Consider the following 112,346-nt stretch of genomic DNA (forward strand, 5'->3'; position numbering starts at 1 on the left):
GCGATCATCATGGTGTACGGGCTCCTTTGCTGGCTTGCTCATGTTCCTCAATCAGGGCTTGCAAAACGGCACGAGCCATGAACAGGGGGTAGCGGCGGGAGTCTATACAATCGTCAGGGATGCGACAGGTAAGGATGCGAGGTATTCCATCACCGTTTCGGCATGGGCCTCTCCAGAGATCAGCCTGGTGAATAGGTCCTGCTTGTTGGATCGTAAAACGATTAGCAGTGCGACCAAGATTGGATCGAGATAGTGATTGGGAGGTGTCAGGTCCATTACGACCCGAAGCCGGGTGATACATCGTTCACGTGCGCGAAGGGAAAGCCCAACGGCGTCTGCCAGCATTGTGAAAAAGTCGACGAAATTCTTCCTGTCGTAGGCGACCTCCGAGCTTTTGCGTTCGGCAAAAACCGGTTCCAGGCCAAAACGCTTGATCAGAGTCTCCGTGTAGCGCTTGGAGTGAGCAGCAGGAATGCCGTACTCCAGATCAATGAATCGGCGCAAATATTCTGGGGCATTGATGGCTGAGCCATAGACAGCCGCCGTGCTCGCCTCTAGCTGCTGCTTGTCGATGGAGAGCACGAAGACGATGTTCGGGATATCGAAGAGATGCTTGATTCGCTCAAGCAGTTCGATGGCGAAGGTCGGGCGACAGCGATCCAGTTACAGCTGCAACGAATGCTGTTGATCTCAGCTTTCCGCTGCCGCAAGCGTTCCGAGATCGTCTTGAAGGCCGGGGCACCGAGCATACAGACTGAACTCGTTGAGATAGACAGTCATGTTGATCGTTCAGCGCGCAGAAAATTGGGGTCAGATTCCAATTCTTTTTCTGCCCGCCCCCACCTCGTCAGATCGTCAACACCGCCAGCGCCGCAAGCGGGGCGGTTTCGGCGCGCAGGGTGCGGGGGCCCAGGGTGACGGGCGTCCAGCCTTGCTGCAGCGCGAGTGCTTCTTCGGCGCTGCTCAGGCCGCCTTCGGGGCCGGAAAGCAGCAGCACGGGCGCGGCGCTGCCGTCTTGGCCTTCTACAATTCCAGCTGCGGCTGCGGCGCGCAGCGCGGTGCTATGCGGCTGCAGCGATAGCAGCAGGCGCTGCGGTGCGGCAATGACCGGTGCGTCGGATGGTGCAGCGGGCAGCCCAGTGGATGGCGCAAGTGCCTGGCCTGCGCCCTGCGCGCGCAGCCAGTCGGTCAGGGTCTGCACGGGGTGTACGCGCGGCACGCGGTTGCGGCCGCATTGTTCGCAGGCGGCCACGGCGATGGCCTGCCAGTGCGCGCGTTTTTTGTCGGCGCGCTCGCCCGCCAGGCGCAGCACGCTGCGTTCGGCCAGCAGCGGCGTGAGGCTCGCAGCGCCGAGTTCGGTGGCTTTTTCGACCAGCCAGTCCATGCGCTCGTTGGCCATGATGGCGACGGCCAGGTGCACGGCGCGCGCGGCTTCGCGTTCGACGGCGTGCCGGCGCTGCACACGCACGCGCACCGCGGCGCGGCCCATGTGCACGATGGTGGCGTCGAATTCGCCCGCGAGCGCCGCGGCGTCCACGCCCACGTCTTCGAGCCCGCCGTGAAACAGCGTGATGCCATCGCCCGGCTGCAGGCGCAGCACCTGTACGTGGCGCGCGGCGCCTGCGGGCAGGTCGATGTCGCTGCCAACCTGCAGCGCGAGAGGGCAGTAAAAACGTGGCATAGCTTTTATAACGATAGCTGCTGGCGCTTGCTGTATGCGCCTTAGAGGCCTATTTGGCTCATGAAACCCGGCCAAAGGCCCAGCCGCTTTGTTCCTGCACCCCTTCGATCTGGTCGATCAGGTGCAAGAGCGGCGCGAGCTCGCGGTAGCGGCTCGCGGTGGCGCGGATGTAGGCGATGAAGCGCGGCGCGTCTGCGAGGTACTTGGGCTTGCCGTCGCGCAGCGTGAGGCGCGCAAAAATGCCCGCGACCTTGAGGTGGCGCTGCAGGCCCATCCACTCCACGCTGCGGTAAAACTCGCCGAAGTCCACGCCCCAGCCCGAGGCGCTGGCCGCGCCCAGCAGGCCCGCGCGGCGCGCCTTTTCCCAGTAGCGCACGGTGATGTCGATGACGAATTCCTCGTCCCAGCTGATGAAGGCGTCGCGCAGCAGGCTCGCGATGTCGTAGGTGATGGGGCCGTACACCGCATCCTGGAAGTCGAGCACGCCCAGCGGCATGTCGGCCTGCGTGGGCAGCATCAGGTTGCGCGGCATGAAGTCGCGGTGCACGAACACGCTGGGCGCGGCGAGGTTGTGCGCGACGATGGCGTCGAAGGCGCGCGCGAGGGTGTTTTGCTGCGCGTCGTCCAGTTCGATGCCGCGGTGCCGGGCCACGTACCAGTCGGGAAACAGGGCAAGTTCGCGGCGCAGCAGGGCCTCGTCGTAGGGGGGCAGCACGCCGGGGCGCGAGGCTTTTTGCCACTCGATCAGCGCGTCCACGGCCTGCAAATACCAAGCCTGCGCGGCCGCGGGCGCAGCTGGATCGAGCGCCTCGATGAGCGTGTGCGCGCCCAGGTCGCTCAGCAGCATGAAGCCACCGGCTTCGTCCCAGGCGAGGACTTGCGGCACGCGCAGGCCGGCCGCGGCCATCAGCGCTTGCACGCGCACGAAGGGGCGGCAGTCTTCGAGCTCTGGCGGCGCGTCCATGACGATGCAGCTGCCGCCCGCGGCAAGGTCTATGCGCAGATAGCGCCGGAAGCTCGCGTCCGCCGAGGCCGGGCGCAGGCTTTGGGCCACCAGGCCATGCGCAGCGGCGAGCGGCGCAAGCCAGGCTTCGAAGGCCGCCCGCCGCGCCGCGCTGGGCCAGGTGATGGTACTGGGGGCAGCGGCGGGGACGGCGGCGGATGCAGCGGCGGGGCCGGAGTTCGTGGCGCGCTCAGGGGCCAAGGGCGAGGGCTTGGGATGGGTCATGGATAATCGGATTCTATTTTCCGCGTGTACGTTTTCTCGTCGCATTTTCTGTCCGTGCTTCGCTGCCAGCCTCCCACCGTGCAGATACCACCCACCTTCCGCGCTGCGTCCGCTGCGGCGCAGCAGCCCATGCTTTGCCCCGCGCTGCGTCCGCTGGCTTATGCGCTCGCGCTCGCCGGGTGCGCACTGCCGCCGGGGGCGTTCGCGCAGCAGGTCGCTGCGCCGCCTGCATCCGCGGCGCCCGCGCCCGCAGGCGCAGACGCTGCCACGGCCCCGGACGGCTGGGGCCGACCCCAGCTGCGCACGAGCACGCAGCTGCAGGAAACCCTCCCGCGCGAGGTGCGTCCGCAGCTGCCGCTGTTCGTGCGCGGCGACCGCGTCACGGGCCAGACGGACTTGAACGTGGTGGTCGAGGGCAAGGCCGAGCTGCGCCGCGGTGACACCACGATCCGCGCCGACCGCCTCGAATACATCGCGCCCGAAGACCTGGCCAGGGCACGCGGCCAGGTGCACATCAACCGTGCGGGCAACATCTTCGACGGCACGGCGCTGGACCTGCGCGTGGAGGCGTTCCAGGGCTTTTTCACCGACGCGCATTACCGCTTTCTGGCCAACGGCGCCTATGGCGACGCCACGCGCGTGGACTTCATCGACCCTGACCGCTCCGTGGTGCACGACGCCACCTACACCACCTGCGAAAAGAACGACAGCGCAAGCTGGACGCCCGACTGGATTTTGCGCGCCAAGACCATACACCTCGACCAGGAGGAGGACGTGGGCGTGGCCGACGGTGGTGTGCTCGAGTTCAAGGGCGTGCCGGTGCTGCCCATCCCGCACATCAGCTTTCCGCTGTCGGACAAGCGCAAGTCCGGCTTTCTGCCGCCGACCTTCGGCCTCGACAGCCGCAGCGGCTTCGAATATTCGCAGCCCTACTACTGGAACATCGCGCCCAACCGCGACGCCACCTTCACGGGCACGGTGATGGCGCGGCGCGGCTTCAACGCGGGCGGTGAGTTTCGTTACCTCGAAAGCAACTACCAGGGCGAGCTCAAGGGCCAATACATGCCTTCGGACAGCCTGCGCGAGCGCGATCGCTGGACTTACACCGCCAAGCACGACGGCAGCATAGACGCCGCCGGCGTGGGGAACCTGAACCTGCACCTGAATCTCAACCGCGTGAGCGACAACGACTACTGGCGCGACTTCGGTCACGCCTCCTCGCTGGGCACCAATGCGATGCTGGAGCGCCTGCTGCCCAGCGAAATGCGCTTGTCCTGGGCCGCGCGCGACATGACGGCGCAGGTGCACACGCTCAAGTGGCAGACCCAGCAGGACATGAATGCACCCATCGTGCCGCCCTACGACCGCATGCCCCAGCTGCAATGGCGCTACGCACCCAGCGACTTGCGCCACGGTTTCGAGACCAGCGTCGAAGTCGATACCACGCGCTTTCAGGCCGACCGCTTCCTCACCAACCAGCCCAACGCCGACCGCAGCTACCTGCAGGCGCAAGTCAGCCGCCCCTTCCGCTCGCCGGGCAGCTTCGTCACGCCGCGCCTGCAGCTCAACGCCACGCACTACCAATTCGATAGCCCGCTGCTGAACGGCAGCAAGTCCGCGAGCCGCACCTTGCCGACCTTCAGCCTGGACAGCGGCCTGGTGTTCGAGCGCGACACGCGGCTGCTGGGGCGCAATTTCGTGCAGACGCTCGAGCCGCGCGCCTTCTACACCTACACGCCCTACCGCGACCAGCACCTGCTGCCCATCTACGACACCGCGGCCAACGACTTCAACTTCGCCACCATCTACACCGAGAACGCCTACGGCGGCAACGACCGCATCGCCGACAACAACCTGCTGACCCTGGGCGTGACCACGCGCTTTCTCGACCCCGACACCGGCGCCGACTCCCTGCGCCTGGGCATCGCGCAGCGCCTGCGCTTCAAGGACCAGAACGTCACCCTGCCCGGCGAAGCGCCCATGACCGACCGCGTCTCCGACGTGCTGCTGGGCGCGGGCCTGAACTGGACGCCGCAATGGGGCTTCGACTCCGTCGTGCAATACAACCCGCACACCGGGCGCTCGGTGCGCTCCACCGTGAGCGCCAACTACACGCCCGGCAACTACCGCACCATCAGTGCCGCGTACCGCCTGCAGCGCGGCACCAGCGAGCAGATCGACCTGGGCTGGCAATGGCCCTTGAGCTCCAGCCCCGGCAGCGCGGATGCCGGTGGCCGCAAAGACGCCAAGGCAGCGCGCACCGGCAGTGGGCGCTGGTACACCGTGGGGCGGCTGGACTACAGCATGCGCGACAAAAAGCTCGTGGACATGGTGGTGGGCTTCGAATACAACGGCTGCTGCTGGGTGGGCCGCGTGGTCGTCGACAGGCTGCAAAGCAGCTTGATCACCGCCAACACGCGATTGCTGTTCCAGATCGAATTTGTCGGTTTTTCGCGCCTGAGCCTGGGGCAGGACCCGCTCGCAGCGCTCAAGCAAAACGTGCCACGCTACCAACCCTTGCACGATCCGGCGGCGCGCGCCCTGCCCAGCCGCTTCAGCAACTACGATTGACCCGCCACCATGAACCATCGTCTTCTTGCCCTGGGCCTAGCGTGCCTGGGTTTCTGTGCGCTGCAAAGTGCCGCTGCGCAAGGTCTGCGCCCTGCGGCAGGTGCGGCAGGCTCGGCCAGGGGCCTCGCGCGTCCCGCACCGCAAACGCCGGCGCTGCCCGGCCCGTCCGAGGGCAGCGGGCTGACGCAGCAGCAGGCCGATTACATCGTCGCGCTGGTCAACTCCGAACCCATCACCAACAACGAGGTGCGCATGCGCATGGCGCGCATCGAGCGGCAGATCGCCCAGCAAGGCGGCGCCGCGCCCCCGCGCGAGGTGCTCGCACGTGAGGTGCTCGAGCAGCTCATCCTCGAAAAAGCGCAGTTGCAGGAAGCCAAGGACACCGGCATCCGCGTGGACGACTACGCCGTCGATCAGGCCGAGCAAAGCGTCGCGCGGCAAAACCAGCTCAGCGTCGAGGCGTTCTACCGCCGCCTGGCCGAACAGGGCATCAGCCGCAAGAGCTTTCGCGAAGAGTTGCGCAACCAGCTGCTCCTGCAGCGCCTGCGTGACCGCGAAGTGCAGTCGCGCGTGCGCGTGACCGACCTCGACGTTGACCAATACCTGCGCGAGCAACGCTCCGAGGCCGCCGCGGCCAAGGCAGAAGTCAACCTCGCGCACTTCTTCGTGCCCGTGCCCGAAAACGCCAGCCCCGCCGAAGTCGCCCAGCGCCAGGCGCGCGCGCAGGCCGCGGCCGACAAGCTGCGCGCGGGCGAGGACTTCGCCGCCGTGGCGCGCGCGCTCGCCGACGCGTCGCTGGGCATCAGTGGCGGCGCCATGGGGCTGCGCCCGCTCGAGCGCTACCCCGAGCTGTTCGCGAACGCCGTTGCCTCGCTGCCCGTGGGCGCGATCGCCGGCCCGCTGCGCTCGGGCGCGGGCTTTCACGTCTTGAAGGTCGTGGAGCGCAGCAACGCCGGCATTCCCGCCGTCATCACGCAAAGCCACGCGCGCCACATCCTGCTGCGCACCAGCCCGCAGCTCAGCGAAACCGCCGCGGCCGCGCGCCTGGCCGAGTTGCGCCGGCGCGTGCTCACGGGCACGGCCGACTTTGCCGACCTCGCGCGCGAGTATTCGCAAGACGGCAGCGCCAAGCAAGGCGGCGACCTGGGCTGGGTCAACCCCGGCCGCTTCGTGCCCGAGTTCGAGGAAGCCATGAACGCCCTGCAGCCCGGCGAAATCAGCGAGCCCGTGGTCACGCGCTTTGGCGTGCACCTGATCCAGCTGCTCGAACGCCGCGAAGTCAAGCCCAGCCAGCGCGAGCTGCGCGACATGGCGCGCGACACCGTGCGCGAGCAAAAAACCGAGCAGGCCTACACCACCTGGCTACAGGAGCTGCGCGGCCGCGCCTACATCGAATACCGCGACCCGCCGCTGTGACGCAGCACCGGGAACACCGCGCGCGCAAGCGCTTCGGCCAGCACTTCCTGGCCGACAGCGCCATCATCGACGCCATCGTGCGCGCCATCGCGCCGCAGCCGGGGCAGGCCATGATAGAAATCGGCCCCGGCCTTGCGGCGCTGACGCAGCCGCTGGTGGAACGATTGGGCTGCCTCGCCGTGATCGAACTCGACCGCGACCTGGCCGCGCGCCTGCGCCAGCACCCCCAGCTCGAAGTAATCGAAGCCGACGTGCTCAAGGTCGATTTCACCGCGCTGGCCGCCACCTTGAGCGGTGCCGACGATGCGGCCCCGGCGCGCAAACTGCGCGTCGTGGGCAACCTGCCCTACAACATCTCCACGCCCATCCTGTTCCACCTGCTCGAACATGTCGCCGTGATCGCAGACCAGCACTTCATGCTGCAAAAAGAGGTGGTGCAGCGCATGGTGGCGCAGCCCGCCACGGCCGACTACGGGCGCCTGTCGGTGATGCTGCAGTGGCGCTACGCGATGGAAGACGTGCTGCACGTGCCGCCCGAGAGCTTCGAGCCGCCGCCGCGCGTGGACAGCGCCGTGGTGCGCATGCTGCCGCTCGCGGCGCCGCCCGAGGTGCCGCCGGCGCTGCTCGCCGAACTCGTGCAGGTGGCTTTCAGCCAGCGCCGCAAGCTGCTGCGCCACACGCTGGGGCGCTGGCTAGAGGCGCGCGCCTATGCAGGCCACTTCGACACCCAGCGCCGCGCCGAGGAAGTCCCGGTTTCCGAATACGTGGCGCTGGCGGGTGCATTGCAAGGCCACCACTGACGCAAAAATTCAGGAATGCGACAGGTAGGCGCCACGCACAAAAAGCGCCGCGCCCATCCGCCCTGCGTCGTACTAGGAGCCTGTCGGACTTTGGGCGTCGAAAGCGAGAATGCGCCCCAGCGAGACCAGTTTTTGCCGGACTCGCCGCCCCATAGTGGTGCTATGGGGCAAGAAGACGGTAAAAAATGGGCCGCTGCGGCGCATTCGCAGCCGACGATTCCACAGTCCGACAGGCTCCTAGGTTTTCGATAGCTACTCGCGCTTGCTGCACCTTGGCTTAGGCCGGTTTTGGCATAAAAAAACAAAGCCCGCATGGGCACGTGCGTCAAGGCCGCAAGGCACAAGCCCGGCGACTTTGCGGCTCAAAAACTCTCCCACTCGCCCTCGTCGGCGTGGCTGGCCTTGCCGTGCAGGCTCGCAGCATCGGGCCGCCTGAGCTGCGGCGCGGGGGCGGAAGCGGAAGCTGCACCGGCAGCTGTGGCGCCGCGCCCGCCTTTGCCCTTGACCTCGTTCGCCAGCTGCACGATGGCCCGCCCCACGCGCTGCGAGGCCTCGGAGAACGCCGAACCACTGGCGATCTGCTGCTCCGCTTCCTGGTAGGCGCCACGGTTGATGGTCTGCGCAACCTTGCCGGCCTGCTGATGGAAATGGCGGTGCTCATCGACGAGGTGGGTAAACGAAGGTCGCCCGCCGTATTGCGAACGGCCCTTGCCGTGCAGCCATTTGCCAAGCTCGCAGCAATCATCGCGGCCGATGGTGTCGGCGTCCAGCGCTTCCTTCTTCTGGATCGCCGTGCGCAGCTTGGTCTTCCATTCGGCGTGCGCACGGATCGCGTTGTCCAGGCGCACGCTCAGGTCTTGCGTGTCCTTGCCAGGCAAAGCATGCCCCGCTGCGGCAGGCCGCGCCGGGCTTTGCGCCAAGTGGCCGGCCATGCGCGCCGGCGCTGGCATTTGCAGCGCCGGCGCCGCTGCGGCGGGCACGGCCTGCGCGGCTTGCGCCGCATCGAGCTTGAACAAGGCCACGGTGCGCACGAGCTCCTGCGCCTGGGCGTTGAGGCTCGCAGCGGCCGCGGCCATTTGCTCGACCAGCGCGGCGTTTTGCTGCGTGACCTGGTCCATCTGGCTCACGGCCTCGCCGACTTGCGCGACGCCTGCACTTTGCTCGCTGCTGGCCGCGCTGATCTCGCCCATGAGGTCGGTCACGCGGCGGATGCCGGTAACGATGTCCGCCATCTTCGCGCCCGCCTGGTCGGCCAGCGCGCTGCCCTGCCCTATGCGTGTGACGCTGTCGGTGATGAGCGCCTTGATCTCCTTGGCCGCCTGCGCGCTGCGGCCCGCCAGGCTGCGCACCTCGCTCGCGACCACGGCAAAGCCGCGCCCCTGCTCGCCTGCGCGCGCGGCTTCGACGGCGGCGTTGAGCGCGAGGATGTTGGTCTGGAACGCGATGCCGTCGATCACGCCGATGATGTCGGCGATTTTTTGCGAGGAGCCGTGGATGCCCTTCATGGTTTCGACCACCTGCGCCACGACCTCGCCGCCCTCTTGTGCCACGGCCGAGGCGCTTTGCGCGAGCTGGTTCGCCTGGCGCGCGTTGTCGGCGTTTTGCTGCACGGTGCTGCCAAGCTGTTCCATGGAGGCTGCGGTTTCTTCAAGCGCGCTGGCTTGGCTTTCGGTGCGCGCCGAGAGGTCGGCGTTGCCTGCGGCGATCTGGGCGCTCGCGACCGAGACGGCATCCGAAGCGTGGCGCACGTTGGACACTACCTGCCGCAGCGCCGCCTGCATGCGCGCGACGGCCGCCAGCACGCTCGAGGTGTCGCCCGCGCGCACGTGCAGCTCGGTCGTCAAATCGCCCTCGGCCACGCGCGTGACCGCGGCAGAGAGCTCGTCGGGCTCGGCGCCGAGCGCGCGCGTAATACGGCGTGTGATCAGCCAGCCGGCCAGCACGGCAAAGGCGAAGGCCAACACGCAGAAGGCGATCAGCAGGTTCCGCTGCAATGCATATTCAGCCGCAGATGCTGCAGCGAGCTGACCGGCGCGTTTGGTCGCATAGTTCACATATTGCTGCGTCGCGTTTTCCAGTGCGCGCAGCAGCGGTAAGCATTCGTCATTGATTTTGGCGACAGCAGCCTCGCGCTGCTGGTTTGCAGCCAGATCGACGATCGCGAGGGCAACTGGCGCGTACTGCTGCGCGATACGGTCGATTTCCGCGACCATGCGCCGCGCTTCTTCCGTAGCTTCCGCATCCTGCACCAGCGTTTTGAGCTTTTGCAGCTGGCTTACCACCTCTGCATGCGACTGCACTGCCACCTGTTTTTCGGCTGCGATGTCCTCCGGCTTGGTGCGCAGCACCATGTTGCGTACGGCGATCGCGCGCCGTTGCACGGCCTCTTGCGTTTCATGGGCGGCATTGAGATGCGCACCCATGCCTTGCACGTAATTTTCAAAGCGCAGATTCGCATCATGGAGCCCTTTGATGGCGAACACCGCTACGATCAAGACCAGCAAAGCCAATCCACCAAAAGCCCAGCCGAGCTGGGCGCGCACCGCCGTTTTTTTCATGTTTCCTCTTTTTCGTCTGAAGGGAGTGGGGTTGGGAGCACAATTAATTACAAACCCCAGCATAACCGCAGAAACTGGCCTCACCGTCAGGACTCGAACCTGAATCTCCCGCTTAGGAGGCGGGGGCACTATCCCTTGTGCTACGGCGAGGTGAAGAGGCAAAGACTGTGCCCGCAACCACTCCCATTGCAGGGTGGCAAAAAGCGGGCTGGGGCGAATTGTAGGCCGCCGAAGTGCGCGGCACGCACGGCTCGGCAACTCAATCGCGCCGCAAGGTGTAGATGATGTCGAGCGCGCTCTTTTCGCCCGTCTGCCCGCGCAGCGTCAGGTGGCGCGTGAGGTCCAGAAAGATGTAGATCGCACCGAGCGCGTTCGTGAGGCCGTATTCGTAGGTCACGTACATCTTGTCGGACAGGCGTTTGCCCAGCGACAGCGCCGTGCCGTTGGTGCCGCTGGTGTCGCCACTGTCGCGCGTGCCGCCCAGACCCAACTCATCGAGGCCCAGGCGGCGCGCGATCTGTGCGCCGGGGCTGCCGCCGCCGCGCCCGAGCAGGCTCAAGGCGGCCTGCTGCAGCATGGCGGTCTGCGTGCCGCTTTGCGCGGCGGCGCGGCCCAGCACCACCCACGAGAGCTTTTCGGCCTCGGGCAGTTCAGGGTCGGAATACAGGCGCACGCGCGGCGCCAGCGCCGTGCCGCTGATCTGCACGCCGGCGCGCACGCTGATGTTGGGGCGCAGCGCGAGGATGTCGAGCGCGGGGTTGTCATAGGGGCCGTTGAAATGGACGTGCCCGGTTTCTATGTCCAGCGTCTGACCCCAGGCGCGATAGCGACCCTGCTCCGTCGCAATGTCGCCCGTGATGCGCGGCGCGGCGCCGCTCTCGGGGCTGGAGCGAACGTCGAGCGTGCCGCGCAGGCGCGTGGTCAGGCCCATGCCCTGCAGCGCAAAGTCGCGCCCCAGGTTCAGGCTCACGGCGATGTCGGGGACGCGCGCGGCTTGCACCGTGGCGCGCGCCTCGGGCTGGTCGGCCTTTTGCGTCGCCTTTTGCGCGGCCTCGTCCTTGGCGCGCGAGTGCACGACCACGTCGTCGCCCAGGCGCGGCGCGCTTTCTTCGGGCAGCAGAATGGCGGCGCGGTCTATCGTGAGCTGGCCGCGCAGGCGGATCTGCCCGCCCTGCAACTGCGCCTGCACGGGGCCCGAGACGCTGACCTGCCGGTCGGCGCGCACCAGCAGCTGCAGCGCGCGCGCCTCGCCCTGCAGCTGCATGAAGATGCCCGCGTCGCCGTCTGCCGGGCGGCCCCAGCGCACGGTGCCCGTGCCGGCCAGCGTGCCGCCGTCCTGCGGCGGCGGCGTGCGGTTGCCGCTTTGGCCCGGAATGCGCGCATTGCTGCCGCGCCCGCCCTGGATGCGCCATTCGGTGATGTCCAGCGTGTCGCCGCGCAGCGTGGCGCGCAGGCGGCCTTGCTGCAGATCGACGCCGTCGAGCACGGAGCGCACGGCCACGTCGTCGGCCGCGAGCGTGCCGGCCCAGCGCGGCGCGGCGCGGCTGCCCGCAAGCTGCGCGTCCGCTGCGACGGTGCCGCGCACGCGCCAGCCCGGCGGCGCGAGCAAAGACCAGGCGCCGAGGTCGGGCAGGCGCGCCTGCAGTGTGCCGGCCACGGGTGCGTCCGCGGGCCAGACGGGCGCGCCCTGCATCCAGGCAATGCGTGTGTCGGCGATGGCGTTGACATGGCCCGCGCGCTCGCTGTCCCACAGCAGCCGTGCGTGCACGGCTTCGCCCTGCGCTTCGAGCACAACCTCGGCCGCGCGCACGCCGGCCTGGGCGCTGGTGGGCGACTTGCCTGCGCCGCCATTGCCCACTTTGCCGCCGCTGGCAGTTTTGCCGCCGGGGCCGCCAGCGCCATTCGTGCCTTCTTCGAGGCGGATACGCAAGTCGCCGCGCGCGCGCTGCAGGCCCAGGCGCGCGCGCAGGCCGTCGCGCGCGGTGGTGTCTATGCTCCACTGGCCGTCGAAGGCCAGGTCACCACCGAGCCCGAGCCGCGTGAGCAGAGGCGGCGTGTCGGCGGAACGCGCCTCGAAGGCATCCACCCAGGCGAGCGGCAGGCCGAGCACGCTGCCTTGCGTCTGCAAGTGCATGGGGGCGGCGCCCGCGGCCTTGTCCGTGCGCTGCTCCCAGCGCAGCGACTCCCAGCGCAATTGCACCGTGCCGGGCAAAGGGCCGCTCAGCGCAGCCTGCCCGGCCGTGGCCTGCACAGTCCAGGCCGGCGCTGCCGAGGTTGCCGAGGCGCGGGCCTGGCCGCTCGGCATGCGCCCTTCGAGCGCGAACGGCGCGCCGAGCGCGAGCGTCCACGTGCCGGGGCGCTGCGCGTCCTCGGCTTGCAGGCGCAGCGTTTGCACACGCGCCTGCCAAGGCAAGCCGGCGCCCGCCTGCGCGGCGCGCTGGAGCCCACCTTCCAATCTGGTCTGCAGCGCAAACTGCAGGCCGCCATGCTGCAGCTTGCCATCGAGGGCGAGCGCGGCCTGCGCGGGCGAGCCCGCGAGTTCGGCGCGCACGCCGCGCAGCTGCCAGGGCGCGGCGCCCGGCCAAGTACCGTCAAACTGCGGCACGACCAGCGTGGCTTGCAGAGTGAAGGGGGCGGCGCCCGCAGCTTTGCCGCGCGGCGATGGCGATGGCGATGGCGGCGGGCGCTGCAGCATGTCCCAAGCGCTTTGCCAACCGCCCTGCCAGCGCGCATTGAGCTGCGCCTGGCCTTGCAGCTCGCCTTGCTGCGCAAAATCCAGCCCAGGCACGCCGAGCGCCGTCAGGCGCGCGAGCCACTGCTGCGTGGCGCGCAGGTCTTGCGCCTGCAGCTGCAGCGTGCCGGCGCCGCGGCGCGCACCCAGGCTGCCGTCGGCCTCGGCGGCGGCACCAGGCACCTCGAGCTGCACGCGCCCTTGCACCTCCGGGGCAACGCCAAAGGCAATGTGCAGCGCCTGCGCTTGCACGCGGGCCTGCAGCGCGGCGAGTTGCAGGGTGCGCAATTGCAGGCTGGAATTGCCCTCGGCCTGCCGCCGCCATTCGCCTTCGGTCTGCAAGGCGTCTATGCGCAGCTTGGCCGCTGGCGCCGCTTTTGCCGTGGCCTTGGACGCTGGCGCGGCTCTGGTGCGCTTGGTTTGGTTGCCGCGCGCGGCGCCGCTTGCGACGGCCTGGGTACCGTTCCCGGCAGCGGCGCCATTTCCGCCCGGCGCGGGTTGCGCGCGCAGGTTTGCCGTAAAGCGCACGGCCCCGCCTTCGCGGCGCGCGGCGATCTGGCCCGAAAGCGCTTGCACGTCGAACGCTGTATGCACGGCGCCGGGCGAGACGGCGTGCAAGTCCAGCCGGCCGTCCCAGGCTCCGCTGGCCGGCGTGTAGTGCGCCTGCAGCGTGGCCGTGCCCGCGCTGAGGAGCCCGTCGGACTTTGGCGTCGTCGGCTGCGGCCCATTCGCACTATCGACTCCCGAAGTGCTACGGGCTCCTAGGAGCCTGTCGGACTTTGGAATCGTCGGCTGCGAATGCGCCGCAGCGGTCCATTTTTCACCGTCTTCTTGCCCCATAGCACCACTATGGGGCGGCGAATCCGGCAAAAACTGGCCTCGCCGGGGCGCATTCTCGCTATCGACGCCCAAAGTCCGACAGGCTCCTAGCCCCACGCTGGCCGCGGGCACGCTCCAGCGGTGGCCGTCGTATTCGACGCGCCCTTGCAGCGCCGTGGGCGGCAGGCGGCCTGCGTCCCACGGCCCGGGCGCGCGGTTGGCGAGTTGCACCGCGATGGCCCAACCCGGCGCGGCGGGTGCGGCGGGAGGAGCGGCGGCGGCAGGCGTTTGGGTTTGGGTTTGGGTTTGGGTTTGGGTTTGGGTTTGGGTTTGGGCTTGGGCTTGGGCTTGGGCTTGGGCAGAATTTCGCACCGGCTGCGCCAAAGGCCCCGCTTGCAGCGTGCCGTCGAGCAAGGTGGCCGGAGCCCCGGGCCACAGGGCCGCCAGATCGACGCCGCGCAGCCGCGCCCGGGCATGTGGCAGCGGCTGCGCCGCCCATGGCTGAATGGTGGCGCTGAGCTCGGCCTGCATGGCTTCTGCGGCGGGCGCGGCCTTGGGCTCGGGCGGGGCGTCTTGCCCTTTGGCGCCGAGCCGCGTTGTCGCTTCTGCATCGATAGCTGCTTGTGCAGGCGCATCAAGCGCCAAGAGCATTTTTAGCTGCAAACGCGCAGCGGCCGTGGCGAGCTGGCCTTGCACGCTGGCGTGCGCCTTGGCCTGGCTGCCGGAGGGAGCCGCGCGTGGCGGCGTCTGTGCTGCGTCGCTGGGCGGCTCGATCTGCACCACCCCATCGAGCGTCGCGGCGAGCGCAAAGGGCGGTTGTGCGCCCAGCGTGGCCTGGCCGCGGTAGTGGCCGCGTGCCAGTGTGAGCTCGTGCAGCGTGAGCTGGTGCTGCGCCTCGCGCCAGCCATGGAGGCCGGCGCCGCTGCCGCTGTAGCGGTAGCCGAGCTGCACGTTTTGCAGGTCCAGCGCGGGCGTGCCCGCCCAGCGCAGGCGATCGACGCGCAGCTCCACATGCAGCTGCAGCGGCACGGGCAGCGCGAGCGCGGTGGGCGGTTTGGGCGGCCCGGCATCGGCGTCGCGCGCGCCCAGCGGCGTGAGCGTGACTTGCGCGGCCTGCAGCTGGCCGAGTTCGGCCTGCCCTTGCAGCAGCGCGGCCCAGCGCCAGCCCAAAGATTCGCCAAAGCGCAACTCCTGCACTTCGACGGCAAACTTGGCGCTGCTCCAGCGCAGCCAGCCTATGCGCCCGCCTGCGCGCAGCGTGCCTTGCACCGCGCGGCTTTCGAGCCGCTGACCAGCGGGCAGCAGCCGTGTGACCAGCGCGAGCGTGTCGGCCAGCGAGTTGCTGCGCCCAGCCCACCACCAGCCAGCCACCCCGAGCACTAGCAGCAAGGCCAGCAACAGCGCCAGCAAGGCCGCGCCCAGGCGCAGCAACCTACGCCCCACGCGGCGCCGAGGCGGCGCGGGTGGCGCAGGTGGCAGCAGGGGAGGCGGCGCGTCAGGCCGCAGCGCTTCTGGCGATGGCATCTCGGTCGTACCCAAGCTGGATTGTCCATGAGACGGCGCTTCGCCCCCACACGAACGCAGGCGCAAGGCGAGCGGTCATTGTGGCCGTTGCTTCTTCGGCCACTGCGCCGGACATGCTCCCTGCCCGCAGAGTGCACGATGGCCATGCCCATCAGCCCCATCAGCCCCATCAGCCCCATGATTGCGAGGGCCGCAAGGCCGGCGGCAATCCAGCGGCCTTCGATCGGCGCCCATCGCCCAAGCCACCCCGGATCGCCGCGCCCCTGCGAGGCGCGCAATGACGCGGAAATTGGAATCTGACCCCAATTTCTGACCCCAATTTCCCCGCCAAAGGCCGAGCGTAGCGAAGGCCCGTGTGGTATCCCCGCCCTTCTGTCTGCGCCGAGGAGCGCAGCGCCCGGCGGATAAAGGGCGCGCGATTGTTTGAGCGCAGCGAGTTTCGCGCGACCCCGCCGGGTGCGAGCACCGCAGCTTGCCCTGGGCGCCGTTCAGGCGCACAGGGACGCAGACAGTAGGGTCGCCTTCTTTTGCCTACTTTTCTTGGCGAGACAAGAAAAGTAGGTGCGCCGCCGGGCGCATCTCCCGGCACCCACCCTTTGCTCCTTCACCTTTGCAAATAATTGGAATCTGACCCCAATTTCTGTGACCCCAATTCCTGCCGCCGCGCCACCATCCTGCGTCTTCATGGGCAATCTGTGCTCAAAAGTTGAACCCCAGCCGCATGTGCAGCCGCAGGCTGTGCACGCGCACGCCGTAGGCCAGGTCGGCCTGCAGCGGCCCCACGGGGCTGCGCCAGCGCACACCCGTGCCCACGCCCACGCGCGGGTCGAGGGCGTGCACGCGGTCGGCGACGGCGCCGGCGTCGATGAAAAAGGTGTTTTCCCAGTCGCTCACGCGGCCGTCGCGCAGCATGGGGCGCTGCCATTCGACGCTGCCCACGGCCAGGTAGCGGCCGCCGTAGAGCTGGTCGTTTTCGGTGCGCGCACCTATGCTGCGGTAGGCGTAACCGCGCACCGTGGCGTCGCCGCCTGTGAGGAAGAGCTCGGTCACGGGCACAGGAGCATCGGTGCGCGCGAGCACGGCGCCCAGCTCGGTGCGCACGGCCAGACGGCTGCGGCGGCCGCGCCCGTCCTCGCCTTCCACGCGCCCGAGTGGCACGAACCACTGCCAGCGCAGCAGGCTGCGCGCGTAGGGCTCGTGGTGTTCACCCAGCGTGCTGCCCGCGCCAAGCTCCAGCCCCAGCCCGTAGCCGCGCGTGGGCGCGAGGTTGCTGTTGAAGTAGCGCCCCGTCCAGGTGGTGTTGACGCTGAGCGCGCTGCTCGTGGGCGGCGGGTTCAGGCCCTGGCTGTGCGCGTTGTCGTATTGCAAAAAATAGCTGCGGTCTATGCGCAGGTCGCTCTTGCTGCGCCCTGTGCGCAGGCGCCCGCTGTTGACGCGGTAGTCGCCCGTGTCCTCGCGCTGCAGCTTGGCGCTGCCGAACCAGCGCCAGCCCGATTCGTCGGGCAAGTCCATGAGCTCGGTGCCCAGCAGCTTGTCTTTGTCGTCGAGCGCGAGCCGGCTCACGGCGCGCCAGCCTATGCCGGGCACGCGGTTGTGGATGTGGTCCACGCTCAGGCGCGGGCCGGCGTCGGTGGAGATACCCGCGCCGAACACATATTTTTGCAGCGGCGCTTCGCGCACCTGCGCGACCACGGGCGCGGCCCCTGGGTCGGGCGCCGCGGTGTCGAGCAGCAGGAATGCGGTGTCGTAGTAGCCGCTCGCGGCCAGGCGCTGCTGGGCATCGAGCATCTGCGCCTCGGAGTAGAGGCTGCCCGTGGGCAGGCGTGCGATGCGGCGCGCGCCTTCAGGGTCGTAGCGCCGGCTGCCTTCGATGCGCAAGGGGCCGAAGAAATACGCAGGGCCGGGGTCGTAGAGCACGCTCAGCGTCGCTTCGTTGCTGTCGGCGTCTATGTCGGCGCGGCTGCTCTCTATGCGCGCGGCGGCGTAGCGGCGCGCCTGCAGCTGGTGCAGGCTCTCTTTTTTCGCGGCGTCCCAGCCGGCCTGCGTGAAGGGCTGGCCGGGCGGGAGCTCCCAGCTTCTTTGCACGCGCTGTAATTGGCGCGCGCCGCTTTCGGGCGCACCGGGCCGGCCCACGGGCGTGTCGCGCTGCGCGCCCACACTGTGGCCGACGAAGCCGATGTCGGCCCGCACGACGCGCGTCTGCGGCCCCGGATCGACACGCAGCCGCACCACGCGCGCGGCTGCAGCACCCGCGGGCGCGGCCTGGGTTTCGATCGCGATGCTGGGTGAAAAATAGCCTTGCGTCGCGAGCAGCTCGCGCGCATCTTCGTCGGCGCGCGCGAGCAGGCGCTGCAGCTCGCCCTCCTGCAAGTCGGGCAGCTGGCGAAAGCGCTGCAGCTCGAGGTGGCGCTCGAGCAGGCCGCGCACCGCATCGGGCGCCTGCACTTCGAGCGTGAACGCGGCGCGGCCCTCCCCTGCGGCCGCATCGGCGTCGGCATCCGCACCCTGGCCCGTGACGCGCTGCCAGACACTGCAGCCAGGCAGCAGCAGGGTGAGCACCAGCAGCAGAAAAAACAACGCCGGCCCACGGGCCGGCGCTATGGGGTGGCTAGGAGCCTGTCGGGCTTTGGGCGTCGAAAGCGAGAATGTGCCCCAGCGAGACCAGTTTTTGCCGGATTCGCCGCCCCATAGCGGGACTATGGGGCAAGAAGACGGTAAAAAATGGGCCGCTGCGGCGCATTCACAGCCGACGATTCCAAGGTCCGACAGGCTCCTAGGAGCCTGTCGGGCTTTGGGCGTCGAAAGCGAGAATGTGCCCCAGCGAGGCCAGTTTTTGCTGGATTCGCCGCCCCATAGCGGGACTATGGGGCAAGAAGACGGTAAAAAATGGGCCGCTGCGGCGCATTCGCAGCCGACGATTCCAAAGTCCGACAGGCTCCTAGGCATCCAGTTATTTTGACAGCAGCCGCATCGCGTCTTCGAGCCCTTTGAGCGAGAGCGGGTACATGCGCTGCGCCATGAGCTGCTGGATGATGCTGATGCTCTGGCGGTACTGCCACACGCCGGGCGGCTCGGGGTTGATCCAGGCGAACTTGGGGAAGGCGTGCGTGAGGCGCTGCAGCCATTCGGCGCCGGGCTCCTCGTTGTTGTATTCGACGCTGCCGCCGGGCTGCAAAATCTCGTAGGGGCTCATGGTCGCGTCGCCCACGAAGATCAGTTTGTAATCCTTGTTGTACTTGCGGATGATGTCCCAGGTGGGGAATTTTTCGGCAAAACGCCGGCGGTTGTTCTTCCACATGAAGTCATAGACGCAGTTGTGGAAGTAGTAGAACTCGAGGTGCTTGAACTCGCTGCGCACGGCAGAAAACAGCTCCTCGACGCGCTGGATATGCTCGTCCATGGTGCCGCCCACGTCCATGAGCAGCAGCACCTTCACGTTGTTGTGGCGCTCGGGCACCATTTTGATGTCGAGGTAGCCCGCGTTCGCGGCCGTGCTGCGTATGGTGTCGGGCAGGTCGAGCTCGAGCTCGTTGCCCTCGCGCGCAAAGCGGCGCAGGCGGCGCAGCGCGACCTTGATGTTGCGCGTGCCGAGTTCCTGCTGGTCGTCGTAGTCCTGGTAGGCGCGCTGCTCCCAGACCTTGACGGCGCTCTTGTTTTTGCTCTGCCCGCCTATGCGTATGCCCTGCGGGTTGTAGCCGCCGTTGCCGAACGGGCTGGTGCCGCCCGTGCCTATCCACTTGCTGCCGCCTTCGTGGCGGCCTTTTTGCTCTGCTAGGCGCTTTTTGAGCGTTTCCATGAGCTCGTCCCAGCCGAGCTTTTGGAGCGCGGCCTTTTGCTCGTCGCTGAGCTCGCGCTCGAGCATCTGGGTGAGCCAGTCCGAGGGCAGCTCGCGCGCGAGCTCGGCCGCGGCCTCCACGCCCTTGAAGTACGCGGCAAAGGCACGGTCGAACTTGTCGTAGTGCTTTTCGTCCTTGACGAGCGCCAGGCGCGCCATGAAGTAGAAGTCGTCCAGGCTCCAGGCGTCTTCGGAGCGCGGGCCGACGATGCCGGCTTCGAGCGCTTCGAGCAGGCTGAGGAATTCCTTGACCGATACCGGCAACTGCGCGGCGCGCAGCGTGTAGAAAAAGTCTATGAGCATGTTTTTGACCTCCAGCGCTTATGGAGCAAGCGCATGCAGCTGCAAAAGGTAGAGCAATTGGGCGCGCGCCTCGGGCCACTCGCCGGCGCGCATGCTGTACATCACGGTGTCGCGTATGGTGCCGTCGCGGCGCAGCGCGTGGCCGCGCAGCACGCCGTCTTTCTTCGCGCCCAGGCGCTCTATGGCGCGCTGGCTCGCAAAGTTGAAGTTGTCGGTGCGCCAGCCCACCACGCGGCAGCCCAGCGTGTCGAACGCGTGCCCCATGAGCAGCAGCTTGGCTACCGTGTTGACATGGCTGCGCTGCACGCTTTTGGCGTACCAGGTCCAGCCGATCTCCAGGCGCTTCACGGCGGGCAGGATGTCGTGGTAGCTCGTGCTGCCGAGCACACGCCCGGTGGCCTCGTCGCACACGGCAAAGGGCAGGCGGCTGCCCTCGGCCTGCATGGCCAGCGCCTGCTCGATGTAGGCGCGCGTCTCTTGCGGCTCGGGCACCGAGGTCACGCGCAGGCGCCACAGTTGCCCGTCGGCCGCAGCCGCGGCGAGCCCCGCCTCGTGCGCGAGCGAAAGCGGCTCCAGGCGCACGCCGTGTGCGCGCAAGGTGAGGGGCTGGGCGAACGCGGTCATGGTAGCAAGCGTGGGCAGGTGCAGTTTGGCCGTGGCAAGTCGGCGCCGGCGCTCAGAGGCTGAGAGTTTTTCGGCCGTGACCGAAAGGCGCATCAAAACGCCACCGATCGAGGCGCAAAGCGCAGCCATAGCTCGGGCTATGGCGAGCATTTGCAACGACGAGCGGGGGTGTTTTGGTGTGCAAGGCGGCCATGGACGAAAGACTCTCAGCCTCTCAGCGATTGCGCTGGTTCATGAACACCAGCTTTTCGAACAGGCTCACGTCCTGCTCGTTCTTGAGCAAAGCGCCCACGAGCGGCGGTATGGCGATCTTGTCGTCGCCGCTTTGCAGCGCCTCGACGGGGATGTCCTCGGCCACGAGCAGCTTGAGCCAGTCGAGCAGCTCGCTCGTCGAGGGCTTTTTCTTGAGGCCAGGCAGGCCGCGCACGTCGTAAAACGTCTTCATCGCGACGCTGATGAGCTCGCCCTTGAGCGTGGGAAAGTGCACGCCGATGATCTGCCGCATGGTGTCGGCGTCGGGGAACTTGATGAAGTGAAAGAAGCAGCGGCGCAAAAACGCATCGGGCAGCTCTTTTTCGTTGTTCGAGGTGATGAACACCAGCGGGCGGTGCTTGGCGCGGATGAGCTCGCGCGTTTCGTAGCAGTAGAACTCCATGCGGTCGAGCTCGCGCAGCAGGTCGTTGGGGAACTCGATGTCGGCCTTGTCGATTTCGTCGATCAGCAGCGCCACGGGCTGGTCTGCCGTGAACGCGCGCCAGAGCACGCCCTGCACGATGTAGTTGCGGATGTCCTGCACGCGCGCGGCGCTGTCGGCGTCGCCGAGCTGGCTGTCGCGCAGACGGCTCACGGCGTCGTATTCGTAAAGGCCCTGCTGTGCCTTGGTCGTGCTCTTGATGTGCCATTGCAACAGCGGCATGTTGAGCGCCTGCGCCACTTCTTCGGCAAGCATGGTCTTGCCGGTGCCGGGCTCGCCCTTGATGAGCAACGGGCGTTGCAAGGTGATGGCCGCGTTCACGGCAAGCATGAGGTCGGGCGTGGCGACGTAATTCTGGGAGCCTTGGAATTTCATGGATGGAATGGCAATAACGTTGATAAATGGGCTTGACAAGCGCTGGCTATAATCGACCACCGATCACAGCCACAGGCTGTTTTTTTACACCATTGTGCGCGCAAAATGACAAAAAAGCTGACCACATTGCTTGCCCTGGCTGTCGCTTCCGTGACCGCCATCGCTACCGCCCACGCTGCCGAGGTGCAAGGAGACGCACAGGCAGGGGCCAAGAAGATCGCCATGTGCGTGGGCTGCCACGGCATCCCCGGCTACCAGGCCACCTTCCCCGAAGTGCACAAGGTGCCCATGATCGCGGGGCAAAACGCCAAATACATCGCCACGGCGCTAGACGCCTACCGCAAGGGCGACCGCCGCCACCCCACCATGCGCGGCATCGCGGCATCGCTGTCCGACCAGGACATCGCCGACCTCGCCGCGTATTACGAACAGCTCGGCAAAACCCAGAAAGGCAAGGCCGAACTGCCCGCCAAGCCGCGCACCGAGCCCAAGCCCCAGGTCGCGGCGCTGCTGCAAAAGGCAGCTTGCGTCTCGTGCCACGGCGACAACTTCTCCAAGCCGATCGACCCGGCCTATCCCAAGATCGCGGGCCAGCACGCCGACTACCTGTTCGTCGCGCTCAAGTCCTACAAAGCCGAGCCGAACGCCGTGGTGGGCCGCTCCAACCCCGTCATGGCCGGCATCGCCAAGCAATTTTCGACCGCCGAGCTCAAGGCGCTGGCCAATTACGTGGGCGCGCTCGACGGCGAGCTGCGCACCGTGCCCGAACCGCGCTTTCGCTGAGCGCCGGCGCACCATCGAAAAAGCCCGCAGCAGCGGGCTTTTTTATGATATTTTTTCCTCTTTACGCACTACCCATGTGCGCCAGTAGCTATTTTTACAATAGCATTGCGCGCTCTGCTCAATCCCGCGTGGCGCGCCGCTGCACGCAGGCCACGTAGGCGTCACCATCGGGCGCGCGGCCCTCGCGCTGGCTCTCCCACAGCATCTGGCCCAGGCAGTCCATGGCGACGTGGTGCGCGTCGTGCAGCGAATCGAGCCGCGCCGTGAGTAGCTCCACCGCCTGGCGGATGCCGCGCGGCTGGTCTATGCTGCACTGCTCGCTGATAGCCAGGTGCATCGAAAGATGCAAAAAAGGGTTCGTGCGCTCGGGCGCATCGTCGTAATGGCGTGCCACGGCGGCTTGCGCATCGGCGAGCTCGGCGTGGTATTCGGGATGCTCGGCGATCCACAGCTGCGCCAGCGTCTCGAGCGGCTCGAGCGGCGCGCCGCGTGTGGCTTTGGCGTGCACCTCGCAAAAGAAGCGGCGCACATCGGCTTGGGTCGGTTGAAACATGCGCGCAGCGTAGCACGCAGGGCCGGCCGGAACGCTGCAAGGGGCATCCTCCTCGGGCTAGACTGGCACCTCATGGCGCAGCGCTGCGCGCAGCTGCGGCCCTTTTGCAGGAGACAAGACACCATGCACATCATCGAATCCATCGCTGCCCAGGCAGACGGCTTTGCGGCGCTGCGCCGCGACCTGCACGCACATCCCGAGCTGTGCTTTCAGGAACTGCGCACCGCCGACCTCGTGGCGCAAAAGCTCGGCGAGTGGGGCATTCCCGTGCACCGCGGCCTGGGCCAGACGGGCGTGGTCGGCATCGTGCACGGGCGCGACGGCGGTGCCTGCGGGCGCGCCGTCGGGCTGCGCGCCGACATGGACGGGCTGCCCATCCACGAGGCAAACCGCTTTGCGCACGCGAGCCGCCATCCGGGCCGTATGCACGCCTGCGGCCACGACGGCCACACGACGATGCTGCTCGCGGCGGCCCACTACTTCGCGCGGCACCGCCACTTCGACGGCACGGTGTACCTGATCTTCCAGCCCGCCGAAGAAGGCGGCGGCGGAGCACGTGAGATGATCGCGGACGGCCTGTTCGAGCGCTTCCCGATGCAGGCGGTGTTTGGCATGCACAACTGGCCCGGCATGCCCGTGGGCCACTTTGCCGTGAGCCCAGGGCCGGTGATGGCCTCGAGCAACGAATTTCACATCACCATCGAAGGCAAGGGCGGGCATGCTGCGATGCCGCACATGACCATAGACCCGGTGCCCATCGCGTGCCAACTCGTGCTTGCGCTGCAGACCATCATCAGCCGCAACACAAAACCCGTCGAAGCCGGCGTGATCTCGGTCACCATGGTGCATGCGGGCGAGGCCAGCAACGTGGTGCCAGACCGCTGCGAGCTGCAGGGCACGGTGCGCACCTTCACGCTAGAGCTGCTCGACCTGATCGAAGCGCGCATGCGCGAAGTCGCTGAGCACCTGTGCGCGGCGCATGGCGCGCGCTGCAGCTTCGCCTTCAAGCGCAATTACCCGCCCACGGTCAATACGCCTGCCGAGGCCGCGTTTGCGCGCCAGGTCATGGCCGGCATCGTCGGCACGCAGCATGTGCTGGAGCAGGAACCCACGATGGGCGCGGAGGACTTTTCCTTCATGCTGCAGGCCAAGCCCGGCGCTTATTGCTTCATAGGCAACGGCGAGGGCGCGCACCGCGGCGTGGACCACGGCGGCGGCCCTTGCACCTTGCACAACCCGAGTTACGACTTCAACGACACGCTGATCCCGCTGGGCGCGACCTACTGGGTGCGCCTGGCCGAGCAGTGGCTGGCACGCGCGGCCTGAGGGCCACAGGCGTTCAGCGCCTATTCAAAGAGGCTCTCATTCGCGCCAGTGCACGGCGTCAGAAACGGGCGCGCGGCTGGTGCGGAACTGGTTGGCCGGGTGTTCGGGATCGGCCAGACCGAAGGAGATGCCGCAGACGATGGTGCGCTCCGTGCCTATGCCAAGCTGCGCGCGCAGCACCTGCGGATAGGCCGCGAGCGCGGCCTGCGCGATCGAGCCCACGCCCAGGCTGTGCGCGGCAAGCATGAAATTGGCCACGTAGGCGCCGCAATCGACCGCGCCATAGACGCCCAGCGCGGCGTCGCTTGTGACGATGGCCACGTGCGGCGCGCCGAACATGGTGTAGTTTTGCGCCGCCTGGCGCTGCGAGGCCGCGCGGTCGTCCTTGGCGATGCCCAGCGCCTGGTACAGGCCCCAGCCGCATTCGCGCCGGCGCTGCAGGTACACGCCGCGGTACTCGCCCGGCCAGGGCAGGTCGGGCGCGGGCGGGTTCTCGGCCACATGCGCGCACAGCGCCGTGCGCAGGCGATCGAGCGCGCCGCCGCTCACGATGCTCAGCTGCCAGGGGTGGGCGTTGCACCACGAGGCCGTGCGCTGCGCTGCCTCGAGGATTTGCTCCACGGTGCTGCGCGGCAGCGGCTGCGGCAAAAAGGCACGGCAGCTGTAGCGGGTGTGCAGCAGCTCAGACAAGGTCTGGTAGGCCGGCGGCAGCGGGGTTTCAGCAGGGGCAGTCATGGGCGGGTTCCACGGTTTTTGGCATCTAAGCGGGTTTGTGGGCGCGCGGAACGATGGCGCGGCGGCCTCTGAACGATCGTTCGATAGGGTGCAAAATCATAGCGAATCGCCTGCCTGAGCGTGCGAGGTGCATGCGGTAGCCGAGTGTCCTGGGCAAGCAAGCAGGGCAAAAGATTGACGCGCCGCTGGCAGGCGGGAAAAATGTCCTGCCATGAGCGCACATTCCGACATTCTGGCGGCACGGCTCGAGGCCCTGCCAGTGCCCGTGGCCCTGGAACTGCCAGGTGGCAAGAAGCTTGGCGCCGCCGAAAACGCCGCTGCCGTCATTTTCCGCGTGCGCGAGCGCAAGGCCACGCTGGCGCTGGCTTCAGGGCAGATCGGCTACGTGGGCATGGCCATCGTCGAGGGCCAGGTGGCGTTCGAGGGCAATATGCGCGACCTGATGGCCGCCGCCGAGGGCTTGCTGCCCGCAAGCCCCATCCAGGGCAAACCCGGCGCGTGGCAACGGCTGCTCGGCTGGTTGCGCTCGCGCGCGGCGCACACGCTCGCGGGTGACGCACGCAACATCCAGTTCCACTACGATGTTTCCGATGATTTTTACGCGCTCTGGCTCGATCCGCGGCGCGTGTATTCGTGCGCCTATTACCGCACGCCGGACATGACGCTCGCGCAGGCGCAGGAAGCCAAGCTGGACCACATCTGCCGCAAGCTGCGCCTGCGCCCAGGCACGCGCTTTCTCGACATAGGCGCGGGCTGGGGCGGGCTGCTGCTGTGGGCGGCCGAGCATTACGGCGTAGACGCCACGGGCATCACACTTTCGCGCAACCAGCATGCCTACGTGCTGCAGCGCATCGCCGCGCTCGGGCTGCAGGGGCGCGTGCGCATGGAGCTGCGTGACTACCGCGAGCTGCCCAGCACCGAGCCCTTCGACGCCGTGGCCTCGGTGGGCATGTTCGAGCATGTGGGGCGGCGCAACATGACCGCGTATTTCAACACCGTGCGCCGCTTGCTGCGACCCGGCGGCTTGCTGCTGAATCACGGCATCACGGCGGGCGGGGTGGAGAATTCCGAACTCGCTGGCGGCATGGGCGAATTCATAGACCGCTACATCTTCCCCGGCGGCGAGCTGATGCACGTGGGCGCCGTGCTGCGCCACATGGCGCTGGGCGGCCTCGAGATGGTCGATACCGAGAACCTGCGCCCGCACTATGCACGCACGCTCTGGGCCTGGTCGGACGCGCTGGAAGCGCAGTTGCCCCAAGCGCGCGAAGTGCTCGCCGCCAAGCACGGCGCCGAGCGCGCCGAAAAAATCCTGCGCGCCTATCGCCTCTACCTGGCTGGCTGCGCGCTGGGTTTCGAGCGCGGCTGGGTGGCCATCCACCAGATGCTCGCCACCCACCCCGACGGCCGCATGGAAACGGGCAGCCTGCGCGGCGCGCAGTCCGAGTACCCCTTCACGCGCGACTACATGTACGCGCAGCAAGGAGCCTGTCGGACTTTGGGCGTCGAAAGCGAGAATGCGCCCCAGCGAGACCAGTTTTTGCCGGATTCGCCGCCCCATAGTGGTGCTATGGGGCAAGAAGCCGGTAAAAAATGGGCCGCTGCGGCGCATTCGCAGCCGACGATTCCAAAGTCCGACAGGCTCCTAGGCACCTGATTCCATGCTCTACAAATTCAAGTCGCGCGCCACTGCCGACCTCATCATGCTCGAGCCGCAAGGGCGGCGCATACTGCAGATCATCGGCAAGGAGCCGGGCGTACCCGGTATCCTGAGCGCGGAACAAATTCCCGCTGCAATCGCCGCCCTCGAAGCCGCCGTGGCCGCCGAAGAAGCCCTGATCGCGGCGCGCAGGCAAGCGGCGCAAGAGCAGCAAGGCGAAACCTCGAAGGAGCAAGTCGAACCTGCAGAAGAGCCCATACGCCTGCGCCAGCGCGTCGCGCCGCTGATCGACATGCTGCGACGCAGCGCCGCCGAGGGGCGCGAAGTGACCTGGAGCAGCTAACCGGGATGGCGAGCGGCTTCGGGCTCATGCCTGAGTTGGAAAAGACTGGGTGGGAAAAGCGCGCTCGTTACCGTGCATCGCGCCGCGACAGCCGCAGCAGCACGTACAGCAGCGTGGCGTAAGGCCAGAGCCAGCCCAGCCATTGCCCCAGGCCGTAAAAGCGGATGAAGCGCCCTTGCTCCCACAGTTGCAGCGTGTGGCTGAAGTAGGCGCTCGTCGGTGCCTGGTTGAGCACCGACAAATGCCAGGCCAGCGCGAGCAGCAGCAGCGCCAGGCACGCGCGCCGCCCTAGGGGCAGCAGCGCTGCGGCAGCCAGCAGCCCCAACACCAGCCCCGCGCGCACCGGCAGGCTCAACCAGTCCCAGGCGTGCACCGGGCCCCAGCTCAGCGCCGCCGACAGCGCCGTGGCGGCAAGGCCCGCGAGCAGCGCCCCCGCGGCAAACAGTGCGCGCCGCCCGGACGTGCGGATCACGCCGTAGCCGAGCAGGCACGGAAGCAAGAGCCCCAGCGCCACGCACAGCATTTCGCCGCCGGGCGAGAGCGGATCGAGCGACTCTTCCTCGAGCTGCGGCAGCCAGTGCAAAAACGGCGTTCCGTCCAACGCCGCCACGAGCGCGGCGTCCAGCCGCTCGAGCACCTGTCCCAAGCCAAAGGGCACGGCCGCCGGGAACAGCAGCGCCGCAGGCCACAAGGCCAGCAGCACGAGCGCTCCGCGCGCGTCGGGCACGAACCAGCGCGCGCGCACGTCGCTCCAGCGCGCGAGCGCGCCCCAGCGCTCGAGCAGCACGGCCGCGAGCGCGCCCGCGAGCGCGCCCAGCGTATTGAGCAGCAAGTCGAGGTTGGAGGGCACGCGCTGCGGCAGGTAAATCTGCAAAAACTCCATGCCAAGCGACAGCAGCGCCCCCGCGAGCGTGGCGAGCAAAAACGCCCAGCGCGCGCGCGCGCCCGTGCGCAGCAGTGCGAGTGCGAGCAAAAAACCCAGCGGGGCATAGCCGAGCATGTTGGTGAAGAAGTCAAACCGCGTCCAGTACGGTGGCGGCAGCGGCGCCAGCAGGAAAACCCAGGGCGCGACCCCCTGTGCGCGCCAGCCGCTGAAGGGAAACAGGCTCGCAAAAACGATCAGCGCGATGTAGAGCAGCGCCAGAGGCCAGGCGGAGGTCTTGTGCATGGGCACTGAGAACCTAACCTGTTCCGAGCCCCCGGCTACTCAAAAGGGCTTGACCACCACCAGCACCACCGCCACGAGCAGCAGCAGCACAGGCACCTCGTTGAACCAGCGAAACCACTTGTGGCTGCGCCGGTTGGCGTCCGCCTCGAACTTGCGCAGCAGCACGGCGCAGGCATGGTGGTAGCCAATCACCAGCAGCACGACGGCCAGCTTGGCGTGCAGCCAGCCGTTGCCCGGCCCGCGCCCTATGCCGTAGCCCAGCCACAGCCACAGGCCCAGCGCCACGGCCGGCACGGCCAGCAGCGTGCTAAAGCGCAGCAGCTTGCGCGCCATGAGCAGCAGGCGCTCGCGCTCGGCCACCGAGCCCGGCGCCACCATGGCGAGGTTGACGAAAATGCGTGGCAGATAGAACAAGCCGGCGAACCAGCTGGCCACGAACACGATATGGAAGGACTTGACCCAAAGCATGGCAGCAGTGTAGGGCTTGCATGGGTGGAGCACAGTAATACCCCTTGAACCCAGATTGTCCGGATAAGGCACAATTTTTCCCATGCACCTCCACAGCCCCGCCCCTTTCCCGCAAAACCGCCCGCGGCGCCTGCGCCGCAATGCCTTCACGCGCAACCTGGTGCGCGAGCATGCGCTCTCGCCGCACGACTTCATCTACCCCGTGTTCGTCCATGAGGGCTCCAAGCTGCGCACCCCCGTGCCTTCCATGCCCGGCGTGGAGCGTCTGAGCCTGGACCTGCTGCTGCCCGTGGCGCAAGAATGCGTGCAGCTGGGCATCCCGGTGCTGGCGCTGTTTCCGGCCATAGACCCGGCCCTCAAGACGCCCGACGGCAAAGAGGCCACCAACCCCGACGGCCTGATTCCGCGCGCGGTACGCACGCTCAAGCGCGAGTTTCCCGATCTGGGCGTGCTCACCGACGTGGCGCTCGACCCCTACACCAGCCACGGCCAGGACGGCGTGCTCGACGACACGGGCTACATCCTCAACGACGAAACGGTGGAAATCCTCACCGCGCAGGCGCTCGCGCATGCGCAGGCCGGCGTGGACATCGTCGCGCCCAGCGACATGATGGACGGGCGCATCGGCGCGATCCGCGAAGCCTTCGAGGTGCAAGGCCACATCCACACCGCGATCATGGCCTACAGCGCCAAGTACGCGAGCGCGTTCTACGGCCCGTTTCGCGACGCCGTGGGCACACGCGGTGCGCTCGGCAAGAGCAACAAGAGCGTTTATCAAATGGATCCGGCCAACACCGACGAGGCGCTGCGCGAAGTGGCGCTGGACATCGCCGAAGGCGCGGACATGGTGATGGTCAAGCCTGGCATGCCCTACCTGGACGTGCTGCGCCGGGTGAAGGATGAATTCCGCGTGCCCACCTTCGCCTACCAGGTCAGCGGCGAGTACGCGATGCTCAAGGCCGCGAGCACCAACGGCTGGCTCGAGCACGACGCGGTGATGCTCGAGAGCCTGCTCGCCTTCAAGCGCGCGGGTGCCGACGGGGTGCTGACTTATTTCGCCCTCGAGGCCGCACGGATACTCCAAAAACAATAGCTGTTATCGCAGTATTTACCTGCATAAAATGCTTATTTGCTTATAAATTTGTGCGCAAGGCGCGCAAAGCCTCGTTGCTTTTGCACACCAAAATCTGCGCAGCAGCCATTTCTTTGCGCAGACAAATGCCATTTCGACAATAATTGCGCGCTCATTTATTGTCGTTAACATGTCCTCCCCAGTCCTTCCTGCTGGCGCCACACCCGCCGCGGCATCGTTCGACCTCGAAAAACAGGTCGGCTACCAGCTACGGCGCATCGTCGCATTGCTGGGCGCCGAGATCACGCGCCGCGTCGAGCCGCTGGACCTGACGGACGCGCAGTGGAAGCCCTTGCTGCGCCTGCTGTTGGGCCAGGAAGGCACCGTGGCGGCGCTCGCGCGCAGCTGCCACATGGACGCGGGCGGCATGACGCGGCTGCTGGACCGGCTCGAAGCCAAAGGGCTTTGCACGCGCGTGCGCTCGGCGCAAGACCGGCGTGTCGTGCACACCGAGCTGACCGACGCCGGCCGCACCGTGGCCGCGCAGCTGCCCGCGATCTTCGAAGCGCTGCAGGCACAGGCTTTGCAGGGCTTCAGCGCGGCCGAAGTGGCGCAGCTGCTCGCCTTCGTCCAGCGCATCCGCGAAAACCTGCAAGCGCTTGCCCCGGCCCCCGACGCAGCAAGCGTCTCTTTCCACGAACATCCCGCACCATGACACCTACGTTCATTGCCGCCGCGCCCAGGGCGCGGGCAGGTTTCGCCGCGCCCCTGCGCCAGCGCTCCTGCACTGCGGGCGCGCTGACCCTGGCCATCGCGGGTCTGATGGGCCTCGCGGGCTGCGCCGACCACGCCGGCATTGCGGCGCAGCTGCAGATGCGCGACGCCGCCAGCCTGGGGCTCGCGCCCGCCTCTGCGGCGGATGCTGCTGCCGGCAACGCCCACGCGCCCAGCGCAGCGCTGCAAGCCGACTGGTGGCGCATGTGGGGCGACGCACAGCTCGACGCGCTCGTCGCGCAGGCGCTGGCCGGCAACCCCTCGCTGCAGCAGGCGCAGGCGCGCCTCGCGAGCGCCTGGGCGTTCAGCGAGGCCGTGCGCGCCAGCGACGGCCCGCGCCTGGACGGCAACCTGAACCTGAACCGCCAGCTCTACAGCGCCAAGGGCATGTACCCGCCACCCGTGGGCGGCAGCGTGCTCAATAGCGGGCTCGGGCGTCTCACGGGCAGCTGGGAACTCGACTTTTTCGGCAAGAACGAGGCCGCGCTCGCGGCGGCCATAGGCGCGGCGCGCGCCGCCGAGGCCGACGCGCAGGCCGCGCGCCTGCTGCTCGCGAGCAACGTGGTGCGCAGCTACTTTCAGCTCGCGCGGCTGCAGGCGCAGCTCGCCGTGGCCGAACGCACCCTGGCGCAGCGCGAGGAGACGCTGCAACTGGTGCGCGAGCGCTTTGCCGCGGGCCTGGACACGCGCGTGGAGCTGCGCCAGAGCGAGGGCAGCGTGCCCGACGCGCGCCAGCAGGTCGAGGCGCTGCACGAGCAGATCGCCCTCACGCGCAACGCGATCGGCGCCCTCGTTTCCGAGCCAAAATCGGCTCTAGCGCTTGATACACCTGCACTAGCAGCTATCAAAGCAGTAGAAATCCCGGCGCAATTGCCGGCCGAACTGCTCGGCCACCGGCCCGACATCGCGGCCGCGCGCTGGCGCGTGGAAGCGGCCACGCGCAGCGTCGATCAGGCGCGCAGTCTGTTCTACCCCAACGTCAACCTCGCCGCCTTCGTGGGCCTCTCCAGCATAGGGCTGGACAACTTCGCCCGTGCGGACAGCAAGGAATGGGGCTTAGGTCCGGCCATCAGCCTGCCGATCTTCGACTCGGGGCGTCTGCGCGCCAACCTGCGCGGCAAGTCGTCCGACCTGGACGCCGCGGTGGCCAGCTACAACGCGAGCCTGCTCGACGCCGTGCGCGACGTGGCCGACCAGCTCGACTCGGCGCGCTCGATCGTGCGCCAGCAGGCCGAGCAGCGCCAGGCGCAGGCTGCCGCCGAAGCTGCCTATGCGCTTGCGCTCGAACGCTACCGCGCGGGGCTGACCAACTACCTCACGGTGCTCGTAGCCGAAACCAGCGTGCTCGCGCAGCGGCGCCTGGGCGTCGATCTGGCCGCGCGTCGTCTGGACACGCAGGTCAACCTGATCCGCGCGCTGGGCGGCGGCTACCAGGCCACGCTGCCCGAGACAGTGGCGCGCGCCACGCGCTGAGCACGCGCCCCGCATCCGCGTCATCCGAGCCGGCCCAAGCCTCCACCCACCCCTCCTTTTGCCGCTTCGACTTTTTTGGACAAGCCATGACCGAACCGCAACCCACGTACGCCGCGCGCGCCGCCAACCCCACCCGCCGCAAGGCCCTGCTCGCACTTGCCGTCGTGGTGCTCGTCGCGGGCGCCGCCTGGGGCGCCTACGAGTGGCTCATTGCCAGCCATAACGAGAACACCGACAACGCCTACGTACAAGGCAACGTGATCCAGATCACGCCGCAAACCGGCGGCACCGTGACGGCCATCCTTGCCGACGACACCGACTATGTGCAGGCCGGCGCGCCGCTCGTGCGGCTGGACCCGGCCGATGCGCGCGTGGCGCTCGCGCACGCCGAGGCGGCGCTCGCGCAGACCGTGCGCCAGGTGCGCACCCTCTACGTCAACGACGCCGCGCTGCAAGAGCAGGTGCGCCTGCGCGAAGCCGACGCCACGCGCGCGCGCACCGACGTCACGCGCACGAGCGACATCCTGCAGCGGCGCCAGAAGCTCGCAGGCAATGGCGCCGTCTCGCAGGAAGAGCTGCATCAGGCGCAGGCCCAGCACGACGCCGCGCGCGCCGCACTTGCCGCAGCCGAAGCCGCCATCGCCGCGGCGCGCGAACAGCTCGCGAGCAACCAGGCGCTGACGCAGGGCGTGCCGCTCGAGCGCCACCCCAACGTGCTCGCCGCTGCCGCCAAGCTGCGCGAGGCCTACCTCGCCGAGCGCCGTACCGTGCTGCCGGCGCCCGTGGCCGGCTACGTGGCGCGGCGCAGCGTGCAGCTGGGCCAGCGCGTGGCTGCGGGTACGCCGCTCATGAGCGTGGTGCCCGCCGAGCAGATGTGGGTCGATGCCAACTTCAAGGAGAACCAGCTGCGCAACCTGCGCCTGGGCCAGCCGGCCACGCTCACAGCCGACCTCTACGGCGGCAAGGTCGAATACCACGGCCGCGTCGCCGGTCTGGGCATGGGCACGGGCTCGGCGTTTGCGCTGCTGCCCGCGCAAAACGCCACGGGCAACTGGATCAAGGTGGTGCAGCGCGTGCCGGTGCGCATCGCGCTCGACCCCAAAGAGCTGCGTGCGCACCCGCTGCGCGTGGGGCTGTCCATGCTGGTCGATGTCGATACCTCGGACCGCGGCGGCCCCATGCTGGCCGAGCAGCCGCGCACCGAACCCGTGGCGCAGACGGGCGTTTATGCTGACCTGGACCGCGGCGCCGAGGCCGAGGTGGCGCGCATCATCGCGGCCAACGCCGGGTCCGGCGCCAAGGGCGCGCCCAGGAACGGCAAGCCCGCGGCCAGCGCATCGCCGAGCGCCGGCGCGCACCAAGGCTGACCGCCCCCGAAAGCCCGCACATGAACGCAGCTTCCGCCAGCGCGCCCTCGGGCACGTCGCCACCGCCCCCTCCCGCCACACAAGCCCCCGCGCCTGCCGCGCCGCTGCCGCCGCTGTCCGGCAGCGCACGCCTGTGGGGCACGCTCGCGCTCTCGGCGGCCACGTTCATGAACGTGCTCGACACCTCGATTGCGAACGTGTCGCTGCCCGCGATCGCGGGCGACCTGGGCGTGAGCCCCACGCAGGGCACCTGGGTTATCACGAGCTTTGCCGTGGCCAACGCGATTTCGGTGCCGCTCACGGGCTGGCTGTCGCAGCGCTTTGGGCAGGTGCGCCTGTTCGTGCTCAGCGTGGTGCTGTTCGTACTCGCCTCGGTGCTGTGCGGCCTCGCCCCGACCATGCCGCTTTTGATCGCCTTCCGCGCGCTGCAGGGTTTTGTCGCCGGGCCCATGATCCCGCTGTCGCAGGCGTTGCTGCTGTCGAGCTACCCGCGCGCGCTCGCGGGCGTGGCCATGGCCGCCTGGTCCATGACCACGCTGGTTGCGCCGGTGACGGGCCCGCTGCTGGGCGGCTGGATCACCGACAACATGACCTGGCCGTGGATTTTCTACATCAACGCGCCCGTGGGCATTCTCTCCGCGCTCGTGACCTGGGGCATCTTCCGCCACCGTGAGACGCCGCGCCATGCCCTGCCCATCGATTCGATCGGCCTGGGCCTGCTCGTGGTCTGGGTGGCGAGCATGCAAATCATGCTCGACATCGGCAAGGAGCACGACTGGTTCGAGTCGCCGCTGGTCATGGGCTGCGCCGTCGTCGCGGCCATCGGTTTTGCCGCGTTCATGATCTGGGAGCTGGGCGACAAACACCCGGTGGTGGATCTGACGCTGTTCAAGGTGCGCAACTTCTGGGCCGGCTCCATCGCCATTTCGCTGGGGTATGGCGTGTTTTTCGGCAACGTGGTGCTGCTGCCGCTATGGCTGCAGCAGTTCATGGGCTACACCGCCACGCAGGCCGGCGAAGTGCTGGCGCCCGTGGGGCTGATGGCACTGGTGCTGGCGCCCATCGTCGGGCGCACCATCTCCAAGGCCGATCCGCGCAAGTACGCCACCGTCGCCTTCCTGGTGTTTGCGCTGGTGCTGTGGATGCGCTCGCGCTTTACCACTCAGGCCGACGTGCTCACCATCCTCATCCCGACCATCATCCAGGGGATCGCGATGGCGTTTTTCTTCATTCCGCTCGTGACGATCACGCTCTCCGAAGTGCACGGCCCGCGCATTCCTGCGGCCTCGGGGCTGTCGAACTTCATGCGCATCACCGCGGGGGCCATAGGCACCTCGGTGTCGACCACGCTGTGGGAGCGCCGTGCCACCATGCACCACGTGCACCTGGTCGAAACCCTGCAGCAGGGCAACGGCACGCTCGCACAAACCCTGCAAGGTCTGCAGGCGGCCGGCCTGAGCCAGCAGCAGGCGCTGGGCCAGGTGGAGCGCCTGCTCAACCAGCAAGCCTTCATGCTCGCGGCTAACGACATTTTTTACGCTTCGGCGCTGATTTTCCTGTTGCTGATTCCGCTGATCTGGCTCGCGCACCGCCCGCACGCCGGCGAAGGCAGCGCCGACGCGGCCGCGGGCGCGCATTGATATTGACATTAGTCAAATCAGGGATTTACAGGGGTTGCAAGTGCCTACTTTTCGGTCAGACTCGCTGTTTCTGACCCACACCTTTGCCTTCCCTGCCCATGGACTTTTCTTTTCTGCGCCGCGCCCTCAACGCCTTGACGATCGCCGCCAAGCTGCGGCTCATGACGGCACTGGCCTCGCTGATTCTGGTGGCTGTTTCGGGCTATTTTTTGTTCGAGCAATACCAGCTCAACCGCACCGGACGCGAAACCGCGGTGCGCCAGACGGTGGATGTGGCGCATTCCATCCTCGGCTGGGCGCAGCAACTCGAAGCGCGAGGCACCTATACGCGCGCGCAAGCCCAGCAATTGGCCCTGCAGACCTTGCAGGCAGCGCGCTACTCGGGCAACGAGTATTTCTGGGTACAAGACATGCAACCCCGCGTGCTGATGCACCCGTTCAAGCCCGAACTCAACGGGCGAAACGCTGCCGACATCAAAGACCCCGACGGCAAACCGATCTTCGTGCTCTTTGCGCAGCGCGCACAGCAAAGCGATGGCGGCGGTTTCGTCAGCTACCAGTGGCCCAAGCCGGGCGAGGATCAGCCCGTGCCCAAGATTTCCTACGTCAAGGCTTTTGCGCCCTGGGGTTGGGTCGTGGGTTCGGGCGTCTATGCCGACGACTTGCGCAAGAACTTTCTCGCGAGCCTCTGGCGCACGCTGATCGTGGTCGCGCTGGCCGTGGCCGTCAACCTGCTGCTCGCGCGCAACGTGCAGCAATCGGTCGTGCGCGGCCTGGACAAGGCTGTGCGCGTGGCCCGCGCGATCTCCCAGCGCGACCTCACGCTACAGGTCACCGTCAAGGGGCGCGACGAAATCAGCCATCTGCTCGCCGCGATGAAGGCCATGTCCGAGGATTTGACGCAAACCTTGCGCGGCGTGCGCCAGGCGGCAGAGCAACTCGCGCACACGAGTGCCGAAATCGCCAGCGGCAACCAGGACTTGAGCGGGCGCACCGAGAGCACCGCGTCGAATCTGGAGCAGACGGCGGCAAGCATGGAAGAGCTCACCGGCTCGGTCACGCAAAACGCCGAGGCCGCGCGCCGTGCCGCACGCTGCGCGGAAACGGCCAACGAGGTCGCAACGCAAGGCGGTGAAGCCGTGGCGCAGGTGGTACGCCGCATGGAGGACATCCGCGGCTCGTCGCGCCAGATCGCCGACATCACCGGCGTGATCGACGGCATCGCCTTCCAAACCAACATCCTCGCACTCAACGCCGCCGTCGAAGCGGCGCGCGCAGGCGAGCAAGGACGCGGCTTTGCCGTGGTCGCGAGCGAGGTGCGCACGCTGGCACAGCGCTCGGCGCAGGCGGCGCGCGAGATCAAGGCCTTGATCGAAAGCTCGGTGCAACAGGTCGAGGCCGGCGGCGCGCAAGCCGCGCTGACCGGGCAGACCATGGAGCGCGTCGTCGCCTCCGTGCAGGAAGTGCATGCACTGATCCAAGAAATCACGACCGCTACGGGCGAGCAGAGCAACGGCATCGCGCAAGTCAACGTAGCTGTGTCCGAACTCGACCGCATGACGCAGCAAAACGCAGCGCTCGTCGAAGAGTCCGCCGCCGCCGCGCAAGCCCTGCGTGAGCAAGCCGTGCAGTTGCTCGAAAGCGTGCAGCGTTTCAAGCTCGCATAAGATGGCCGGCACATGCCTGCCGCCATGTCAACACCCGCCCCGCTGCGCCCGCCAAGGTATTTCGACGTCTGCAACGGCGACGCCGACGGCCTGTGCGCGGTGCGGCAGTGGCGCCTGCATGCGCCTGCGCAGGCCACACTGGTCACGGGCCTAAAGCGTGAGATCGCGCTGCTTGAGCGCGTAACTGCCCAACCCGGCGACGAAGTGCTGGTGTGCGACATCGCCATGGCGCGCAACCGCGCCGCGCTCGAGCGCCTGCTCGCGTGCGGCGTGCGCGTGCGCTACTTCGACCACCATGCGAGCGGCGCGCCGCTCCAGCACCCCTGCCTCGAAGCGCACCTCGACACGGCGCCCGACGTCTGCACCAGCGTGCTCGTGGACCGCGCGCTCGGCGGGCGCTTTCGCACCTGGGCCGTGGTCGGTGCGTTTGGCGACAACCTGGGCGCCGTAGCCGAGCGCCTGGCCGCCACGCTAAATCTGGGTCGCGCACAGATCGACGCGCTGCGGCGCATGGGCGAGGCGATCAACTACAACGCCTACGGCGAGTCCGCGCGCGACGTGCTCATCCACCCCGCGCAGCTGTATGCGCTCATGGCGCGCTACGAAGACCCGCTCGCCATGCTCGCGCACGAGCCCGTGCTGCAGGCGCTGGACGCACAGCGCGCGGACGATCTGGCGCACGCTGCGGGTCTTGCGCCCTACTGGCAGGACGCGCGCGGCAGTGTTCTGCTATTGTCGGCCGCGCCCTGGAGCCGGCGCGTCGTGGGCCACCTCGCGAACCAGCTTGCGAACCAGGAGCCGCAGCGCGCGCATGCGCTGCTGCTGCCCGTGCAAGAAAATGCAGACGCGCCCGCGGGCAAAGACGGCACACTCTGGCGCGTGAGCGTGCGTGCCCCTCGCAATGCCCCCGGCGGCGCAGGAGACCTGTGCAGCCGCTTCGGCGGCTCGGGTCGCGCGGGCGCGGGCGGCATAGACCGCCTGCCGCAAAGCGCGCTCGAAGACTTCATCCGCGCCTTTGCCGCGGCGCGCTGGTGAAGTTGAGATACAACGGTAGCTAAAAAATGGGGCAAGGCCACCTTTATGAATTCACCATGCCCACTCAACGTTCGGGGGACGATAACGCTTGCTTGACGCGCTGCTCCAGCTCGGCGAGGCCGTAGCTGGTGAGGTCAAGATCATGCGTCGAAGACAAGCGCCGCCGCGCAGCATCACCGAGCGCGGCCTTGAGCTCGCCGAGGAAAGGGTTCGACGCGAAGATGGCCAGCTCCTGAAAGCGCCCCGCCCCGGCTTCCTGCTCCAGATAGTCGGCAAGCTCGTGTGCAAAGTGCAAATGCTCCTTGCGCTTGGGATCGGTCGGCGGCTGGTAGGCCGTGCCGCCATACCCCCGGTCCGAGGCTTCGCGCCCCATCTTGTCGGACACGATCTCGCTCACCTTGCTACGGCTCTCTGGATGTTCAAAGGTTTCGAGTACCCGCAACGTGCCGCTTGTCTCTCGTTCCAGATAGCGGGCATAGGTGGCATTGGCGATCAGGATACGGTCTGCTTTCATGGTCTGGGCCTCCTGATGTCATGGAAAAGAAAACCAACGGACGCAGCAACTGCCCCATGCGTCTGCTCCCATTTTTACATGAGGCCAAAACACCGCTTTACAACCGCGTCCTGTGCGCGACCATCGCGATCAGCGCGCGTCAGCCGAGGTGCTTGGCGAAGAATGCCAGCGTGCGCTCGTTGGCGAGCTGGGCCGCGGCCTGGTCGTAGGAGCCGCGCTGGTCGCAATGGAAGCCGTGGTCTGCGGCGTAGATGTGCACTTCCACCTCGGGGTGTGTTTTGGCGAAAGCCTTGACTTCATCGACCGGAATCCAATGGTCGCGCTCGCCGAAGTGCGCGAGCACCGGCACACGCGGCTTGCGTGCCGACTCTTCAGGCGTGGTCATGCCGCCGCCGTAGTAGCACACGGCCGCCGACAGGCCGTCCAGCGTGCACGCGGAGCGCCAGGTCAGCAAGCCGCCCCAGCAAAAGCCGACGATGCCAACTTTGCGACCGCTGCGCTTGGCAGCGTCATGGATCGCCGCCTGGATGTCGAGCATCACGCCCGGCGCCGGGAGCGCATCGACGGCCGTCTTGAGCGCAAAGCCAGCCTCCATGTCCTGCTGCTCATAGCCGAGTTCCACGCCCTGCTTGACGCGTGCGAAGGTCGAGGGGGCGATCGCCAGATAGCCACTCGCGGCATAGCGATCGGCCACCGCGCGGATGTGCGAGTTCACGCCGAAAATTTCCTGCAGCACCACGATGGCGCCGCGCGGCGTACCCTGGGGCTCGGCCAGCCAGGCAGGCACCGAAAAACCATCGCTCGAAGTCACTTGGATGAACTGGCTCATGGAATGCTCCTCATAAAAATGGATAGACCCAAGCTCCTGCAACGGCCAGCGTCGCGGAACACGGCATTTTTGCAGCAGACTGCGACCGGGGCAAAACACACACGCAAAAATCCCCGAAACTGCGCGCAAGCATGGTTACGATAGCCGCCATGGAGCCTGGTGCATGGACCTCAAGCCGCTGATCACCCTGCTGGCCATCGTGAACCCGCTGGCCATCGTGCCGTTTTTTATCCACTACACGCAAGGGTTCTCGCCCGCACAGCGGCGCGCGACGGTACGCACCGCATCATTTACCGTGTTTTGTGTGATCGCGGCCTGTGCGCTGCTGGGGCTGCAGATTCTGGCGTTCTTCAACATCTCGCTGCAGAGCTTTCAGGTCGGCGGCGGCATGCTGCTGCTCATCAGCGCGATGAACATGCTCAACGCCCAGCCCGCCGAAGCCAAGGCACACACGCACGAAATGGAAGAAGGCGCCGAAAAAGCCGCCTCAGGCGCAAGCATCGCCGTCGTGCCGCTGACCATCCCCTTGCTCACGGGCCCGGCCACCATGTCCACCGTGGTGATCTATGCCGACCGTGCGCACACCCTGTGGCAGCACGTGGCGCTGCTGGGCTACGGCCTCGTGATCGCGCTTGCCACGGCGCTGTGCTTTGCCCTTGCCGACCCCATCGCGCGCGTGCTGGGCAAGACCGGCATCAACGTGATGACGCGCCTCATGGGCCTGATTCTCGCGGCCCTGGCCGTCGAGGTCATGGCCGAAGGCTTGGGCAAGCTGTTCCCCGGCTTGCTCGGCTGAACGCCCACTCGGCATGGAGCATGCGCCCTCCGCGCCTGGCAGGCAAGGCCGCCGGTGACGCGCGTGACAAGAGATTTTGCAATTTCGGGGCGAAATTTGGGTTACAATGCGCGGCTTAGGCCCGGTAGCTCAGTTGGTAGAGCAGAGGACTGAAAATCCTTGTGTCGGTGGTTCGATTCCGCCCCAGGCCACCAATATTCAAATCCCTGCTTGTCAGGGATTTTGCATTTCTGCGCCTCTCACACAGGTCGCCAAGGCTGTTTCACCCTCAAAAAAGCTGGCTGTTGCATTCCTCCGTTCTTTGGGTCTGCGCGGCTTCCCACACAAAGCCTGATGCCGCAGCCGGACGACGGCATTTTGACCCGCACCCCGAACGGCACGGGCAGCACCAGTCAGGGTTTTTGCTTGCTTTTTGCGCGCACTTGCGCCACACTTGCGCGCTTCGATTTCGGGTGAGGCCGTGGTTTTCGAGAGGTGTCTTTGATGCGCAAAGCGCTGGTCGCAGGGCCGCAAGCAGGATTCGCATGGCTCTTGGCACTGGCGCTCTTGCTGGTGCCGTGGGCAGCACTGGGGCGGGGCGAGGCGCCTGGGCGAGGCATCGCTGCGGTGAGGCTGGCCGAATTGCCCCCTGAAGCGCGCGCGACTTACGCCTTGATTTTCGCCGGCGGCCCGTTTCCGTATGAAAAGGATGGCACCGTATTCGGCAATCGTGAGAGGCTGCTGCCTCTGCACAAGCGCGGCTATTACCGTGAATATACCGTTACCACCCCAGGCTCCCGCGACAGAGGCATGCGCCGCATCGTATGCGGCGGCAAGCCGCAAGTTCCGGACGTCTGCTATTACACCAGCGATCACTACACGAGTTTTCGCCGTATCGTTGAGTAGCAGCGTTTTTTCTGACGGTGGTGCAAAGGTTGAGATTGCCATTTTTTCGGCATGAAGTTAATGCCGCATTTTGTTTCGTCTTATGCCCGTAGTTTGTGAATTTCAGGAAGAAAGAGTAGCGCAAATGCAGTCGCCACTTCAAAAAGACCAGGAAATACCTTTGCGCAATGTGCGCGCCAATATTGTTCAGTCCATACGCGCGTTTCGTGTGCCCGATTTGCAGGAGGCTGCCAAGACTCTGGGGCATCACTTTCTGTACGCCAACCTCGCGCATGCGCAGACCAAGCAGGACATATTGGACCTGATCGCCAGTCAATTCACTTTTCCGGCCCATGTCGGGAAAAATTTTGACGCCTTGTACGACAGCATGACCGACCCCTTGCACAAGTCGGGCCCGCAACCCGGGTTCGTCGTGGTGCTCGAGCAGATTCCGGCCACGCCCAAATTCGACAAAGAAGCACGCGAGCAACTGCTCGACATTTTCCGTGACGCCGCCGAATACTGGGCTGACCGCAAAATTCCATTCCGCTGCTTCTATTCTTTTCTGTAGCCCGTTCTGCATCCATTGGCCAGGCAGAACGGGCGAGCACGGCTACAGGGGCACAGGATATTGTGCTCGATGCACCAATGTCGGAGCAGCCGCCTACCGACAGACTCGTCGATGTTTCCCCGCTCGCATTGCGCATGAGCAGCCCATTCAACGTGCGCTACTGGGTGGATGCGGCTTGACGGCTGCCCCTCGCCCCTGAAGAAGCCTGCCTCGCCGAGGTGGGCTTTTTCACTTCGAGGCACCATGATCGCGCATGGGCACTGTGCTATATTGCAGCCATGGTTTCGATCCGTTGCTACTTTTTTGGCTATTTTTGGTTCTCATGCGCCGCTGGCGGAAGAGAGTTCTGAACGTACCCGCAAAAAACGTACCGAATTCCGATCAACCGCCAGCACTCGCTGGCGGTTTTTTTTCGCCCCAAGTTTTTCTTACGCACCTTCTTCCAAAGGAAAGACACGATGACTGCCCAAACCCATGCCACTCCCACCGGCGATGCCTGGTACCGCGGCGCTGAAAAGACCAGCCTGACCGACGACGAACGCATAGAGGACATCACCGTGCTGCCTCCGCCCGAACATTTGATCCGCTTTTTCCCGATCCGCGGCACGGCCGTGGAAAAGTTGGTGAGCCACACGCGCAAAACCATCCACCGCATCATGCACGGCAAGGACGACCGCTTGCTGGTGGTCATAGGCCCTTGCTCCATCCACGACCCGGCTGCGGCGATCGACTACGCGCGGCGCCTCATGGCGGCGCGCACGCAATATGCCGACACGCTGGAGATTGTGATGCGCGTGTATTTCGAAAAGCCGCGCACCACCGTGGGCTGGAAGGGCCTGATCAACGACCCTTACCTCGACGAGAGCTACCGCATCGACGAGGGCCTGCGCATCGCGCGCCAGCTGCTCATAGAGATCAACCGCCTGGGCATGCCCGCGGGCAGCGAGTTCCTCGACGTGATTTCGCCGCAATACATCGGCGACCTGATCTCCTGGGGCGCGATCGGCGCTCGTACCACCGAAAGCCAGGTGCACCGCGAGCTCGCCTCCGGCTTGTCGGCGCCGATCGGCTTCAAGAACGGCACCGACGGCAACATCCGCATCGCCACCGACGCCATCCAGTCCGCAGGCCGCCCGCACCATTTTCTGTCGGTGCACAAGAACGGCCAGGTCGCCATCGTGACGACCAAGGGCAACAAGGACTGCCACGTGATCCTGCGCGGCGGCAAGGCGCCCAATTACGACGCAGCCAGCGTCACCGCGGCGTGCAAGGAGCTCGAGGCGACCAAGCTCAACCCCAGCCTGATGGTCGATTGCAGCCACGCCAACAGCAGCAAGCAGCACGAGCGCCAGCTCGACGTCGCGCGCGACGTGGCCGCACAGATCGCGGGCGGCTCGCACAAGGTGTTCGGCCTGATGATCGAAAGCCACTTGTGCGCGGGCGCGCAAAAGTTCACGCCCGGCAAGGACGACCCCGCGAAGCTCGAGTACGGCAAGAGCATCACCGACGCCTGCCTGGGCTGGGACGATTCGCTGCACGCGCTCGCCGAGCTCTCGGCTGCCGTGGTGGCGCGCCGCGCACGTTGAACAGCGGGCCTGCCGGGCAAAGCGCGCGTCAGCGTTGCGGGGCGGCAGCCCCAGCACGCGCGCCGAGGTAAAGCCCTTCGACGCGCGGCACGTTCTGCTCCAGCGTCTGGATGCGCTCCGGGCCGCTCGGGTGCGTGGAAAGAAACTCCAAACCGCCCGCGCTCGCGGACACTTGGTTCATCTTCTGCCACAGGGTCACGGCGGCGTGCGGGTCGTAGCCGGCGCGCGCGCCCAGCTCCAGCCCGACGAGGTCGGCCTCGGATTCATCGGCGCGGCTGAACTTGAGCGAGAGCAGCTTGGTGCCCAGGTCGGCCACGGTATTGCCCAATTCGCCCAGGCCAAGCAATTGCGCCCCGAGCGTGAGGCCTATGCTGGTGGCGCGGGTCTTGGCAAGCTGCGCACGTGCGTGCTCGCGCAGCGCGTGCGCCATTTCGTGGCCCATGACCATGGCGGCCTCGTCGTCGGTGAGCCGCAGCTGGTCCAGGATGCCCGTGAAGAATGCGATCTTGCCGCCCGGCATGCAAAAAGCGTTGATCTGCTTGCTGCCGATCAGATTGACCTCCCAGCGCCACTGCGCCGCGCGTGGATTCCACTGCGGCGCGAACGGGATCAGGCGCCGCGCGATCGCGCGCAGGCGCAGCAGCTGCGGGTGGTTGTCCGGCGCGAGGGCACGCTTGGCGCGTGCCTGCGCGAGCAGTTCGCTGTATTGCTGGGTGGCTGCGGACTCGAGCGCCTCGGCAGGCACCAGTGCGCGCATGCCCGAAGGCGGCCCCACGTCGATCTGCGCCAGCGCGGGCGCCGCCGCTGCCGCGGCAGAAGCAAGCACGAACGCGCGCCGCGCCGACCAGGGAGCGGAAGGGGCGGAAGGGGCGAAACGAAAGGCGTTGCAAAGCAGGCACATAGGGCAATCATCATAGGGGAGAACCCGGGCTTTCGGCGCGCCATAGTGTCACCGCCGGCGAGCTCAAAATATCCCCAGTTCCAGACCGCAGGCCAGGGTGGCGCCCAGTTCGTGGCAGCGCACGAGGTCGGGTGCGCGCAGCTGTTTGGGCGCCAGAATCGCCTCGGGCGTTTGCGCGTGCGTGCAGACAATGAGGGGATCGGCCACGGCGTTCAGGCGCCAGCCCGTTGCGATGCGCTGCACTTGCCGCACCGCGTTGCTGCCGTCGCTGCCAGCGCACACCAGCAGGGCGTAGGGCCGCCCGGTGATGCGGTCCAAGGCGGGGTAATAGCAGCGGTCAAAAAAATCCTTGAGCTGGCCGCTCATCGCGGCCAGGTTTTCGGGCGTGGCGAAGAGGAATCCGTCGGCCTGCAAGACATCCTGCGCCTGCGCCGTGGCCGCGTGCAGCAGCCGCACCTGGAGCTGCGCCGCCGCGCGCGCGCCTTCGCAGGCAGCCTCGACCATCTGGCGCGTGCCGCCGGTCATGGAGTGGTAAACGGCCAACAGGGTTTTGGACATGGTGCAGCGGGCGGGCTGATGAACGGGAGGTTTGCTGGGCAGGGCGGCCATGATCTCAGATTGCCGCACAACATCTGCAGCATACATTTGCAGGCGCACCCTTTCTACAATCGGCGCATGCCACAAATTCGTTACACCCGCGCCCAGCAGCTTCCAGCCATTCTGGCCCAACGCATCGCCATCCTCGACGGCGCCATGGGCACCATGATCCAGCGTTTTCGCCTGAGCGAAGCGCAGTACCGCGGCGCGGGCTATGATGGCCCCGACGGCGCGGGCGCGCGCTTCATGGATTTTCCGCGCGAGGTCAAGGGCAACAACGAGCTGCTCAGCCTGACCCGGCCCGACGTGATCCGCGACATCCACGCACGTTACCTCGCGGCGGGCGCGGACATGGTCGAAACCAACACCTTCGGCGCGACCTCGATCGCGCAGGAAGACTATGGCATGGCGCATCTCGCGTACGAGATGAACCTGCGCTCGGCGCAGATCGCGCGCGCCGCCTGCGACCAGTTCAGCACGCCCGAACACCCGCGCTTCGTCGCGGGCGCGCTCGGCCCCACGCCCAAGACGGCGAGCATCAGCCCCGACGTGAACGACCCGGCGGCGCGCAATGTCGATTTCGAGCAGCTGCGCGCTGCCTACTACGCGCAGGTGCAGGCGCTGGTCGAGGGTGGCGCCGATCTGTTGCTGGTCGAGACGATTTTCGACACGCTCAACGCCAAGGCGGCGCTGTTTGCGATCGACGAGTTTTTCGAGGCGAGCGGAGAATGCCTGCCCATCATCGTGAGCGGCACGGTCACGGACGCCTCGGGGCGGCTTTTGAGCGGGCAGACCGTGACCGCGTTCTGGTACAGCGTGCGCCACGCGCGCCCGCTCGCCGTGGGGCTGAACTGCGCGCTCGGCGCCGCGCTCATGCGCCCCTACATCCAGGAGCTGGCGCGCGCCGCGCCCGACACCTTCATCAGCTGCTACCCCAACGCCGGCCTGCCTAACCCCATGAGCGACACGGGCTTCGACGAGACGCCCGAGGTCACGAGCCGCCTGCTGCACGAGTTTGCCGCCGAGGGCCTGGTGAACATCGTGGGCGGCTGCTGCGGCACCACGCCCGAGCACATCCGGGCGATCGCGCATTCCGTGGCCCAGGTGCCCACGCGCCGCATGTTCTATCCGGCGGCGGCTTGAGGCCCGCTGCAAAGAAACCCGTCATTGCGAGCCCCGCAGGGGCGCGGCAATCCAGCCCCGTCCTTTGCCGCACCAGCAGGCGCTGTGGCGAAGGCCCTGTGGATTGCCGCGGGCCTTCGGCCCTCGCAATGACGGGGAAGGATCATCCCCCGTCCTAATGAACAATCTGGGTTGAGGCGTTTTTGCCGCTTTGCGCAGATAGGACAAGCGCAAGTAGCTCCTTGTTCGGGAGCATTGCCTTGCCTGTTCGTCAGACGATCACGGGACTGTCAGGCAATTCATTGCCGTGCGCCGCGCCGGCCTGTGCAGGGAAATGCTGCACGAGCAGCGCTTGCACTTCATCTATGGCCAGCGCAAGGCCTTGCTCCCAATGCCCCGCGCGGAAGGTCGCTGCCATGCGCGCGACGATGTCCTGCCACTGCTGCGCCGGCACGCGCCGCGCGAGCCCGCGGTCAGCCACGATTTCGATCGCGCGTTCTGCAAGCAGCAGGTAGATGAGCACGCCGTTGTTGTGCTCGGTGTCCCACACGCGCAGCTTGCCGAACAGCATCACGGCACGCTCGCGCGGCGGCGCGGCGCGGCGCAGGTAGCTCCAGGGCAGGCCGCCTTCAATGGCGATGCGGATCTGCCCGGTGTGCTTGCGCTCGCTCGCTTGCACGCGCGCGGCCAAGTCTTGCAGCAGCTTTTCGGGGAAGATGCGATGCACCTCGCCCTCGTACCAGCGATGGCGCAGCAGCCGGAGCAATGCCTTGCAGGCGCGGAAAAATGACTGCATGTTCACCAATCCCCCGAAGCCCCGCCGCCGCCGAAGTCGCCCCCGCCGCCAGAGCTGAAGCCACCGCCCGACCCGCCACCCCAGCCGCCGCCACCCCAGCCGCCCCCGGGCGGCCCGAGCGTGATGCCGCCGCGGGCGGCCAGGGCCAGTGCAAAGAAAAACCCCAGCACGGCCACCACCACGGCGAGCAGCAGACTGGCGGAGAACCAAAACATGAGCACGCCCGCGGCTGCGCCCGTCAGCACAGCGCCCAGCGTGGTGCCGAAAAGTGCACGCAGCACACCCCCGCCCACGCTGACAAGCACAAAAAGCAGCACGAGCAAGCTGCCCCCATCGAGCCCCGCGCCGCCTTGTGCGCCTTCCTGCCCACCCTCCTGCGCGGGCGCGGGCAAGGGCTCGCCCGCGATGCGCGCCGCGATCTCCTGTACCGCGGCCTGTAGGCCGCCCGCGTAGTCGCCCGTGCGAAAGCGCGGTTTCATGCGCGTGTCGATGATGCGCGCGGCCGCGATGTCGGGGATGGCGCCTTCGAGCGCCTTGGCGACCTCGATGCGCATGCGCCGGTCGTCCTTGGCCACGACGATGAGCACGCCGTCACCCACACCGCGGCGGCCTATCTTCCAGCTGTTGCCGACGCGGTTGGCAAAGCTCGCGATGTCTTCGGGCGCCGTGGTCGGCACCAGCAGCACCACCACCTGCGAACCATGCGCCTTTTCGAGCGCCGCGAGCTGCTGCTCGAGCGCCTGCCGATCGGCCACACTCAGCGTGCCCGTCTGGTCGATCACGTGCGCCGTGAGCGCGGGCACGGGGCGCAAGTCCTGCGCCTGCGCGGGCACGGCGAGCACGGCGAGCGCACACAGAACTACTATAAAAGTAGCTACCAGTGCACGCCACGCCTTCACAAACGGCATAAAACGCTGCAAGCCGTCAAGGCTTAGACGCGGAAAAATCGACCTTGGGCGGCACGGCGATCTGCGCCTCGTTGGCCACGCTGAAAACCGGCTTGGGCTTGTAGCCGAAGGCCATGGCCGTGAGGTTGGACGGGAAGCTGCGCGCGAGCACGTTGTATTCCTGCACGGTCTGGATGTAGCGGTTGCGCGCCACGGCGATGCGGTTTTCCGTGCCTTCCAGCGTCACGCGCAGGTCGCGGAAGGCCTGGTTCGCCTGCAGCGTGGGGTAGCGTTCCGACACCGCCATCAGGCGCGAGAGCGCACCCGAGAGCTCGTTTTGCGCCTGCTGGAACTTGGCGAAGGCCTCGGGGTCGTTGAGCGTATCGGGCGTGACCTGGATCGAGGTGGCCTTGGCGCGCGCCTCGACCACGCGCGTGAGCGTCTCCTGCTCGAAATTCGCCTCGCCCTTCACGGTGGCGACGATGTTGGGCACGAGGTCGGCGCGGCGCTGGTACTGGTTGAGCACCTCGCTCCAGGCGGCCTTGGATTGTTCATCGAGGCGTTGGAAGTCGTTGTAGCCGCAGCCCGTGAGCAGCAGCGCCGTGGCGATGAGAAGCAAAAAACGTTTCATGGTTGGAAACTCCCGCAGAGAAAACTGCGCGCATTCTGCCCCATGCGCACGCTTCACGAGGCCATGCCCCATGCGGCACAATGCCCCGCATGGACGACATCGTGAAACAAGCCATGGCCAAGTGGCCCAGCGTGCCCGCCTGCTACGGTTGGCTGGGGCTGGACGCGCGCGGCCGCTGGTATCTGCGCGACGAGGCTGCGCAGGCCGCAGGGCCATTTCCGCAAAGCCGCGGCGCACTGTTGACGCACGAAAAACTGATCGAATTCATCCACCGCAACTACGAGCCCGACGAAGCCGGCCAGTGGTTCTTTCAGAATGGCCCGCAGCGCGTGTTCGTCGAGCTCGAGTGCGCGCCGCTGGTGTGGCGCGTGGCGGAAGACTTCAGCGTGGTCGCGCACACGGGCCGCGCCGCCGTGGTGCGCGAATGCGTGCTGGACGAGTCGGGGCGGCTGTACCTGGCGTGTGATATGGGAGCCTGTCGGGCTTTGGGCGTCGAAAGCGAGAAGGCGCCCCGGCGAGGCCAGTTTTTGCCGGATTCGCCGCCCCATAGCGGGACTATGGGGCAAGAAGCCGGTAAAAAATGGGCCGCTGCGGCGCATTCGCAGCCGACGATGCCAAACCCCGACAGGCTCCTGGGTTTTGGCATCGTGCACAGCCTGGACATTGTGCAGGCGGCGCAGGCCGTGGAACTGGGCCTTTGGACGCCGCAGGCGCTGCGCCAGGCCGAGCTGCCCGCGCGCTATGGCTATGTGCTCAGCCCGTTGGCGCGGCACCTGCAAGCGGGCCCGCAGCGGGGATGAACCTGTAGCCCCAGCACCTGTCGCGCGAAAAAACACGCCCTTGCATCTGCCGTGGCGGCAGAGGACAAGGGCGGCAGGATGGGAAAACCTGGAGGCGATCAGTTCGCGCTTGCCGCGGCGGCCGGCTCACCGGCTGCGGCATCCGAAGCGGCGGCGGCAGGCGCGGCCGGTTCGGTGAACTTGGCGCCCGCGGCGTTTGCCATGTAGGCCACCCCGCGTGCAATTTCGGTGTCGTTGAAGTCGCCACCGCTTTGCGGCGGCATGGCGTTCTTACCCTTCATGGCGGACTGCACCAGCGCGTCGAACCCCGTCTGGATGCGCGGTGCCCACGCTGCGGCGTCGCCAAACTTGGGCGCACCGGCCACACCCGCGGCGTGGCATGCAGAGCACTGGGCCTTATACACATCCTCACCGCTGCGCAGCGGACGGTTGGCATCGCGTATTTCCACCGAGCCTACCTTCTGAATGCGGGCCGCAACGGCCTTTTCCAGATTGTCGGCGCCGGCAGCGGGCTTGTTGCCGGAGCTCACATAGATGACCAGACCGATGATGATGAAAACCGGCACGACGAAGGCCAGAATGCTCGTCACCAGCAATTGCTTGGGCGTCTTGATCGGGCCCGTGTGGGCTTCTTCGGTATGGGTGTCGCTCATGGGAGGATGGGGTGGTAGTTGGTGGTGAATTTGACTTTTGATTATATGTTTGCGTGTTGTCGGCAGCGGCATCAGGCCACGCTGCCGAGCAGCAGGTACTCCATGAGCGCCTTTTGCACATGCAGGCGGTTTTCCGCCTCGTCCCAGACGACCGACTGCGGGCCGTCTATCACTTCGGCGGCGACTTCTTCGCCGCGGTGCGCGGGCAGGCAGTGCATGAACAAGGCGTCGGGCCTGGCGGCGGCCATCATCGCGGGCGTTACGCACCAGTTGGCAAAGGCTTTTTGGCGCGCCGCGTTCTCGGCCTCGTAGCCCATGCTGGTCCAGACGTCTGTGGTGACGAGGTCGGCGCCCTTGCAAGCCTCATGCGGATCACTGAAGAATTGATAGCTGCCAGCGCTGATTCCACCTGCGCTGGAGGCCATTTTGGCATCTATTTCGTAGCCGCGCGGCGTGCTCACGTGCACCCTGAAGCCCAAGAGCGACGCGGCCTGCAGCCAGGTGTTGGCCATGTTGTTGCCGTCGCCCACCCAGGCCACGGTGATGCCTTTGAGGCAATCGGTCGGGGACGTCTGCCCCGGCGTACTGCGGTGCTCGATGAAGGTGAACAGGTCGGCCAGGATTTGGCAGGGGTGGTATTCGTTGGTCAGGCCGTTGATTACGGGCACGCGCGAGTGCGCGGCAAAGCGCTCGATCTTGGTCTGCTCGAAGGTGCGGATCATCACCAGATCGACCATGCGGCTGATGACGCGCGCCGTGTCCTCGATCGGCTCGGCGCGGCCGAGCTGGCTGTCGCCCGTGGTCAGGTGCACCACCGAGCCGCCGAGCTGGTACATGCCGGCCTCGAAGCTCACGCGCGTGCGCGTGCTGGCTTTTTCGAAAATCATCGCGAGCGTGCGATCGACGAGCGGGTGGTGCTTTTCGTAGGCCTTGAACTTCTTTTTGATGAGCGCGGCGCGGCGCAAGAGGTAGGCGTACTCGTCGGCAGTGAAGTCGGTGAATTGCAGGTAATGCTTCATCGGGGCTGTCATGGGGCTCTCGCAGGGTTCGGCTCATTCGGCCAGGAAGGCTTGCACCAGCGGCGTGAGGCGCGCGACGATCTCGTCGGCCTCGGCGGCGCTGAGGATCAGCGGCGGCACGATGCGGATCACGCTCTCTGCCGTCACGCTGATCAACAGGCCCGCGTCGGCCGCGCGCTGCAGCAGCGCGCCGCAGGGCTTGGCGAGCTCCACGCCCAGCATCAGACCCTGGCCACGCACTTCCTTGACGCCCGGCAGGCTGCCGAGCGCTTGCTCCAGCCCGGCCTTGAGGTGTGCACCCACGCGCGCGGCGTTCTCGAGCAGGCCGTCTTCTTCCATGATGCGAATGGTTTCCAGGCCCGCGCGCATGGCCAGCGGGTTGCCGCCGAAGGTGCTGCCGTGGTTGCCAGGCTGCAGCACGTTCGCGGCCCTGGGGCCGGCCACCACCGCGCCCACGGGCACGCCCGAGCCCAGGCCCTTGGCCAGCGGCATCACGTCGGGCACTATGCCCGCCCACTGGTGCGCAAACCACTTGCCCGTGCGGCCCATGCCGCATTGCACCTCGTCGGTCATGAGCAGCCAGTCGCGCGCGTCGCACAGGCGGCGCAGCTGCTGCAGGTATTCGATGCGCATGGGGTGGATGCCGCCTTCGCCCTGGATGGTTTCGAGGAACACCGCGACCACGTTGGGGTTGCCTGCGGTGGCGCGTTCGAGCGCGGCGATGTCGTTGAGCGGCACGCGGATGAAGCCTTCGACCAGCGGGCCGAAACCGGCCTGCACCTTGGGGTTGCCCGTGGCCGAGAGCGTGGCGATCGAGCGGCCGTGGAAGGCTTTTTCATACACCACGATTTCGGGCCGCTCTATGCCTTTGTCGTGGCCGAACTTGCGCGCGATCTTGAGCGCGGCCTCGTTCGCCTCCAGGCCCGAATTGCAGAAGAACACGTTGCTCATGCCCGCGTGCTCGGTGAGTTTGGCTGCCAGCGCCTCTTGCAGCGGCACGTGGTAGTAGTTGGAGGTGTGGATCAGTTTGCCCAGCTGCTCCTGCAGCGCCGGCACGAGCCTGGGGTGGTTGTGGCCCAGCGTGTTGACCGCGATGCCCGCGAGCGCGTCGAGGTATTCCTTGCCGTTCACGTCCCACACGCGGCAGCCCTGGCCGTGCGAGAGCGCGATGGGCAGGCGCCCATAGGTGTTCATCACGTGGGGCGATGCGGCCTCGATGAAAGCGGTCATGCGCGAATCTCCTGGCGGTGCGGTAAAGACGGCTGCCCATGGCATGCGACACCATAGTGGGCGGGCTGGAAGGCAACGATTCTAGCCAGCCTGAAATGACAGCTCTTATATAAGAGTTAGAATCTTCGCTGCGGTGCAGCATGCAGCGATCCTGCCTGTGTTTTGCCGCTGACCAATCCAACCCTGATGGTTTCCCCTGCCGCCAAAGAAGTCTTCATCCTGGGCATCACCCAGGAAGGAAAGACCTTTCGCCCCAGCGACTGGGCCGAGCGCCTGGCAGGGGTGATGAGCCAGTTCCGCCCCGGCGGCGCCGCACCGGGCAGCCACCTGAGCTATTCCCCCTGGTGCATCCCGACCATGCTCGACGGTGTGAAATGCGTGGTCGTGAACAGCGAACTGCGCGAGCACGAGCCCATGGCCTGGAATTTCGTGCTGAATTTTGCGCACGACAACCAGCTCCAAGTGCGCGAAGGCTGTCTGCTGCCGGATGCAGTGGAAAAACCGGCCGACCCGCCCGGCGCAAAGAAGCCGTGAAGCCCCCGCCGGCTGATCAGATCGCCTTCTGAATCCACCAGCCGCGAAACAGATACGGCAGGCGCGGCCCCTGGCGGTCGGACACGCCACCCTTGTCTTCCACGCTCACGGCAAGCTCCACCGCGCCTTGCAGCGCCTGCGGCTGCACGGGGATTTGCAGTGTCTGGTACTTGCTCAGCACCAGGCCCAGCGAGCGCGGCGGATTTTTGCCGTCCAGCGCCCACAGCTGCATGCTGTCTTCGGGCCCTTCGCGCACGGCGTTGAGGCGCTGCACCTGCAACGCCTCGGCCTTGGGGTCGTAGGTGACGAGCAGGGCCGGGCGCTGCTGGCCATCGACGAGCACGGCCAGGTAGTGCACCTGCGGCAGCGCCACGATCTTGGCCTGCAAGTGGCGGACTTGCGCCTTGAGCTGCTCGTACAGGCTCACACTCGTGGCCCAACCGAGTGCAAGCACGAGCAGCAGCGCGATGCTGAGCGCACGCCACCAGGGGCTCACACGGCGTGAAAGTGATGAGGACGACGAGGACGATGAGGAGGTCGAAGGTGACGACGGGCCGAAGGGCGCCGCCGCCGTTTCGGGGTGCGCGCCGGCGGGCGGTGGTGCGGGGGAATCTGTCATGACGCGAGTGCAAAAAAGCGTGGTGCAATCCACTGAAGTATGCCCGCGGCAAGAACCGGCCCGCTGGCGCACAATGGCAAAGCGGCCGCCAAACATGACAGACCGTGCGTGTGCTGCTACAAATATTTTCTCACTGAAGGAGTTCCCATGGACTTGATCGAACGCTTGCAATGGCGCTACGCCACGAAAAAAATGGACCCGACGAAAAAAGTGCCCAAGGAAAAGGTCGAGCGCATTCTGGAGGCCGTGCGTCTGGCGCCCACCTCCAGCGGGCTGCAGCCGTTCGAGGTCATCGTGGTGACGAACGCGCAACTGCGCGAAAAAATCCAGGCCATCGCCAACGGCCAGACGCAGATCGGCGACGGCTCGCACCTGCTGGTGTTTGCCGCCTGGGACGACTACACCGCCGCGCGCATCAATGCCGTGTTCGACCACACCAACGCCGAGCGCGGTGGCAAGAACGAAGGCTGGGAGGCCTACCGCCAGATGCTGCTCGCGCGCTATCCGCAGCGCGGCGCCGAAGTCAACTTCCAGCATGCGGCGCGCCAGGCTTACATTGGCCTGGGCGTGGCGCTGGTCGCGGCGGCGTTCGAAGAAGTGGACAGCACGCCCATGGAGGGCTTCGATGCCGACGCGCTCGACGCCTTGCTGAACCTGCGCGCACGCGGCCTGCGCAGCGTGGCCATCATGCCGCTGGGCTACCGCGATGCGGCCAACGACTGGCTGGTGGCGCTCAAAAAAGTGCGCCGTCCGCACGAAGAGTTCATCTCCTGGGTGGAGTGAGCGGCGGCGCGGCGCAGGGTGGCAGCAGCGCGCATGCAAAAATCCGCCCCTGCCATGTCTGATTCCGCAGCACCTCCCCCGCGCCCCTCCTGGCGGCAAACGCTGCTCATCTATCTCGAGCCAGCCAGCTTGCGCATGCTGGCGCTGGGCTTTGCGGCGGGCCTGCCGCTGCTGCTGGTGCTGGGCACGCTGAGCTTTCGGCTGCGCGAGGCCGGCATAGACCGCAGCACCATAGGCTACCTGAGCTGGGTGGGTCTGGCCTACGGCTTCAAGTGGCTCTGGGCGCCGCTCGTGGATCGGCTGCCGCTGCCGCTGCTCACGCGCTGGCTCGGGCGGCGGCGCAGTTGGTTGCTGTTCGCGCAGGCCGTGGTGGTGGTGGGCCTCGTGGGCATGGCGTTTGCCGATCCGCGCCAGGCGCTCGGCCCCATCGTGGGCTGCGCACTCGCCGTGGCCTGGGGCTCGGCCACGCAGGACATCGCACTCGACGCCTTTCGCATCGAATCGGCCGACGCGCGCGTGCAGGGCGTGCTCGCCGCGGCCTACCAGACGGGTTACCGCCTCGCAATGATCTGGGCCGGCGCGGGCGTGCTCTGGATCGCGGCGCGCGCGCAAGCCGATGCGGCCAGTGCAGCCGGCGCAGCGCTGGCCCAAGGCGCGGCAGGCTACGACCATGGCGCCTGGTGCACGGCCTACCTGGTGATGGCGGCGTCCATGGCGCTGGGCATGCTCACGGTGCTGCTCTCGCCCGAGCCCGCGCCGCTCGCACTCGCACCCGTGCAAAAGCTCTCTGCCTGGCTGCGCGGCGCGGTGGTTGAGCCCTTTGCCGACTTCTGGCGCCGCTACCACTGGCAGGCGGGCCTGATCCTCGCGCTGATCGCCGTCTATCGCATCAGCGACGTGGTCATGGGCATCATGGCCAACCCGTTTTACGTCGATCTGGGCTTCAGCAAGGACGAGGTCGCCGCCGTCACCAAGGTCTATGGCGTGGCAATGACGCTGCTGGGCGCCTTCATTGGCGGCGCGCTGGCCCTGCGCCTGGGCGTGATGCGCGTGCTCATGCTGGGCGCGGTGCTGAGCGCGGGCAGCAACCTGCTGTTCGCCTGGCTGGCTGGCCACGGGCACGACCTGCGCGCGCTCGTGGCCGTGGTCTCGGCCGACAACCTCGCGGGCGGCGTCGCGTCTTCGGCTTTCGTCGCCTACCTGTCGGGCCTGACCAACCTGCGCTATTCGGCCACGCAGTACGCGCTGTTCAGCTCCATCATGCTGCTGCTGCCCAAGTTCGTCGCGGGCTTTTCGGGGCGCTATGTGGACGCTTTCGGCTACGCGCAGTTTTTCACCGCCACGGCGCTGCTGGGCGTGCCCGTGCTGTTGCTGGTGTGGCTGGCGGCGCGCTTCAGCCGCCCGGAGTGAACCTTTGCGCCCGCCATTTGAAGGGTACAAATGGCTTGCAGCGATTGATGAATAAGCACAAGCAGCTACATTCTTAGCAGCAATCGAACAGTCTCAATGCGCATGCCCATGCGCGCCATGCACATGGCGGTGCGCGATCTCTTCGGGCGTGGCGGGGCGCACGGCGGTGACCTTGCAGGCAAAGCGCAGCGCCTGGCCTGCGAGCGGGTGGTTGCCGTCGAGGTGCACCACGGGGCCTTTGATTTTGACCACGTGGAACAGCTGGCGCTCGCCCGCGTCGCTCAAGCCTTCGAGCTGGCCGCCCACTTTCACGCCGGGCGGGAATTCAGCCTTGGGGATGGTGCGCACCAGGCGCTCGTCGCGCAGGCCGAAAGCCTCTTCGGGGCTGAGCTCGATGGTGGTCGTGAAGCCCACGCTCTGGCCTTCGAGCGCCGCTTCGACCTTGGGGAACAGGTTGCCGTAGCCGCCGTGCAGATAGGCCAGCGTGCCCGCATCGAGCGGCTGGCCCTGCAAGCTGGTGATGCGGTAGTTCAGTGTGACGGCGGTGTTTTGCGTGACTTGCATCGGATGGAAAAGCAGATGAACGATGGATGCCCGGCGCAGCGCGCTGGCCGGAAGGCGCATTGTCGGTGAAGGCCCTGGCTGATGGGGTGATCGATGGGGCGGTGGAAGTGTTCACGCACGCGCCGCACGCCGCTTGCATCCCAGCGCAACCCGCTGCCCGGCGCTACCTGCGCTGCCCAGCATTGCCGTGCAAACCTCAACCCGGCAGGCTGTCCGCCTGCGCCCCAGGGTGGCGCGCAAAGCGCCGCGCCTGCGCGCCGTGCACGGGCGCGCTCGTGGGCCAGGGCCAGCCGCCGAATTGGGTGCGCCGGTAGTCCTCCAAGGCCTGGTGGATTTCGGCGCTCGTGTTCATCACGAAGGGCCCGTACTGCGCCACGGGCTCGCCGATCGGCCGGCCCTGCAGCAGCAGGCATTCGACCGTCGATGCGCCCGTGTTGGCAAGCAGCACATCCTGCCCTGCGCGCAGCTCGAGCGCGGCGTGTGCCTGCACTTCCTGCGGCCCGATGCGCAGGCGCTCGCCCGCAAAAAAGTAGAGCATGCGCCGCGTCTGCGCGTGCCGCGCCGCGGGCAGCAGCCACTGCGCGCCGGGCGCGAGCTGCAGCGTCCAGATCGCCACCTCGGCCTCCGGCTGCGCGGCCCAGGATTCGGGCGGTGGCGGCAGCGGATCGGCCACACCCTGCGGTGCACCCGGCAGCGCACCCGCGATCAGCGTGACCGTGCTCGTGCGGCCCTGCGCGTCGCGCTGCACAAGCTGCGGGATGCGCTCGCGCCAGAACATGGTGAAGTGTGGCGCCGCCATCTTCTGGCGCGCGGGCAGATTGAGCCAAATTTGCAGCAGCTCCAGCGGGTTGGGCGCGTTCGTATCGAGCAGCGGAAACATCTCTGAGTGCACGATGCCGCGCCCCGCCGTGAGCCACTGCACGTCGCCCGCGCCAAAGCGCGCGGCCGCGCCAGGGAGCCTGTCGGACTTTGGAGTCGTCGGCTGCGAATGCGCCGCAGCGGCCCATTTTTTACCGTCTTCTTGCCCCATAGCAGCACTATGGGGCGGCGATTCCGGCAAAAACTGACCTCGCTGGGGCGCATTCTCGCTTTCGACGCCCAAAGCCCGACGGGCTCCTAGCGAATCGGCATGGTCCACGAAGCCGCGGCGCACGATAGACACCGTCTCGAAGCCGCGGTGTGGGTGCGCGGGAAAGCCCGGCACGCTGCTGCCGTGGTACATGCTCCAGCCGTCCTGGCGGCTGAAGTCGTTGCCGAGCTGCCGCCCGCCAAGCGCCGCCGCTGGCCCGAAGGCGCCGTTGCCCGGCGGGTAGGCGTCGTCGTGGTGCGCGCAGAACAGGAACGGATCGATGGTGGGCCACAGCGGGCCCAGCGGCTGGGTTTGCAGGATGGGGGACATGGCAGGCTTCGCAAGGAGTCAGAGACCCGCATGATTGCAGATCACTTTGGCCTTTGGCGCCTTGTGGCCAAGCCGCGCCGCTGCGCCTATGGCTCTATGGCGCGCGCACAGCGGCCGGGTCGGTGACGAGGCATCGCCCGGCTACGCGCCCGCGCCCCCAAAAGCGCAAGGGCGAGGAAGCACACCCTACTCCCTCGCCCCCACTCCGTACCGGCGCCTCTGCGCAGAGCGCCGCAGCACCCCCCGCGCGGCGAATCCGTCAAGCCGCAGCGGCAGCCTCTGCCCCCGACGGCTTGCGCATGCGGCGCGCAGCGCCACCCAAGCCCAGGGCGGAGAGGAAGAGCAAAGCCGCACCGGGCAAAGGAACGGCATTCACACTGGAATAGGCGCGGTAGTCGCTCAAGGCACCACCCGTCAGACCGCTGATCGTGAAGCTTTTGGTAGGGATGGCCCAGTGAAAGAGCAACTCACCACCACCAAGGTGCACCGCCAGGTAGTCGAACGCACTGGTGGTGGTCAAGGAATAGACACCCGCCGCTCCTTTCGCTGGCCCCGAAACACTTGCATCACTGCAGTTCGTGCTATCAGAATTGCAGTATGCAGCCAAGCTCAAGGTAGCTGGAGCCACGCTGAACTGGGTGGCGACGTAGCCCAAGATAGCGTCCGGATTTTGCGGCGTCAGGTTGCCGTCGTAGTACCGAACATCGCCGGTGCTCAGGCCGCCAGGGCTTACGGTCAGGTTGGTGGTCTTATTTTTATAAGTGACCGCGAAACTGTTGCCACCCGAAATCGTAGGCTGTGTCCACGTAGCGGCATGACTTACAGCCGCAGCAGACAGCAGCATGGCGGCGCACAGAGGGCGAAAAATGGCTTGCATGGCGAACTCCGTCTCTTTCACATTTACAGTGGAATCGACTGTAACGGCGTGCAACACGAAAAGCGATAGTCCGAACGGGTGGATCGCCGGCCTTGCGCCTGGGCCAGGACGTGGGGCGGTGTGGCGCGCTGCGGCTCATTTGGTTGCTGCGCATGGGGCAGGCTCTTCGTGCCTGCCGGCGCAGCGGCGCTTTGCCTGCACCGCCAACCCGCCAGCAGGAATCAAACTGGCATGTAGCGCTTGACTGTCTTCCGTTTTTTGCTATCGATAAAGAATCATTCTGGGTATTTGCGCTTCTCCAACCTGCGCCCCACTCAGGCCGCCGCCAGCTGCGGCCGGCGCACGCTGCCCAGCAGCGCCACGAGCACGGCGGCGGCCAGCGGCCCCAGGCTCAGCAGCGTGAGGCCCAGGCCGAAGCCGCCCGAGTGCTCCTTGGCCCAGCCGATGATGTAGGGGCCGACGAAGCCGCCGAGCGCGCCCACGGAGTTGATCATGGCAAACGCACCCGCGATCGCGCTGCCCTTGAGGTAGAGCTGCGGCAGCGTCCAGAAGCCCCCGGTCGAACCCATGATGCCCGCGGCGCCCAGGCTCAGCGCGGCGTTGGCAAGCACCGGATTGGTGGTTCCACCTGCGATCCACAGCCCCAGCGCGCCCGCAAGCAGCCCCGCGATGGCGACCGAAAAACGCCGCCCCGTGCGATCCACGTAGCGCCCGAGCGCAATGATGGCGACCAGCGCGACGATGAAGGGAATGGCCGAGATGAAGCCCGTCTGCAGCGTAGAGGCGCCGAATCCGCGCACGATTTGCGGCACCCAGAAGATGATGCCGAAGCTGCCGATCAGGGCGCCAAAGTAGGCCAGGCTCAGAACTATGACGGGCAAGGACAGCAGCCCATCGCGCAGGCTGCTGCGGTGCTGCGGCGTGGCCTGCAGGCTTTCGCGCGCGAGGGCGTCTTCGAGCGCCTGCGCTTCGTCGGGGTGCAGCCAGGCGGCGTCACGCGGGCGGTCGGGCATGAGCCGATACACGGCCAGGCCCGCGAGCAGCGTGGGCAGCCCTTCGAGGATGAACATCCACTGCCAGTTTTTCAGGCCCCACAGACCATGCAAAGACTCCATGCCCAAAATTGCGCCCGACACCGGCCCGCTGATGATCAGCGCCACGGGCATGGCAGCCATGATGAAGGCGCTCATGCGGCCGCGGTACTCGGCCGGAAACCAGTAGGTCAGGTACAGAAACAGCCCCGGCAGCAGGCCGGCTTCGGCCATGCCGAGCAGAAAGCGCAGCGTGAAGAACGAGTTCGCGCTGTGGGTGAAAGCCATGAGCACGGCCACGCAACCCCAGGCGATGGTGAGCGGCGCGATCCAGCGGCGCGCGCCGATTTTCTCGATCATCATGTTGCTCGGCACTTCGAACAGCACGTAGCCAAAGAAGAAAAAGCCCACGCCCAGCGCATAGACGGTGGGTGTGAAGCCAAGGTCCTGGTTCATGCCCAGCGCCGCGAAGCTGACGTTCGCGCGGTCGAGGAAGCTCAGCAGGAACAGCAGGGCGAGAAAGGGCATGAGCCGCCGCGCAGCTTTGGCGACGACGGATTGGACTGGATGGGCTGCCATGGATGCGCTCACAGTGAACAAAAAGTTGCAACGCAGCACAGTGTCCGGCAGGCGCGCTGGTGGAGCGATGCGGGTTTACCCGGAAGGCGGGCCTGCTATCTGGCCGCAGCCGCGCCGCACCAAGCCGTCCGGGCCACGCCAATCTGCATCCTCCCACGCATCCCCCTCACCCCGCCCAGGCGGCGCGCAGCAGCGCGGCCGGCTCGCTCGTGCCGCTGCTGATGCCCGTGACCGGGCCCCAGTCGGGGTCGAAGCGGCTGCTGATGAAGGCGCCTGCGGCCTCGGCGCTCGCGTGCTGCAGCATCAGGCAGGCCTGCGCGCTGAGCGCGAGGCGTTGGGTAAAGCGGCGCGCCTGGCGTTCGAGCTCGGCAGGCGGCTGCGCGAGCGCGGCGCGCAACTGGCGCACCTGCGCCACGAGCGGCGGTGCGGCGGCTGCTGTGGCCACGCCGTGCAGATGCTCGAGCAGGCGCTGCGCGTCCTCGGGCTGGCGCGCGATGGCGCGCAGCACGTCCAGGCACATGACGTTGCCCGAGCCCTCCCAGATCGAATTCACTGGCGCCTCGCGGAACAGCCGGCCCATGGGGCCGCTGGTTTCGACGTAGCCGTTGCCGCCCCAGACCTCCATGGCCTCGCCGGTCAGGGCCACGGCACGCTTGCAGACCCAGAACTTGGCCGCGGGCGTCATGATGCGCCGCCACGCGCCGTCGAGCGCCTCATCGGAGCCAAAGCGCCCGGCCAGGTCCATGGCCAGCAGCGTCGCGGCCTCGGATTCGAGCGCGAGGTCGGCGAGCAGCTCGGTCATCATGGGTTGCTCGGCGAGCGCGCGGCCGAAGGCGTGGCGGTGGCGCGCATAGTGCAGCGCCTGCACCAGCGCCTGGCGCAGCAGCCCGGCGCTCGAGAGCGCGCAATCGAGCCGCGTGTAGGTCGCCATCTCGATAATGGTCGGGATACCGCGCCCCTCCTCGCCCACGCGCACACCCCAGGCCTCGTGGAACTCGACCTCGCAGCCGCTGTTGGAGCGGTTGCCCACCTTGTCCTTGAGGCGCAGCAGGTGGATGGGGTTCTTGCTGCCGTCGGGGCGCCAGCGCGGCACGAAAAAGCAACTCGGGCCGTGCGCGTCGGTGCGCGCGAGCGCCAGATGGCCGTCGCACATGGGCGCCGAGAAAAACCATTTGTGCCCCGTGAGCAGGTATTCGTCGCCCCAGGGGCCGCTGCCCGCGGGCACGGCGCGCGTGGTGTTGGTGCGCACGTCGCTGCCGCCCTGCTTTTCCGTCATGCCCATGCCGACTGCGATGGAGCGCTTTTGCACGAGCGGAATGTCGCGCGCATCGTGTTCGAGCGAGGCCAGCAGCGGCGCGGTGAGCGCGTACAGCGGCGCGTTGCGGCGCAGCACCGGGATGCAGGCCTTGGTCATGGTGGTCGGGCAGGCCGAGCCGGCCTCGATCTGGCTGTGCATGAACAGCGACGCGCCGTAGGCCGTCCAGGCCGAGGGGCGCGCGTCGGTGAAGGGCAGGTTGGCGATGCCGTTGCGCCGCGCGATCGCCATGATCTGGTGCCACGCGGGGTGGAACTTGATCTGGTCGATGCGCTGGCCCATGGGCGCGAAGGCGACGAGCTCGGGCGCGTAGCGGTTCGCGTCCTCGGCGGCGCGCAGCGTGGCCTCGGCGCCGTATTCGGCGCCCTGGCGCAGCAACTCCGCTTCGCGCCACTGCGCCCCGCCGCGCGCCACGGCGCGGCGCAGCACCGGGTCGCTGCTGTAGAGGTTGTAGTCCTTGAGCTCGGGCACCTGGTTGTCGGGGTGGACGCCCGCTTGGGGGCTGGCGAGGGTGGCGGTCATGGGGTCTCCTGATGATGGATACTGGTGTCGGAAAATTCTATGGGCCACCGCCTGCCAAGGTGTTCGGATTCATGAAGCCCCGCCGCACCCCCGCAAACCGCAGAAGAAGGCCGCGCCAGTCGCGCGCCTTGCACACCGCCCGCGCGCTGCAGGAGGCCTTTGTTCGGCTTTTGGTCGAAAAAGACTATGCCGACGTGACCATCCGCGAGATCGTGGCGCTGGCGGGCACGGGGCTGGGGAGCTTTTACGAATACTTTGCGAGCAAGCAGGACCTGGCGCGCGTGAGCCTGCACCTGCGCACCAAGTCCCTGCTGCTCGCGCAGCACGCCGCCGTGACGCAGCACGCCGGGCAGCCGCTGGACGCGATCGTCGATGCCGTGGTGGCCGCGCAGCTCGCTGCGCACGGCGGCCCGCCCGAGGAATGGACGGCGCACTACCTGCTTGAGCGCCACCAGTCGGACGCGGCTGCGTACCGCAAGATGTACGAGCGCTTCATCGGCGCCTGGATGGGCGCGTTCGACGCGGCCGGCGACCTGCCGCCGCACTTTCCCCGGCGCGAGGCCGCGCAGGTGTGCCAGGCCATTTTGTACGGCCTGTTCGCGCACGCCTACCTCAGCGCCAGCCCCGCGCCCGACCGCGCCCTGCTCGCGCGGCAGGCGCGCACGGCCTTGCACGCTTATCTGGGCAGCGTGCGCGGGACGCTTTCAGATTAATGGTCTTTTTGGCCGTTTGCGCAGATATATCAAGCACAGGCAGCTATTTAAAACAAAGCGGTTATCCGTTCGGCGGCTGCAGATACAGCTGCGCCAGCTTGGCGCGCGCCGCGGCGTTCAGGCCGAGCACGCGCTCCAGGTAGGGCTCAGGGCCGCCGTATTCGGCGTCGATCAGGCGCAGCGCGGCGTCCAGAAAATCCTCGCGCACGAACCAGATCACTTCGAGCACTTCGCGCGGCGTGCTCGACGAGGCGAGGAACGGCGGGCGGTAGAGCGCGTTGGTCAGCAGGTAGTCCTGCATCACCACGTCGCGCGGCACGCCGAGCGCGAGCAGGATCAGCGCGGCGGCAAAGCCCGTGCGGTCCTTGCCCGCGGTGCAGTGAAACACCAGCGGTGCGTCGCTGGCCAGCAGCAGCTGCAGCAGCTCGGCAAAGCGCGGCGCGTTGTCGTGCACGAAGGCGCGGTAGGTGTCCTGCATGAGCCGCACGGTCTCGGCCGGTGTGGGCGCGCTGCCTTTTTGCAGCAACTCCTGCACACGCTGCACCACCATGGGCTCGACGTGCAGCGCGTACTGCGTCACGCCCGGCAGCGTGTAGGGCTGTGCGGCGCGCTCGTGCATGCCGCGAAAGTCCACTGCGCGCGCGATGCCCAGCTCTGCGAGCCGCTGCTGGTCGGCCGGCGTGAGCGCGCCGAGCTGGTCCGAGCGGAACAGCCGGCGCCACTTCACGGGCCGCCCCTGCAGCCCAGGGTAGCCACCGAGATCGCGAAAATTCGTCAACCCTTCGAGCGCCAGGGCGCGCGGCGGGGTGGCTGGGTCAGGCGCGAGCGCGGGCAGCGTGCCGGCGGGGGCAGAGGGTGTGGTGGGCGAAGTCATGCCGGTATTTTGACGGCTTGTGTTTTGCGCCGGGATGTCAGCCGCGCCCCGAGCCAGAGCCTCAGGCCGCATGGCGATAATGCGCGCCATGCCGAACCGCTGGAAACCCAATGTCACCGTGGCGGCGCTGATCGAGCGCGACGGCCGCTTTCTGCTCGTCGAGGAAGACACGGCCGACGGCCTGCGCTTCAACAACCCGGCGGGGCACCTGGACCCGGGCGAGTCGCCGATCGAAGCCTGCGTGCGCGAGGTGCTCGAGGAGACGGCCTACGACTTCACGCCCACGGCGCTGGTGGGCATTTACCTCAACCGCTTCCGGCGCACGCGCACGGGCGACGACATCACCTACCTGCGCTTCGCCTTTGCGGGCACGGTGGGCACGCACCACGATTGGCGCCAGCTCGACGAGGGCATCGTGCGCGCGCTGTGGCTCACGCCCGACGAAATCCGCGCCTGCGCCGAGCGTCACCGCAGCCCGGTACTGCTGCAATGCCTGCACGATTACCTGGGCGGGCAGCGCCATCCGCTCGAATTGATCCACACCGACGCGAGCGTGTGGAACGGCGCCTGACGCCGCAAGCCGCTGCCCGCAGCCGGCATGGCGCGGGATAATTCCGCCCATGCACAAATACCGCGTCGTCGTGGGCCTCTCGGGCGGGGTGGATTCCGCCGTGTCGGCCTACCTTCTGAAGCAGCAGGGGCACGAGGTCGTCGGCATCTTCATGAAAAACTGGGAGGATGACGACGACAGCGCATACTGCGCGTCGAACGTCGATTTCGTCGATGCCGCGGCCGTGGCCGACGTGCTGGGCATCGACATCGAACATGTCAACTTTGCCGCCGAATACAAAGACCGCGTGTTCGCCGAATTTTTGCGCGAGTACGAGGCCGGGCGCACGCCCAACCCCGACGTGCTGTGCAACGCCGAGATCAAGTTCAAGGCCTTTCTCGACCACGCCATGCGCTTGGGCGCCGAGAAAATCGCCACCGGCCACTACGCGCGCGTGCGCCAGAGCCCGGCGAGCGGGCGGTTCGAGCTGCTCAAGGGGCTGGATGCCGGCAAAGACCAAAGCTATTTTCTGCACCGCCTGAACCAGGCGCAGCTGGCCAAGACCTTGTTCCCCGTGGGCGAGCTGCAAAAGTCCGAGGTGCGCCGCATCGCCGCCGAGATCGGGCTGCCGAACGCGCAGAAAAAAGACTCGACCGGCATCTGCTTCATCGGCGAGCGGCCGTTTCGTGAATTCCTGCAGCGCTACCTGCGCCACACGCCCGGCCCCATCCTCGACGACAAGGGGCGCAAGCTCGGCGAGCACGTGGGCCTGAGCTTTTACACCCTGGGCCAGCGCCAGGGCCTGGGCATAGGCGGCGTCAAGGAGCGCGGCGCGCAGCGCGGCGGCGCTGTGCACGCGCCCTGGTTCGTCGCGCGCAAGGAGCTGGCCACCAACGTGCTGCGCGTGGTGCAGGGGCACGACCACCCCTGGCTGCTCTCGCAGCGCCTGGACGCGCAAGACGCCAGCTGGATCGCCGGCCAGCCGCCCGCGCCCGGCGCTTACGCGGCCAAGACGCGCTACCGCCAGCCCGACGCCGCGTGCACGCTGGTGCACACGCAGGGCGACCAGTTCCGCCTCGCATTCGCCACGCCGCAATGGGCCGTCACGCCCGGCCAGAGCGCCGTGCTCTACGCGGGCGAGGTGTGCCTGGGCGGCGGGGTGATCGCGGCAGCCGACGCCGCGTAAGCTCACACCCCAAAGGCGGCGCGCGCCTGGTCAGGCCGGCGCGCCGTCCGCTCCGCGCGCGAGCACCGGCGCGAGGGCCTGGCCCGTGGGAATGGGCTGTTGCGCGACGGCTTCAGGCGTGCCCGCGGCGGTGATGCGCCCGCCCTCGGCGCCGCCCTCGGGGCCCAGGTCTATGACCCAGTCGGCCTCGGCGATCAGGTCCAGGTCGTGCTCTATCACGAGCACGCTGTGGCCATGGTCGACCAGGCGGTGCAGCACATCGATGAGCCTACGCACGTCGGCCATGTGCAGGCCCACGGTGGGCTCGTCGAGCACGTAGAGCGTGTGCGGCGCCTTTTGCCCGCGGCGCCCGACTTCGTCGCGCACCTTGCTGAGTTCGGTCACGAGCTTGATGCGCTGCGCCTCGCCGCCCGAGAGCGTGGGGCTGGGCTGGCCCAGCGTGAGGTAGCCCAGGCCCACGTCCTGCAGCAGCTGCAGCGGGTGCGCGATGCTGGGCATGCTCGCGAAGAATTCCACCGCCTCATCGACTTCCATGCGCAGCACGTCGCCAATGCTCTTGCCGCGCCAGCGCACCGTGAGCGTCTCGGGGTTGAAGCGCGCGCCGTGGCAGGCTTCGCACGGCACTTTGACGTCGGGCAAAAAGGCCATGCCTATGGTGCGTATGCCCTGGCCCTCGCAACTCGTGCAGCGCCCCGCGCTGGTGTTGAACGAAAAGCGCCCCGGCCCCCAGCCGCGCGCCTTGGCTTCGAGCGTTTCGGCAAACAGCTTGCGTACCGTGTCCCAAAAGCCGATGTAGGTCGCGGGGCAGCTGCGCGGCGTCTTGCCTATGGGGGTCTGATCGACTTCGAGCACGCGGTCAATGGTCTCGAAGCCCGCGAGCCCCGTGCAGCCCACGAGTGCCGGCGCGCGCCCCGCGTCCATGGCTTCGCGCCCGGCGCGCGTGCTGCGCTGCTGCACCCAGGCTTGCACGTTGCGCAGCAGCACTTCGCGCGCGAGCGTCGATTTGCCCGAGCCGCTCACGCCCGTGACCGCGACCAGGCGGCGCAGCGGCACGCGCACGTCGAGCTGCTGCAGGTTGTGCAGCTGCGCGCCGTAAAGGCGCAGCCATTCGGCGGGCTGCATGTTTTCGGAGTCAAATTCGGCTTTTGTGCTGATGGGGTAAGCGCTATCAGCTTCTTTATCCATAGCGTTTTGCGGGGCTGCAGAACGCCCGCCTTCCCAAGCCGGGTCGGGCACCACGGGGCGGCGCGGCTGCAGCGGGTGGCGCATGGCGTGCAGCAGGTAGCGCCCGGTTTGCGAGGCAGGTTCTGCGGCCAGGTCTTGCACGCTGCCCTGCGCCACCAGGCGCCCGCCACGCCGGCCCGCGCCGGGGCCGATGTCGATGAGGTGGTCGGCGGCGCGCAGCGTGTCTTCGTCATGCTCGACCACCACCAGCGTGTTGCCCTGGTCGCGCAGCTGCTGCAGGGCGCGCAGCAGCACGCGGTTGTCGCGCGCGTGCAGGCCGATGGTGGGCTCGTCGAGCACGTAACACACACCCTGCAGGTTGCTGCCGAGCTGCGCCGCGAGCCGGATGCGCTGCGCCTCGCCGCCGCTGAGCGTGGGCGCGCCGCGCTCCAGCGTGAGGTAGCCCAGGCCCACTTCTTCGAGGAAGGCGAGGCGGCTCTGGATCTCGGGCAGCAGGTCGCGCGCGATCTCGGCCGCGCGGCCCTGCAGGCGCAGCCCCGCGAACCAGCGGCGCAGTTCGCGCACGCTCTGGCGCGCGAGGGTGGTGATGGCGATGCCGGCGGTAGCGGCTGCACCGGCCGTGGCGCTGGCAGCGTCGGTGTCGGTGTCGGTGTCGGTGTCGGTGTCGGTGTCGACAAGCGGCCCGGCGCCCGGCAATTCCAGTAGCACCGCGCGCGCCGTGGCGTTCAGGCGCGTGCCCTGGCAAGTCGGGCAGACGGTGTCGGCCAGGTCTTCGACCTCGGGCTCGGCAAAGGTCTGCTCACGGCCCTTGGCGTCGTCGGCGCGTTGCGAATCGTCGAACAGCTTGCGCTGCTCCTTGCTCAGCAGCACGCCCGTGCCCACGCAGTCGGGGCACCAGCCGTGTTTGCTGTTGTACGAAAACAGGCGCGGGTCGAGCTCGGCATAGCTGGTCGCGCACACCGGGCAGGCGCGCGTGGTGGAAAACACCTGCAGCGTGCCGACCGCGGCCGTGGAGGCGCCCGCGGCCAGCGCCTCGGCCAGGCCGTCGAGCGGCGCGAGCACGTGCAGCACGCCCTTGCCCAATTCGAGCGCGCGCGTGAGGCCATCACGCAGCAGGGCTTCGGTCTCGGGCGTCACGTGCAGGCTCAGCACGGGCAGCTCGATGCTATGTTCTTTGAAGCGATCCAGGCGCGGGAATGGGGCCGTGGGTACGAATTCACCATCCACGCGCAAGTGGCTGTAGCCGCGCGTGCGTGCCCACTCGGCAAGCTCGGTGTAAATGCCCTTGCGCCCCTGCACCAGCGGCGCGAGCAGGCCGATGTGCTGGCCGCGGAATTGCTGCAGCAGCTGCGCGGCGATGCGCTCGGGCGTTTGCGGCTGCACCGCGGCGCCGTCGTGGATGCAGTGCTGCACGCCGAGCTTGACGTAGAGCAGGCGCAGGAAATGCCAGATTTCCGTGCTCGTGCCCACCGTGCTCTTGCGCCCGCCGCGCGAGAGGCGCTGCTCTATCGCCACCGTGGGCGGAATGCCATAGACCGCATCGACTTCGGGCCGGCCCGCGGGCTGCACGATGCTACGCGCGTAGGCGTTGAGGCTTTCGAGGTAGCGGCGCTGGCCTTCGTTGAACAGGATGTCGAAGGCCAGTGTCGATTTGCCCGAGCCGCTCACGCCGCTGACCACGTTGAAGCGCCCGCGCGGAATCTGCACGCTCAGGTGCTGCAGGTTGTGCTCGGTGGCGTTCACGATGTCTATGGTGTTTTTTGCCCCTAGTGCCCGTCCCGCTTGCGCTTGCAGCTCCTGTTTCAGGAGTTCTGGCGCGGCCTCCTGCACGGCGCCTGCGCCCAGGCCCAGCGTCTGGTCATAGTCGCGCAGCGCCCAACCGGTGTGGGAGGTTGGATGCTGGCGCAGGTCTTCGGGCGTGCCCTCGGCCACGATGCGCCCGCCCGCGTCGCCGCCTTCGGGGCCCAGGTCGATCAGCCAGTCGCTCGCGCGGATCACGTCGAGGTTGTGCTCGATCAGGATCAGCGAATGCCCCGCGTCCAGGAGCTTGCGCAGCGCGCGCATGAGCTTGGCGATGTCGTCGAAGTGCAGCCCCGTGGTGGGCTCGTCGAACAAAAACAGCGTGCCCTTGCGCGCGAGCGGCTGGCGGCTCACCGACGCGCTCTTGGCGGCCTGCGCCAGAAAGCCCGCGAGCTTGAGGCGCTGCGCCTCGCCGCCGCTCAGCGTAGGCACGGGCTGCCCCAGCGCCAGATAGCCCAGCCCCACGTCCACGAGCGGCTGCAGCATGCGCAGCACCTCGCGATCCTGCGCAAACACCTGCACCGCCTCAGCCACCGTCAGCTCCAGCACCTGCGCCACGTTCAGGCGCCTGAAGCCAAAATTGGGGTCAGATTCCAATTTCTGGCCTTTTTCTGCAGAATTGGCGGAATTGGGGTCAGATTCCAATTTCGCCCCGCTTTCGAGGTCGTCGGAATAATTGGAATCTGACCCCAATTTATGTGGTGCGCCCGCAGTGGCGGGGAAATTGGACTCTGACCCCAATTTCGACTCTGACCCCCATTTCCGCTCGATCGTGACTTCGAGGATTTCGGGGCGGTAGCGTTGGCCGTTGCAGTCGGGGCAGCGCAGATAGACGTCGCTGAGGAATTGCATCTCGACATGCTCGAAGCCCGAGCCGCCGCAGGTGGGGCAGCGGCCGTCGCCGCTGTTGAAGCTGAACTTGGTGGCGGTGTAGCCGCGCTGGCGTGCGAGCGGTGCGTCGGCGAACAGGGCGCGGATGGCGTCCCAGGCGCCGACGTAGCTCACGGGGTTGGAGCGCGCCGTCTTGCCTATGGGCGACTGGTCGACGAAGACCACGTCGCTCAGGTGGTCGGCGCCGAGCAGCCTGTCGTGCGCGCCCGGCGGCTCGGTGGGCTTGCCGAAGTGGCGCAGCAGCGCAGGCGCGAGAATGTCCTGGATCAGCGTCGATTTGCCCGAGCCACTCACGCCCGTCACGGTGACCATGCGCTGCAGTGGAAACTCCACCGTCACGTTCTGCAGGTTGTGCGCACGCGCGCCTTCGAGGATCAGGCGCGGCGTGGCCTCGGTCACGCGGCGCTTGTAGCCGAAGCCGACCTGCTTGCGCCCGCTCAGGTACGCGCCCGTGAGCGTGTCGGCCTGGCGCAGCGCTGCGGGGCTGCCGTCGAAGACGATGCGCCCGCCCTGCGCGCCCGGCCCCGGCCCCATGTCGATCACGCGGTCGGCCGCGAGCATCACGGCCGGGTCATGCTCCACCACCACCAGCGTGTTGCCCGCGTCGCGCAGGCGCAGCATGGCCTCGGTGATGCGGTGCATGTCGCGCGGGTGCAGGCCGATGCTGGGCTCGTCGAGCACGAACAGCGTGTTGACCAGCGAGGTGCCCAGCGCCGTGGTCAGGTTGATGCGCTGCACCTCGCCGCCGCTGAGCGTGCGGCTTTGCCGGTCGAGCGTGAGGTAGCCCAGCCCGACATCGCACAGGTAGCGCAGGCGCGTGGCGATCTCGTCGTAGAGCAGGCGCAGCGCCTGCGCCTCGCCGTGCGATTTCAGGTCGAATCCGCCCTTGGCGCTCGTGGGTAAAGCGCTGGCAGCTCCTGATTCGGAAGCGTTTTGCGCCTGCTGCAATTCGTCGGTGAGCAGCGCGAAAAAGCGCCGCAGCCGCGCGATGGGCAGCAGCATCAGGTCGTGCAGGCACAGGCCCGGCAGCGCCTCGAGCTGCGTGCGGCTCCAGGGCAGGCCCACGGGCAGAAAGCGCTGCGCGGGCTCCAGCACGGCGTCGGCCGCGGCCTTGCTGCCCACGCGCCACAGCAGGCTCTCGCTGTGCAGGCGCGCACCGCCACAGTCCGGGCAGAGCGTGTAGCTGCGGTATTTGGACAGCAGCACACGGATGTGCATCTTGTACGCCTTGCTCTCGAGGTAGTCGAAAAAGCGCTGGATGCCGTACCACTGCTTTTGCCACTGGCCCGACCAACCCGGCGCGCCCTGCAGCACCCAGTGCTGCTGTTCGGGCGTGAGGCGGTTCCAGGGCGTGTCGCGCGGGATGCCCGCGGCCTCGGCGTGGCGCAGCAGGTCGGCCTGCACCTCTTTCCAGGCGGGCGTCTGTATGGGCTTGATCGCGCCGGCGCGCAGCGTGAGCTTGTCGTCGGGGATCACCAGGCCCCAATCGACACCGATCACGCGGCCAAAGCCGCGGCACGTGGGGCACGCGCCCACGGCGGAATTGAACGAGAACATCGACGGCAGCGGCTCGTGGTAGTGGAGGCCGCTGTCAGGGCAGTGCAGGCCGCTGGAAAAGCGCCAGCACTCGGGGGCGCCGTCGCCATCGCCCTTGGCCTCGTTCTTGGCCTCGTTCTTGGCCTCGTCCTTGGCCTCGTCCTTGCCACCCGAAGGCAGGCGGTACACCGTGAGCTGCCCGCCGCCGCGCTGCAGCGCGAGCTCGATCGCCTCGATTACGCGCGCCTTGTCGGCCACGCTCCAGCGAAAGCGGTCGGCCACCACGTCGAGCACCTTGACGGGCGGCTGCCCCGGCGCGCCGGGCACTTCGCGCTCGGCCTGCACCTTGGTAAAGCCGCTCGCCGACAGCCATTGTTCGATCTGCTCGGGCGGCGTGCCCGCGGGCACGGTCACGGCAAAGGTGAGCACGATGCGCGCATCGTCGGCGGCGCAGCGCCGCTGCAGCTCGGCGTAGATGCTCTCGGGCGTGTCGTGCTGAACGGGCAGCGCGGTCTGCCGGTCGAACAGCCGGCCCGCGCGCGCGAACAGCAGCTTGAGGTGGTCGTTGAGCTCGGTCATCGTGCCCACGGTGGAGCGCGAGCTGCGCACGGGGTTGGCCTGATCGATCGCGATCGCCGGCGGCACGCCCTCGACCTTGTCCACCGCGGGCTTGTCCATGCGGTCGAGAAACTGGCGCGCGTAGGCGCTGAAGGTTTCGACGTAGCGCCGCTGGCCCTCGGCGTAGAGCGTGTCGAACACCAGGCTCGACTTGCCCGAGCCACTGGGCCCCGTGACCACGGTGAGCTCGCCCGTGCGCAGGTCCAGGTCGAGGTTCTGCAGCTTGTGCTGGCGCGCGCCGCGGATGCGTATCAGTCCCTGGGTCATGGCTGCAATGGGGGTCGTGTGTGGGTGAGGCGGGGCATTGTAGGAGGGGTGTGCCTCACGTCATGTCCGTTAGACTGAATACCTGTTTGTCAGCGAGTACTACCCTCAGAGGAGAAGGAAATGCAACGTTGGATGTCACTATGGGCAGGCCTTGCCCTGGCCGTCGCTAGCCTATGCGCCCATGCCGATCTACTGATCGGGCAGACGGCGGGGTTTTCGGGCATCGTCGCCGCGAGCGTGCAGGAGACCACGGCCGGCGCCAGGCTGTACCTGGATCACGTGAACGCACGCGGTGGTGTGTTGGGACAGAAGATCACGCTGATTTCGCTCGACGATAAGTTCGACCCCAAGCTCGCTGCGGAAAATGCGCGCCAGCTCATCGAAGAGAAAAACGTGCTGGCACTTTTTCTCACCCGCGGCACGCCGCACAACGAGGCAATCCTGCCACTGCTCGAAAAATACGGCGTGCCCCTGATCGCCCCTTCGACCGGTGCCATGGTGTTCCACCAGCCCGTGAACAAGCACGTGTTCAACGTACGCTCCTCCTACCAGCGCGAGGCGGAAAAGGCGGTAATGCACCTGGCAACCATTGGCGTACAGCGTATCGCGGTGCTGTACGTCGACGACAGTTTCGGTGCCGATGCGCTGGCTGGGGCACAGAAAGGAATGACGGCTGCCAAGCTGAACCCCGTGGTGTTGGCCAAATTCGATCGCGCCAAGCCCGACTTCGCGCCACTGGTACAGCAGGTGGTCAAAACCGACGCTCAGTCCGTGCTGGTGCTTGGGTCGGGCAAGGCGGTTGCCGATGCGGTACAGGCCTTGCGCGCCGCGGGTTCCGCAGCGCAGGTGGTGACTCTGTCGAACAACGCGTCGAGCGGTTTCGTCAAAAGCCTGGGCGAAAACGCGCGTGGTGTGGTGATCACCCAGGTATTCCCCAGCGAGCGCTCCATCGCCTACGCCATCGTCAAGGAAGCACAGACCTTGCTCAAGGCGCAGAACAAGAGCGCAGCAGAACTGAGCCCCATCATGTTGGAAGGCTTTGCCGCCGCAAAGGTGCTGGTCGAAGGCTTGCAGCGCGCTGGCCCGCAGCCCACGCGCGAAAAGCTCCGTACCGCACTCGAGAGCATCCGCAAATTCGACTTGGGGGGGATGGAACTGAGCTACGCACCGGACGACCACACGGGCCTGGTATTTACCGATCTTTCGATCGTCGGCCCCGACGGCAAATTTTTACGCTGAGGACCGCCCCCACGCAAGGCAATAAAAAAACCTTGCAGCCGTGAGACTGCAAGGCCAATAGGAGTCGCAATGCGAGAGCGCATGGCGCCAAGGCCATGCGGATGCTGCGGATGCTTAGAAGTTGTGAGCCATGCCGACGCCGAAGGTGCTCAGGTTGGCACCCGTGATGCCCGTGGCATAGCGGGCACCAGCCTTGTTGTCCACGTGGGTATAGATCGCATACACCTTGGTGCGCTTGCTGAAGTTGTAGTTGTAGCCCAGGATGACCTGGTTGGCATCGCTGTTGGCCACGTGGTCGAGCTTGCTCGTGTGTGCAAAGCCCAGGGCGACGTCGGAGGCGCCGAAGGTGTAGCCGCCGGTGATGCGATAGACGTCGCGCGAACCAGCATTGATCAAATAGTCGTTGTCATAGTTCTTGACATGCTGGTAGTAGCCGGCGATCTGGAACGGACCCCATGTGTAGTGTGCGCGCAGGCCAAATTGGTTGGCATCACCCACCTTGGTGTAGCCGGCGCCCAGCGCCAGCGGGCCGCCTTCCCAGTTCACGGCCAGGTCGTAGGCGTTCTTCATGTCGGGAATGGTGCTCGAGACGGGCTGGCGCTCGTGCATCGAAAGGGCGCCTTCGACCGTCAAACCCGCAAACAGCGGGGTGCGGTAAGCCACCTTGTTGACGTCGCGCATCAGATAACCATACAGCGCGTCCGAAGCGTTGCCGGTGTCGTAGTTCGGGGCGTCGAGCACGCCGTAGTCGGCCACGGCGAAGTACGACTCGGCGATCCAGCGGCCCATGCGCAGCATGCCGAAGTTGCCCGAGAGGTTGACTTCGCTCTGGCGGCCAAAGAAGCTCGTGCTCGACTGTGCGCCCGTGCTCGAATCAAACCCACTTTCAAGCTGGAAGCCCGCTTTCAGGCCGCCACCCAGGTCTTCCACACCCTTGAAACCGAAACGCGAGGCGTTGTTGTTCATTTTGGTGGTCGTGGTGTCACCGATTTTTTCGCGCTCCACCGAGGTGTTGATACGGCCGTAGAGCGTCACGCTGCTTTGGGCCAGGGCGGCACTGCTGCCGGCCACAGCCAGCGCTGCAAGGGCGATGCGGGTCATGGCTTTCATGGGGCTTCCTCCGAACGAAGATTGGTTGCTGAAAAAAAGAATGGCATGGGTTTTTGGCTTGGCCACTCAAGGGTTTTCCCGAGGCGCGATAGTAGAGAAAAGTGCGGTAGTTCAGGAAATTTGTTGACGTTTTGATGACAGTTGGTGCGTGTTTGACGTGTATTTACAACATTTGCACCACATTCAATCTTGCAAAAAGCATACCGCCCCAAGTTGGCACAGCCATTGCGAAGGATGCGGGCGCGCCTTGCCCGCCATGCATCGCCGCAGCAAAAAGCCCCATGGGCGCAGGCGCGGGGCCTGTCTCCATGGGGCTGGGCTGCGGGCGCGGCGCGGGTCAGTCGTTGGCGTAGATATCGACGTCCTTGGTTTCGCGCACGAACAGCGTGCCCACCACTGCGGTGATGGCCGCGATGATGATCGGATACCACAGGCCGTTGTACATGTTGCCCGTCTGCGCCACGATGGCGAACGAGGTCGTGGGCAGCAGGCCGCCGAACCAGCCGTTGCCGATGTGGTAGGGCAGGCTCATCGAGGTGTAGCGGATGCGCGTGGGGAACAGCTCCACCAGCATCGCGGCGATCGGGCCATACACCATGGTCACCAGGAGCACAAGGTAGGTCAGCAGCGCGATCATCATGCCCTTGTTCATCTTCGCGGGGTCGGCCTTGGTCGGGTAGCCGTCGGCCTTGAGCGTCTCGGCCACGGCCTTCTTGAACGCGGCATCCTTGGCCTTGACCTCTGTGGGCGGCAGGCCCTTGGAGGAATAGCTCGGGATCACCGTATCGCCGATCTTGATGACCGCGGGCGTGCCGGCGGGCGCGGCTTCGTTTTCATAGCTCACCGAATTTGCGGCCAGCACCTGCTTGGCGATGTCGCAGGAGCTCGTGAACTTCACCGTGCCCGTGGGGTTGAACTGGAACGAGCACTCGGCCGGGTCGGCCACGACCACCACTTTGCTCTTGGCCTGCGCTGCGGCGAGGTCGGGGTTGGCGGCTTCGGTCAGCGCCTTGAAGGTCGGGAAGTAGGTCAGCGCGGCGAGTGCGCAACCCGCCATGATGATGGGCTTGCGGCCGATCTTGTCCGACAGCGCGCCGAAGACCACGAAGAACGGCGTGCCGATGAGCAGCGCCGCGGCGATCATCAGGTTCGCCGTGACGGCATCGACCTTGAGCTGCTGCGTGAGGAAAAACAGCGCATAGAACTGCCCCGTGTACCAGACCACGGCCTGGCCCGCGGTGAGGCCGACCAGCGCGAGGATCACGATCTTCAGATTCTTCCACTGGCCGAAGGATTCGGACAGCGGCGCCTTCGAAGTCTTGCCCTCGGCCTTCATCTTCTGGAACGCGGGCGATTCGGACAGCGACAGGCGAATCCACACCGACACGGCCAGCAGCAGGATGGACACGCCAAACGGAATGCGCCAGCCCCAGTCGCCAAAGGCCTGCTCACCCATGAGCGTGCGCGTGCCCAGAATCACCAGCAGCGACAGGAACAGGCCCAGCGTCGCGGTGGTCTGGATCCATGAGGTATAGGCACCGCGCTTGCCGTGCGGCGCGTGCTCGGCCACGTAGGTTGCAGCGCCGCCGTATTCGCCGCCGAGCGCCAGGCCCTGCAGCAGCCGCAGCCCGATCAGGATCACCGGCGCGGCCACGCCTATGCTCGCATAGTTGGGCAGGATACCGACGATGAAGGTCGAGAGGCCCATGATCAGGATGGTCACCAAAAAGGTGTATTTGCGCCCGATCATGTCGCCCAGGCGGCCAAACACCAGCGCGCCGAAAGGCCGCACGATGAAGCCTGCGGCAAAGGCCAGCAGCGCGAAGATGAAGGCCGAGCCTTCATCGAGGCCGCTGAAAAACTGCTTGGCGATGATGGCCGCGAGCGAGCCGTACAGGTAAAAGTCGTACCACTCGAACACGGTGCCGAGCGACGAGGCGAAGATGACCTTCTTCTCCTCGGCCGTCATGGGACGGGGGGCGGGATGGGTTGCCATGGGTTTGTCTCCTCAAAAAAGCCATGCGATCCGCGCCGGGGCCAAACGCCCAACGCGAGCCATGGCATTTTTCGGGCTGCCGCTGACCCGACTCTGACGCCAAACTGACGAGGCTCTGACAAACTCAGGTCAAACCCGCATCATTCATTTCGCAATGCGGGAAATGACGTGACCGGCCCAGGGTCGGCAGCTTTTAGGCCGAGGGCAACTGGCGCACGGCGTCCCAGTCGGGGCCGTCGAACCAGGCGTCGCCCGTAAGGTAGGCGCGCAGCATGGGCAGGCTGTCCAGGCCCCAGAACAGCTTGTCATCGACGACGAAGGCCGGCACGCCGAACACGCCCTGCGCGATCGCGGCGTCGGTGTTGGCGCGCAGCAGCGCCTTGGGCGCCTCGCTCGTGCTGCTCTGGCCGGGGCGCGTCTGCTCGGCCAGGGCCTGCGCGAGCGCATCGAGACGCTGCGGATCGAGCGCGTCCTGCCCACCCTGCCACACATGGCGCAGCAGCGTGCCCGCAACGAAGCGGTTGACGCTGCCGTCGTCGCTGCAGGCCAGCGCCTGGCGCAGCAGCGGCAGCGGGCTGAACGGAAAGCGCGCCGGCATCTTGAGCGGAATGCCCAGCGCGTGTCCGAGCCAGGCTACGTGGCGGAAGGTCCAGTCGCGCTTGGGCGCAATGCCGCCCGGCCCGGGGTTGCCGTGCTGCTTGAGCAGCGCACCCAGCAGCACCGGCCGATAGCGCACGCTGTAGCTCAGCCCTTCCAAGGCGAGCGGCAGGCGCTCGAACGCGAGCCAGGCGTAGGGCGAGAGGAAGTCGAGGTAAAAAGTGATGTGCTTCATGGCTTGCGGGCGGAGGCGCCTTCGGCAGTGTGGTTTTCCGACACAGGGCTCTCAGCGCGCGGAGGAAAAACGAAGCCCGCGCGCTGTGCGAGCCGCGCCCAGATGGCCAAGCGTGCGGCGCTATCGGCGCTGGCCCAGGCCCGGATCTCGGCCACGGTGCGAAAGCAGCCTTCGCAATGGCTCTGGTCGGGCGCCATGCGGCACACCGAGATGCAAGGCGAGGGGATGACCTCGTCGGAATCTGCATCAAAATAGCCCGCAGACGCTAGCAGACCTGCGCGGGCAGCTATGGGTTTGGTAGTTTCTTCGGCGTTCATGTGTTTATTGTTTGGCTGAGCCAGCTGCCCCATCGGAAGCAGCATCGACCACCACGTCCACAACGGGGGCGCCCGTCCAGCGCTGCAGCTCACTCGGGTGCAGCGGGAACACTGCGTGCGGATGCCCTGCGGCGGCCCAGACCTCGGCAAAGCGCAGCAGATCACGGTCGATCAGCGTCACGGGCGGCGTGGCATGCGCGATCGGCGCCACACCGCCAATCGAAAAGCCCGTGCGCGCCTTGACGAAGTCGGCGTCGGCGCGGCCTATGGGGCCCACGAGCGCCGCCACCTTGCGCTCATCGACGCGCCGGTCGCCCGAGGTGATCACGAGCACCGCGGCATCGTCGCTCTTGCGCCGGAAGATGATGCTCTTGGCCACCTGCCCGACGAGGATGCCCAGCGCATCCGCCGCCTGCTGCGCCGTGCGCGCCGCATCGTCCAACATGCGCGGCAATTGCGCGTGCCCCAGCGCCTGCAGTTGCGCGCTGACGCGCTGCACGCCCTCGGGGAGTTTTTGCAGGTCCTGTGCTGGCTGCATCATGTTCATGACTTCTCTACCCGGCGCGCTTGTTCAAGATCGCCGTGGCCGCGCGCGACTGCGTCTTGCGGCCCAGAAAATCGCTGATATACACGCCCGCGTCGATGAGCTTGTCGAGGTTGATGCCCGTTTCTATGCCCATGCCGTGCAGCATATAGACCACGTCCTCCGTGGCCACGTTGCCGGTCGCGCCCTTGGCGTAAGGGCAGCCGCCCAGACCCGCCACCGAAGTGTCGAACTGCCACACACCGAGCGCCAGCGCCGCCAGCGTGTTCGCGAGCGCCTGGCCGTAGGTGTCGTGAAAGTGGCCCGATACGTCGTCGAGCGCATAGTGCTGCAGCGCCGCCTCGATCGCGCGCTGCACCTTGAGCGGCGTACCCACGCCTATGGTGTCGGCCACACCCACGTGCTGCACGCCGATCTGCTTCATCAGCTGCGCCACGTAGGCCACACGCTCGGGCGCCACCTCGCCCTCGTAGGGGCAACCCACGGCGCAGGAAATCGCCCCGCGCACGTAGATGCCGGCAGCGCGCGCTGCTTCCACTACCGGCGCAAAGCGCTCGATGCTCTCGGCGATGCTGCAGTTGATGTTTTTCTGGCTGAAGGCTTCGCTCGCCGCGCCGAACACCACGACCTCATCGGGCCGGCTCGCGAGCGCCGCCTCGAAGCCCTTGAGGTTGGGCGTGAGCACCGAATAGCGCACGCCGGGCTTGCGCTGAATGCCCGCCATCACCTCGGCGTTGTCGGCCATCTGCGGCACCCACTTGGGGCTCACGAAGCTGGTCACCTCGACCTCGCGCAGACCCGCGTCCTGCAGGCGGTGCACGAGTTCGATCTTGACCGCCGCAGGCACGGGCGACTTTTCATTTTGCAGACCGTCGCGCGGGCCGACATCGACGAGCTTCACGCGGGAGGGGTAGGAGGCGGTGGGCATGGGGAATTTCCGGCAAAAAACGAAGGGATAAAAGGACTTTGCGGTCATTTTCGCCGATTGCCAAAGTTCCGCTGGGCAGCAGGGCGGCCGCACCGCCGTTTCTGCGACAATCGGCGGCTCGCGGCTGTAGCTCAGTGGATAGAGTATTGGCCTCCGAAGCCAAGGGTCGTGGGTTCGATCCCCGCCAGCCGCGCCACCCCTCACACGGTTTTAGCAAGCAAAACCTTCACAAAACGCCAACCGATCGGGTTGGCGTTTTTGTTTCTGGTCCTCTGTCTCGGCGATGCATCCACCTTATCTTGCCAATCATGTCCATGGTGATCACCCTCTTGCGTCCCTTGCTGCAAAAAACAGCAGGGTAGGTAAAACACCTGGCTCAAATTTGGATCGGCATCACACCAAAAAGTGGCTCAGTTTTCGGTCGGCGTCAACACCTGCTAATCAGATGTTGGAAACCGGGTAGCTGAGGGAGCGGGCTCCAGTCCTTGTACACATGTAGCCTGCTGGATACAATCGAGCCCATGTTCACCGTCATTGAAACTGAGCGCTTCAGCAGCTGGCTTGCAGGCTTGCGAGACATGCGAACGCGAGTGAGACTGGTTGCACGTTTGCGGAAGGCGACACAGGGGAACCTGGGTGATGTCAAGCCCGTGGGTGAAGGCGTGTGGGAGATGAGGGAGTTTTTCGGTCCCGGTTGGCGTATGTATTACGTGCAGCGGGGTGAAGTGTTGGTGGTGATGCTGGGTGGTGGTGAGAAGTCCTCCCAGCAAAAGGACATTGCAGCCGCGCAGGCATTGGCCAAGGAGATTGACCTATGAGCAAGTTGAAGACCCGTACTTTCGATGCAGCCAACTACCTCACCAATGAGGAGGAGATGGCGGAGTACCTCACTGTCGTGATGGAGGAGGGTGATAGCGCATTGCTGGCTGCTGCCTTGGGGGACATTGCCAAGGCGCGTGGCATGACGCAGTTGGCCCGCGACACAGGTCTTTCACGCGAGAGCCTTTACAAGAGCCTCTCGGGTGAGCGGGCGCCTAGCTCCGATACGCTGTTCAAGGTGATCAGAGCCTTGGGCTTTGAACTGAATATCCGCCCTGCGGCACACTCCCACTGACAGACCTTGTCTGGTCGCTGGCTGGTCACAGCCACTTCCAAGCTGTTCCAACTCACGGGATAGGAGCGCCGTCGGCTCTGGGGTTCGCCGCACGTCCGTTGCGTTAATCAGCCAGCAAAACCCTGGCAAATCCAACCGGCTCCAAGCCGCAGTAGGAAGGAGGAATACCCTGCTTCAAGAATTCGATCCCCGCCAGCCGCACCATTATTTCTTGATGCCCATGTCCCGTGCGACTTGCGTGTCCATCGATCCTTGGAAGCCCCGGCTGTAAATGCGCCGCAGCGACAGCAACGTCCGACCGTGGCGGACAACTCGGGCTTCGCTGCCAGCCCCGTCGCTCACCCAGCCTCCGCTTTGGAATTGGAAATCGTCCCTGCGCTGCTTGCAGCAAAGTGATCGAACGAAGCGTAGCGCGCCGGCACGGGCCGCCCTGCGCCATCGACCAGGCGCAGGCCCGGCGCGGCCTCTATGCGTCCTATGCGCGTGACCGGCGTGGCGCTGGCCTGCGCTGCGACGGCGACGGCGGCGCGCTGGGTGGGTGCGGCGGTGAAGAGCAACTCGTAATCGTCGCCGCCCGCGAGCGTGCAGCGGCGCAGGAATTCAGCGTCGATTTCAGGCTCACATTCAGAGTCAAATTGGCCTCTAGCGCCCGTCAAATCAGCGTAAGCAGCTATCAACGTAGTAGTAATCGAGCAGTCTATGCAAGCGCCCACGCCCGAGGCTTGCAGGATATGGTCGAGGTCGCCGAGCAGGCCGTCGCTGACGTCGATCGCGCTGCTGGCCACGCCGCGCAGCGCCAGGCCCAATGCGACGCGCGGCGTGGGCTGCTCGAGGCGCGCGCGCGCCGCGGCGAGCACGGCGCTCGGCAGGCGCCAGTGCGCTGGCAAGCGCCCCTGCAGCGCGGCGAGCGCAAGCGCGGCGTCGCCGAGCGTGCCGCTCACGTACACCTCGTCGCCGGGCCGCGCGCCGCTGCGCAGCAGTGCCTGGCCTGCGGGCACCTCGCCAAACACGGTGATGCACAAGTTGCGCGGCCCCTGCGTGGTGTCGCCGCCCACGAGCGCGCAGCCGTGCGCGTCGGCCAGCGCGAACAGGCCGCGCGCAAAGCCTTCGAGCCAGTCCTCATTCGCCTCGGGCAGCGCGAGCGCCAGCGTGAACGCGAGCGGCCGCGCGCCGCACGCGGCCAGGTCGGACAGGTTCACCGCGAGCGCCTTGTGCCCGAGCCGCTCGGGCGCGACGTCGGCAAAGAAATGCCGGCCTTCGACCAGCATGTCGCTCGAGACGGCCAGCTGCATGCCCGGCGCGGGCGCGAGCAGCGCGCAGTCGTCGCCCACGCCCAGCACCACGCGGCCCGCCGTGTCCGCTGCGCCCGGCGCGGGTGCAGGCACGGGGCGCGTGAAATAGCGCGCGATCAGCTCGAACTCTCCCATGCGCTGGCTCCTTGGTTTTTCCGTTCCTGGCGCGCGGCTCACACCGCCGCACCGCGAAAGCGCAGCGCGGCCTGGCGGCTGACCTCGGCGAGCAGTTGCTCGCGCTGCTGGCATTCGCGCAGCCAGCGCGCGTCGTTCTGGCCGGCTTCGACCTGGCTGCGCAAAAGCTGCAGCGCGGGCGTCGCGCCGCGCGCCGCGGCGTGCCCGGCGATGCGCTCCATGGTCAGCAGCAGGTGTTCGCGCAGCGGCAGATGTGCGCCGCTGGCCGGATCGACATAGACCGCTTCGAGTCCGAAGCGGCAGGCCTGGAAGCGGTTGTAGGTATAGACGAGGTAGTCGTCCTCGGCGGGCATGAAGGGCTGCTCGGCGAGGAACCACGCGCCCAGCGCCTGCACGAAGCCCGCGAGCGCGGCGGCGCGCTCTATGGTCAGCGGCGTGTCGAAGACGCGGATCTCTACCGTGCCGTACTCGGGCTTGGGGCGGATGTCCCAGTAAAAATCCTTCATGCTCTTGACCACGCCGGTGCGCGTCATCTTGTCGAAATACTGCGCAAACCCGTCCCAGGTCAAGACGAAGGGTGCACGCCCCGAGAGCGGGAACGCAAACACCGAATTGAGCCGCGCCGAGTCGAAGGCCGTGTCGTGCCCCTGCACGTAGGGGCTGGACGCCGACAGCGCGATGAAGTGCGGGATGTAGCGCGAGAGGCGGTGCAGCATGAGCAGCGCGGCGTCCGCGTCGGGGCAGCCGATGTGCACGTGCTGGCCGAAGATCGTGAACTGTTTGGACAGGTAGCCGTAGAGCTCGGAGAGCTCGCGAAAGCGCGGCTTGTCGTAGATGCGCCGCTCGTGCCACTGCTGGAAGGGGTGCGTGCCGCCGCCCACCACGGCGATGTTGAGCTTGTCGGCGCTGCGCACGAGCGCGTCGCGGATCTGCCCGAGCTGGCCCAGCACCTCGCCGGCCGTGTGGCACACGCCGGTGGAAATCTCGATCATGCTGCTCGTCATCTCGGGCACCACGTTGCCGGGCAGCGCGGTCTTGCGCACCAGGCGCAGCATGTCTTCGGCGTAGGGCGCGAGGTCGTAGTCGTGCGTGCTCACGAGCTGCAGCTCCAGCTCCACGCCCAGCGTCAGCGGCTCGGAATGCGAAAAAGGCTCAAGCGGCATGGTCATCTCCCTTGTTGTCACGTGCACCGTTGCCCGGCACGCGCCGCGCGAGCGGCGCCAGGGGCGCCAAGGGCCGGGGGCTCTCGCCCGCGCGGTAGAGCGCCACGGTGGCGATCATTGCGCCCAACAGCTCCATGAGCAAAATCGCCGGCAGCGCCACGCGCGCGATCTGCGCGCCCGTGTCCGGCGCGGCGCTCGCGAACTGCGACACCAAGAGCAGCGCGACGGCAGACATGGGCGTGAGCGCGCCACCCACCCAAAATGCCTGCTTCCAGCTCGCGCCGCTGCCCACCTTGCCCAGCGCCACGCCCACGATCTTCGCCAACATGCGCACGACCACGAGCGTGAGCGCGAGCTGGGTCACGACTGCATCCCAGTCGGCCTGCGCGGCCACGGCCGAGACCAGCACGAACATCAGCATGCCCAGCAGCGTCGCGGCGCTGCCCGGCTGGCGCGGCCAGGCCCAGGGGCGCGGGTAAATCTGCTTGAGCAGCATGCCTGCGAGCAGCGCCGCGAGCGGCGCCGAGCCGCCCAGATGCGCGGCCACGGCCGCGGCTGCGGCGATCAGCGCGAGCAGCAGCACGGCGGTGTTCTCGCCCGTGGGGCTCATCCAGCGCAGCGCCAGGCGCAGCACGAGCGCGAGCAGCGCCGCCACTGCGATGGACACGCCCAGCACCATGAGCACGGGCAGGACTGCGCCCAGCAGGCCCTCGTTCGGGCGGTTCATCTGCTCGGCACGCGCCGAGCCCAGCGCCAGCGCCCACAGCGTGGAAAGCGTGGCGAGCACCGTGGCGCGGTCGGTCACCGGGCCCGTGGCGCGCGTGTCGGCCACCACGCGCACGAGCACCGCGGGCGAGGCCGCCAGTGCCACGAGCGCGAGCGGCCCGGCCACCTGCGCCGGCACCTCCAGCCAACGCAGCGCGCCATCCACGGCAAAGTAGGTCAGCGCCGACTCGAGCAGGCTTTGCGCGAGCACCATGGGGTTGTGGCGAAACCAGCGCAGCGGGATGCGCCCGCCGCACTCGAACAGCACCACGGCCAGACTCAATTCGAGCAGGAACAGCGCGATGCCCTGCAGCGGCCAGACCGCGCCGTTGAAGCCCGCGAGCCCCGCGAGCGTGCCGACCGCGGCGTAGCCCAGCACCTGCGGCAGCCCGGTGAAGCGCTGGCACCACGAGCCCGCCAGCGCCGCGACGGCCAGCAGCAGCGACCACTGCACCACCGGCAGCCCGGCCGAGGGGCGCAGCCACTGCGCCCAGAAGTCGAGGATGGCGTTCATCATCTTGTGCAAACTCCTTTCTTTTTCAGCAAGCGCGGGCGCCGCAGTAGCGCCGCCGGGGAGCGCATCGCGCCAGCCCAGGGGCCGAAAGGGGCCGCTCAGGCCGCGCTGCGCGGCGGCAGGAAGAAGCTCAGCGGCGCGCGGCGCCAGCGCGCGCGCAGCGCGGCGTAGATGCGTGCGCGCTCCACGCCCGTGACGTTGCGCGCACGCAGCGCCACACGAAGGGCCAGGTAAAAACTCACGCCCACGTTGAGCGCGCCGATCAGCGGTAAGCTGGCCAGCGCCCACCAAAAAGCGCTCTGCTGCAACACCTGCCAGCCGAGCGCGGCACAAGCCGCGGCCACCTGGCCCGTGGAGAGTGTGACATGGCGCACGTCCAGACCCAAACCAAAAAACCCTGCAAGCGCGGGCACCAAACCGAGCATGAAGCCCAGCGACACGTTCGCCGCGAGGCCCGAGACGTTGTGGCGCAAGAACTGCGCCCAGCGCGCCGCCCGCGCGCTGCCCAGATACGCCGTGATGCCGGGGTGGAAGCGCAGCGCCGAGTCGAGCCGGTAGAGCACGAAGGCGTTTTCGGCCCAGCCTGCGACGATGCTGGAGGCAAAGAGCAGCACGCCCGTCAATGCCGCAAACGGCAGCGATGGCCCGAGCAAATGCAGCGACTGCAGCACATGCCCGGCCTGCGCGGCGCTGATGGCCGGCGCGCCCGTGACCCAGGCGAGCAGCGCCGCGAGCGCCAGCACCGCCGGAAACACCACGAGCACGTTGCCCAGCACCGCCGCCACCTGCGAGCGCACGAGGTGCGTGACCTCATCGACGAAGGACTCCACCGCTTCCCCGGCCCCGAGCTCGTGCAGCTTGGCGGCCATGGCCGGCGCGGTCATCGCGGGCTGCTTGGTCGCGACGGTGCAGTGCAGCAGCTGGATCAGCACGAAGCTCAGCGCGTAATTCATGCCCGCCCAGAAGCCACCCCAGAACGGTGGCAGCGCGAGCGCGTAGATGCCGAACTTGAGCAGCGTGGTCGGCGCCATGAGCGCGCCCCCGCCTGCGGCCATGCGCAGCATGGCGCGGTATTCGTGCGCGGTGCGCGTGATGTAGTGCTCGCCCGTTTCGGCGCTGCGCTCGGCGATGCGCGCGGACAGCAGCGAGGCATTGGTGGCCAACAGCGCGCGCAGGCTGCGCCGCTGCTGCTGCACCTGCACGAGTTGCGCCAGCAGGCGCGCGGCGGCCTGCGCGCGCTGTGGCGCAAGCACGCAGTCGAGCAGGGCACGCACGCGCACGATGCGCTCGCGCAGCTGGCGCAGGCGAAACACCAGCCCGACCGAAATGCCCTCGTCCTCGAAATGCGCATACACCGTGGCTGCGGCGGCGCGGCAGGCTTCGAGGCGCGCGCGCAGCTGCTGCGCCGTGGCCTGCAGCCGCTCGGGCGTGCGCAAGGGGTGCAGCACTTCCACGCGCAGGCTCTCCACGTCGCGGATCAGCGCATGAAAAGGCTGCTGCCCACGCGCCTGCGCGCTCATGCGCAGGCGCAGCTCGGGCGCGAAGCCGGTCGCCAGAATCTGCCCCGCGCAGTAGGTCATGGCGTCGAGCAGCGTGCGCTGCCACAGCGTGGGGCCGGCGGCGGCATCTTGCGGGCTTTCGGTTTGCGGGCTTGGCGTCTGGGCGTCCTCGGGTGTTGCTTCAGTGATTGGCTTCAGAAGCCCCTGCAAGCGCGCGAGCATTTCCGCATCCAGCGCCTGCAGCCATTGCGCATCGAAGGCGCTCGGCAACGCAAGCGTGAACAGCTCGGCCGCGTCTATGGTCTCGGGGCTGTGCGGCAACAGGCGCTCGCGCAGGCGCGCGCCGAGCTCGCTGAGCAGCGCCGTGCGCGGCGCGAAGCCGAAGTCGGCCAGCAGCGTGGTCACGTCCACGGTCTCGAGCAGCAAGGCCCAGCACGCTTGCAGGCGTGCGCGCAGCGGCGGGCGGGCCTGCACGGCGGCTATGAACAACCCCAGCCGGTCAAGCGCCGCGGGCACCGAATCCTGCGCCCCACGCACCCAGGCGAGCAACCCCATCAGCCAGAGGTGGCGCGCGACCAGCCCGGCCTGCGGCTCCAGCAGCGTGTCGGGCTGCGGCGGCGCGGGTGCCTCCAGCGCCGCGAGCAGCTCGGCCAGATCGGGGGCGTGGCGGCGCCTCGTCAATGCAAAACCCTTCCTTTGGCGCCCGTGCCGGGCGCGTCGGGGTCGCTCGCTTCGAGCACGAACAGGGGAATCTCGCAGTCGAACGGCGTGCCGTCCTCGCCCACGCAGAAGTAGTGGCCGTGCATGGTGCCGCTCGCGGTGCGCAGGCTGCAGCCGCTCGTGTACTGGAACGATTCGCCCGGCTGCAGCAGCGGCTGGTGGCCGACCACGCCCAGGCCCTTGACCTCTTCGGTGTGGCCGTGCGCGTCGCAGATGACCCAGCGCCGCGCGATCAGCTGCGCGGGCGCGGTGCCGGTGTTCGTGATGGTGATGGTGTAGGCGAAGCGGTACAGGCCCGCGCCGGGCGAGGATTCTTCGGGCAGGTATTCGGGCTCGGCCACGACGGCGAAGCGGTACGCGGAATGGAGGTGTTGGGGCTCTGGCTTGGACATGCGGCGATGGTAACGGCGCAGGCCAGGAGCCTGCACGGCCGGCCGGCATTGCCCGCGCGCCGCGTGCGCCTGCCCGAGGGCCGCGCACCTGCTCGCAGCATTGTTCGTCTTATGGCACGCCTCACTGCCCACGTGCCGCGAGGATCCACTCGGCAGCCTTCTCGGCCAGCATGAGCGTGGGGGCGTTGGTGTTGCCGCTCGTGATGCTGGGCATGGCGCCCGCATCGACCACGCGCAGGCCGGCCACGCCGCGCACGCGCAGCTCGGCATCGAGCACGGCCATGGGGTCGTCCGCGCGCCCCATTTTGGTCGTGCCCACGGGGTGGAAGATGGTGGTCGCGATGTCGCCCGCGAGGCGTGCGAGCTCCTCGTCGCTCTGGTACTGCGGGCCGGGCTTCCATTCCTGCGGCTGGTACTTTTGCAGCGCGGGCTGGGCGACGATGCGGCGCGTCACGCGCAGGCTGTCGGCCGCCACCTGGCGGTCTTCGGGCGTGCTCAGGTAGCGCGGCGCGATCGCGGGCGCGTCGGTGAACTGCGCGCTGCGGATCTGCACCGTGCCGCGGCTCGTGGGGTTGAGGTTGCACACGCTCGCGGTGAAGGCCGGGAAGCGGTGCAGCGGCTCGCCGAAGGCGTCGAGCGAGAGCGGCTGCACGTGGTATTCGAGGTTGGGGTGCGGCAGTTCAGGGCGGCTGCGCGTGAAGGCGCCGAGCTGCGAGGGCGCCATGCTCATGGGGCCGCTGCGCCACAGCGCGTATTCGAGGCCTATGCGCGCCTTGCCCCAGAGCGAATGGACCAGCGTGTTGAGCGTGCGTGCGCCCTGCACCTGGAAGACGGCGCGGATCTGCAAGTGATCCTGCAGATTCGCACCCACGCCGGGCAGATCGTGCAGCACGGTGATGCCGTGACGCTGCAGCAGCGCGCCCGGCCCTATGCCCGAGAGCTGCAAAAGCTGCGGCGAGTTGATCGCGCCCGCGCTCAGGATGAGCTCGCGCGCCGCGTGCGCCGTGACCATCTCCTGGCCCGTCCAGACCTGCACGCCGCTGCAGCGCAGGCTGCCGTCGGCCTGGCGCTGCACGAGCAGGCGGCTCGCCTGCGCGCCCGTCCACATCTCGAAGTTCGGCCGGCCGTAGCACGCGGGGCGCAAAAAGGCCTTGGCGGTGTTCCAGCGCCAGCCGCCTTTCTGGTTGACCTCGAAGTAGCCCACGCCCTCGTTGTCGCCGCGGTTGAAGTCGTCGGTCGCGGGGATGCCGGCCTGCTGCGCGGCCTGCGCGAAGGCGTCGAGGATGTCCCAGCGCAGGCGCTGCTTTTCGACGCGCCACTCACCCGTGCTGCCCAGGCGCCGGTGGCCGTGCAGGCGCGCGAAGTCTTCGCTGGCGGTCTCGGGGCGGTCGAGCCGCCAGTGGTCTTCATGGCGACGAAAGTAGGGCAGCACTGCGTCCCAGCGCCAGCGCGCGTCGCCCGTGAGCGCGGCCCACTGGTCGTAGTCACGCGCCTGACCACGCATGTAGATCATGCCGTTGATGCTGCTGCAGCCGCCCAGCACCTTGCCGCGCGGGTAGCGCAACTGGCGACCGTTGAGACCGGGCTCGGGTTCGGTCTGGTAGAGCCAGTCGGTGCGCGGGTTGCCTATGCAGTAGAGGTAGCCCACCGGGATGTGGATCCAGGGATAGTCGTCCTTGCGCCCGGCCTCGATCAGCAGCACGCGGCTGCGCCCGTCGGCGCTCAGGCGCTTGCACAGCAGGGCACCGGCGGTGCCGCCGCCGATGACGATGTAGTCGAAGGTGGTGTCGCTCATGGCAGAGAGAGGGAAGAAGGTCTGCCAAGATGGTAGCGCTGCGGCGGCCCGGCTTGTCTCGTTGCCGCGAAAGCTATCTAACAAATAGCTGCCGAGGCAAGCTGTACGCGGGCAGAAGGCCAATTTGGCTCAAATTCCTGCGGGCACCGAAACCCGCCAGCCCGCTCAGGCACACAAGTTCGTTACCATCCTTTTCCGATGAGCGACGCCGCCCCCCGCATCCTTCTGGTCGATACGCCGCAAGGCCCCTGCGCCCAACTGCTGGGGCGCTGGGGTGCGGCCGAGTTCGGGCAGCGTGCGCAGTGGCGCGTCCTGCAGGCGCAGTTGCGCGCCTGCCCGGCGCAAGGAGCGCAGGCGCCGGGCTGGGACTTGCGCGGGCTGCAGTGGCTCGACCACGTCGGCGCGCAGCTACTGTGGAACCACTGGGGCCGCGCCTGGCCGCAGCGCCTGCAGCTCACCGATGCACAGCGCGGCATGTTCGAGCGCGTCGCGCGCTTCACGGCCGAGGCGCCGCCGCCCGCGCGCTGGAGCGCGGCCGCGCAGATCGATTGGCTGGGCGTGCTGGTGCTGCGCGCGCTGGGCCACGCGCTGCAGCTGCTGGAACTCCTGGGGCAGCTCGCGCTCGACATGCTGCGCCTCGTGCGCGCGCCGCGCCGCGCACCCTGGCGCGACATCTCCGGGCATATGTACCGCATGGGCGCCACGGCCTTGCCGATCACGGCGCTCGTGGGTTTCTTGATCGGCGTGGTGCTGGCCTATCTGCTGTCGCTGCAGCTGCGCCAGTTCGGCGCCGAGTCGTTCATCGTCAACATCCTGGGCATTTCGCTGATCCGCGAGCTCGGCCCCATGCTCGGCGCGATTCTGGTCGCGGGGCGCTCGGGCTCGGCGATCACGGCGCAGATCGGCGTCATGCGCGTGACCGAAGAGCTCGACGCGATGCGCGTGATGGGCATCCCGCACGGCTTTCGCCTGGTGCTGCCGCGCGCGCTCGCGCTCGCGCTGGCCATGCCGCTCATCAGCGTGTGGACCACGCTCGCGGCGCTGACCGGCGGCATGCTCGCGGCCGACGTGTCCATGGGCGTCTCGCCCGCGTATTTCGTGCAGGCCATGCCCGCCGCGGTGAAATTCTCGAACCTGACGCTCGCGCTGAGCAAATCGGTGGTGTTCGGCCTTTTGATCGCGCTCATAGGCTGCCACTGGGGCCTGCGCGTGAAGCCCAACACGCAGAGCCTGGGCGAAGGCACGACGGCCTCGGTCGTGACCTCGGTCACCATGGTGATCCTCGTCGATGCGCTGTTCGCCGTGGCGTTCAAGAACATAGGAATCTGAGCCGTGCCCACGCCAAGCCCTGGCCAGACACCCGGCGCGCCGGCCGCAGCGGCTTTGCCCGCCGCAGCCGTGGTCGAGGTGCGCGGCCTGTGGACGGTGTTCGGCACGGGCGCCAACGCCTTTGCCGTGCACCAGGACCTGGACCTCACGGTGCAGCGCGGCGAGATCCTCGCGCTCGTGGGCGGATCGGGCACGGGCAAAACAGTGCTGCTGCGCCAGATGCTGGGCCTGGCCCGGCCCACGCGCGGCAGCGTCACGGTGCTGGGCCACCCCGCCGCCGAGATGGGGCGCGAGGGCGCGGCGAGCCGCGTGGGCATGCTGTTCCAGCACGGCGCGCTGTTTTCGGCCTTCGACGTGCTCGGCAACGTGGGCTTTGCGCTGCAGGAGCTCGGCACGCTGCCCGCCGCGCTGGTGCGCGACGCGGCCCTGGTCAAGCTGCAGATGGTGGGCCTGCAGCCCGCGCACGCCACGCGCATGCCGGCCGACCTCTCGGGCGGCATGGTCAAGCGCGTAGCGCTGGCGCGTGCGCTCATCATGGACCCGCCGCTGTTGCTGCTCGACGAGCCCACCGCAGGGCTCGATCCGAGCAGTTCGGACGAATTCTGCACGCTGCTGCGCGCGCTGCACCAGTCGCTAGGGCTCACGGTGGTCATGGTCACGCACGACCTCGACACGCTGTTCGCGCTGAGCACGCGCGTGGCCGTGCTGGCCGACAAAAAGGTCATCGTCACCGGTGCGCCGCGCGAGGTGGTGCACTTTGCACATCCGTTCGTGCGCGAATTTTTCGGCGGCGAACGCGGGCGCCGCGCCCTGCTCGCGCTGGCGCCCGAGGCGCCCGCCGCCCCCACTTCCCCTCAGGAGGCCTGATGGAAAACAAATCGCATGCCATCGCCGCCGGCGTCTTCGTGCTCGTGATGCTGGCCATGCTCGCGGGCCTGGTGCTTTGGCTCACGCGCGACAACGCGAACTACAAGGAATACGAGCTCTCCACCCCCGACGGCGTGAGCGGCCTGCAGCCGCAGGCGGCGGTGCGCTACAAGGGCGTGGCCGTGGGCAAGGTCACGCGCATAGGCTTCGACCCCAAGGCCAAGGGCAACGTGCTGATCCGCCTCGCCGTGAACGAACAGACGCCCATCAGCGCCAACACCTTCGCCATGCTCAACTACCAGGGCGTGACCGGCCTTGCGCATGTGCTGCTCGACGACGCCGACAAGCCGCTGCCGCCGCTGCCGCCGGGCCCGAGTGGCCTGCCGCGCCTGCCGCTGCGCAGCTCGCCCGTGAGCCAAATCGCCGAGCAGGCACCCCTCATCCTGCACCAGATCGAAGAAAACACGCGCCGCCTGAACCAACTGCTGGGCGACGAAAACCAGCTGCTGATCCGCAACGCCATCGACCAGATCGGCCAGACCGCGGGCCAGCTACGCACCCTGACCGCGCATGTGGACGGCATCCTGATGCAGCGCATAGACCCGGCGCTCGCGGGCCTGCCCGCAACCTTGAGCGCCGTGCAGCAGGCCGGCAGTGGCGTGGCAGCGCTCGCGCAGGAGGCCCGCCAGACCACCGAGCGCCTGAACGCCGCGGGCGGCGCCATAGACCAGATCACGCTGGGGACGCAGGCCTTCGCGCGCGCCGCCGAGCAGTTCGGCGGCAGCACCCTGCCGCGCATCAACCGCGCCACCGAGGAAAGCGCACGCACCGCGCGCCAGCTCGGGCGCGTCGCGGGCAACATCTCCGACAACCCGCAGGTGCTGCTCTTCGGCCCCGGCCGCGCCCCGCCCGGGCCGGGCGAACCCGACTTTGCCGCCCCCGCCGCAGCCATCGGAGCCCAGCCATGAAGATTTCTCCTGAAATGATAGTTAGCAGTTCCAGCCATACCTGCGCAAAAGCCTTTTTTCATGCAATTTTTCTGGTCGCGGCCCTGAGCGCCTGCACGGGCCTGCCAGCGCCAGCGCAGCGCCCCTTGATGTATGACTTCGGCCCCCCTGCGACGCCTGCCGCAGCCCCGTCCCTGGCGCCTGCCGCAGCCCCGTCCCTGGCGCCTGCCGCAGCCCCGTCCCTGGCGCCTGCCGCAGCGCCGTCCTCGGCCCCTGCCCAAGCCGCAAGCACCACGGCGCTGCCAGCGCTGGCGCTGGCCGAGGTGCAGGCCGGCGGCCTGACCGACGGCAGCAGCGCCGTGCTGTACCGCCTGGCCTACGCCAACGCGCAGCAGCTGCGCCCCTACACGCTCGCGCGCTGGAGCCAGCCGCCCGCGCAGCTCGTGCAGCAGCGCCTGCGCGCCGAGCTGGGCCGCCACCGCGCGCTGCTCGACGCCAACGACGCCGCCGCACTGAGCGCGCCGCGCCCCGCCGTGCTGCGCGTGGAACTCGAAGAATTCAGCCAGGTCTTCCAAAGCCCCAGCGACAGCGTGGGCCTTTTGCGCCTGCGCGCCACCCTGGTCGAGCCGCGCTCCACAGGCGTTGCCCTGCTGGGCCAGCGCGTCTTCATCATAGAGCGCCCCGCCGCGAGCCCCGATGCCGCCGGCGGCACCCGCGCCCTCGCCGAAGCCGCGCAGCAAGCCGCGCAGGAAATCGACACCTGGCTACGGCAATGGGGGCGGTGATCGGGAACCGAAATTGGGGTCAGATTCCAATTATTTGCGAAGGTGAAGGGGCAAAGGGCGGGTGCCGGGAGTTGCGCCCGGCGGCGCACCTACTTTTCTTGTCTCGCCAAGAAAAGTAGGCAAAAGAAGGCGACCCTACTGTCTGCGTCCCTGCCCGCCTGCTCGGCGGTCAGGGCAACCTGCGGTGCTCGCACCCGGCGGGGTCGCGCGAAACTCGCTGCGCTGCGCTTCGCTCAAACATCGCGCGCCCTTTTCCCGCCGGGCGCTGCGCTCCTCGGCGCATACAGAAGGGCGGGGATACCACACGGGCCTTCGCTGCGCTCGGCCTTTGCAGCGCGGAAATTGCATAAATTGGGGTCAGATTCCAATTTCCGGCGCGATCCCTGCACCTTGGATGAAATTGGAATCTGACCCCAATTTTCCTGACCTGCATCAATACCCCGACGCGCGGCTTTCCCTAAGCTGCGCGCCCGGATTGGACTGCAAGGAGATCGAACATGGCCGCACTCGAATGGTCGGATGCCCTGGCGCTGGAATTGCCGCTGATGGACGACACGCACCGCGAATTCGTCGAACTGCTCGCCGCTGTGGACGCGGCCGACGAAGCACGCCTGCCCGCGGCCTGGAAGGCGCTCGTGGCGCACACCGAGGCGCATTTCGCGCGCGAGGATGCCTGGATGGAGGCAACCCGCTTTGCTTCGGGCAACTGCCACAGCACCCAGCACAAGGTGGTGCTGCAAGTGTTGCAAGAGGGTGCGGCGCGGCTCGCGCAGGGCGAACCGGCGATGGTGCGCGCCCTGGTGGGCGAACTCGCGCAATGGTTTCCACAGCATACGCAGGCCATGGATGCGGCGCTGGCGCTGCACCTGCGCCGCGTGGGTTTCGATCCGGCAACGGGCACCGTGCACGCGCCCGAAGCCCTGCCGCAGGGGCTGATCCACGGCTGCGGCGGCGCCACCTGCACAGAGCCTGAGGCGCAAGCAGAGAGTGCATGAGCGGACGCTGTGGGCGCTGGCGGCGCACTGCCGCAGCGCACATGGTCGTCGTCACATCGAACCCGCAAACCGGGCGGGCCCCGCAGGCCCGCGCCGGGATGGCCTCGGAACCTGTTCTCAGGGCCGGGTGATGCTGTTGTCGGTTCTGCGCACCGTCTCGCCTACGCGAAAGCCCGGGTCGCTCTGGAATTCATAGACCGCATTGCCGCTGCGCGGAAATTCCACGGTGACGGCCCAGACGGTGTGGGTTTTGATCTTCTTTTCGATCTCCCGGCCCGCGTAGGCGCCACCGGCAGCTCCTGCAACGGTAGCAAGCGTGCGGCCGGTGCCGCCCCCCACCTGGTTGCCCAGCAAGGCGCCTGCGACGCCCCCAGCCACCAGGCCCACAGGGCTGCCCTCACCCTCTTTTTCGATCTGGCGTACGGAAATGACTTTGCCACAGTCGGCGCAGGCCGGCTGCGCGGCGGCGCTCGACTTGGCCGGCGTCACGCCCGAGCGGGCCTTGGCTTCGGCCAGGGCCTTGTCGTACTCGGCCTTGGCGTCGCGTTTGCATTGCATGCGGCCAGCGGACGTGGGCTCGCTGGCGCAGAGCTTCAAGTCCTGGTCGTACCGGGCCTTGGCCTGCTTGCTGTCCGCCGCGTACTGCGCCTTGGGCGACAGGGGAGCACTGGGAGCGGCTGGGGCAGCGGTTTGCGCCTGGGCCAGTGGTGCCAGGGCCCACAGGGCTGCGACGAGGGGGAGGAGGCGTTGACGGCGCATGGGATGCCTTTCGTGTGAAGTAAAAAAACTGCAAGACAGAAGCATCCTAACGCCGCAGGGCGCCGGCGCGACGACACACGCCCACTTTGTCCACGGCGCACGCAGCCATCGCCGGCAGCCTGGCAGCCGCACCCCGACGCAGCCGTGCAGGGGCCCCGCAGCTTGCCCCGCGCACGATGCCACCCCTGCGTTTGCGCTTTTCCACGGCGCTTGCCGACAGCGGCATAGAGCCCCTGTCCGCAAGGGCATGCCCGAGGGCTGCCCCGCCAGGCCCCCGCATACAATGCGCCGTTTCCTGCCCCGCGCCGGCCCACAGCCCACGTGCGCCGGGGTTTTACCACCGTCTCGCTGGAGTTCGTTCCGTGCTGATTTCTTCTGCTTTTGCCCAGACCGCGCCGGCCGCCACTGCCGGCGGCAGCAATCTGATGTCCTCGCTCACGGGCATGATGCCCCTGGTGCTGATGTTCGTGGTGCTCTACTTCATCATGATCCGCCCGCAGATGAAGCGCCAGAAAGAGCACCGCGCCATGATCGAAGCGCTGGCCAAGGGCGACGAGGTCGTGACTTCGGGCGGCCTGGTCGGCAAGGTGACGCGCCTGTCGGAGGGCTTTTTGCACCTCGAAGTGGCATCCGGCGTAGAAATTCAGGTGCAGCGCAGCGCCGTCGCCCAGGTGCTGCCCAAGGGCACGCTGAGCACGGGCAAGTAAGCCCGGTACGCGCACACCTTTTCCTGCGTTCTATGGGGCCCTGCCCCCGCTGTCTGCGAGCGATCTCATGAACCGTTACCCGGTCTGGAAGTACGCGATCCTGGTGGTCGTGCTGCTGGTGGGCGTTTTGTACGCGCTGCCGAATTTCTTTGGCGAAGCCCCGGCCGTGCAGGTCTCGCCGGCCAAGGCGAGCCTGAAGGTCGATGCGCAGGTGCAAGAGCGCGCCTTGCAAGCGCTGCAAAGCGCAGGCATCACGCCCGACCTCGTGAGCCTGGACGGCAACTCGCTGCGCGTGCGCCTGGACAGCACCGACACGCAGCTCAAGGCGCGCGACGTGCTGCAAAAGGCGCTGGTGCCCGACCCGAGCGACCCACCTTACATCGTCGCGCTGAACCTGGTGTCGCGCTCGCCGGCCTGGCTCACTGCATTGCATGCGCGCCCCATGTACCTGGGGCTGGACTTGCGCGGCGGCGTGCATTTCATGCTGCAGGTCGATATGCAGGCCGCGCTGACCAAGCGCGCCGAGGCGCTCGCCGGCGACCTGCGCACCAGCTTGCGCGACAAGGGGATACGCCACGGCGGCGTGCGTCGCGACGGGCAGGCGGTGCAAGTGCGGCTTCCCGATGAAGCCACGCTGGCGGCGGTGCGCAACCTGGTGACCGATCAATTCCCCGAACTGCAGGCGAGCAGCGCGCCCGACGCCAACGGCTTTCAGCTGACGCTGACCATCAAACCCGAGGCCGCGCGGCGCGTGCAGGAGCAGGCGCTCAAGCAGAACATCCTGACGCTGCACAACCGCATCAACGAGCTTGGCGTGGCCGAGCCGGTGATCCAGCAGCAGGGGCTGGACCGCATCATCGTGCAGCTGCCCGGCGTGCAAGACACCGCCAAGGCCAAGGACATCCTGGGCCGCACTGCGACGCTCGAAGTGCGCATGGTCGATGAGAGCGCCGAGGCGCGCGCCGCCGAAGCCGGCACTGGGCCCGTGCCCTTTGGCTCAGAGCGTTACCTGGACCGCGCAGGCCAGCCCGTGATCGTGAAAAAGCAGGTGATCCTCACGGGCGACAACCTCACCGACGCGCAGCCCGGCTTCGACGGCCAGACGCAGGAGCCCACGGTGAACCTCACGCTCGACGCCAAGGGCGCGCGCATTTTCCGCGACGTGACGCGCGAGAACGTGGGCAAACGCATGGCCATCATCCTGTTCGAAAAGGGCAAGGGCGAGGTGGTCACGGCGCCCGTGATCCGCACCGAGATCGGTGGCGGGCGCGTGCAGATTTCCGGGCGCATGACCACGGCCGAGGCCAACGACACCGCGCTGCTGCTGCGCGCGGGCTCGCTCGCCGCGCCCATGGAGATCGTCGAGGAATACACCATAGGCCCGAGCCTGGGCGCCGACAACATCGAGCGCGGCATCCACAGCGTGGTCTGGGGGCTACTCGCGATCGCCGTCTTCATGTGCGCCTACTACATGCTGTTCGGCGTGTTCTCGAGCATCGCGCTGGCCGTGAACGTGCTGCTGCTGATCGCCGTGCTTTCGATGCTGCAGGCCACGCTCACGCTGCCGGGCATCGCCGCGATGGCGCTGGCCATAGGCATGGCGATCGACTCGAACGTGCTCATCAACGAGCGCATCCGCGAGGAGTTGCGCGCGGGCGTGGCGCCGCAAGCGGCGATCCACGCGGGCTACGAGCGCGCCTGGGCGACCATTCTGGACTCGAACGTGAGCACGCTGATCGCGGGCCTGGCGCTGCTGGCCTTTGGTTCGGGGCCGGTGCGCGGCTTTGCCGTGGTGCACTGCATAGGCATCTTGACGAGCATGTTCTCGGCGGTGTTCTTCTCGCGCGGCCTCGTGAACCTCTGGTACGGGCGCAAGAAAAAGCTCAAGAGCGTGGCCATAGGCCAGGTCTGGAAGCCCGACGCCGACCAGAGCGCCACGAATCCCGCGAACGCATCGAAATAAGGCCGACCCAGGCATCCAAGGAACAAGCCATGGAGTTTTTCCGCATCCGCAAAGACATCCCGTTCATGCGCCACGCGCTGGTGTTCAACGCGATCTCTTTCATCACCTTCGCGCTCGCAGTGTTCTTTCTGCTCACGCGCGGCCTGCACCTGTCGGTCGAATTCACGGGCGGCACCGTGATGGAAGTGGCCTACAGCCAGCCTGCCGACCTCGCGCAGGTGCGCGAAGCGGTCGCGCGCCTGGGTTACGCCGATGTGCAGGTGCAAAGCTTCGGCACCGCGCGCGACGTGCTCATCCGACTGCCGGTGCAAAAGGGCGTGGGCTCGGCGCAGCAAAGCGAGCAGGTGCTGGGCGCGCTCAAGGCCAGCGACCCGTCCGTGCAGCTGCGCCGCACCGAGTTCGTGGGCCCGCAGGTCGGCGAGGAGCTGGTGCGCGGCGGCCTCATGGCGCTGGCCGTGGTGGTCGTGGGCATCGTGATTTACCTGGCGTTTCGCTTCGAGTGGAAGTTCGGCGTCGCCGCGATCATTGCGAACCTGCACGACGTGGTCATCATCCTGGGCTTTTTTGCGTTCTTCCAGTGGGAGTTTTCGCTCTCGGTGCTCGCCGCGGTGCTGGCGGTGCTCGGCTATTCGGTCAACGAGTCGGTGGTGATCTTCGACCGCATCCGCGAGGCCTTTCGCAGATACCGCAAGATGAGCACGCCCGAGGTCATAGACCACGCGATCACCAGCACCATGAGCCGCACCATCATCACGCACGGCAGCACCGAGGCCATGGTGCTGTCGATGTTCTTCTTCGGCGGACCCAGCCTGCACTACTTTTCGCTAGCGCTGACCATTGGCATCCTGTTCGGCATCTATTCCTCGGTGTTCGTGGCCGCGGCGATCGCGATGTGGCTGGGCGTGAAGCGCGAAGACCTGGTTTCGGGCGAGAAGAAAAAAGAGGGCGATCCGAACGATCCGAACGCCGGCGCCGTGGTGTGACGGCAGAGGCCGAGGGTATGACAAACTGAGGGTCTTTCTCAAGCCGAACCATGCCCGCCCCGCCTTCTTCCGCCGCACAACGCCGTCACCTGAGCCAACAGGTGCGCGAACGCTTCGTGCAGGGCCTGTGCGCGCAGCTGGCACCGCTGGACAAGGTCTTGCTCGATCACCTGAGCGAGCGCATGGCCGCACCGGGTACGCTGCGCGAAATGCAGACGCGCCGCGATGCCTGGATGCTCTACCAGCAGCACCATGCGCGCTGGATCGCGTGCGTGGAGCAGGCACTGCGCCAGGCTGCTAGCGCCGCCGCAGACGTAGCAAAACCCGCCACGGCGCGTGCGGCGCAGCCGCGCTCGTTCGAGCTGCTGGGCGACGACGTGATGGAAAACAAGATCACCGCCACGCGCATGGCCGCGGCGGTGCTGGAGCAGGTGGGCCTGCAGTTCGACGCGGTGCGCCAGCGCACGCAGACGCTCGAGGGCGACGCGCCACCGGCGCAGGACATTCTGCGGCCCGAATCGGTCTGCCTCGTGTTCGTCGAACAGTGGGTGCAGGCAGAGTTGCCACGCGAACAATTCCAGGCCGTGCAGGAGCCGCTGCAGCGTGCGCTGGCCAATCTTTTGCAAAAGCAGTACCAGGCCATCAACGCCTGGTATGTGGAGCAGGGCATCACGCCGCAGTCCGATCTGCGCGTGCGCCGCACCCCCGCGCCCAGCCCCGCGGGCCCTGGCGCTGCGGCTGGCCAGCCTGCAGCGCCAGCCCGGATGCCGGGCGCGCCGCCGGGTGCGGGCGCGCCCGGCGCATTTCCTTCCGGCGCCCTGGCACACGGCAGCTTTCCTGCAGGTGGATTGCCTGCAGGCCACGCGGCCGCATCGGCCTATGCGGCTGCCGCGGGCCTGCCCCCCGCAGCCGGTGCGACGCCCTGGGTGCGCGCGCGGGCACGGGCACAGAGCATCATGGGCCACTTGCGCCGGCTGCTGCAACCCGTGATTGGCCTGGACCTGGCGCAGGCGCCACCCGCTTCGGCGGCCCTGGCGCAGGCGCTTGCCGAGGCGCGCACCGAGGCCGCGAGCTTTTACGTCAGCATCAGCCCCACCTTCCCAGGCTATGGGCCGGCGGCCGTGGCGCAGTCGGCCGAGGCGGCGCGCCGGCAAACCGAGGAACTCAAGCAAAAAGCCGGCACCGCGGGCGAGCGAGCCATCATCGAGCTGGTGGCGCTGATGTTCCAGAGCATCCTCGCCGAGGAGCGCATTCCGCCGAGCGTGCGCGTGTGGTTCGCGCGCCTGCAGCTGCCCGTGCTGCGTGTGGCGCTCGCCGAGCCCGCCTTCCTCAGCGACCTCAAGCACCCCGCGCGCCAGCTCATAGACCGCATGGGGGGCTGCGTCATGGGCTTCGATGCCAGCACGCTCTCGGGCAGCGCGCTCGAGGCCGAGATCCGCCGCGTCGTGCAGGTGGTGGAGCAATACCCCGAAACCGGCAGCCGCGTGTTCCAGCTCGTGCTGACCGAGTTCGAGCGCTTTCTCGCAAAGTTCCTCACCGAAAAGGAAGGCATCGCGCGCATCGTGAGCGTGGCGCAGCAGGTCGAGCAAAAAGACACGCTGGCCGTGCAATACACGATAGAGCTGCGCACCATGCTGCAGGACGTGCCGGTGCGCGATGAGGTGCGCGACTTCCTGCTCAAGACCTGGGCCGAGGTGCTCGCGCTGTCGGCCGTGCGCGCGGGTGCGCAGCATGCCGACACCCTCGCGTACAAGCGTGCTGCGGCCGACCTGATCTGGGCCGCGAGTGCCAAGCCCCAGCGCAGCGAGCGCGCCCAGGTCATCAAGGCCTTGCCGGGCCTGCTGCAGAACCTGCGCCAGGGGCTTGCCCTGGTGGGCATCACCGGCGCGAAGCAGGACGCCCAGATCAAGGCGCTCACCGACACGCTGGCCGACGCCTTTTTGTCCAAGACGGAGTCCATTGCGCAGGCGCACATCGATGCCCTGGCAGAACGCCTTGCGCGCCTCGAAGACATCGTCACCGATGCCGCGTTCGCCGACATGCCGCTCAATGCCGACAACGTCGAAATGCTGCTCGGCATCGATGCGTCGGCGCTCGATGTGCTCGCCGACAACGGCGCGCCCGTGCAGGACGCCGTGCTCGCCTGGGTGCAGGCGCTGCCGCTCGGCGCCTGGTTCACGCTGGAGCACAATGCCGCCAGGGTCTCGGTGCAATACGTGTGGCAGAGCGCGCGCCGCCAGCTGCACCTGTTTGCCAGCGCCAGCGGCCACAGCTACCTGATCCAACTGCGGCGCCTGGCGGCCTACGCGCAGGCGGGGCTGCTCGTGGGCCTGGACGAAGAGGGCCTGAGCCTGCGCGCGACACGCGACGCGATCACCAAGCTCGACGCCAATCCCGAGCGCCTGGGCGGCGCCGGCAGCGCTTGAGTCTGCGCACCGCCATTGGGCCCATCTTCAATCATCTTCCTCCATCTCCCCCGTACATTCCGCGTACCAACCCGCCTCCCAAGCCCATGCCCGCATTCACCTTCGAAGCCCTGGACGCGCAGGGCCAGACCCGCAAAGGCCTGCTGGAAGCCGACAGCGCCAAGGCCGCGCGCAGCCTGCTGCGCGCGCAGGCGCTGGTGCCGCTGCAGGTCGATCCAGTGGCCGCGGGCGCGGGTACTGACGGGGGCGCGGCGCCGGGGCTTTGGCAGCGCCTGTTCACGCGTCCGGTGCTCGGCGCCACGGGGCTCGCAGTGTGGACGCGCCAGCTCGCGGGGCTGGTGACTTCGGGCCTGCCGCTGGAGCGCGCGCTCGCGGCGCTGGCCGACGAGGCTGACGACCCACGCCAGCGTGAGCTCGTGGCCGCGCTGCGCGCCGAGGTCAACGCGGGCGTGCCGTTTGCGCGCGCGCTTGCGCAGCACCCGCGCGAGTTCTCCGCGGTGTATTGCGCCGTGGTCGGCGCGGGCGAGCACAGCGGGCATCTGGGCGAGGTGCTCGAGCGCCTGGCCGACGACCTCGAGGCGCGCCAGGCGCTGCAGGCCAAGCTCGTGGGCGCGGCGCTGTACCCGGCCATCGTCACGCTCGTGGCGATCGTGATCGTGCTGTTTCTCGTGGGCTACGTGGTGCCGCAGGTCGCGGGCGTGTTTGCGGGCACCAAGCGCGCGCTGCCGCTGCTCACGGTGCTCATGTTGGGGCTGAGCGCATTCCTGCGCAGCTGGGGCTGGCTGCTCCTGACCGCTTTTGTTGTGATAGCTGCTTGCGCGCGCTGGGCCTTGCGATTCGAGCATTTTCGCTTGCAATTCGACGCCGCCTGGCTGCGCCTGCCCGTGCTCGGGCGGCTCGCGCGCGGCTACAACGCGGCGCGTTTTGCGGGCACGCTGGCCATGCTCGCAGGCGCGGGCGTGCCCATCCTCAAGGCGCTGCAGGCCGCGGCCGAGACGCTGCACAACCGCAGCCTGCGCGCCGACGCGCTCGACGCGCTGGTGCTGGTGCGCGAGGGCGCACCGCTGGCCGCGGCGCTCGCGCAGAAAAAGCGCTTTCCGGGGCTGCTCGCGATGTTCGCGCGCCTGGGCGAGCAGACCGGCCAGCTGCCGCTGATGCTGCAGCGCGCCGCGAACCAGCTCGGCGCCGAGGTGCAGCGCCGCGCGCTCGCGCTCGCCACCGTGCTCGAGCCGCTGCTGATCGTCGCCATGGGCCTGATCGTGATGCTGATCGTGCTCGCGGTGCTGCAGCCCATCATCGAGCTCAACCAGCTCGTCAAATAGGGCTTTGCCATGTCCGATACCCCAAATGCCGACGACGACAAGCTGGTGGTGGCGATCTCCTCGCGCGCGCTGTTCGACTTCGAGGAGGAAAACCGCGTCTTCGACCCCGTCGACCCGCGCGCCTACATGCAGCTGCAGCTCGAGCGCCTGGACACACCGGCGCGCCCTGGCGTGGCGTTTTCGCTCGTGCGCAAGCTGCTTGCGTTCAATACGCCCGGGCGTCAGCGCGTCGAGGTCGTCGTGCTCTCGCGCAACGACCCGGTGAGCGGCATGCGCGTGTTCCGCTCGGTGCGCGCGCACGGGCTGACCTCGGTGCAACGTGGCGTGTTCACGCAGGGGGCGGCGCCGTTTCGCTACCTGCGCCCGCTGGGGGCGCACCTGTTCCTTTCGGCCAACGAGGCCGACGTGCGCGAGGCGCTGGTGCTGGGCTTTGCCGCCGCGCAGGTGGCGACGCATTCGGCGCCCGCCGCCGACACACACCAAGACGAGGTGCGCATCGCCTTCGACGGCGACGCGGTGCTGTTTTCCGACGAGGCCGAGCGCGTTTATCAAAGCGCAGGGCTGGACGCTTTCCAGGCGCACGAGAGCGAAAAAGCCGCGCTGCCGCTGCCGCCCGGCCCGTTCAAGCCTTTTCTGGCCGCGCTGCACCGCCTGCAGCAGCGCGGCGGGCCCATGCGCATACGCACGGCGCTGGTCACGGCGCGCGGCGCCCCAGCGCACGAGCGCGCGATCCAGACGCTGATGCACTGGAACATCGCCGTCGATGAGGCCATGTTCCTCGGCGGCATGCCCAAGGGGCCGTTTTTGCGCGAATTTGAGCCCGACTTCTTCTTCGACGACCAGACCGGCCACGTGCTCTCGGCCGCACAGCACGTACCCGCGGGCCTGGTGCGCAGCGGCATCGCGCACGAGCCGCACGAATGAAAACCACGGAGGCGGAACGAAACCGCGCCGCCACGATCTTTCCTGGAATGAGCACCATGGCAACGAAAAAAACGCCCTCCCGCCGCCGCGCCGCACAAGAAGACCTGTTCGGCGCCGCGCCTGCGCAAGACGCATCGACCCCGGCTGCGCCGTCCGCGCCACCGTCCGCCTTGGGTGCGCGCGATTTGCAAGTGCTCGCCGAGGGCGCCGGCGCCGCGCTCACGCCCGCGGCCAAGGCCTACAACCGCGAGCTGGCGCGCATCGACAAGCTCAAGGCGCAGATCGCCCGGACCGACGCGCTGGGCCACGCCTACCAGACGGCCGTGCAGAGCCTGCTCGCACCGCTGCACGCGCGCCGCGATGCAGGCCGACGCGAAATGGTCGCGCTGCTCGTGCCGCACATCAACGACAAGCGCCTGAGCAAACAGCAGCGCGAGACGGCGCGCGCCATCGTCTGCGCCGTTGCCGCCGCGCTCGCGGCCGACGGTGATGCGGAAATGGCCCGCCTGCACGACGAGTTCAGCCCGCAAACGCTCGCCGAAAAAGAGCAACAAGACCGCGCCTCGTTTGCCCAGATGGTCAGCCACGTGCTCGGCGAGGAGATCGCCGCGCCCGAAGCCGAGGCCGGCGACGACGCCTCGCATGAGGAATTGATCATGCGCATGTTCGCGCAGACCAAAGCCAAAATGCAGGAGCAACAAGAGCAGTACGAGCAAGAGAAAGCGGCGCGCAAGCAAAAGCCGCGCAAACCCACGGCGGCGCAGCAACGCGCCGAGGCTGTGCAGCAGGACGCCGAGACGACCTTGCGCGCGATCTTCCGCCAGCTCGCGAGCGCGCTGCACCCCGACCGCGCGGCCAGCGAAGACGAGCGCCGCCGCAAGACCGAACTCATGTCCGCAGCGAACCGCGCCTACCAGAACAAAGATATCGTGGCGCTGCTGCAAATCCAGCGCGACGCCGCGCTGCTCGACCCCGCGCAGGCGCAGCTGCCGCCCGAAAAGCGCCTGCAAGCGCTCACGCAGTTGCTCAAACAACAGGTGCAGGAGCTCGAGCGCGAGCGCTACGCGCGCCAAAACCACTGGGAACATGCGCTGGACCTGGGCTTTGGCTACCGTTTCAACGAAGCCGACCTGCGCCGCTGGCTGCAAGACCTGCAGGATGAGGAACTGGCCGAGTGCGAGGCGCTCGAACACGACATTGAACTCGTGCGCGAAGGCAAGCGCCTCAAGTCCTGGCTCAACGAACAGCACCGGCTCGCACAGGAGCCGATCTTTCCCTACATCGACATACCGCCAGAGTGGTGATTTTTGTGCGGCACGGCCGCGGCGCACCCACGCCACCCCCACGCCAAGGAGCTGTACGCATGCAAACCCTGTTCCGACTGTTCCGACTCCTGCCCGCGCTGGCCCTGTGTTGCACAGGCGCCGGCGTCTGGGCCGACCCCGGCGTACAACCAAGCGCGGCAGCACCCGCCGCTTCTGCCCCTGCCAGCAGCGCCACGCCTTCGCGCGGCGAGCTCAAGGCCCTGCGCCAATTCCAGATGCTCGACGCGAACGGCGACGGCAAGCTGAGCCGCGCCGAGGTGGCCCTGTTCCCGCCGCTGGCCGCCGCCTTCGACGAGGCCGACACCAACCACGACGGCTTCGTCACGCCCGACGAAATCCGCGTGTTTTCGGCCCACTACCGCGCCGAACGCGAACGCGCCAAGGCCGCAAAAAAAGCGCAGGAGCAGGCCCAGCAGCAGGCCGCTTCGCCCGACGGCGCGCATTGAGTCGGGAAATTGGGGTCAGATTCCAATTTCTGCGAAAAATTGAAGCCAAAATGGCCTTCAGGCCAGGTACATCAAGCGCAAGCAGCTCTCGATATGAGAGCAAAGCCAGGCGCCTCAGCGCCTCGTGGCAGCCTCAGCGCGCGGCGTTCGCGTCCGCCACGGTGAGCGCCGTCATGTTCACGATGCGGCGCACGGTGGCGCTGGCGGTGAGGATGTGCACCGGCTGGGCCGCGCCGAGCAGCACCGGGCCGATCGCGATGTTGCCGCCCGCGGCGGTCTTGAGCAGGTTGTAGGCGATGTTGGCCGCGTCGATGTTGGGCAGCACGAGCAGGTTCGCGTCGCCCTCGAGCGTGCTGCGCGGCATCAGCGCGCGGCGCGCGGCGCCGTCAAGCGCCACGTCGCCGTGCATCTCGCCATCGACCTCGAGCCAGGGCGCCTGCACGCGCAGCAATGCGAGCGTCGCGCGCATCTTCACCGCGCTGGGCTCGTTGCTGCTCCCAAAATTGGAGTGACTCAGCAGCGCCGCCTTGGGCCGCACGCCAAAGCGCATCATTTCCTCGGCGGCCATGACGGTGATCTCGGCGAGCTGCGCGGCGCTCGGGTCGTAGTTGACGTGCGTATCGACGAGGAACACCTGACGTTCGGGCAGCAGCAGCGCGTTCATGGCGGCATAGGTATTGGCGCCCGGGCGCTTGCCTATCACCTGGTCGATGTAGTTCAAATGCATGGGGTTGGTGCCCCAGGTGCCGCAGATCAGCCCATCGACGTAGCCCTTGTGCAACAGCATCGCGCCGATCAGCGACAGGCGCCGGCGCATTTCGATCTTGGCGATCGGGATGGTGATGCCCTTGCGCTCGGTCAGGCGGTGGTAGGTCTGCCAGAAGTCGCGGTAGCGCTCGTCCTGCTCGACGTTGACCACGTCGTAGTCCAAGCCTTCCTTGAGGCGCAGGCCAAACTTGGCGATGCGCTGCGCGATGATGGCGGGCCGCCCGATCAGCGTGGGGCGCGCGATGCGCTCATCGACCACGATCTGCGCCGCGCGCAGCACGCGCTCTTCCTCGCCCTCGGCGTAGGCCACGCGCTTTTTCGCACCCGCCTTGGCCGCCGCATAGATGGGCTTCATGATCGTGCCCGAGGCATAGACGAAGGTCTGCAGATGGTCGCGGTAGGCATCCATGTCGGCAATGGGGCGCAGCGCCACGCCGCTGTCCGCCGCGGCCTGCGCCACCGCGGGCGCGATCTTCATCATCAGGCGCGGATCGAAAGGCTTGGGGATCAGGTACTCAGGCCCGAACGCGAGCGGCTCGCCCGCGTAGGCCGCGGCCACGACTTCGCTTTGCTCGGCCTGCGCGAGCTCGGCGATGGCGTGCACGGCGGCGACTTCCATCTCCAGCGTGATGGTGGTCGCGCCGCAGTCGAGCGCGCCGCGGAAGATGTACGGAAAGCACAGCACGTTGTTGACCTGGTTCGGGTAGTCGCTACGCCCCGTGGCCATGATGGCGTCGTCACGCACCGCGCGCACCTCTTCGGGCAGGATTTCGGGCGTGGGGTTGGCGAGCGCGAAGATCAGCGGGCGCGCCGCCATCTTGCGCACCATCTCGGGCTTGAGCACGCCGCCCGCCGACAGGCCCAAAAACACGTCCGCGTTCTCGATCACCTCGGCCAGCGTGCGCGCCGCCGTGGGCTGGGCAAAAAAGCGCTTGTCCTCGTCCATGAGCTCGGTGCGGCCTTCATAGACCACGCCTGCGAGGTCGGTCACCCAGATGTGCTCGCGCGGAATGCCGAGCTTGACGAGCAGCCCCAGGCACGCGAGCGCCGCCGCGCCCGCGCCCGAGGTCACGAGCTTGATTTTTGCGGGGTCTTTGCCCGCGACCTTGAGCCCGTTCAAGATGGCCGCACCCACGACGATGGCCGTGCCGTGCTGGTCGTCGTGGAACACGGGGATGTGCAGGCGCTCGCGCAGCTTGCGCTCGACGTAAAAGCAGTCGGGCGCCTTGATGTCCTCGAGGTTGATGCCGCCAAAGGTGGGTTCGAGCGCGGCGATGATCTCGACGAGCTTTTCGGGGTCTTTTTCGTTGATCTCGATGTCGAACACGTCTATGCCCGAAAACTTCTTGAAGAGCACGGCCTTGCCCTCCATCACGGGCTTGCCCGCGAGCGGCCCGATGTCGCCCAGGCCCAGCACGGCCGTGCCGTTCGTGACCACGCCCACGAGATTGCCGCGGCTCGTGTAGCGAAAGGCCGCGCGCGGGTCTTTGACGATTTCCTCGCACGGCGCGGCGACGCCGGGCGAATACGCAAGCGCCAGATCGTGCTGGTTCACGAGCTGCTTGGTCGGCGTGACGGCGATCTTGCCGGGCTTGGGTTGGGCGTGGTATTCGAGCGCGGCGCGGCGCAGCTCGGCGCGCTTTTCGGGCGACATGCCGCTGCTCAGCGCGGCGGGCGCAGCGGCGCCGGGCATGGTGGAGGAAGGATGGGGGGCCGGGGTGTTCTCGGGCATGGGGCTTTCTCCAGGGGGGCGCCAGCGGCACGGCGTGGCAACTGCCCATGCGCAAATGTCCATGCACAACTGCCAGCGCGCCGGCGCGGGCTGGCCATTGTAGGCCGCACGCCCCGCGCTCGGGACACCCAAGCCGCACGCGCCGCACCGCCAGCACGCGCGTGGCAAGACGCTGGTTTATAAGCCAAAAACGGCTCTAACGACCACCCATCAAGCACTAGCAGCTATCACATCGATAGTTTCACGCGGTCTGCGCGAGCGCCTCGCCGAGCGCGTTCACGAGGCGGTCGATCTCGGCCTTTTCGCTGATGAAGGGCGGCGCGAGCTGGATCGTGTCGCCGCCGTAGCGCACGTAAAAGCCCTTCTTCCAGCAGTGCATGGCGATCTCGTAGGGCCGGCGCGCGGGCTCGCCGGGCAGTGGCGCGATCGTAAAGCCCGCGGCGAGGCCGTAGTTGCGGATGTCGAGCACGTGTTTCGCACCCTGGAGGCTGTGCACGGCCTGCTCGAAGTAAGGGGCGAGCGAGCGCACGCGCGCAATCGCGTCCTCTTTTTGCAGCAGGTCGAGCGCCGCGAGGCCCGCCGCGCAGGCCACAGGGTGCGCCGAATAGGTGTAGCCGTGCGGGAATTCGAGCAGGTAGTCGGGCCCGCCCGCGGCCATGAAGGTGTCGTAGATTTCCTTGCGCGCGATCACCGCGCCCAGCGGCTGTGCGCCGTTGGTCACCTGCTTGGCCACGTTCATGATGTCGGGCGTCACGCCGAAGGCCTCGGCGCCCGTGTAGGCGCCCGCGCGGCCAAAGCCCGTGATGACCTCGTCGAAGATCAGCAGAATGTCGTGCTGCGTGCAGATTTCGCGCAGACGCTCAAGGTAGCCCACGGGCGGAATCACCACGCCGCCCGAGCCCGAAAAGGGCTCGACGATCACGGCGGCGATGTTCGAGGCGTCGTGCAGCGCGATCAGATCGAGCAGCCGGTCGGCCAGCTGGCGCCCGCCCTCGGTCGGCTGGCCCTTGGCAAACGTGCCCGCAGGCGGCTGCGTGTGCGGCAGGTGGTCGGCCTCCACGCCCTGGCCGTAGAACTTGCGGTTCGCGCCTATGCCGCCCACCGAGGTGCCGCCGAAGTTCACGCCGTGGTAGCCCTTTTCGCGCCCGATCAGGCGCGTCTTGCTCGCCTGGCCCTTGAGGCGCCAGTAGGCGCGCGCCATCTTGAGCGAGGTGTCGGCCGATTCCGACCCCGAGCCCGTGAAAAACACATAGTCCAGCCCCGCGGGCGTGAGCTCCTTGATTTTGTTGGCAAGCGCGAACGCCGCCGGGTGCCCGAACTGGAACGCCGGCGCGTAGTCCAGCGTGTGCGCCTGCTGCGCAATGGCTTCGGCGATCTCGCGGCGCGCGTGGCCCAGACCCGAACACCACAGGCCCGAGAGCCCGTCGAACACCTTGCGCCCGTCGGCGTCGGTGAAGTAGGCGCCGCTCGCGGCGACGATCAGGCGCGGGTCGGCCTTGAACTGGCGGTTCGCGGTGTAGGGCATCCAGTGCGCGTCGAGCCAGGCGGCATCGCGGCGCACGGGAGCGGGAAAGGATGCGGGAAAGGCCGCGGATTCGGCGGCAGCGGGGGCGGTGGTGGCAAGCGTCATGGCAGTCTCCCAGGGCGGGCGGAAAAGCAAAAGCGCCTATTGTTCGCCGCCTCCATAATGCCTCCAATAGTGCAATATCACCGTTTACTTGAGTATCTATGCAAGTAAATCACCCCCCTGCCTCTGCTCCCCTGCCGCCCACCGACGGGCGCCAGCGCGCCGTGCTCGGGCAGCTCAGCGACATGGACTTGCGCCTGCTGCAGGTGTTCAAGAGCGTGGTCGAATGCGGCGGCCTGGCCGCGGCCGAGCTCGAACTCAACATCGCCACGAGCACCATCAGCCGCCACCTCAAAGACCTGGAAACGCGCCTGGGCCTGGTGCTGTGCCGGCGCGGGCGCGCGGGCTTTGCGCTCACGCCCGAAGGCCGGCGCGTCTATGAAGAAACGCTGCGCCTGCTCGACGCGGTGCAGGCGTTTCGCCGCGGCGTGGACGACATCCACGCGCGCCTGGGCGGCCCGCTGGCGCTCGCCGTGTTCGACCAGACCGCGAGCAACCCCGCCGCGCGCATCCACGCGGCGATTGCCGACTTCACACGCCAGGCGCCCGGCGTGCACCTGGAGCTGCACGTGGGCAGCATCCAGACCATAGAGCGCGGCGTGCTCGAAGGGCGCTTCCAGGTCGGCATCATCCCCGCGCACCGCAGCGCCTCCAGCCTGCTCTACACACCGCTGTTCGACGAAACCATGCTGCTGTATTGCGGCGCCGGGCATCCCTTGTTCGGTGCCGACCACGATACGAATAAGACGCTCGACTGGGACGCACTGCGCCGCTACCCGTTCGCGGGCCTGGGCTACCACTCGCCCAACATGGAGTTGAGCCACCAGGCGCAGCTCACGCGCAGCGCCACGGGCTTCGATCAGGAAGCGATCGCCACCTTGATCCTCTCGGGCTGCTTTCTGGGCTTTTTGCCCGACCACTACGCCGAAGCCTTCGTGCGCGCAGGCCGCATGCAGGCCGTGCGCCCCGCGCTGTTGCGCTACAGCTGCAGCTTCGTGGGCCTGCTGCGCCGCTCGCCCGCGCCCACGCGCGCCGCGCAGCTGCTGCAGCGCTGCCTGGTCGCCGCGCACGCCGGCATCAGCACCTGCGATCCGCTGCCGGCCTGAAAGCGCCGTCTCGGTCAACCTGCACCCGCCTTCGCCGCCAAGTGCTGCAGCAGCCAGTCTGTGAAGCCGGCCCTGCGCAGCGGGCGCACCGGCATGGCCTGCAAAGACATGGCACGCGGCATTTTCATGCCCCTTGCGCCATGGCCACCGGCACGGCATCTGGGCGTTCTTTGCTGCGCTGCGCACGCGCCCAGGCTTTCTCATGAAAAAAGAAGGCCACAGCCTGCACGCTGGGCTCCAGCAGACTCAGCGTGAAAGCTGCCCACAAGTTGCCGGTGACCGCATAAGCCACCAAGGCGGCCACGCAAACGTGGATCACATAGTAGCTCACCGTTTTGAGCAGCATAGTCCGGTTTTTCCGCAGGGTGCGACGAATCAAGCGCATAGCCATACTCCTTGTGCTTCTGCGCAAATGGTAGTGATTCGCAAGTACTATTTCCAATCGATTTTCCCTAAGCTGCCCATAGCGGCTGAAAAGCACCGTCCTCTCGTGCGCGGCGCGCTGCAGGCGGCGGACCTGCGCGGCGAAGCCATCCCCGAGCCCGTGGGCCGCAACACCGCCGCGGCCAAAATGACCGCCAGCCGTCCGCCAGCGCCCGCGTAGGCGCGCAGCGCCGCCTCATGACCAATCTGGGTTCAAATAGGCTCTAAAATCCGCCACCTCCGAGGAGCGTTGCAGCGCCCCAGTCACCCGCCGGTGGCCTCAGGGCGTGAGGCTCGGAAACCGTGTTTTGCAACGACGCTCATCCACCACTTCCGGTGCGGTGAGTCGTCTTTTGCCCCGCGCCGGTGTTGACTTTCAGGAGCACACCATGAACGCCCCTCTTCCCACCTCTGCGCCCATCGACTGCGTGATTGCCAACATCGGCCTGGCCGACTGGGGACGCAAGGAAATCCGCATCGCCGAGACCGAAATGCCCGGCCTGATGGCCATTCGCGAAGAATTCGCGCCCAGCCAGCCGCTCAAGGGCGCGCGCATCGCGGGCAGCCTGCACATGACGATACAGACCGCCGTGCTGATCGAGACGCTGCAGGCGCTGGGCGCGCAGGTGCGCTGGGCCTCGTGCAACATCTTTTCCACACAAGACCACGCCGCCGCCGCGATCGCCGCCGCAGGCACGCCGGTGTTCGCCGTCAAGGGCGAGAGCCTGGCCGAGTATTGGGACTACACGCACCGCATTTTCGAGTTCGGTCCCGCGGGCGCGCCGGACGAAGGCCCGAACATGATCCTCGACGACGGCGGCGACGCCACGCTGCTCATGCACCTGGGCCAGCAGGCCGAGCAGGACCCGTCGGTGCTCGCACAGCCCGGCAGTGAAGAAGAGCACGTGCTTTTTGCCGCGATCCGCGCCAAGCTCGCGCAGGACGCGCGCTGGTACAGCCGCAAGAGCGCGCAGATCATCGGCGTGACCGAGGAGACCACCACGGGCGTGCACCGCCTGAAGGAAATGTCGGCCAAGGGCACGCTCAAATTCCGCGCGATCAACGTCAACGACTCGGTCACCAAGAGCAAGTTCGACAACCTGTACGGCTGCCGCGAATCGCTGGTCGATGGCATCAAGCGCGCCACCGACGTGATGGTGGCGGGCAAGATCGCCGTGGTCTGCGGCTATGGCGACGTGGGCAAGGGCTCGGCGCAGGCGCTGCGCGCGCTCTCGGCGCAGGTCTGGGTGACCGAGATCGACCCGATCTGCGCGCTGCAGGCCGCGATGGAAGGCTACCGCGTCGTGACCATGGACGAGGCAGCGCCGCTGGCCGACATCTTCGTCACCGCCACGGGCAACAAGAGCGTGATCACCTTCGAACACATGGCGCGCATGAAAGACCAGGCCATCGTCTGCAACATCGGCCACTTCGACAACGAGATCGACGTCGCGAGCCTCGAAGCAAAGTGCCAGTGGGAAGAGATCAAGCCGCAGGTCGATCACGTGATCTTTCCTGATGGCAAGCGCATCATCCTCTTGGCGCGCGGGCGCCTCGTGAACCTGGGCTGCGGCACCGGACACCCGAGCTACGTGATGAGCAGCAGCTTCGCGAACCAGACGCTCGCGCAGATCGAGCTTTTCACGCAGCGCGACGCCTACGAGGTCGGCCAGGTCTATGTGCTGCCCAAGCACCTCGACGAAAAGGTCGCGCGCCTGCAGCTCTCCAAGCTCGGCGCCAAACTCACCGAGCTCACCGACGCACAGGCCGCCTACATCGGCGTGTCCAAGCAGGGGCCGTACAAGCCCGATACGTATCGCTATTGATAGCGTAGCTTCAAGCGCTTTTAAAACGGGCGTTATAGGCCGATTTCACCCAGATTGCCCATGAAGCGGAATTTCCCGGTATGCGCGATGTATGCCCCGTCATTGCGAGGGCCGTCAGGCCCGTGGCAATCCATATGGCTTTCGATGCAGCGCCTGCGTCCCTTGCTAGGTCCGGACTGGATTGCCGCGCCCCTGCGGGGCTCGCAATGACGGACGTCTCGGCCGCGGCCAAACTGCCTCGCCATCGTCCCGCGTCCTAACAATCTGGGTTTCATTCAAAAATACGCCGTGCGCGCCGATCAGCTCCTCGTCGAACGCGGCCTGGCCGCGAGCCGCAGCCAGGCGCAGCGCCTGATCGCGGCGGGCGCGCGCTGGCGCTCGCCCGCCGGCTGGCGGTCGCTGGCCAAGGCCGACGAGCTGCCGGCCGATGCCGAGCTGCAGCTGCTCGACGCGGCCGAGGCGCGCTATGTCTCGCGCGGCGGGCTCAAGCTCGAAGGCGCGCTCGCCGCCACGGGGCTGGACGTGCGCGGCTGGGCTTGCCTGGACGTGGGCCAATCGACCGGCGGCTTTACCGACTGCCTGCTGCAGCACGGCGCCGCGTGCGTGGTCGGCGTCGATGTGGGCCAGGGCCAGCTGCACCCGCGCCTGCGCGCCGACGCGCGCGTGCGCTGCCTCGAGCAATGCAACGCACGCCACCTGACTGCATCTGATTTGATAGCTGCTGGCGCTTATCCATCAAGCGCTAGTGGCCCATTTGATCTAAAACCGAGGGCCGGCTTCGACCTCGTCACGGGCGATCTGTCGTTCATCTCGCTCACGCTGGTGCTGCCCGCGCTGGCGCCGCTCGTCAAACCCGGCGGTGCGCTGCTGATGCTGGTCAAGCCGCAGTTCGAGCTGCAGCCCGCGCAGATCGGCAAGGGCGGCATCGTGCGCGATGCGGCGCTCTATGCGCTCGTCGAGCAGCGCATCCGCATGGCCTGCACCGCGCTGGGCCTGGCCGAATTGCAGTGGCTGGCCAGCCCCATCGCAGGTGGCGACGGCAACCGCGAATTTTTCATTTTTGCAAGGAGAGGGCATGACCTCGAGCCCACCACCAACCATGCAGCCAGCCCGCCATGAAGCGCCGGCACGGCTGCCGCTGAGTTTCGAATTCTTCCCGCCCAAGACGCCCGAGGGCGTGGCAAAGCTGCGCACCGTGCGCCGCGCGCTCTATGCGCTCGCGCCCGAGTTCTGCTCGGTCACCTACGGCGCGGGCGGCTCCACGCACGAGGGCAGCTTTGCCACCGTGCGCGAGATTCTGTCCGAGGGCGTGCCCGCTGCCGCGCATTTCTCGTGCATAGGCGCCACGCGCGCCTCGGTGCGCGCGCAGCTGCAAGAGCTGCAGGCCATGGGCGTCAAGCGCCTGGTCGCGCTGCGCGGCGACCTGCCCAGCGGCTACGGCCTGGGCGGCGAGTTCCACTACGCGAGCGAGCTCGTCGCATTCATCCGCGCCGAAACCGGGCGGCACTTTCACATCGAAGTCGCCGCCTACCCCGAAATGCACCCGCAGGCGCGCTCGCCCGCAGCCGACCTGCAAGCCTTCGCAACCAAGCTGCGCGCCGGCGCAGATTCGGCCATCACGCAGTATTTCTACAACGCCGACGCGTACTTCCGTTTCGTCGACGAGGTGCAGCGCCTGGGTGTCGATGTGGCGCGCGTGCCCATCGTGCCCGGCATCATGCCCATCACGGGCGCAACGCAGCTGCTGCGCTTTTCCGACGCCTGCGGCGCCGAAGTGCCGCGCTGGATCCGCCTGCGCCTGCAGGCCTTTGGCGACGACACGGCCAGCATCCAAGCCTTTGGCCTCGACGTGGTGACGGCGCTGTGCGAGCGCCTGATCGCCGGCGGCGCACCGGCGCTGCACTTTTACACCATGAACCAGAGCGCAGCCACGCTCGCGATCTGCACACGCCTGCGCGGCGCAGGGCGGGGTTGATGCACACGGGCCTGCACGCCAAAGCGCTGGGCGTGCAAGGCCCGCCGCTGGCGCGCCGCGGGCCTAGGCGCCTGTCGGGCTTTGGAATCGTCGGCTGCGGCACATTCTCGCTTTCGACGCCCAAAGTCCGACAGGCTGCTCGTGCGGCGGCTCTGGTGGCCGGGTGGCTGGCGTTTTCCCTTACCCTGACGCCCGCAACGCCGGCCCGCGCCGAGGGCCTGAACGCTCCGGCGCCCGAGGCATTCGCGCCCACCGTGCTCTCGCCGCGCGGCGAGACGCTGCTGCTCGAACCACCCGCAGAACCTGCGCCCGAAGGCCCGGACGATGACGCCGAAACCAGCGGCATTTCCACCCGGCAGAGCGCACTCTCGCTGCTGCCGCAGGCGCGGCGCAAAGGGCTGGCGTCGTGGTACGGCCTCAAGTTCCACCGCCGGCGCACCGCAAGCGGCGAGCCCTACGACATGCACGGCCTCACCGCCGCCCA

General features: G+C 67.4%; 96 protein-coding genes, 3 tRNA genes and 1 riboswitch (1 of these 100 running past the window's edge). Of the genes, 51 read left to right on the forward strand and 48 right to left on the reverse strand.

The window, feature by feature from the left end:
• Positions 1–102: 102 nt before the first annotated feature.
• The 3 genes from FK527_RS06990 to FK527_RS07000 form a co-directional block, all read right to left on the reverse strand.
• Complete coding sequence (locus tag FK527_RS06990) at positions 103–663, reverse strand: P-loop NTPase fold protein (protein WP_144731603.1); 561 nt, start codon at positions 661–663, stop codon at positions 103–105.
• 184 nt (positions 664–847) lie between these two features.
• Complete coding sequence (locus tag FK527_RS06995) at positions 848–1,681, reverse strand: 16S rRNA (uracil(1498)-N(3))-methyltransferase (protein WP_144731606.1); 834 nt, start codon at positions 1,679–1,681, stop codon at positions 848–850.
• Between the two features lie 58 nt (positions 1,682–1,739).
• Positions 1,740–2,909, reverse strand: a complete 1,170-nt coding sequence (locus FK527_RS07000; RefSeq protein WP_144731609.1) for an aminoglycoside phosphotransferase family protein — start codon at positions 2,907–2,909, stop codon at positions 1,740–1,742.
• A 129-nt stretch (positions 2,910–3,038) separates the two neighbouring features.
• Between FK527_RS07000 and FK527_RS07005 the strand changes: the two genes are divergently transcribed.
• Genes FK527_RS07005 through FK527_RS07020 form a run of 4 tightly spaced genes read left to right on the forward strand, consistent with a single transcriptional unit; the run spans position 3,039 to position 7,948 of the window.
• Positions 3,039–5,480, forward strand: a complete 2,442-nt coding sequence (locus FK527_RS07005; RefSeq protein ID WP_144732043.1) for an LPS-assembly protein LptD — start codon at positions 3,039–3,041, stop codon at positions 5,478–5,480.
• Between the two features lie 9 nt (positions 5,481–5,489).
• On the forward strand, positions 5,490–6,896 hold the full coding sequence (locus FK527_RS07010; RefSeq protein WP_144731612.1) for a peptidylprolyl isomerase: 1,407 nt from the start codon (positions 5,490–5,492) through the stop codon (positions 6,894–6,896).
• On the forward strand, positions 6,893–7,696 hold the full coding sequence (gene rsmA, locus FK527_RS07015; RefSeq protein ID WP_144731615.1) for a 16S rRNA (adenine(1518)-N(6)/adenine(1519)-N(6))-dimethyltransferase RsmA: 804 nt from the start codon (positions 6,893–6,895) through the stop codon (positions 7,694–7,696). The genes FK527_RS07010 and rsmA overlap by 4 nt, the downstream gene beginning before the upstream one ends.
• Before the next feature lie 15 nt (positions 7,697–7,711).
• A complete protein-coding gene (locus FK527_RS07020) occupies positions 7,712–7,948 on the forward strand; it encodes a hypothetical protein (protein ID WP_144731618.1) in 237 nt (78 codons plus the stop codon).
• A 110-nt stretch (positions 7,949–8,058) separates the two neighbouring features.
• On the opposite strand, the gene FK527_RS17685 is transcribed toward FK527_RS07020, so the two are convergent.
• From FK527_RS17685 to FK527_RS07040, 4 genes are all read right to left on the reverse strand, one after another.
• Positions 8,059–10,254 carry a methyl-accepting chemotaxis protein gene (locus FK527_RS17685; protein ID WP_144731621.1) on the reverse strand — a complete coding sequence of 732 codons (2,196 nt, stop codon included), beginning with the start codon at positions 10,252–10,254 and terminating at the stop codon, positions 8,059–8,061.
• Between the two features lie 75 nt (positions 10,255–10,329).
• Positions 10,330–10,404 (reverse strand) — tRNA-Arg (locus FK527_RS07030).
• Positions 10,405–10,513: 109 nt separating this feature from the next.
• A complete protein-coding gene (locus tag FK527_RS07035) occupies positions 10,514–15,328 on the reverse strand; it encodes a translocation/assembly module TamB domain-containing protein (protein WP_246072701.1) in 4,815 nt (1,604 codons plus the stop codon).
• 699 nt (positions 15,329–16,027) lie between these two features.
• A complete protein-coding gene (locus FK527_RS07040) occupies positions 16,028–17,905 on the reverse strand; it encodes an autotransporter assembly complex protein TamA (protein ID WP_425460420.1) in 1,878 nt (625 codons plus the stop codon).
• A gap of 49 nt (positions 17,906–17,954) precedes the next feature.
• Here FK527_RS07040 and FK527_RS17510 point away from each other — a divergent pair, with 49 nt between their 5' ends.
• On the forward strand, positions 17,955–18,287 hold the full coding sequence (locus tag FK527_RS17510; protein WP_246072702.1) for a hypothetical protein: 333 nt from the start codon (positions 17,955–17,957) through the stop codon (positions 18,285–18,287).
• Here FK527_RS17510 and FK527_RS07045 read toward each other — a convergent pair.
• The 3 genes from FK527_RS07045 to FK527_RS07055 all read right to left on the reverse strand — a co-directional run bounded on the left by FK527_RS07045 (position 18,279) and on the right by FK527_RS07055 (position 21,159).
• Positions 18,279–19,466, reverse strand: coding sequence for a vWA domain-containing protein (locus tag FK527_RS07045; protein WP_144731627.1), 1,188 nt, complete (start codon positions 19,464–19,466; stop codon positions 18,279–18,281). The two genes, FK527_RS17510 and FK527_RS07045, sit on opposite strands and share 9 nt — an antisense overlap.
• 18 nt (positions 19,467–19,484) lie before the next feature.
• Positions 19,485–20,090, reverse strand: a complete 606-nt coding sequence (locus FK527_RS07050) for a GNAT family N-acetyltransferase (RefSeq protein ID WP_144731630.1) — start codon at positions 20,088–20,090, stop codon at positions 19,485–19,487.
• A 214-nt stretch (positions 20,091–20,304) separates the two neighbouring features.
• Positions 20,305–21,159, reverse strand: coding sequence for an AAA family ATPase (locus FK527_RS07055; RefSeq protein ID WP_144731633.1), 855 nt, complete (start codon positions 21,157–21,159; stop codon positions 20,305–20,307).
• A gap of 105 nt (positions 21,160–21,264) precedes the next feature.
• On the opposite strand from FK527_RS07055, the gene FK527_RS07060 reads away from it, so the two are divergent.
• Entirely contained in the window at positions 21,265–21,942 is a 678-nt protein-coding gene (locus tag FK527_RS07060) for a c-type cytochrome (RefSeq protein ID WP_144731665.1), read from the forward strand.
• A 118-nt stretch (positions 21,943–22,060) separates the two neighbouring features.
• On the opposite strand, the gene FK527_RS07065 is transcribed toward FK527_RS07060, so the two are convergent.
• A complete protein-coding gene (locus FK527_RS07065; RefSeq protein ID WP_144731668.1) occupies positions 22,061–22,495 on the reverse strand; it encodes a DUF1841 family protein in 435 nt (144 codons plus the stop codon).
• Positions 22,496–22,618: 123 nt separating this feature from the next.
• On the opposite strand from FK527_RS07065, the gene FK527_RS07070 reads away from it, so the two are divergent.
• Positions 22,619–23,821 carry a M20 aminoacylase family protein gene (locus FK527_RS07070; RefSeq protein WP_144731671.1) on the forward strand — a complete coding sequence of 401 codons (1,203 nt, stop codon included), beginning with the start codon at positions 22,619–22,621 and terminating at the stop codon, positions 23,819–23,821.
• A gap of 36 nt (positions 23,822–23,857) precedes the next feature.
• Here FK527_RS07070 and FK527_RS07075 read toward each other — a convergent pair whose 3' ends face one another.
• The gene (locus FK527_RS07075; protein WP_144731674.1) at positions 23,858–24,556 is read right to left on the reverse strand and encodes a nitroreductase; all 699 of its coding nucleotides are present in this window, start codon (positions 24,554–24,556) and stop codon (positions 23,858–23,860) included.
• Between the two features lie 211 nt (positions 24,557–24,767).
• Between FK527_RS07075 and FK527_RS07080 the strand changes: the two genes are divergently transcribed.
• On the forward strand, positions 24,768–26,213 hold the full coding sequence (locus tag FK527_RS07080; protein ID WP_144731677.1) for a class I SAM-dependent methyltransferase: 1,446 nt from the start codon (positions 24,768–24,770) through the stop codon (positions 26,211–26,213).
• Between the two features lie 4 nt (positions 26,214–26,217).
• Entirely contained in the window at positions 26,218–26,559 is a 342-nt protein-coding gene (locus tag FK527_RS07085; protein ID WP_144731680.1) for a DUF1840 domain-containing protein, read from the forward strand.
• Between the two features lie 67 nt (positions 26,560–26,626).
• On the opposite strand, the gene FK527_RS07090 is transcribed toward FK527_RS07085, so the two are convergent.
• Complete coding sequence (locus FK527_RS07090; RefSeq protein ID WP_144731683.1) at positions 26,627–27,727, reverse strand: VanZ family protein; 1,101 nt, start codon at positions 27,725–27,727, stop codon at positions 26,627–26,629.
• Between the two features lie 39 nt (positions 27,728–27,766).
• A complete protein-coding gene (locus FK527_RS07095; RefSeq protein ID WP_144731686.1) occupies positions 27,767–28,195 on the reverse strand; it encodes a CopD family protein in 429 nt (142 codons plus the stop codon).
• A gap of 82 nt (positions 28,196–28,277) precedes the next feature.
• On the opposite strand from FK527_RS07095, the gene hemB reads away from it, so the two are divergent.
• The 7 genes from hemB (at position 28,278) to FK527_RS07130 (ending at position 37,223) form a co-directional block, all read left to right on the forward strand.
• The gene (gene hemB / locus FK527_RS07100; RefSeq protein WP_144731689.1) at positions 28,278–29,288 is read left to right on the forward strand and encodes a porphobilinogen synthase; all 1,011 of its coding nucleotides are present in this window, start codon (positions 28,278–28,280) and stop codon (positions 29,286–29,288) included.
• Positions 29,289–29,457: 169 nt separating this feature from the next.
• Positions 29,458–29,982 (forward strand): MarR family winged helix-turn-helix transcriptional regulator, encoded by a 525-nt coding sequence (locus tag FK527_RS07105; protein ID WP_144731692.1) that lies wholly within the window; start codon positions 29,458–29,460, stop codon positions 29,980–29,982.
• The gene (locus FK527_RS07110; RefSeq protein ID WP_144731695.1) at positions 29,979–31,514 is read left to right on the forward strand and encodes an efflux transporter outer membrane subunit; all 1,536 of its coding nucleotides are present in this window, start codon (positions 29,979–29,981) and stop codon (positions 31,512–31,514) included. Before FK527_RS07105 ends, FK527_RS07110 begins: the two co-directional genes overlap by 4 nt.
• Positions 31,515–31,600: 86 nt before the next feature.
• Positions 31,601–32,881: an HlyD/EmrA/EmrK family protein gene (locus FK527_RS07115; RefSeq protein ID WP_144731698.1), complete on the forward strand. Its 1,281-nt coding sequence runs from the start codon at positions 31,601–31,603 to the stop codon at positions 32,879–32,881.
• 20 nt (positions 32,882–32,901) lie between these two features.
• Positions 32,902–34,521, forward strand: a complete 1,620-nt coding sequence (locus FK527_RS07120) for a DHA2 family efflux MFS transporter permease subunit (protein WP_144731701.1) — start codon at positions 32,902–32,904, stop codon at positions 34,519–34,521.
• 98 nt (positions 34,522–34,619) lie between these two features.
• The gene (locus tag FK527_RS07125) at positions 34,620–36,188 is read left to right on the forward strand and encodes a methyl-accepting chemotaxis protein (RefSeq protein WP_246072703.1); all 1,569 of its coding nucleotides are present in this window, start codon (positions 34,620–34,622) and stop codon (positions 36,186–36,188) included.
• 24 nt (positions 36,189–36,212) lie between these two features.
• On the forward strand, positions 36,213–37,223 hold the full coding sequence (locus FK527_RS07130) for a hypothetical protein (protein WP_144731704.1): 1,011 nt from the start codon (positions 36,213–36,215) through the stop codon (positions 37,221–37,223).
• A gap of 64 nt (positions 37,224–37,287) precedes the next feature.
• On the opposite strand, the gene FK527_RS07135 is transcribed toward FK527_RS07130, so the two are convergent.
• Positions 37,288–37,737, reverse strand: a complete 450-nt coding sequence (locus FK527_RS07135) for a host attachment protein (RefSeq protein ID WP_144731707.1) — start codon at positions 37,735–37,737, stop codon at positions 37,288–37,290.
• Between the two features lie 139 nt (positions 37,738–37,876).
• Positions 37,877–38,566 carry a dienelactone hydrolase family protein gene (locus tag FK527_RS07140; RefSeq protein WP_144731710.1) on the reverse strand — a complete coding sequence of 230 codons (690 nt, stop codon included), beginning with the start codon at positions 38,564–38,566 and terminating at the stop codon, positions 37,877–37,879.
• A gap of 163 nt (positions 38,567–38,729) precedes the next feature.
• Between FK527_RS07140 and FK527_RS07145 the strand changes: the two genes are divergently transcribed.
• From FK527_RS07145 to FK527_RS07165, 5 genes are all read left to right on the forward strand, one after another.
• Positions 38,730–39,362, forward strand: a complete 633-nt coding sequence (locus FK527_RS07145; RefSeq protein ID WP_144731713.1) for a MarC family protein — start codon at positions 38,730–38,732, stop codon at positions 39,360–39,362.
• Between the two features lie 118 nt (positions 39,363–39,480).
• A tRNA-Phe gene (locus tag FK527_RS07150) sits at positions 39,481–39,556 on the forward strand.
• 286 nt (positions 39,557–39,842) lie between these two features.
• Positions 39,843–40,247, forward strand: coding sequence for a ribonuclease (locus tag FK527_RS07155; RefSeq protein ID WP_425460421.1), 405 nt, complete (start codon positions 39,843–39,845; stop codon positions 40,245–40,247).
• A gap of 124 nt (positions 40,248–40,371) precedes the next feature.
• Entirely contained in the window at positions 40,372–40,797 is a 426-nt protein-coding gene (locus FK527_RS07160; protein ID WP_144731719.1) for a barstar family protein, read from the forward strand.
• Positions 40,798–41,255: 458 nt separating this feature from the next.
• Entirely contained in the window at positions 41,256–42,383 is a 1,128-nt protein-coding gene (locus FK527_RS07165; protein WP_144731721.1) for a 3-deoxy-7-phosphoheptulonate synthase, read from the forward strand.
• Positions 42,384–42,411: 28 nt separating this feature from the next.
• Here FK527_RS07165 and FK527_RS07170 read toward each other — a convergent pair whose 3' ends face one another.
• Both FK527_RS07170 and FK527_RS07175 read right to left on the reverse strand, forming a co-directional pair.
• Positions 42,412–43,284, reverse strand: a complete 873-nt coding sequence (locus FK527_RS07170) for a M48 family metallopeptidase (RefSeq protein ID WP_144731724.1) — start codon at positions 43,282–43,284, stop codon at positions 42,412–42,414.
• Positions 43,285–43,347: 63 nt separating this feature from the next.
• A complete protein-coding gene (locus FK527_RS07175) occupies positions 43,348–43,842 on the reverse strand; it encodes a flavodoxin family protein (RefSeq protein WP_144731727.1) in 495 nt (164 codons plus the stop codon).
• Between the two features lie 117 nt (positions 43,843–43,959).
• On the opposite strand from FK527_RS07175, the gene FK527_RS07180 reads away from it, so the two are divergent.
• Complete coding sequence (locus tag FK527_RS07180) at positions 43,960–45,024, forward strand: homocysteine S-methyltransferase family protein (protein ID WP_144731731.1); 1,065 nt, start codon at positions 43,960–43,962, stop codon at positions 45,022–45,024.
• Positions 45,025–45,274: 250 nt separating this feature from the next.
• Here FK527_RS07180 and FK527_RS07185 read toward each other — a convergent pair whose 3' ends face one another.
• From FK527_RS07185 to FK527_RS07195, 3 genes are read right to left on the reverse strand one after another with little or no spacing between them, the layout of a single operon-like run.
• Positions 45,275–45,799 carry a TPM domain-containing protein gene (locus FK527_RS07185; protein ID WP_144731734.1) on the reverse strand — a complete coding sequence of 175 codons (525 nt, stop codon included), beginning with the start codon at positions 45,797–45,799 and terminating at the stop codon, positions 45,275–45,277.
• A 2-nt stretch (positions 45,800–45,801) separates the two neighbouring features.
• Positions 45,802–46,707, reverse strand: coding sequence for a TPM domain-containing protein (locus FK527_RS07190; protein WP_144731737.1), 906 nt, complete (start codon positions 46,705–46,707; stop codon positions 45,802–45,804).
• Between the two features lie 16 nt (positions 46,708–46,723).
• Positions 46,724–47,317, reverse strand: a complete 594-nt coding sequence (locus FK527_RS07195; RefSeq protein ID WP_144731740.1) for a LemA family protein — start codon at positions 47,315–47,317, stop codon at positions 46,724–46,726.
• A gap of 89 nt (positions 47,318–47,406) precedes the next feature.
• Here FK527_RS07195 and FK527_RS07200 point away from each other — a divergent pair, with 89 nt between their 5' ends.
• Positions 47,407–48,117 (forward strand): DUF2946 family protein, encoded by a 711-nt coding sequence (locus FK527_RS07200; RefSeq protein ID WP_144731743.1) that lies wholly within the window; start codon positions 47,407–47,409, stop codon positions 48,115–48,117.
• Between the two features lie 98 nt (positions 48,118–48,215).
• On the opposite strand, the gene FK527_RS07205 is transcribed toward FK527_RS07200, so the two are convergent.
• The 3 genes from FK527_RS07205 to FK527_RS07215 form a co-directional block, all read right to left on the reverse strand.
• Positions 48,216–48,770, reverse strand: a complete 555-nt coding sequence (locus tag FK527_RS07205; protein WP_144731746.1) for a c-type cytochrome — start codon at positions 48,768–48,770, stop codon at positions 48,216–48,218.
• A 71-nt stretch (positions 48,771–48,841) separates the two neighbouring features.
• Positions 48,842–49,789 (reverse strand): ornithine carbamoyltransferase, encoded by a 948-nt coding sequence (gene argF / locus FK527_RS07210; RefSeq protein WP_144732052.1) that lies wholly within the window; start codon positions 49,787–49,789, stop codon positions 48,842–48,844.
• 33 nt (positions 49,790–49,822) lie between these two features.
• Positions 49,823–51,019, reverse strand: a complete 1,197-nt coding sequence (locus tag FK527_RS07215) for an aspartate aminotransferase family protein (protein WP_144731749.1) — start codon at positions 51,017–51,019, stop codon at positions 49,823–49,825.
• Between the two features lie 186 nt (positions 51,020–51,205).
• On the opposite strand from FK527_RS07215, the gene FK527_RS07220 reads away from it, so the two are divergent.
• Positions 51,206–51,553, forward strand: coding sequence for a DUF3579 domain-containing protein (locus FK527_RS07220; RefSeq protein ID WP_144731752.1), 348 nt, complete (start codon positions 51,206–51,208; stop codon positions 51,551–51,553).
• Between the two features lie 16 nt (positions 51,554–51,569).
• Here FK527_RS07220 and FK527_RS07225 read toward each other — a convergent pair whose 3' ends face one another.
• Positions 51,570–52,172 (reverse strand): anti-sigma factor, encoded by a 603-nt coding sequence (locus FK527_RS07225; protein WP_186298403.1) that lies wholly within the window; start codon positions 52,170–52,172, stop codon positions 51,570–51,572.
• Positions 52,173–52,319: 147 nt separating this feature from the next.
• Between FK527_RS07225 and FK527_RS07230 the strand changes: the two genes are divergently transcribed.
• Entirely contained in the window at positions 52,320–52,955 is a 636-nt protein-coding gene (locus FK527_RS07230; RefSeq protein ID WP_144731758.1) for an NAD(P)H-dependent oxidoreductase, read from the forward strand.
• A 33-nt stretch (positions 52,956–52,988) separates the two neighbouring features.
• Positions 52,989–54,365 carry an AmpG family muropeptide MFS transporter gene (locus tag FK527_RS07235; protein ID WP_144731761.1) on the forward strand — a complete coding sequence of 459 codons (1,377 nt, stop codon included), beginning with the start codon at positions 52,989–52,991 and terminating at the stop codon, positions 54,363–54,365.
• A gap of 93 nt (positions 54,366–54,458) precedes the next feature.
• Here the strand turns inward: FK527_RS07235 and FK527_RS07240 are convergent, their stop codons facing one another.
• The 5 genes from FK527_RS07240 to FK527_RS07260 form a co-directional block, all read right to left on the reverse strand.
• On the reverse strand, positions 54,459–54,929 hold the full coding sequence (locus FK527_RS07240; RefSeq protein ID WP_144731764.1) for an FKBP-type peptidyl-prolyl cis-trans isomerase: 471 nt from the start codon (positions 54,927–54,929) through the stop codon (positions 54,459–54,461).
• A gap of 196 nt (positions 54,930–55,125) precedes the next feature.
• Positions 55,126–56,328, reverse strand: coding sequence for a pirin family protein (locus FK527_RS07245; protein WP_246072705.1), 1,203 nt, complete (start codon positions 56,326–56,328; stop codon positions 55,126–55,128).
• 259 nt (positions 56,329–56,587) lie between these two features.
• Positions 56,588–57,205 carry a hypothetical protein gene (locus FK527_RS07250; RefSeq protein WP_144731767.1) on the reverse strand — a complete coding sequence of 206 codons (618 nt, stop codon included), beginning with the start codon at positions 57,203–57,205 and terminating at the stop codon, positions 56,588–56,590.
• Positions 57,206–57,519: 314 nt separating this feature from the next.
• The gene (locus tag FK527_RS07255) at positions 57,520–58,815 is read right to left on the reverse strand and encodes an MFS transporter (RefSeq protein ID WP_144731770.1); all 1,296 of its coding nucleotides are present in this window, start codon (positions 58,813–58,815) and stop codon (positions 57,520–57,522) included.
• A gap of 166 nt (positions 58,816–58,981) precedes the next feature.
• Complete coding sequence (locus FK527_RS07260; protein ID WP_144731773.1) at positions 58,982–60,652, reverse strand: acyl-CoA dehydrogenase family protein; 1,671 nt, start codon at positions 60,650–60,652, stop codon at positions 58,982–58,984.
• Between the two features lie 128 nt (positions 60,653–60,780).
• Here FK527_RS07260 and FK527_RS07265 point away from each other — a divergent pair, with 128 nt between their 5' ends.
• Positions 60,781–61,365, forward strand: coding sequence for a TetR/AcrR family transcriptional regulator (locus FK527_RS07265; protein WP_246072706.1), 585 nt, complete (start codon positions 60,781–60,783; stop codon positions 61,363–61,365).
• Positions 61,366–61,426: 61 nt separating this feature from the next.
• Here FK527_RS07265 and FK527_RS07270 read toward each other — a convergent pair whose 3' ends face one another.
• Positions 61,427–62,239 carry a tyrosine-protein phosphatase gene (locus tag FK527_RS07270; protein WP_144731778.1) on the reverse strand — a complete coding sequence of 271 codons (813 nt, stop codon included), beginning with the start codon at positions 62,237–62,239 and terminating at the stop codon, positions 61,427–61,429.
• An 88-nt stretch (positions 62,240–62,327) separates the two neighbouring features.
• Between FK527_RS07270 and FK527_RS07275 the strand changes: the two genes are divergently transcribed.
• Entirely contained in the window at positions 62,328–62,810 is a 483-nt protein-coding gene (locus tag FK527_RS07275) for an NUDIX hydrolase (protein WP_144731780.1), read from the forward strand.
• Positions 62,811–62,859: 49 nt separating this feature from the next.
• Positions 62,860–63,975, forward strand: a complete 1,116-nt coding sequence (mnmA, locus tag FK527_RS07280) for a tRNA 2-thiouridine(34) synthase MnmA (protein WP_144731782.1) — start codon at positions 62,860–62,862, stop codon at positions 63,973–63,975.
• A gap of 30 nt (positions 63,976–64,005) precedes the next feature.
• Here the strand turns inward: mnmA and FK527_RS17230 are convergent, their stop codons facing one another.
• Positions 64,006–70,272, reverse strand: a complete 6,267-nt coding sequence (locus tag FK527_RS17230; RefSeq protein WP_186298404.1) for an excinuclease ABC subunit UvrA — start codon at positions 70,270–70,272, stop codon at positions 64,006–64,008.
• 120 nt (positions 70,273–70,392) lie between these two features.
• Between FK527_RS17230 and FK527_RS07300 the strand changes: the two genes are divergently transcribed.
• Positions 70,393–71,511, forward strand: a complete 1,119-nt coding sequence (locus FK527_RS07300; RefSeq protein ID WP_144731785.1) for an ABC transporter substrate-binding protein — start codon at positions 70,393–70,395, stop codon at positions 71,509–71,511.
• A 114-nt stretch (positions 71,512–71,625) separates the two neighbouring features.
• On the opposite strand, the gene FK527_RS07305 is transcribed toward FK527_RS07300, so the two are convergent.
• The 6 genes from FK527_RS07305 to FK527_RS07330 all read right to left on the reverse strand — a co-directional run bounded on the left by FK527_RS07305 (position 71,626) and on the right by FK527_RS07330 (position 77,238).
• Positions 71,626–72,621, reverse strand: a complete 996-nt coding sequence (locus FK527_RS07305) for a porin (protein ID WP_144731788.1) — start codon at positions 72,619–72,621, stop codon at positions 71,626–71,628.
• 337 nt (positions 72,622–72,958) lie between these two features.
• A complete protein-coding gene (locus FK527_RS07310; protein WP_144731791.1) occupies positions 72,959–74,617 on the reverse strand; it encodes an MFS transporter in 1,659 nt (552 codons plus the stop codon).
• Between the two features lie 193 nt (positions 74,618–74,810).
• On the reverse strand, positions 74,811–75,449 hold the full coding sequence (locus FK527_RS07315) for a 2-hydroxychromene-2-carboxylate isomerase (protein WP_144731794.1): 639 nt from the start codon (positions 75,447–75,449) through the stop codon (positions 74,811–74,813).
• A complete protein-coding gene (locus FK527_RS07320; protein ID WP_144731797.1) occupies positions 75,446–75,766 on the reverse strand; it encodes a DUF1289 domain-containing protein in 321 nt (106 codons plus the stop codon). The genes FK527_RS07315 and FK527_RS07320 overlap by 4 nt, the downstream gene beginning before the upstream one ends.
• A gap of 4 nt (positions 75,767–75,770) precedes the next feature.
• On the reverse strand, positions 75,771–76,307 hold the full coding sequence (locus FK527_RS07325; protein ID WP_246072707.1) for a YbaK/EbsC family protein: 537 nt from the start codon (positions 76,305–76,307) through the stop codon (positions 75,771–75,773).
• Between the two features lie 13 nt (positions 76,308–76,320).
• Positions 76,321–77,238 (reverse strand): hydroxymethylglutaryl-CoA lyase, encoded by a 918-nt coding sequence (locus FK527_RS07330; RefSeq protein ID WP_186298405.1) that lies wholly within the window; start codon positions 77,236–77,238, stop codon positions 76,321–76,323.
• A gap of 120 nt (positions 77,239–77,358) precedes the next feature.
• Between FK527_RS07330 and FK527_RS07335 the strand changes: the two genes are divergently transcribed.
• The 3 genes from FK527_RS07335 (at position 77,359) to FK527_RS07345 (ending at position 78,352) form a co-directional block, all read left to right on the forward strand.
• A tRNA-Arg gene (locus tag FK527_RS07335) sits at positions 77,359–77,434 on the forward strand.
• Positions 77,435–77,759: 325 nt separating this feature from the next.
• Positions 77,760–78,056, forward strand: coding sequence for a type II toxin-antitoxin system RelE/ParE family toxin (locus FK527_RS07340; protein ID WP_144731803.1), 297 nt, complete (start codon positions 77,760–77,762; stop codon positions 78,054–78,056).
• The gene (locus tag FK527_RS07345) at positions 78,053–78,352 is read left to right on the forward strand and encodes an addiction module antidote protein (protein ID WP_144731806.1); all 300 of its coding nucleotides are present in this window, start codon (positions 78,053–78,055) and stop codon (positions 78,350–78,352) included. Before FK527_RS07340 ends, FK527_RS07345 begins: the two co-directional genes overlap by 4 nt.
• Before the next feature lie 338 nt (positions 78,353–78,690).
• Here the strand turns inward: FK527_RS07345 and thiL are convergent, their stop codons facing one another.
• The 6 genes from thiL to FK527_RS07375 all read right to left on the reverse strand — a co-directional run bounded on the left by thiL (position 78,691) and on the right by FK527_RS07375 (position 86,627).
• Positions 78,691–79,779 (reverse strand): thiamine-phosphate kinase, encoded by a 1,089-nt coding sequence (thiL, locus tag FK527_RS07350; RefSeq protein WP_144731809.1) that lies wholly within the window; start codon positions 79,777–79,779, stop codon positions 78,691–78,693.
• A gap of 38 nt (positions 79,780–79,817) precedes the next feature.
• Positions 79,818–80,942 carry a YbdK family carboxylate-amine ligase gene (locus FK527_RS07355; protein WP_144732064.1) on the reverse strand — a complete coding sequence of 375 codons (1,125 nt, stop codon included), beginning with the start codon at positions 80,940–80,942 and terminating at the stop codon, positions 79,818–79,820.
• Positions 80,932–82,221: a cation:proton antiporter domain-containing protein gene (locus FK527_RS07360; protein WP_144732067.1), complete on the reverse strand. Its 1,290-nt coding sequence runs from the start codon at positions 82,219–82,221 to the stop codon at positions 80,932–80,934. Before FK527_RS07360 ends, FK527_RS07355 begins: the two co-directional genes overlap by 11 nt.
• Before the next feature lie 98 nt (positions 82,222–82,319).
• Positions 82,320–84,275: a site-specific recombinase gene (locus tag FK527_RS07365; protein WP_186298407.1), complete on the reverse strand. Its 1,956-nt coding sequence runs from the start codon at positions 84,273–84,275 to the stop codon at positions 82,320–82,322.
• A 122-nt stretch (positions 84,276–84,397) separates the two neighbouring features.
• The gene (apaG, locus tag FK527_RS07370; protein ID WP_144731815.1) at positions 84,398–84,832 is read right to left on the reverse strand and encodes a Co2+/Mg2+ efflux protein ApaG; all 435 of its coding nucleotides are present in this window, start codon (positions 84,830–84,832) and stop codon (positions 84,398–84,400) included.
• A gap of 121 nt (positions 84,833–84,953) precedes the next feature.
• Entirely contained in the window at positions 84,954–86,627 is a 1,674-nt protein-coding gene (locus FK527_RS07375; protein ID WP_144731818.1) for a GMC family oxidoreductase, read from the reverse strand.
• Between the two features lie 198 nt (positions 86,628–86,825).
• Between FK527_RS07375 and FK527_RS07380 the strand changes: the two genes are divergently transcribed.
• From FK527_RS07380 to FK527_RS07400, 5 genes are all read left to right on the forward strand, one after another.
• The gene (locus FK527_RS07380) at positions 86,826–87,956 is read left to right on the forward strand and encodes an MlaE family ABC transporter permease (protein WP_144731821.1); all 1,131 of its coding nucleotides are present in this window, start codon (positions 86,826–86,828) and stop codon (positions 87,954–87,956) included.
• 54 nt (positions 87,957–88,010) lie between these two features.
• Positions 88,011–88,823 (forward strand): ABC transporter ATP-binding protein, encoded by an 813-nt coding sequence (locus tag FK527_RS07385; protein WP_246072717.1) that lies wholly within the window; start codon positions 88,011–88,013, stop codon positions 88,821–88,823.
• Positions 88,823–89,791, forward strand: coding sequence for an MlaD family protein (locus FK527_RS07390; RefSeq protein ID WP_144731827.1), 969 nt, complete (start codon positions 88,823–88,825; stop codon positions 89,789–89,791). The genes FK527_RS07385 and FK527_RS07390 overlap by 1 nt, the downstream gene beginning before the upstream one ends.
• Positions 89,788–90,555 (forward strand): ABC-type transport auxiliary lipoprotein family protein, encoded by a 768-nt coding sequence (locus FK527_RS07395; RefSeq protein ID WP_144731830.1) that lies wholly within the window; start codon positions 89,788–89,790, stop codon positions 90,553–90,555. The genes FK527_RS07390 and FK527_RS07395 overlap by 4 nt, the downstream gene beginning before the upstream one ends.
• A 497-nt stretch (positions 90,556–91,052) precedes the next feature.
• Positions 91,053–91,550 (forward strand): hemerythrin domain-containing protein, encoded by a 498-nt coding sequence (locus FK527_RS07400; RefSeq protein ID WP_144731833.1) that lies wholly within the window; start codon positions 91,053–91,055, stop codon positions 91,548–91,550.
• Positions 91,551–91,667: 117 nt separating this feature from the next.
• Here the strand turns inward: FK527_RS07400 and FK527_RS07405 are convergent, their stop codons facing one another.
• Entirely contained in the window at positions 91,668–92,309 is a 642-nt protein-coding gene (locus tag FK527_RS07405) for an outer membrane lipoprotein (protein ID WP_144731836.1), read from the reverse strand.
• Between the two features lie 362 nt (positions 92,310–92,671).
• On the opposite strand from FK527_RS07405, the gene yajC reads away from it, so the two are divergent.
• The 8 genes from yajC to FK527_RS07445 all read left to right on the forward strand — a co-directional run bounded on the left by yajC (position 92,672) and on the right by FK527_RS07445 (position 102,405).
• A complete protein-coding gene (gene yajC, locus FK527_RS07410; protein WP_144731839.1) occupies positions 92,672–93,016 on the forward strand; it encodes a preprotein translocase subunit YajC in 345 nt (114 codons plus the stop codon).
• Positions 93,017–93,083: 67 nt separating this feature from the next.
• Positions 93,084–94,979, forward strand: a complete 1,896-nt coding sequence (gene secD, locus FK527_RS07415) for a protein translocase subunit SecD (protein ID WP_144731842.1) — start codon at positions 93,084–93,086, stop codon at positions 94,977–94,979.
• Positions 94,980–95,008: 29 nt separating this feature from the next.
• Positions 95,009–95,962 (forward strand): protein translocase subunit SecF, encoded by a 954-nt coding sequence (secF, locus tag FK527_RS07420; RefSeq protein ID WP_144731845.1) that lies wholly within the window; start codon positions 95,009–95,011, stop codon positions 95,960–95,962.
• A 50-nt stretch (positions 95,963–96,012) separates the two neighbouring features.
• On the forward strand, positions 96,013–98,388 hold the full coding sequence (locus FK527_RS07425; RefSeq protein WP_144731848.1) for a DUF1631 family protein: 2,376 nt from the start codon (positions 96,013–96,015) through the stop codon (positions 98,386–98,388).
• Positions 98,389–98,474: 86 nt separating this feature from the next.
• Entirely contained in the window at positions 98,475–99,710 is a 1,236-nt protein-coding gene (gspF, locus tag FK527_RS07430; protein ID WP_144731851.1) for a type II secretion system inner membrane protein GspF, read from the forward strand.
• A 9-nt stretch (positions 99,711–99,719) separates the two neighbouring features.
• Positions 99,720–100,634, forward strand: coding sequence for a 5'-nucleotidase (locus FK527_RS07435; RefSeq protein WP_144731854.1), 915 nt, complete (start codon positions 99,720–99,722; stop codon positions 100,632–100,634).
• Between the two features lie 56 nt (positions 100,635–100,690).
• On the forward strand, positions 100,691–101,938 hold the full coding sequence (locus tag FK527_RS07440) for a hypothetical protein (protein ID WP_144731857.1): 1,248 nt from the start codon (positions 100,691–100,693) through the stop codon (positions 101,936–101,938).
• A 59-nt stretch (positions 101,939–101,997) separates the two neighbouring features.
• The gene (locus FK527_RS07445; RefSeq protein ID WP_144731860.1) at positions 101,998–102,405 is read left to right on the forward strand and encodes an EF-hand domain-containing protein; all 408 of its coding nucleotides are present in this window, start codon (positions 101,998–102,000) and stop codon (positions 102,403–102,405) included.
• 133 nt (positions 102,406–102,538) lie between these two features.
• On the opposite strand, the gene FK527_RS07450 is transcribed toward FK527_RS07445, so the two are convergent.
• Positions 102,539–104,866, reverse strand: a complete 2,328-nt coding sequence (locus tag FK527_RS07450; protein ID WP_246072718.1) for an NADP-dependent malic enzyme — start codon at positions 104,864–104,866, stop codon at positions 102,539–102,541.
• 280 nt (positions 104,867–105,146) lie between these two features.
• Positions 105,147–106,535 (reverse strand): omega-aminotransferase AptA, encoded by a 1,389-nt coding sequence (aptA, locus tag FK527_RS07455; RefSeq protein ID WP_144731866.1) that lies wholly within the window; start codon positions 106,533–106,535, stop codon positions 105,147–105,149.
• Positions 106,536–106,633: 98 nt separating this feature from the next.
• Here aptA and FK527_RS07460 point away from each other — a divergent pair, with 98 nt between their 5' ends.
• Positions 106,634–107,638 carry a LysR family transcriptional regulator gene (locus FK527_RS07460; RefSeq protein ID WP_144731868.1) on the forward strand — a complete coding sequence of 335 codons (1,005 nt, stop codon included), beginning with the start codon at positions 106,634–106,636 and terminating at the stop codon, positions 107,636–107,638.
• Between the two features lie 124 nt (positions 107,639–107,762).
• Here the strand turns inward: FK527_RS07460 and FK527_RS07465 are convergent, their stop codons facing one another.
• Positions 107,763–108,023 carry a DUF2061 domain-containing protein gene (locus FK527_RS07465; RefSeq protein ID WP_144732070.1) on the reverse strand — a complete coding sequence of 87 codons (261 nt, stop codon included), beginning with the start codon at positions 108,021–108,023 and terminating at the stop codon, positions 107,763–107,765.
• A 274-nt stretch (positions 108,024–108,297) separates the two neighbouring features.
• Positions 108,298–108,390, forward strand: a riboswitch (S-adenosyl-L-homocysteine riboswitch).
• 60 nt (positions 108,391–108,450) lie between these two features.
• Between FK527_RS07465 and ahcY the strand changes: the two genes are divergently transcribed.
• The 4 genes from ahcY to FK527_RS07485 all read left to right on the forward strand — a co-directional run.
• Positions 108,451–109,887: an adenosylhomocysteinase gene (gene ahcY, locus FK527_RS07470; RefSeq protein WP_144731870.1), complete on the forward strand. Its 1,437-nt coding sequence runs from the start codon at positions 108,451–108,453 to the stop codon at positions 109,885–109,887.
• Between the two features lie 288 nt (positions 109,888–110,175).
• On the forward strand, positions 110,176–111,006 hold the full coding sequence (locus FK527_RS07475; protein WP_144731872.1) for a TlyA family RNA methyltransferase: 831 nt from the start codon (positions 110,176–110,178) through the stop codon (positions 111,004–111,006).
• Positions 110,963–111,862 carry a methylenetetrahydrofolate reductase [NAD(P)H] gene (gene metF / locus FK527_RS07480; RefSeq protein ID WP_425460422.1) on the forward strand — a complete coding sequence of 300 codons (900 nt, stop codon included), beginning with the start codon at positions 110,963–110,965 and terminating at the stop codon, positions 111,860–111,862. Before FK527_RS07475 ends, metF begins: the two co-directional genes overlap by 44 nt.
• Positions 111,862–112,346, forward strand: partial view of a septal ring lytic transglycosylase RlpA family protein gene (locus tag FK527_RS07485; RefSeq protein WP_144731876.1) — the 5' portion only. The gene runs 214 nt beyond the window's last position; the window shows 485 of its 699 coding nt (coding positions 1–485); the start codon lies at positions 111,862–111,864; its stop codon lies beyond the right edge, outside the window. The genes metF and FK527_RS07485 overlap by 1 nt, the downstream gene beginning before the upstream one ends.

This window comes from Extensimonas perlucida, assembly GCF_007655255.1.
In the GTDB taxonomy this organism is placed as follows: Bacteria; Pseudomonadota; Gammaproteobacteria; order Burkholderiales; family Burkholderiaceae_C; genus Extensimonas; species Extensimonas perlucida.

What these genes read in the sequence shown, in the direction of transcription:
- FK527_RS06995 (WP_144731606.1), bottom strand. Translation starts at nt 1,681, where the DNA reads ATGCCACGTTTTTACTGCCCTCTCGCGCTGCAGGTTGGCAGCGACATC.
- FK527_RS07000 (WP_144731609.1), bottom strand. Translation starts at nt 2,909, where the DNA reads ATGACCCATCCCAAGCCCTCGCCCTTGGCCCCTGAGCGCGCCACGAAC.
- FK527_RS07005 (WP_144732043.1), top strand. Translation starts at nt 3,039, where the DNA reads ATGCTTTGCCCCGCGCTGCGTCCGCTGGCTTATGCGCTCGCGCTCGCC.
- FK527_RS07010 (WP_144731612.1), top strand. Translation starts at nt 5,490, where the DNA reads ATGAACCATCGTCTTCTTGCCCTGGGCCTAGCGTGCCTGGGTTTCTGT.
- FK527_RS07020 (WP_144731618.1), top strand. Translation starts at nt 7,712, where the DNA reads ATGCGACAGGTAGGCGCCACGCACAAAAAGCGCCGCGCCCATCCGCCC.
- FK527_RS17685 (WP_144731621.1), bottom strand. Translation starts at nt 10,254, where the DNA reads ATGAAAAAAACGGCGGTGCGCGCCCAGCTCGGCTGGGCTTTTGGTGGA.
- FK527_RS07035 (WP_246072701.1), bottom strand. Translation starts at nt 15,328, where the DNA reads ATGCCATCGCCAGAAGCGCTGCGGCCTGACGCGCCGCCTCCCCTGCTG.
- FK527_RS07045 (WP_144731627.1), bottom strand. Translation starts at nt 19,466, where the DNA reads ATGCTCATAGACTTTTTCTACACGCTGCGCGCCGCGCAGTTGCCGGTA.
- FK527_RS07050 (WP_144731630.1), bottom strand. Translation starts at nt 20,090, where the DNA reads ATGACCGCGTTCGCCCAGCCCCTCACCTTGCGCGCACACGGCGTGCGC.
- FK527_RS07055 (WP_144731633.1), bottom strand. Translation starts at nt 21,159, where the DNA reads ATGAAATTCCAAGGCTCCCAGAATTACGTCGCCACGCCCGACCTCATG.
- FK527_RS07060 (WP_144731665.1), top strand. Translation starts at nt 21,265, where the DNA reads ATGACAAAAAAGCTGACCACATTGCTTGCCCTGGCTGTCGCTTCCGTG.
- FK527_RS07065 (WP_144731668.1), bottom strand. Translation starts at nt 22,495, where the DNA reads ATGTTTCAACCGACCCAAGCCGATGTGCGCCGCTTCTTTTGCGAGGTG.
- FK527_RS07070 (WP_144731671.1), top strand. Translation starts at nt 22,619, where the DNA reads ATGCACATCATCGAATCCATCGCTGCCCAGGCAGACGGCTTTGCGGCG.
- FK527_RS07075 (WP_144731674.1), bottom strand. Translation starts at nt 24,556, where the DNA reads ATGACTGCCCCTGCTGAAACCCCGCTGCCGCCGGCCTACCAGACCTTG.
- FK527_RS07080 (WP_144731677.1), top strand. Translation starts at nt 24,768, where the DNA reads ATGAGCGCACATTCCGACATTCTGGCGGCACGGCTCGAGGCCCTGCCA.
- FK527_RS07085 (WP_144731680.1), top strand. Translation starts at nt 26,218, where the DNA reads ATGCTCTACAAATTCAAGTCGCGCGCCACTGCCGACCTCATCATGCTC.
- FK527_RS07090 (WP_144731683.1), bottom strand. Translation starts at nt 27,727, where the DNA reads ATGCACAAGACCTCCGCCTGGCCTCTGGCGCTGCTCTACATCGCGCTG.
- FK527_RS07095 (WP_144731686.1), bottom strand. Translation starts at nt 28,195, where the DNA reads ATGCTTTGGGTCAAGTCCTTCCATATCGTGTTCGTGGCCAGCTGGTTC.
- hemB (WP_144731689.1), top strand. Translation starts at nt 28,278, where the DNA reads ATGCACCTCCACAGCCCCGCCCCTTTCCCGCAAAACCGCCCGCGGCGC.
- FK527_RS07105 (WP_144731692.1), top strand. Translation starts at nt 29,458, where the DNA reads ATGTCCTCCCCAGTCCTTCCTGCTGGCGCCACACCCGCCGCGGCATCG.
- FK527_RS07110 (WP_144731695.1), top strand. Translation starts at nt 29,979, where the DNA reads ATGACACCTACGTTCATTGCCGCCGCGCCCAGGGCGCGGGCAGGTTTC.
- FK527_RS07115 (WP_144731698.1), top strand. Translation starts at nt 31,601, where the DNA reads ATGACCGAACCGCAACCCACGTACGCCGCGCGCGCCGCCAACCCCACC.
- FK527_RS07120 (WP_144731701.1), top strand. Translation starts at nt 32,902, where the DNA reads ATGAACGCAGCTTCCGCCAGCGCGCCCTCGGGCACGTCGCCACCGCCC.
- FK527_RS07125 (WP_246072703.1), top strand. Translation starts at nt 34,620, where the DNA reads ATGGACTTTTCTTTTCTGCGCCGCGCCCTCAACGCCTTGACGATCGCC.
- FK527_RS07130 (WP_144731704.1), top strand. Translation starts at nt 36,213, where the DNA reads ATGTCAACACCCGCCCCGCTGCGCCCGCCAAGGTATTTCGACGTCTGC.
- FK527_RS07135 (WP_144731707.1), bottom strand. Translation starts at nt 37,737, where the DNA reads ATGAAAGCAGACCGTATCCTGATCGCCAATGCCACCTATGCCCGCTAT.
- FK527_RS07140 (WP_144731710.1), bottom strand. Translation starts at nt 38,566, where the DNA reads ATGAGCCAGTTCATCCAAGTGACTTCGAGCGATGGTTTTTCGGTGCCT.
- FK527_RS07145 (WP_144731713.1), top strand. Translation starts at nt 38,730, where the DNA reads ATGGACCTCAAGCCGCTGATCACCCTGCTGGCCATCGTGAACCCGCTG.
- FK527_RS07160 (WP_144731719.1), top strand. Translation starts at nt 40,372, where the DNA reads ATGCAGTCGCCACTTCAAAAAGACCAGGAAATACCTTTGCGCAATGTG.
- FK527_RS07165 (WP_144731721.1), top strand. Translation starts at nt 41,256, where the DNA reads ATGACTGCCCAAACCCATGCCACTCCCACCGGCGATGCCTGGTACCGC.
- FK527_RS07170 (WP_144731724.1), bottom strand. Translation starts at nt 43,284, where the DNA reads ATGTGCCTGCTTTGCAACGCCTTTCGTTTCGCCCCTTCCGCCCCTTCC.
- FK527_RS07175 (WP_144731727.1), bottom strand. Translation starts at nt 43,842, where the DNA reads ATGTCCAAAACCCTGTTGGCCGTTTACCACTCCATGACCGGCGGCACG.
- FK527_RS07180 (WP_144731731.1), top strand. Translation starts at nt 43,960, where the DNA reads ATGCCACAAATTCGTTACACCCGCGCCCAGCAGCTTCCAGCCATTCTG.
- FK527_RS07185 (WP_144731734.1), bottom strand. Translation starts at nt 45,799, where the DNA reads ATGCAGTCATTTTTCCGCGCCTGCAAGGCATTGCTCCGGCTGCTGCGC.
- FK527_RS07190 (WP_144731737.1), bottom strand. Translation starts at nt 46,707, where the DNA reads ATGCCGTTTGTGAAGGCGTGGCGTGCACTGGTAGCTACTTTTATAGTA.
- FK527_RS07195 (WP_144731740.1), bottom strand. Translation starts at nt 47,317, where the DNA reads ATGAAACGTTTTTTGCTTCTCATCGCCACGGCGCTGCTGCTCACGGGC.
- FK527_RS07200 (WP_144731743.1), top strand. Translation starts at nt 47,407, where the DNA reads ATGGACGACATCGTGAAACAAGCCATGGCCAAGTGGCCCAGCGTGCCC.
- FK527_RS07205 (WP_144731746.1), bottom strand. Translation starts at nt 48,770, where the DNA reads ATGAGCGACACCCATACCGAAGAAGCCCACACGGGCCCGATCAAGACG.
- argF (WP_144732052.1), bottom strand. Translation starts at nt 49,789, where the DNA reads ATGAAGCATTACCTGCAATTCACCGACTTCACTGCCGACGAGTACGCC.
- FK527_RS07215 (WP_144731749.1), bottom strand. Translation starts at nt 51,019, where the DNA reads ATGACCGCTTTCATCGAGGCCGCATCGCCCCACGTGATGAACACCTAT.
- FK527_RS07220 (WP_144731752.1), top strand. Translation starts at nt 51,206, where the DNA reads ATGGTTTCCCCTGCCGCCAAAGAAGTCTTCATCCTGGGCATCACCCAG.
- FK527_RS07225 (WP_186298403.1), bottom strand. Translation starts at nt 52,172, where the DNA reads ATGACAGATTCCCCCGCACCACCGCCCGCCGGCGCGCACCCCGAAACG.
- FK527_RS07230 (WP_144731758.1), top strand. Translation starts at nt 52,320, where the DNA reads ATGGACTTGATCGAACGCTTGCAATGGCGCTACGCCACGAAAAAAATG.
- FK527_RS07235 (WP_144731761.1), top strand. Translation starts at nt 52,989, where the DNA reads ATGCAAAAATCCGCCCCTGCCATGTCTGATTCCGCAGCACCTCCCCCG.
- FK527_RS07240 (WP_144731764.1), bottom strand. Translation starts at nt 54,929, where the DNA reads ATGCAAGTCACGCAAAACACCGCCGTCACACTGAACTACCGCATCACC.
- FK527_RS07245 (WP_246072705.1), bottom strand. Translation starts at nt 56,328, where the DNA reads ATGTCCCCCATCCTGCAAACCCAGCCGCTGGGCCCGCTGTGGCCCACC.
- FK527_RS07250 (WP_144731767.1), bottom strand. Translation starts at nt 57,205, where the DNA reads ATGCAAGCCATTTTTCGCCCTCTGTGCGCCGCCATGCTGCTGTCTGCT.
- FK527_RS07255 (WP_144731770.1), bottom strand. Translation starts at nt 58,815, where the DNA reads ATGGCAGCCCATCCAGTCCAATCCGTCGTCGCCAAAGCTGCGCGGCGG.
- FK527_RS07260 (WP_144731773.1), bottom strand. Translation starts at nt 60,652, where the DNA reads ATGACCGCCACCCTCGCCAGCCCCCAAGCGGGCGTCCACCCCGACAAC.
- FK527_RS07270 (WP_144731778.1), bottom strand. Translation starts at nt 62,239, where the DNA reads ATGACTTCGCCCACCACACCCTCTGCCCCCGCCGGCACGCTGCCCGCG.
- FK527_RS07275 (WP_144731780.1), top strand. Translation starts at nt 62,328, where the DNA reads ATGCCGAACCGCTGGAAACCCAATGTCACCGTGGCGGCGCTGATCGAG.
- mnmA (WP_144731782.1), top strand. Translation starts at nt 62,860, where the DNA reads ATGCACAAATACCGCGTCGTCGTGGGCCTCTCGGGCGGGGTGGATTCC.
- FK527_RS17230 (WP_186298404.1), bottom strand. Translation starts at nt 70,272, where the DNA reads ATGACCCAGGGACTGATACGCATCCGCGGCGCGCGCCAGCACAAGCTG.
- FK527_RS07300 (WP_144731785.1), top strand. Translation starts at nt 70,393, where the DNA reads ATGCAACGTTGGATGTCACTATGGGCAGGCCTTGCCCTGGCCGTCGCT.
- FK527_RS07305 (WP_144731788.1), bottom strand. Translation starts at nt 72,621, where the DNA reads ATGAAAGCCATGACCCGCATCGCCCTTGCAGCGCTGGCTGTGGCCGGC.
- FK527_RS07310 (WP_144731791.1), bottom strand. Translation starts at nt 74,617, where the DNA reads ATGGCAACCCATCCCGCCCCCCGTCCCATGACGGCCGAGGAGAAGAAG.
- FK527_RS07315 (WP_144731794.1), bottom strand. Translation starts at nt 75,449, where the DNA reads ATGAAGCACATCACTTTTTACCTCGACTTCCTCTCGCCCTACGCCTGG.
- FK527_RS07320 (WP_144731797.1), bottom strand. Translation starts at nt 75,766, where the DNA reads ATGAACGCCGAAGAAACTACCAAACCCATAGCTGCCCGCGCAGGTCTG.
- FK527_RS07325 (WP_246072707.1), bottom strand. Translation starts at nt 76,307, where the DNA reads ATGATGCAGCCAGCACAGGACCTGCAAAAACTCCCCGAGGGCGTGCAG.
- FK527_RS07330 (WP_186298405.1), bottom strand. Translation starts at nt 77,238, where the DNA reads ATGCCCACCGCCTCCTACCCCTCCCGCGTGAAGCTCGTCGATGTCGGC.
- FK527_RS07340 (WP_144731803.1), top strand. Translation starts at nt 77,760, where the DNA reads ATGTTCACCGTCATTGAAACTGAGCGCTTCAGCAGCTGGCTTGCAGGC.
- FK527_RS07345 (WP_144731806.1), top strand. Translation starts at nt 78,053, where the DNA reads ATGAGCAAGTTGAAGACCCGTACTTTCGATGCAGCCAACTACCTCACC.
- thiL (WP_144731809.1), bottom strand. Translation starts at nt 79,779, where the DNA reads ATGGGAGAGTTCGAGCTGATCGCGCGCTATTTCACGCGCCCCGTGCCT.
- FK527_RS07355 (WP_144732064.1), bottom strand. Translation starts at nt 80,942, where the DNA reads ATGCCGCTTGAGCCTTTTTCGCATTCCGAGCCGCTGACGCTGGGCGTG.
- FK527_RS07360 (WP_144732067.1), bottom strand. Translation starts at nt 82,221, where the DNA reads ATGAACGCCATCCTCGACTTCTGGGCGCAGTGGCTGCGCCCCTCGGCC.
- FK527_RS07365 (WP_186298407.1), bottom strand. Translation starts at nt 84,275, where the DNA reads ATGGGGTTGCTCGCCTGGGTGCGTGGGGCGCAGGATTCGGTGCCCGCG.
- apaG (WP_144731815.1), bottom strand. Translation starts at nt 84,832, where the DNA reads ATGTCCAAGCCAGAGCCCCAACACCTCCATTCCGCGTACCGCTTCGCC.
- FK527_RS07375 (WP_144731818.1), bottom strand. Translation starts at nt 86,627, where the DNA reads ATGAGCGACACCACCTTCGACTACATCGTCATCGGCGGCGGCACCGCC.
- FK527_RS07380 (WP_144731821.1), top strand. Translation starts at nt 86,826, where the DNA reads ATGAGCGACGCCGCCCCCCGCATCCTTCTGGTCGATACGCCGCAAGGC.
- FK527_RS07390 (WP_144731827.1), top strand. Translation starts at nt 88,823, where the DNA reads ATGGAAAACAAATCGCATGCCATCGCCGCCGGCGTCTTCGTGCTCGTG.
- FK527_RS07395 (WP_144731830.1), top strand. Translation starts at nt 89,788, where the DNA reads ATGAAGATTTCTCCTGAAATGATAGTTAGCAGTTCCAGCCATACCTGC.
- FK527_RS07400 (WP_144731833.1), top strand. Translation starts at nt 91,053, where the DNA reads ATGGCCGCACTCGAATGGTCGGATGCCCTGGCGCTGGAATTGCCGCTG.
- FK527_RS07405 (WP_144731836.1), bottom strand. Translation starts at nt 92,309, where the DNA reads ATGCGCCGTCAACGCCTCCTCCCCCTCGTCGCAGCCCTGTGGGCCCTG.
- secD (WP_144731842.1), top strand. Translation starts at nt 93,084, where the DNA reads ATGAACCGTTACCCGGTCTGGAAGTACGCGATCCTGGTGGTCGTGCTG.
- secF (WP_144731845.1), top strand. Translation starts at nt 95,009, where the DNA reads ATGGAGTTTTTCCGCATCCGCAAAGACATCCCGTTCATGCGCCACGCG.
- FK527_RS07425 (WP_144731848.1), top strand. Translation starts at nt 96,013, where the DNA reads ATGCCCGCCCCGCCTTCTTCCGCCGCACAACGCCGTCACCTGAGCCAA.
- gspF (WP_144731851.1), top strand. Translation starts at nt 98,475, where the DNA reads ATGCCCGCATTCACCTTCGAAGCCCTGGACGCGCAGGGCCAGACCCGC.
- FK527_RS07435 (WP_144731854.1), top strand. Translation starts at nt 99,720, where the DNA reads ATGTCCGATACCCCAAATGCCGACGACGACAAGCTGGTGGTGGCGATC.
- FK527_RS07440 (WP_144731857.1), top strand. Translation starts at nt 100,691, where the DNA reads ATGGCAACGAAAAAAACGCCCTCCCGCCGCCGCGCCGCACAAGAAGAC.
- FK527_RS07445 (WP_144731860.1), top strand. Translation starts at nt 101,998, where the DNA reads ATGCAAACCCTGTTCCGACTGTTCCGACTCCTGCCCGCGCTGGCCCTG.
- FK527_RS07450 (WP_246072718.1), bottom strand. Translation starts at nt 104,866, where the DNA reads ATGCCCGGCGCCGCTGCGCCCGCCGCGCTGAGCAGCGGCATGTCGCCC.
- aptA (WP_144731866.1), bottom strand. Translation starts at nt 106,535, where the DNA reads ATGACGCTTGCCACCACCGCCCCCGCTGCCGCCGAATCCGCGGCCTTT.
- FK527_RS07460 (WP_144731868.1), top strand. Translation starts at nt 106,634, where the DNA reads ATGCAAGTAAATCACCCCCCTGCCTCTGCTCCCCTGCCGCCCACCGAC.
- FK527_RS07465 (WP_144732070.1), bottom strand. Translation starts at nt 108,023, where the DNA reads ATGCGCTTGATTCGTCGCACCCTGCGGAAAAACCGGACTATGCTGCTC.
- ahcY (WP_144731870.1), top strand. Translation starts at nt 108,451, where the DNA reads ATGAACGCCCCTCTTCCCACCTCTGCGCCCATCGACTGCGTGATTGCC.
- metF (WP_425460422.1), top strand. Translation starts at nt 110,963, where the DNA reads ATGACCTCGAGCCCACCACCAACCATGCAGCCAGCCCGCCATGAAGCG.